The sequence below is a fragment of the Lacinutrix sp. genome (assembly GCF_029238095.1).
In the GTDB taxonomy this organism is placed as follows: Bacteria; Bacteroidota; Bacteroidia; order Flavobacteriales; family Flavobacteriaceae; genus Lacinutrix.
Window position 1 is genome coordinate 57,672 of sequence record NZ_JAQWGS010000008.1, and the last position, 115,343, is coordinate 173,014.

Consider the following 115,343-nt stretch of genomic DNA (forward strand, 5'->3'; position numbering starts at 1 on the left):
CTATAGCAATAACTGCTGGTGGCGATAATTATGGTGCTGCACATACACATCCTTTAAGTACTTTTCCAATGTTTTCTTGGTCTGATGTTTACACACTTTTCAATTTACATCAAAATGCAAGAGCAGCTGTAAAAGACCATGTTACTTTTATTGTAATTGCTAATTCAAATGGCGCTGCTGCTCAACCAAATATTTATGCAATAAAAATAAATGATTTTAGAGCAGTTTGGCAATCATAACATTTCTCTGTATAAAGCTAATGATGACATTACAAATTGGAATGAATTAACATTAGGGACTGATTTCCCATATAATGGTACAGTTATTGAAACACCATGTAATTAACAATTAAAAAATAAAATAATTATGAAAACAATATACATATTACTGATAACAATTCTGTTTTCAAGCACTTCTATTGCGCAATCTCCAGTTGTAGATATTGAAAACAAACCGTCTTTTAGAGAAACTGTTACAAATACATACTATAAAGACATTAATAATTTTATGAATCCATTTGTAGGCACTTGGATATATACCAATGGTAACACCTCTTTTAAAATTGTATTAGTAAAAGAAACCATGCAGTATACAGGCGAACATTATACAGATTATATTACTGGAGAATATCAATACAGTGAAAATGGTACAGAAATAGCCAATACGCTTTCTAATACAGACCAATACGAAGTAGGAATAAATGGTAATTCTTTATTAAAACCAGAACATAGACCTATTTGTACTGATTGCCCTGCAAACGAAAGAAGAGTACAAGTGTCTATATTTGATAACATTTCTGGTTTAAGTGGTAAGTTTACATTAAAATTAACAACTGCTAATGGACAACCTGCAATTGAGGGATTTATATATGGTAATGCACCAGTAATAGTAGAAGGAAATCCTCCTGCTTATACAGAAATGGTTATACCAACAGGAACTTTTACGTTTATTAAACAATAAAAACAGGTAAAAACTAAGTATTATCAATGCCAATATAATCTAGGCTTATAATTATTGAATTACTAATTTTGTTAAAAAAACACTAAAAAATACCATCTAAACATTAGATGGTATTTTTTTGTTTTATATTTTTGGAATAGTAATTGTAATATTAGCTTATTAGGCAGTAAAAGCTTAAAAAATCATTGATTACAAGAACTCAAACACCTATGAAAAAATTTCTACTCATAATACTCACAATAAGCTCAATAAACATAGCCACAGCACAAGAAGTTTCTTTTAAAGGTGGTGAATGGTTTAAATTTGAAATGAGCTACAGTAATTTCCTAAAAGCAGGAAATGCTACATTAACCGTTAAAGAAACAGAATTAAACGGAAAACCAGTGTTTCATATCGTTGGTAAGGGCTGGACAACTGGCATGATAAAATGGTTTTTTAAAGTAAAAGATCGCTATGAGAGCTATATAGATGTAGATAAAATTATTCCTTATAAATTTATTAGAAATATAGATGAAGGTGGCCATAAAAAAAATATCGAAATAAATTTTAATCACGAAAAAAACACAGCTTTAGTTCACAACAAAAAACATAAGACACACAAAACAGTAGCCACAAAACCTAATGTGCAAGACATGGTTTCTATGTATTATTATTTAAGAAATAAAATTAATACTAACACACTAAAACCAGGCGACGAGATTAAAACAGATATGTTTTTTGATGAAGAAAACTATGGTTTTAAATTAAAATTCTTAGGAGAAGAGATTATTAAAACAAATTTTGGTAAAATTGAAACACTAAAATTTAGACCATATGTTATGGCAGGTCGAGTGTTTAAAGAAGAAGAAAGTTTAACACTTTGGGTTTCAAAAGACAAAAATAAAGTACCTTTACGCATTAAAGCAGATTTAGCTGTTGGATCTTTAAGAGCAGATTTAGAAGCCTTTAAAGGCCTTAAACATCCATTTAAAATTGTTGTAGAAAACTAATGAGCGTAGACAATAAAATAACCGACCAACTAAACAAAAAATACCAAGACTTAGACCAAAATGTAAATACACATTTAGAAGGTTTATTACATAGTAAACCAATTGATTATTGGGATTATATTCAAACCGATGCGCTTTTAAACCTTCAAGTTCAGAGAACTATTTTTCCAGATGAAATGGTGTTTTTAATGTACCATCAAGTTAACGAGTTATTGTTTAAAATGATTCTTTGGGAAATAGATCAAGTTGCTAAAAAAGAACATATTTCTGCTGCTTTTTTCGAAGACAAATTGATGCGTATTAGTCGTTATTTCGATATGCTAACGTCTTCCTTTACAGTTATGAAAGATGGAATGGACGTTACGCAATACAACAAATTTAGACACACTTTAACACCAGCAAGTGGTTTTCAAAGTGCTCAATATAGAAAAATTGAATTTTCATCAACAGAACTTATCAATTTAATAGATAATCGTTTTAGAGAAACTATAGATAGAAATACGCCATTTGAGCATGCTTTCGAGCATTTATATTGGCAAGCTGCAGGAAAAGATTATAAAACTGGTAAAAAAACCTATACATTAACAGTTTTTGAAGAAAAATACAAAGACGAATTTATTAGATTTGCAGAATTCTATAATACTCATAACTTATGGACAATTTTTAAAAAGTTACCGCAAGAGGTTAGAGAGGATCAAGATTTAGTAAAAGCAATGCGTCATTACGACTACACAGTAAATATTACATGGGTAATGGCACATTATAACACCGCAAACCACTATTTAAACATAGGTGGCAAAACAGTAGAAGCAACAGGAGGAAGCGAATGGGTAAAATATATGCATCCAAAATATCAAAGACGAATATTTTTTCCAGATTTATGGAGCCAACAGGAATTAGACGATTGGGGAAAAAATATTTAATACTCGCCATTTGTTGTATTTACCTCTTTAATTGTAAAGAAGATGTTGAAAACGAAAACAACATCGATAAAGCCTTAATAGAAGAACCTGAACAGATTTATGAATTTGGATTTAATTTAGAAGATTACGTAGTAAAAAGAGACACCATACAAAATGGTGACACTTTTGGAAAAATATTAGAACGCCACAATATTCCCTATCCAAAAATATTCGAAATAACACAAAAAGCTAAAGACACTTTTGATGTTGGTAGAAACCTACAATTAGGAAAACCTTATACTCTATTATGCTCTAACGATTCTTTACAGAAACCTAAATGCTTTATCTATCAACCAACTAAAGAACGTTATGTTGTTATAGATTTTCAAGATTCTATTAAAGCATATACTAGCTACAAACCTATTAAATACATAGAAAAAACAGCATCTGGAGTTATAACATCGAACATTTCCCAATCTATGGACGACCAAGGAAAACCATTTATGCTAGCCTTAAAAATGAGTGATATCTACGCTTGGACCATAGATTTTTCAAGACTCCAAAAAAACGATAAATTTAAAGTAATTTATACTGAAAAATATATAGACGATTCCATATATGCTGGAATTCACCAAATAAAAGCAGCTTACTTTGAACATAATAAAAAACCATTTTACGCTTTTGAATTCGAAACAGATACAGTTTTAGGAATTAGAGATTACTTTAGTGAAGAAGCAAAAAATTTACGTCGTGCATTTCTAAAGTCTCCAGTAAGCTTTAGTCGCATCTCCTCTAGGTATAACTTAAAAAGACGAATAGCATTATATGGTAATCGTGTAAGACCACACAAAGGAACAGACTTTGCAGCAAAACGTGGAACACCAATTATGGCAACCGCAAATGGTACAGTAATAGAGTCTGCAAAAAGAGGCGGAAATGGTAATTATGTAAAAGTAAAACATAATGACACCTACACAACTCAATATCTTCATATGAGCAAGCGTAAAGCTAAAGTAGGAGATTTTGTTAAACAAGGAGATGTTATTGGCTATGTTGGCATGACAGGAAACACATCTGGACCACATGTATGTTATCGTTTCTGGAAAAATGGTAAACAAGTAGACCCTTTTAAACAAAAACTACCAGAGGCTAAACCTATTTCCGATAGCTTAAAAACCAAGTTTTTAAAATATATAAAACCTTTAAAAGTGCAATTAGAATCTATTGGTTACCCAAAAAAACCTATAAAATCTGACAGTTTAAAAATAAAACTTAAAGAACAAAAACTAATCACCTAGTCTATAAAACAATGGCATTACCAACAATAAATCCTACAACTACAAAAGCCTGGAAAGCATTACAAAATCATTATAATGCCATAAAGCAATTCGCTATTAAAGACCTATTCTTAAAAGAGGAAAATAGAGCAGATAATTTTAAAATTAATTGGGAAGATTTCTATGTAGACTTCTCCAAAAACAGAATAACCGAAGAGACAATTAGTTTACTTTTAGAACTTACCAATCAAGTAAAACTTAAAGAAGCTATTAGTGCTTATTATTCTGGAGACACTATAAACAAAACAGAAGGTAGAGCTGTTTTACATACAGCATTACGCGGCAAAGAGACAGACACTGTTCTTGTTGATGGAAAAAATGTAATGCCAGAAATTTTTGCTGTTAAAGAAAAAATGAAAGCATTTACTAATACTATAGTAGATGGTAAAAGAAAAGGCTACACAAATAAACCATTTACCGATGTGGTAAACATTGGAATAGGAGGAAGTGACTTAGGACCAGCAATGGTAGTGGAATCTCTTCAGTTTTACAAAAATCATTTAACTACGCACTTTGTTAGTAATGTAGATGGTGATCACGTTAATGAAGTTCTTAAAAAATTAAATCCTGAAACAACATTATTTGTTATTGTTTCAAAAACATTTACTACTCAAGAAACCTTATCGAATGCTAATACTATTAGAAAATGGTTTCTAAAACATGGAAAAAAAGAAGATGTAGCAAAACACTTCGTGGCAGTCTCTACAAATATTGAAAAAGTAAAAGCCTTTGGTATCGATCAAGATAACATATTCCCAATGTGGAATTGGGTTGGAGGACGTTTTTCGCTTTGGAGTGCTGTTGGTCTTACTATAAGTTTAGCTGTTGGTTTCGAAAATTTTAACAAACTTTTAAAAGGAGCAAATGCTATGGATATTCATTTTAAAAATGAAGAATTCAAAAATAATATTCCAGTTGTTTTGGCCTTAATAAGTATTTGGTATAATAATTTCTATGGAGCAGAAAGCGAAGCTGTAATTGGATATTCTCAATACCTAAATCAATTTGCAACCTATTTGCAACAAGGTATCATGGAGAGTAATGGAAAATCTATAGACAGAAATGGTAATAAAGTAAATTACCAAACCGGAACTCTTATTTGGGGAGAACCAGGCACAAACTCTCAACATGCTTTTTTTCAATTAATTCATCAAGGCACAAAATTAATTCCTGCAGATTTTATTGGTTTTGCTGAAAGTCTTCACGGTAATCAAGAGCATCAAGATAAATTAATTTCAAACTATATTGCACAAACCGAAGCCTTATTAAATGGTAAAGCTGAAGCTGAAGTTTTAAGTGAATTAAAAAAACAAAACTTTTCTGAAGAAGACATAAAAAACCTTTTACCTTTCAAGATTTTTGAAGGTAATAAACCAACAAACTCCATATTTATAAAAAAATTAACACCAGAAAGCTTAGGAAAGTTAATCGCTATGTACGAGCATAAAATATTTGTACAAGGCATTATCTGGAATATTTATAGCTACGACCAATTTGGTGTAGAACTTGGCAAGCAACTGGCGAGTTCAATTTTAGAAGATATACAATCTAAAGTCTCAAAAAATCATGATGCTTCTACACAAAATCTTTTAGAATTCTTCAAAATTTTTAGATAGTCTTTGTTAAAAAACTGTTAATAGTTTTATTTACTAGTAGCTATTGTCAGGCTAAAAATATAATATCTTGCATATAGCAAAAAAATGTTAACATTAAGTTAATGTTAAAGTATAAAATATATGTATTTTTGCTAAAAATTTTTAAATCAATTAACTTTAATTAAACCAAATGAAAAACACAATTAAAATTTTGTTTTTTGCAGCCGCTATTTTAAGCTCTGTAATCACTATGGCTCAAAGTACCGTTACCGGAACTGTTATAGATGCCGAAATTAATAGCCCTTTACCAGGTGCAAATGTTTTAGAAAAAGGAACAAGCAATGGAACTACAACAGATTTCAATGGAAATTTCTCTTTAAAAACGCAGTCTAGCTCTGGCGAGATTGTAATTACCTTTGTTGGTTATAATTCTATGACAATACCTTTTAATGGTGATACTAATGTAGGAACTAAACAATTATCCTCAGATAATTCTTTAGAAGAAGTTGTAATTACAGGTTCTGGTGTAATCGATTTAGCAGAAGATAGAAAAACACCTGTTGCAGTTTCTACTATTAAAGCTAAAGATATTCAAGAAAAAGCTGGAAACTGGGATTTACCTGAAGTATTAAAAAGCACACCATCAGTACAAAATATTAAAGGCGGAGGTTTTGGCGATGGAAGTATGTTTTTACGTGGTTTCGACCAAACAAATACCGCTTTTTTATTAAATGGGCAGCCAATAAATGGTATGGAAGACGGTAAAATGTATTGGTCTAACTGGTCTGGTGTCTTAGACGTTGCAAACGCTGTACAAGTTCAACGTGGTTTAGGTGCTTCTAAATTAGCCATATCGTCTGTTGGTGGTACTGTAAACATTGTAACGAAGACTATAGATAATAAAGAAGGTGGATTTATTCAACAAATGGTTGGAAACGATGATTACATAAAATCGACAGCTTATTATTCCACAGGCGTAAATGAAAAAGGTTGGTCTTTTTCGGGTATGTTTGGTCACTGGCAAGGTGATGGTTATGTAAATTACACACATGGACAAGGACAAACATATTTCTTATCGGTAGGATATCAACCTAATGAGAGCCATACATTTAACTTTTTACTAACTGGTGCACCACAGTGGCATGCAGCTGCTGGAAACGGAAGTATTCAATCTTTCTTAGATAATGGTAGAAAATATAATTCTTGGAATATAGGTAATGTTAATAGTCCTAATACATTAGATGGACCAAGAGGAAAAAGATATCCAGGAGGAAGAAATTTTTATCATAAACCTGTTGCAAATTTATCTTGGGATTACAATATTAACGATAAATCATCTTTATCTACAGTATTATATGGCTCTTTAGGTAGAGGTGGATTTGGATCTGCACTTATAGGAGACGATGGGACTGGTTATGTTCGTGGATCAATGAATAATCATAATTGGTTTGGATTAGTTTCAAATTATAATAATGAATTATCAGAAAACTTAAATTTAAATATTGGTACAGATCTAAGAACATATAATGGTATTCACTTTAGATCTGTAAACGAATTTATAGGAATTGATTCAATAGACCACAATAGTGCATTTTTAGGAGACTATACTGTAACAGACACTTTTGGTGGTTTTAATCCTTGGAATGCTGTTTTTAATCCAAACAATGAGACTAATCAAAGAATTCAACGTAATTACGAAGAAGTAATTACTTATTATGGTTTATTTGGGCAGTTAGAGTATTCCAAAGATGCTGTATCTGCATTCTTTCAAGGTGCTATTTCTAATCAAGATCATATTGCAACAAATGAGTATAATTATGCAGAGTCGACAGACTCTGATAAAGTTTCTAATTTAGGATTTAACCTAAAGGCAGGTGCAGCTTATGAAATTAATCAAATTCACAAAGTATTTGCTAATGCAGGTTATTACTCTCGTCAACCTTTTCATGATAATTTATACAACGATTTAAGAAGCAGTATAGATTTAATTACTCCTGAAATTGAAAACGAAAATATTACTGGTTTTGAAGCAGGTTACCAATTTAAAAGTGAAATAATTTCTGCTAATTTAAACTTGTATCATACTACTTGGGATAATAGAACAATTAACTCAAATAATGGGGAAAATAGCGAATCACCATCCTTTGAAGGGTATCAAACACAAGGTGTAAAGCAAGTCCATATGGGAGTAGAATTAGAAGTATTTACAAGACCTTTTGATAATCTTAAATTAAATGGTTTTCTTTCTATGGGAGATTGGCAATTTAATGGAGATGCTACACAAAGAACCTTTGACGGTAATGGTATTTTACAAGGAACTCAAGATATAAATATTGATGGTTATAAAGTTGGTGGTGCAGCACAAGTAACTGGAGGCATAAACGGTGTTTACACTATTTTACCAAGATTAAGTATAGATGGTGCATGGAACTGGTATAATGATCAACATTCAGAAGGTTCTTTAGAAAAAGCACCTCTATCAATGCCTTCTTATGATACTGTTGATGCTGGTTTTTCTTACAAAATGTTATTAGGAAAAGAAAAATTAAACTCTTTACAATTTAGAGTTAATGTTAACAACCTATTTGACGAAGTATATTTAGAATCTGTAAGTGGTAATACACAAGCAACTAGTACATCTGTAAATTATAAAGGTGTAAATACTTCTAACAACGGTCGTTTTGGTTACGGAAGAACCTGGAATGTAAGTATGCGTTACAACTTTTAAACTTAGTTTTAGATATAATATTAAACCGCTTCCTAAAAGAAGCGGTTTTTTTATGCCTAATAATTACTACATTTGTTATATAACTAATTTAAAAAAGTAATTATGATTAAAATGCTTCACTCTTATTGGGCCTACCTTGTTTTTTTAATGCTAGTAATTGCAACTGCAAATGCGCTAATAAAATATTTTGGTAAAAAAGAATATGCAGCTATAGACTTTCGTTTGGCCTTGTTTACTCTTATAGTTTCTCATATTCAATTGTTAATTGGAATAGTGCTTTGGTTTACACAAGATTACTTTGGTGAAGCTTCGATGAAAGATGTTATGGGAAATTCTGTTTTACGATCTAACGCAGTAGAACATCCTATAGCAATGATTTTAGCTGTTGTGTTTATAACAATTGGTTATTCTAAACACAAAAAGAAGTTAACCTCAGCAGCAAAATTAAAACCTTTGGCTCTATTTTATGCACTTGCATTATTATTAGTTCTTGCTAAAATTCCATGGAGTACTTGGTTCTAAGTCTACATAATATAACAAAAAAATGCCAACTTAATAAGTTGGCATTTTTTATGGGTTAATGTGCTTTGTGCTTTATTTCTGCATGTTTTTAGCTTCTATACTTAAAGTTGCATGTGGTACTAATTCTAAACGTTTTGGGTTTATTAATTTACCAGTAACACGACAAACACCATAGGTTTTATTCTCTATTCTTACAAGTGCATATTTAAGATCGCGAATAAATTTTTCTTGCCTAATTGCTAATTCTGAATTAGACTCTTTACTCATAACTGCACTACCTTCATCGAAAGCTTTAAATTGTGGTGACGTATCTTCTGTTCCATTATTATGGTCGTTCATATACGCGCTTTTAATAAGCTCTAAATCGTGTTGTGCTTTTTCTATTTTTTCTAAGATTAAGACTTTAAACTCTGCTAATTCTTTGTCTGAAAATCTAACTGTTTCATTTGATTCCATAATATCAATTTTTTGTAATAAATAATTTTGTATGTATCGAGTCGAACGCAATATCTATACCATTATTTACGTGTTCTATAATCTCAAGGCTGTCTGTTAAAGTTTCAGCCTTTATATACTCTAAATTGGTTTTCACCGCTTTAGCAATATCCTCATGTTGTTGAAGCTGAACAGAAATTCTATCTGTGACCTCAAAACCTGAATCTTTACGCAAATTTTGAATACGGTTTACTAGCTCACGAGCTATACCTTCTTCTTGTAATTCTTCAGAAATGGTAACATCTAACGCAACTGTAATTGCACCTTCATTTGCTACAAGCCATCCTTCGATATCTTGTGATGTAATCTCGACATCACCATGCTCCAATGTAATAATTTTTCCATTACACTCGACATTTAAACTTCCTTTTTGTTCAATATTTTTTATGTCTTCTGAAGTCATCTCCTGAATTTGTGCAGCTATAGACTTCATGTCCTTTCCAAAACGTGGTCCTAAAGCTTTAAAATTAGGTTTAATTTGTTTTACTAAAATATCTGAAGCATCTTCTAAAAGTTCAATTTCTTTAATATTAACTTCACTTTTAATTAAATTAGCAACAGCTAAAATTTCTTCCTTTTGCTGAGCTGAGTCTACAGGAATCATGATTTTTTGAAGCGGTTGGCGTACTTTTATTTTCTCTTTAGCTCTTAACGATAAAACTAACGACGATATGGTTTGCGCATTTTCCATTTTGCGCTCTAAAGACTTGTCTACAAAACTAATATTGAACTCTGGAAATTGGGCTAAATGAACACTTTCAAAAGCCTCTTTATTGGTAACCGAATTTAAATCTAAATACAATCTATCCATAAAAAATGGTGCAATAGGTGCGCCAAGTTTTGCTATAGTTAGCATACAAGTATAAAGCGTTTGGTAAGCAGAAATTTTATCTTGCTGGTAATCACCTTTCCAGAAACGTCTTCTACTTAAACGTACATACCAATTACTTAAATAATCTTGGGTAAAGTTTGAAATCGCTCGTGCAGCTTTTGTAGGCTCATAATCTGCATAATAATCGTCTACCTTTTGAATTAAGGTATGCAACTCTGAAAGAATCCAACGGTCTAGTTCTGGTCTGTCTTCTAATGCAATATCATCTTCAGTATAAGCAAATTTATCGATGTTTGTATACAAACTAAAAAACGAATAAGTATTGTAGAGTGTTCCAAAGAACTTTCTTTTTACCTCTTCTATACCATCTAAATCGAATTTTAAATTATCCCATGGATTGGCATTAGAAATCATATACCATCGTGTTGCATCTGCTCCATAAGTGTTTAAAGTCTCGAAAGGATCTGTAGCGTTTCCTAAACGTTTAGACATTTTCTGTCCGTTTTTATCTAAAACCAATCCGTTTGAAACTACATTTTTATAGGCTACAGAGTCAAAAACCATAGTAGCAATAGCGTGTAAAGTATAAAACCAACCTCTAGTTTGGTCTACGCCTTCTGCAATAAAATCTGCTGGAAAAGATTTATTATCATCAATCTTATCTTTGTTTTCAAATGGATAATGCCATTGTGCATATGGCATTGAGCCAGAATCGAACCAAACATCAATTAAATCGCTTTCACGCTTCATTGGTTTCCCGCTTGGTGATACAAGCACTATTTCATCAACTATGTTTTTATGTAAATCTATCTTAGCATAATTGTCTTCAGCATTGTTTCCTACTTCAAAATCTGCAAAAATATCAGCCTTCATAATACCTGCCTGAACGGCACGTTCCATTTCTGCTTTTAATTCTGCAACAGAACCAATACAAATTTCTTCTTTTCCGTCTTCGGTTCTCCAGATAGGTAATGGAATTCCCCAATAACGCGATCGCGATAAATTCCAATCGTTTGCATTGGCTAGCCAGTTACCAAAACGTCCAGTTCCTGTAGATTCTGGTTTCCAGTTAATGCTAGTATTTAACTCATGCATACACCCTTTTACGTCTGTAATTTTTATAAACCAAGAATCTAATGGATAATATAAAATTGGTTTATCTGTACGCCAACAATGCGGATAGTTATGCTTGTATTTTTCGACCTTAAAGGCTTTGTTTTCTTCTTTTAATTTAATGGCAAGCTCAACGTCTATTGAACGCTCTGGTGCTTCACCATCGTTATAATATTCGTTCTTTACATACTTACCACCAAATTCTTTCATTTCTGGTCTAAAGCGTCCTTGTAAATCTACAAGAGGCACTAAATTATCATTCTCGTCTTTTACTAAAAGTGGTGGAATTTCTGGTTTTGCTTGTTTAGCAACCAATGCATCGTCTGCTCCAAAAGTTGGTGCTGTATGTACTATTCCTGTACCATCTTCTGTAGTTACAAAATCTCCAGAGATTACTCTAAAAGCGTTTTCTGGATTATCGTTTGGTAAGGCATAAGGTAAAAGTTGTTCGTATTTAATACCAACTAGGTCTTTCCCTTTGAATTCTTTTACGACAAAATATGGTATTTTTTTATCATTATCTTTGTATTCTAAAAGCGCAGCTTTTTCTTCTACTCTTTTAAACTTACCATCAAATTGTTTGTTAACTAGTGGTTTTGCCAAAATCACATTCATTGGCTTAAATGTGTATTGGTTATAAGTTTCTACTAAAACGTAATCTATTTTTGGGCCAACAGTTAATGCTGTGTTACTTGGTAATGTCCAAGGTGTTGTGGTCCATGCTAAAAAATAAATGGTGCCTTCGTTTTGTAAAAAATTTGGCAATGTGTTTTCTAAAGCTTTAAACTGAGCAACAACTGTAGTATCTGTTACATCTTGGTATGCTCCTGGTTGGTTAACCTCATGCGAACTTAATCCAGTTCCTGCTTTTGGTGAATATGGCTGTATTGTGTAGCCTTTATACATTAAATTTTTAGAATAAATCTCTTTTAATAACCACCAAACCGTTTCCATGTATTTGGGTTCGTAGGTAATGTAAGGATCGTCCATATCTACCCAATAACCCATTTTTTGTGTGAGGTTATTCCAAACATCAGTATAACGCATGACTGCTTTTCTACAAGCTGTATTGTAATCTTCTACAGAAATAGTTTTACCAATATCTTCTTTTGTAATCCCTAATTCTTTTTCTACACCAAGTTCTATTGGTAATCCATGTGTATCCCAACCTGCTTTACGCTTAACTTGGTAACCTTTCATGGTTTTATAACGTGGAAAAATATCTTTTATAGCTCTTGCTAAAACGTGGTGTACACCTGGTAAACCGTTGGCACTTGGTGGTCCTTCAAAAAACACATAAGGTTCTGCATTTTCTCTAGTGGTTACACTCTTCTCGAAGATATTATTGTCTTGCCAATACTTAAGAATTTCTTCTGCTACGTTTGGTAAGTTAAGTCCTTTATATTCAGGGAATCCTGCGCTCATTTTGTCTAATTTCTGATAAGATTGCGAATTTAAGGAATTTTAGGAAAAAAGCATGGTTTATTAGATGAAAAAGACTGGTGGTTAAGCTATAAAATCTACTAAATCCTCAATCTTAGAAATCAATTGAATTTTTATTGAAGCATTAGTTAGTGAAATCTTGTTATATTTTGAAACAAAAATAGTTGAAAATCCCAATTTTTCGGCTTCCAAAATGCGTTGCTCGACACGTTGTACAGGTCTTATTTCGCCAGACAAACCAACTTCAGCTGCAAAACAGTAATTTGATGGTAACGCTTGGTCTTCATTTGAAGATAAGATAGCCGCAACCACTGCTAAATCTATTGCAGGATCGTCTACAGTTATACCTCCTGTTATATTTAAAAACACATCTTTGGCTCCTAATCTAAAACCTGCTCTTTTCTCTAAAACTGCCAATAACATATTTAAACGCTTGGCATTAAATCCTGTTGCGCTACGTTGTGGTGTGCCGTAAACCGCTGTGCTTACTAAGGCTTGCACTTCAATCATTAATGGTCTAACACCTTCTAAGGTTGCTGCAACTGCGTTACCTGAAAGTTCTTCGTCTTTTTTAGAGATTAAAATTTCGCTTGGATTACTTACTTCTCGTAACCCAGAGCCTTGCATTTCGTAAATACCTAGTTCGTGAGTGGAACCAAAACGATTTTTTTGCGCACGTAAAATTCTAAAAACATGGTTTCTATCGCCTTCAAATTGCAAAACGGTATCGACCATGTGCTCTAATATTTTTGGTCCTGCAATATTGCCATCTTTGGTAATATGACCTATTAAAACCACTGGTGTATTGGTTTCTTTTGCAAATTTTATAAGCTCTGTAGTACACTCTTTTATTTGCGAAATACTTCCGCTGGACGATTCTATATAATCGCTATGTAATGTCTGAATGGAATCTATAATAACAATATCTGGCTCTAAGGCTTCAATCTGTTTAAAAATATTCTGTGTTTTTGTTTCGGTAAGAATATAGCAACTATCATTATTAGGATTAATACGTTCGGCACGCATTTTTATTTGTTTCTGACTTTCTTCTCCAGATACATATAAGGTTTTATAAGGTAGTTTTAAAGAAATTTGAAGCAATAGTGTACTCTTTCCTATTCCTGGTTCTCCTCCTAAAAGTGTTAATGAACCTGGAACAATACCTCCACCTAAAACACGATTAAACTCAGCATCAAGCGTGTCTAGTCTTGCTTCTTTAGAGACATCAATTTGTTTTATAGTAAGTGGTTTAGATACTCGTTTTTGAGTGTTTGTAGGTGTTTTCCAATCGCTCTTTTCTTGTTTTTGAATAACTTCTTCTACAATAGTATTCCACTCTTTACAAGCTGTACATTGTCCTTGCCATTTAGAATACTGTGTGCCACAACTCTGACAAAAAAAAGTGGTTTTAACTTTAGCCATATATTCGCTACTTACCTCTCCAAAAAGAGGCATCAATTAATTAAATATTAATACCCGAAATCTACTTTAATTTGCTCTGCTAATTCTAAAACGTGATCTTTTGTAATTCCTGCTGCTTCTTCTAATATATATGCAGATTGGTAGGTTTTCATTGCTTTTTTAGATTCACCTGTTTCTTCGTAAAAGCGTCCTAAATAATAATTTCCTAACAAAGTGTTTGGATATTGCTTTCTTGCTAGTTTACCTAAAGGCTCGAAATATTCCCATTTTTCGGATTTTTTTATTGCTGCTGCAATAGCTCTAAAATCGTTGATTAGTATTTGTTTTTTTAAACCGAATAGATCCTCTATTGTATCGTACTTTTCTATTAAATAGTCTACAGGAGAAGTATCTAACTTTAAAATAGTCTCTTTATATTCTTTTTTTGATATTGGCTTAAATACAAAGAAAATACTCTCTAATGCTTTTGGTATAGCATGAGCTGGAAGCGAATAATGTGTTGGACCATCAAAATTATCGAAAGTGCTCAAAACATTTTTATTTTCTATTCCTTTAATTGCATTATGTAGAGCTACGGTTTTAGTGTTTATCTCTGCGATGTCATTATTAGATGTTGCTAAATAATAGAATGTTTTTGTTGTAATATTTGGCAGCCTTTCAGACAAAAAAGCTTGCATATCTGGAGCTAATTCAGGGCTTATACTTACATATGCATTAAATAAAGGGATTTCTTTTAGTAAATAATAATTTATAAAATTTGCTGTAATACCATGTCCTACAGCTACTTTAAATTTTTCGGTTCTATAGGTTTTCTCTATGTATGGAATAAGCTCCATACCTATAAACTCGAAAAAATCTGCTCCTCCATCTATTGGGAGTGAGTTTAATTCTGAATAAGTAGTATCGTCTTCTCGTTTATCATATTCGTTAATTCCTACAACTATAGCTTCCGGAATATCTTCCCAGTAGGCTGCATATTCTACATTTCCTGCTACAATTTCAAACATATAATCGCCATCTAAAACTAAAATTATAGGATAGCTTTTATCGCTAGACTTATAACTTCTTGGTAATTGAATTTTGATTTCTCTTTCTGCTCCAAGTTTTTCAGAATTAAAGCTTTTGTAAGTTACTTGAGCCGAAATAAATTGAGCCGAAAAAAGGATTACGAAAAGGAATAAAAGACGTTTCATAGGTAAGATAAATAAATTTAGAAATGCAATGTACAAATTATTTCTTTCTGTTATATATAGGTAAAAATAATAGTGAAAGTCCTCCTAGAAGAATAACCATTGCGGTTTGAGAAGTCCACATAATCCATCCAAAGGCACGACTTGGATCTTCTGGTAAATTAAACAGTAGAAAAGCAATTACAATGGCTTCTGGATAAGAACCAATACCTCCATTTGTAGCTGCAATACTAAAACTTGCTAATATGAAACCTATTAAAACGGCACCAAAAGGAATAGGATTTAATCCTTGTATTGCAAAAGTTGTAACGTAAAACATAAGCACATACATTCCCCAAATAAATAAGGTGTGAAAAATGAATGCCCATTTTTTCTTCATTTTAAAAACACTAAATGCACCTTCTATTAATCCGTTTACAAAGCTTTTAATTTTTATTGCTAATGTAGAAGTACTTCGTTTTATATAAAAAATAAAGATTAACGCAAATACAACCAAAAGTAAAAAGCCTATTACTATTTTTGAGGGATCAAAATTTTGAGTTAAAAAATTATAAATAAAATCGAGTTCTAAAAATAAGGTTATTGCTATTATTATTAACATGACAAGTAAATCTGCAATACGTTCTGCCACAATAGTTCCAAAACCTTTTTCGAAAGGAACACCTTCATAATTTGTGAGAATTGAGGCTCGTGCTACTTCACCAGCTCTAGGAATGGTATAATTTATTAAATAAGTAGCAAAAACAGCCATGATACTGTTTCCTAATTTAATTTTATAACCCAAAGGTTCTAACATAAAGAGCCATCTGTATGCTCGTGATAAATGACTTAATAAACCAAAGAAAACACCTAAAGAAATAAATGTATAATCTGCCGTTTTAAAATAACTTAAAAGTTCTTGGAAAGATAATTTAGATAAAGAATACCATATTAAAAAAACTCCCAACAAAATTGGGAGCGAAATTTTTAATATTTTAAGTATGCTTTTGTTCACTATTTATTTCAATAGATTAGTTGCTTCGTCTGGGAATACTAATGATGGCTTAAACAATTTAGCTTCTTCAATGTCCATAAAACCATATGTAATTAATATTAATACATCACCAGGAGAAACTAGTCTTGCTGCTGCACCATTTAATGTTATTTCACCACTATTTCTTGGTCCAGGAATGGCATAAGTTTCTAAACGTGCTCCATTATTATTATTTACAATTTGAACTTTCTCGCCTTGTATAATATTTGCTGCATCCATTAAATCTTCATCAATAGTTATACTACCAATGTAATTTAGGTCTGCTCCTGTTACTTTTACTCTATGAATTTTAGATTTTACAACTTGTATTTGCATTTTGCAAAGATAATTAATTAAGTGCGATATTGTCTATTAATCTTATGTCATCTGCATAAGCTGCAACAAAAGCACGATAGGTTTTAGATTTAGATTTCCTTTTTACAGTTTTTAAGGTTGTAACTTCTGCTATAATAAAATATTCAAGTTCTAAAAACTTATTTTTAGCAAATTGTTTTTCAACCCACTTCGTTACTTGTTTAGCACTTTTTGTGCCAAACTTTTCTTTGGCAGTTACTAACGTTTTAAATATAAAAGGCGCTGCTTTTTTGTAATCTGGTTTTAGTCGTGTGTTTCTAGAACTAAATGCTAGACCATTGGCCTCTCTATAGATTTCGCAACCTTTTACAGTGACTGGTAGTTTGTGTTTTTGAACTAACTTTTTAATAATTACTAATTGCTGAAAATCTTTTTCTCCAAAATAAGCATTGTTAGGTGTTACAATTTCGAATAATCGTTTAACAATGGTGCCAACACCATCAAAATGACCTTGTCTAAACCTACCTTCCATTTCAAATTCTAAACCATCAAAACTAAAATGCTCTGCTATGGTATGGCCTTCATAAATATCTTCAACACTTGGTGCGTAAACTAATATGTTTTTAGAAACTGTTTCTAAAAGTGTAACATCACTTTTTAGAGTTCTTGGATATTTTTTTAAATCTTCGGCATTATCAAACTGTGTTGGGTTTACAAAAATACTAACTACGCAAATATTATTTTCTTGTAATGCTTTTTTCACCAAAGATAAATGACCATGATGAAGTGCTCCCATTGTGGGCACAAAACCAAAAGTAGTTCCTTTGGCCTTTTGCTTAAAGATATAATCTTGGATTTCAGATTTATTTGTGAAAATTGTCATTCTTTAATATAAAATTAACGCGTGCAAACTTAATATATTAGCCGCAATCTGCATAAAATTTTGTACTTTTGCGTGTTTTTTATTTACATTTTTAAATGTTAAAGCCTTTTTTTAGGATTCATTTAAAGGATTTTAAGGACAGAAAATTAAAAAGATTAAAACATAATATCGATTAAAACTAACGTATGAAAGATAAGAGAATATTATATGTGTCGTCTGAAGTGGTACCATATTTGCCAGAAACCGAGATTTCTTCAATGTCGTTTGAAACTCCAAGAATGGTAAACCAACAAGGTGGACAAATTAGAATATTTATGCCTAGATATGGAAATATTAACGAAAGAAGACACCAATTACACGAAGTTATTAGGCTTTCTGGAATTAATTTAGTGATTAATGATTTAGATATGCCTCTAATTATTAAAGTAGCCTCAATACCCAAAGAACGTATTCAAGTCTACTTTATAGATAACGACGAGTATTTTAAAAGAAAAGCAACACTAACAGATGAAGACGGAAAATTATTTCCTGATAACGATGAGCGTGCCATTTTCTTTGCTAAAGGAGTAATAGAAACTGTTAAAAAATTAAACTGGGCACCAGATATAATTCATGTTCATGGATGGCTTGCGGCTTTATTACCGTTGTACTTAAAACAATTTTATAAAGACGAGCCTTTATTTAACGAAAGTAAAATAGTGACTTCTGTATACAATCAAAGTTTTGAAAACGCGTTAAACAAAGACCTAATTAATAAAGTAGCTTTCGATAACATAGATAAAGAGGCTTTAAAAACATTAGAAAACCCTACATATAACAATTTAATGAAAGTTGCTATTGACAACTCTGACGCTTTAATAATTGGTTCCGCAGAAATTCCTAAAGAATTAGCAGACTATTTAAAAAAGACTGATAAGCCTGTTTTAGATTTTAAAGAGAAAGATGAGTTTGCAGAAGCTTACACAACATTCTATAATGAGAGTGTTTTATAGCACAAGAATAAAATTTTATGAAAAAAATAATTAAAAGCCTAAAAACCATTGCTTTACTTGGCTTAATTTTAGTAATATCGATATCTTGTGATAACGATTTTGCCAACATTGAAAGTGACATTGAAGGTATTAAAAACTTTGAGGCCACAAGCAGACAATTTCCATTTATTACAAGTACAAAAACATTTACACCTTTTACACCAAGCGGGACTAATGACCTAGTTGGAGTGCAAACAAATGGTTTAAATGGAAATCTATTTGGAGTTTATAAAAACCCAACCACTGCACTTGGTACAACAGTGGCAAGTGTAATAACACAAGTTGCACCAATAACTTATAATCCAGATTTTGGAGAAGAAACTAGAACTGTAGAGTCTGTATATTTAACAATTCCATATTATTCAACAGGAGAAAGTACAGATGAATTTGGCAACAATACATATAGCTTAGATTCTGTAATAGGTGACACCGACAAAGCTTTTAAGCTGTCTATTTACAGAAGTAATTATGTGCTACAAGATTTAGACCCAAATTTAGATTTTCAAAGCCCACAATGTTATTATTCTAATCAAGGCGACTTATTTGAAGCTAACTTGGCTGCTTCAGATTTAATCTATCAAGATAATGAATTTGTAATTAGTAATGAAGAACACAGAGTGCCAGAATTAGACGATAATGGTATACCAGTTTTTGAATCAGACGATATAACACCCGCGTATTCAGAACGTTTCCCTCCAGGAATTAGAGTAAACCTCTTAGATTCTAGTCCAGATAACCTTAATACTAATATTGCGTTTTGGGAAGATATTTTCTTTGCCAATCAAGGCAGTAGCGTTTTAAGTACAAAAAGTAATTTTAAAGATTTCTTTAGAGGCTTAATTATTAAAGTAGAACCGCTAAACGCTACAGAACCAGATGGAAGTTTAGCTTATTTAAATTTTGGTGCTGCTAATATTTTATTTAATTACACAAATCAAGAAGAAATGGATGCTGAAGCTGCAGGAAATCCTTTTGAAGCAAGAGATGCAACAGTATACAGGCTAGAATTTAACGATAATAGAGTAAATACTTTCGATAGAATAAATGTTGAAGATCATGATGGAGACCAAGACAACCTATATTTAAATGGTACAGATGGCTCTATGGCTGTTTTAGAGTTATTCTCTGGTAATATTGAAAATGAAGACGGAGATTTAGTACCTACATTCGACTATTTCTACAGTAAAAAAGACAAATGGCTAATTAATGAAGCCAACTTGGTGTTTTATGTTAATGAAGATTTACTGAACGATTCTAGAACTAAAAATGATGAGCCTAATCGCTTAACACTTTACGATTTAAAGAACAATACACCAATTTTAGATTATTTCCTAGATGGTTCAACAAACACAATACAACCAACGTTTTCAAAAACTGGTTATTCAGAAGTTCTTACCAGAGATAGTAATAATGATGATAAAGGTGTAAGATATAAGATTAGATTGACTGCACACATCACTAATATTTTACAAAGCGATTCTACCAATGTTAAATTAGGATTATTTATAGCTAATAACATTAATGTTTTATCGCAATCAAAAATACAAGGAAGAAATAATGACAATGATGATAGCACTTTAGACATTGTGCCTAGCACAAACGTTTTAAGCCCAAAAGGCACAATTCTTCATGGAAATGATGTAAACATCAGTCCAGAATTAAGAGCTAAATTCGAAATTTTTTATACAGAACCAGAAAGTTAATAATATATGTGTGGTATCGTTGGCTATATTGGCAAAAAAGAAGCTTATCCTATAGTTCTTGAAGGACTTAAAAGACTAGAATACAGAGGCTATGATAGTGCTGGAATTGCTTTATATGATGGCAAAAATTTAAAACTATCTAAAACAAAAGGTAAAGTTTCAGACTTAGAGAAAAAAATTAATCAAGAAATACCTACAAATGGATCTGTTGGTATAGGTCATACACGTTGGGCAACACATGGTATACCAAACGATATAAACTCTCATCCTCATTATTCTAATTCTGGAGATTTAGTAATCATACATAACGGTATTATAGAAAACTATGCTTCAATTAAAAAAGAGCTAGAAAAGAGAGGTTACACTTTCTCATCTGATACAGATACAGAAGTTTTAATTAACCTTATAGAAGATGTAAAAAAGAACGAAAATTTAAAACTTGGTAAAGCTGTTCAAATAGCATTAAATCAAGTTGTTGGAGCTTATGCAATTGCAGTTTTCGATAAGAATAAACCAGATGAAATAGTTGTTGCAAAACTGGGAAGTCCACTCGCAATAGGTGTAGGTGATGACGAGTTTTTTATTGCAAGTGATGCAACACCTTTTTTAGAATATACAAAAAAAGCCATCTATCTTGAAGATGAAGAAATGGCAATTGTAAGATTAAACAAGGAAATAAAAATTAGAAAAATTAAAGACGACTCTTTAGTTGATCCTTATATACAAGAACTTCAACTTAATCTAGAACAAATAGTAAAAGGTGGTTATGACCATTTTATGCTAAAAGAAATACACGAACAACCTGAAGCAATAAAAGACACTTATCGTGGAAGATTACTTGTTAAAGAAGGCCTAATAAGAATGGCTGGAATAGATGATAATCTTGAAAAGTTTTTAAACGCAAACAGAATTATAGTTATCGCTTGTGGTACATCTTGGCATGCTGGTCTAGTTGCAGAATACATCTTTGAAGATTTAGCTAGAATACCTGTTGAAGTTGAATATGCATCAGAATTTAGATATAGAAACCCAGTAATTACAGAAAAAGATGTTGTTATTGCAATTTCACAATCTGGAGAAACCGCAGATACATTAGCTGCCATAAAATTAGCTAAATCTAAAGGCGCATTTGTTTTTGGTTTATGTAACGTTGTAGGCTCATCTATTGCTAGAGAAACTCATGCAGGAGCATACACTCACGCAGGACCAGAAATTGGTGTGGCCTCTACAAAAGCATTTACAACTCAAATTACCGTATTAACTTTAATTGCTTTAAAATTAGCAAAAGTAAAAGGCACCATTTCTAAACCAGAGTTCCAACATCATCTTCAAGAGTTAGAACTTATTCCTGGTAAAGTTGAAAAGGCACTATTACAAGACGAACATATAAAAACAGTAGCTAGTATATATAAAGATGCAAAAAACTGTTTATACTTAGGTCGTGGTTTTAATTTTCCAGTAGCATTAGAGGGTGCTCTTAAACTTAAGGAAATTTCTTATATACATGCTGAAGGCTATCCTGCTGCAGAAATGAAACATGGTCCAATTGCTCTAATAGATGAACATATGCCTGTTTTTGTAATCGCAACTAAAAAAGGTCATTATGAAAAAGTGGTAAGTAATATTCAAGAAATAAAATCTAGAAAAGGAAAAATTATAGGTATTGTTACAGAAGGCGATATAGATGTAAAAGAATTAGCAGACCATGTCATTGAAGTGCCTGAAACACTAGAATCTTTATCACCATTGTTAACTACAATTCCATTGCAATTACTATCGTACCATATAGCAGTAATGCTTAACAGAAATGTAGATCAACCTAGAAATTTAGCAAAATCAGTAACAGTAGAATAAAAAGACTTCAAAATCAATTACATATTTATAGCCACCTTTTTTTATTAAAAATATAAAAAAGGTGGCTATTTTTTTAAATATACTTTATTATGCACGCATAATTTTGTTAACTTTTTTTTAAGATATACTTAAAAAACGTATATTGGCTCTTATTAAATTAACTAAATCTAAAATAATGAGAACAATCTTATCAACTGTTTTGTTGTTTTTTTGTGCGTTAACCTTTGCACAAACAACAATAACTGGTACTGTTATGGACAATAACGGATTACCTATTCCCGGAGCAAATATTATTGTAACTGGTACATCTTCAGGAAACGCAACTGATTTTGATGGAAATTTTACTTTATCAACAGATAGTAAACCACCATTTTCAGTGCAAGCTAGTAGTGTTGGTTTTTCTACAGAAACAATGGAGGTTACTACAAACAATCAAACTTTAAATTTCATTTTACAAGAAGGTAGTATTCTTGATGAAGTTGTAATTTCTGCTTCAAGAACTCCAGAACGTATTTTCGAATCACCAGTTACAGTAGAACGTTTTGGTCTTAAAGAAATAAAAAATACTGCTTCTGCAGATTTTTATGGTGGGCTAGAAAACTTAAAAGGTGTAGACGTTAATACAAACAGTTTAACATTTAAATCTGTAAACACACGTGGTTTTGCAACTTTTGCAAATACACGATTTATGCAATTAGTAGACGGAATGGATAACTCTACTCCTGCATTAAATTTTCCAATAGGGAATTTAGTAGGTATGGTTGAAACAGATGTGCAAAGTGTAGAATTACTTCCAGGTGCATCATCTGCACTATATGGAGCAAATGCCTTTAACGGTATTTTATTTATGAGAAGTAAGAACCCTTTCGATCACCAGGGCATTAGAGCTTCTTTTAAAAGAGGAATTACATCACAGGAATCTGCAGGAGATAATGCTTACACAGACATTGGTGTAACAATGGGACACAAGTTTTCAGATAAATTTGCAGCTAAAGTAAACTTTGGATACTTAAAAGGTACAGATTGGGCTGCAACTAGCGAAGTAGACAAAATAGATCCAACTCGTACACGAAGTAATACCAATTATGATGGTATAAATGTTTATGGTGATGAAGTATCAACTAATATTAGAGCAGCTTCTGGTTCTGGTTTAGTACCTGATGTAGTAGTAAGTAGAACTGGATATAACGAACGAGATTTAACAAACTATAACGCAGAAAGCATTAAAGCAGATTGGGGATTATACTATAGACCAATTGAAGATAATAGTTTAGAATTTTCTTATGTTGGTAAAGTTGGTACAGGATCTACAATCTACCAAGGAACTAACAGATATAACATTAATGGATTCTTCCAACAACAACATAAATTAGAAGTTAAAAATGATAACTTCTTTGTTAGAGCTTACGAAGTTTCAGATAAAGCAGGAGATTCTTACGATATGGTATTTACTGGTATTAATATTAATAGAGCTTGGAAAAGTGATAATCAATGGTTTCAAGAATATATTGGCACTTATGCAGGTATCGAACTAGCTGGAAACCCACAAGGTTTAACAACACAACAAAAGCATGATGCTTCAAGAGCAGTGGCAGATACTGGTCGTTTTTTACCAGGTTCTGCAGGATATAATGCTGCGTTTAATAAGAGTATAAACGATCCAGATTTAAGAACGGGTTCAAAATTTCAAGATGCTTCAAAATATTTTCATAGTGATGCAAATTATAACTTTGGCCACTTAACAGATATAGCTGAAATTCAAGTTGGTGGATCTTTCAGAAAATATAATTTAAATTCTGGAGGAACTATTTATACAGATTTTGATGGCCCAATTGAGTATTCAGAATTTGGTATTTATTCTCAAGTTCAAAAAGATTTAGAGCTAAATGAAGACATGAAATTAAAACTAACAGCTTCTGGTCGTTATGATAAATCAGAATTATTTGATGGTTTCTTTTCTCCAAGATTATCAGCAGGTTTAACAGTAAATAGAAATCATAATGTAAGAGCATCAGTTCAAACTGGTTTTAGAAACCCAACAACCCAAGATTTATTTATTGGCTTAGATGCTGGTAGAGCAATTTTAGTAGGTTCTGCTCCAAGTAACTTAGATAGATACTCTAGAGATTATAGCATTACAACTGCTGGTCAAAGTTTACCAGGTGTTCCTGCAACAGTTACACAAACAGGAGAAGCAGCATATATAAACTCTTATTCTGCAAGTTCTGTACAAGCATTTGCAGCTTCTGGAAATTTATCTGCATTAACCGTGGCTAATCCAGATATTATTAAACCAGAAAAAGTAACATCTATAGAACTTGGTTATAGAGGTAAGTTTGAAAGCTTAATTGTTGATTTTAGTACTTACTATAACAAATATGAAGATTTTATCTCTCAAGAAGTTGTAATTGCTCCTTTTTATGGAACAGCAAATAATGGTGGCTTAGCAGATGGCGGATTATCTGCTCAAGCAATTGCCAATGGTGATTTCCAAACCTATAGCGCTTACACAAACTCAAGTGCAGATGTAAAATCTTATGGTGCATCTTTAGGTCTTTCTACCAAAGTATTTAACGGTTTTGATTTAAGCGGAAGTTATACCTTTACAAAACAAGATTTTGATAGAGCAGCTAATCCAGATTTTCAAACCAACTTTAACACACCAGAACACAAGTTTAAAGCTTCTTTTGGACATACAGAAGTTGTTAAAAACCTTGGATTTAATGTATCTTACAGATTTAGCGATGACTATTTCTGGGAAGCTACCTTTGGAAATGGTATAGTGCCAGAATTTCACGTAGTAGATGCCCAAATTAACTATAAGGTGCCAAGTTTAAAATCTGTAATAAAAGTAGGAGCAACAAATCTTACTGGAAACGAATACTTCACTGCATTTGGAACAGGATTTATAGGATCTATGTATTATGCATCATTAACAATTAATAACTTATAAAATGAAGACATTTAAAAACTTAAAATATTTAGGACTTATTGCTCTAGCTATAAGTTTTACAGCTTGTAATGATGAAGAGGATTTTGAACAATTCTTGGATGAGCCACCTATGGAAGCTGTTACACTTCCTGCATTAAATGCAGGATCTGCCGATTTTTCTAACTATGTTGCTTTAGGAAACTCTTTAACCGCAGGTTTTGCAGACGGATCTTTATACAAAATATCTCAAGAGAATTCTATGCCTAAAATTATGGCAAATCAATTTGCTAGTATTGGTGGAGGTAGCTTTACACAACCTTTAATGAATGATAACACAGGTGGTTTACTTGCTGGTGGAAGTCCTCTTACAGGATTTGGTCCAAGATTAGTTTTCGATGGTGCTGTACCAGTACCAATTACAAATCTAAATCCAGGAGCAATGACTACTACAGATATTGTTTTAAATAATCCTACAGGTCCTTTTAATAATATGGGTGTTCCAGGCGCAAAAAGCTTTCACTTATTAGCACCAGGTTATGGCAACTTTAATGGATTATTTAGTAATCCTCCTTCTGCTAATCCATTCTTTGTAAGAATGGCTAGTTCTAGTTCAACATCTGTTTTAGCAGATGCTATGGCACAAGTACCATCTTTCTTTTCTTTATGGATAGGAAATAATGATGTATTAGGTTATGCACTTTCTGGTGGAGATGGATCTAACCCTATTACTCCTATAGCTGGACCTCCAGGTGTAGGTTTTGATGCTACATATGCAGCACTTATCGCAACATTAACTTCTGGTAGTGCTCAAGGTATTGTAGCAAACATTCCAGATGTAACTGCTATTCCACATTTTACAACAGTTCCACATAATCCAGTTCCTTTAGATGCAGCTACAGCTGGCGCAGTAAACAATGCTTATGCAGCTTATAATGGTGGATTATTACAAGCTGAAACTTTTATGCTAATTACTGCTGAAGAAAGAGAAGCGAGAACAATCACTTTTGCTGAATCTGAAACCAATGCTGTTGTTATTGAAGATGAAAGCTTAACAGATTTATTAGGATTAGGGTTACCAAATTACAGACAAGCAACTGCTGCTGATTTATTAGTCTTAACGTCTTCATCATTTATTGGTACACTAGCTGTCCCAGGAAACCCATTAACAGTTAATGGTGTTGCAATTCCATTAGCTGACAAATGGGTATTAACACCAACTGAACAAGCAGAAATTGCTACAGCAACTGCTAGTTTTAATGCAACAATAGAATCTCAAGCTAGCGCAGCTGGTTTAGCGTTTGTTGATGCAAATTCATTATTAAACCAACTTAAAAATGGTAATCTACCATCAGGAGATTATGTATTAACGTCTGATTTAGTAAGTGGTGGTGCATTTTCATTAGATGGTGTACATCCTACTTCTAGAGGTTATGCATTATTAGCTAACCAATTTTTAAAAGCTATTGATGCTAAATACGGTTCAAATTTTGAAGCTTCAGGGAGTCTTGTGGATATAGGAAACTATAACACAAACTACTCTGCAGGATTGCAATAAAAATAGTTAAAAGAAATATTAAAAACGCCTTCATAATGAAGGTGTTTTTTTTATGTCTAAAAAAGCTTGAAAAACGACTTTTATTTTAAATAAAATCTCCTATCTTTGCACGCGAAAACCAAAGGTGTTTTCAAACAATTAAGTCGCATAATATTAAATAGATAAGTAATGTCAAAAGTTACAGGTAAAGTTTCACAAATAGTAGGTCCAGTAATCGATGTTGAATTCGGAGCTGGTGCTGAACTTCCAAAAATTTACGATTCATTAGAAATTAATAGACCAGATGGTTCTATTTTAGTACTAGAAGTACAATCTCACATTGGTGAAGATACAGTGCGTACTATAGCAATGGATTCGTCTGATGGTTTAAGTAGAGGGACAGAGGTAAATGCTACTGGTGCTCCAATACAAATGCCTATTGGTGGAGATGTTTACGGACGTTTATTTAATGTAATTGGTGATGCTATTGATGGTTTAGGAAATTTACCTAAAGTAGGCGATGCAGGATTACCTATTCACAGAAGCGCACCAAAATTTGAAGATTTATCAACTTCTACTGAAGTTTTATTTACAGGTATTAAAGTTATCGATTTAATTGAGCCTTATGCAAAAGGTGGTAAAATTGGTTTATTTGGTGGTGCTGGAGTAGGTAAAACAGTATTAATCCAAGAGTTGATTAACAATATTGCAAAAGGACACGGTGGACTTTCTGTATTCGCAGGAGTAGGTGAAAGAACACGTGAAGGAAACGATTTACTTCGTGAAATGTTAGAGTCTGGAATTATCAAGTATGGTGACGACTTTATGCATTCTATGGAAGAAGGCGGTTGGGACCTTCAAAAAGTGGACAAAAATATAATGAAAGAGTCTAAGGCTACTTTCGTATTCGGACAAATGAATGAGCCACCTGGAGCACGTGCACGTGTTGCCTTATCTGGTTTAACAATTGCTGAATACTTTAGAGATGGAGCTGGAGATGGACAAGGAAAAGATGTACTTTTCTTCGTAGATAATATCTTCCGTTTTACTCAAGCAGGATCTGAGGTGTCTGCATTACTTGGTCGTATGCCTTCTGCCGTAGGTTACCAACCTACTCTAGCAACAGAAATGGGAGCTATGCAAGAGCGTATTACTTCAACTAAAAAAGGTTCTATTACATCTGTACAAGCGGTTTACGTACCTGCAGATGATTTAACAGATCCAGCACCAGCAACAACGTTTGCTCACTTAGATGCAACTACTGTATTGTCTCGTAAAATTGCTGAGCTTGGTATTTATCCAGCTGTAGATCCATTAGATTCTACATCAAGAATTTTAACTGCAGATATTTTAGGAGATGAGCACTACGATTGTGCACAGAGAGTAAAAGAGTTATTACAACGCTATAAAGAATTACAAGATATAATTGCTATATTAGGTATGGAAGAATTATCTGAAGAAGATAAAATGGCTGTAGGTAGAGCTAGACGTGTACAACGTTTCTTATCTCAACCTTTCCACGTAGCAGAACAGTTTACAGGTATTCCTGGTGTTTTAGTAGACATTAAAGAAACCATTAAAGGATTTAATATGATTATGGATGGTGAATTAGATCATTTACCAGAAGCAGCATTTAACCTTAAAGGTTCTATTGAAGAAGCTATCGAATCTGGAGAGAAAATGTTAGCTGAAGCTTAAAATTAGTCACAGTTTTGAGTCATATTTTTTCAGTGACTACAAACTAAAGACCACAAACTAAAGACTAAGAATATGTATTTAGAAATCGTATCACCAGAGGCAACTTTATTTAGTAGTGAAGTAGATGCTGTAACTGTACCAGGCATTAATGGTGAGTTTCAGATGCTTAATAATCACGCAGCTATTGTAGCTGTATTAGCAGAAGGCACTGTTAAAATAAACACACATACGCAGAGTCATCTTGTTTTTGATGATTTACACGCTAGTGTTGTGCCTCTTGCAAATGATAAAAAAGTGCTAACAGTAAAAATTAATTCTGGAACATTAGAAATGAAAGGTAACAAAGCCATCATTTTAGCAGATTAGTTTTTTATTGACAACTATATAAAAAAACGCGAAACTTAAGTTTCGCGTTTTTTTATGCTTTATATTTTATAAGAATATTGTTTAAACCTTTTTAATTACATTTGTTACTATTCCCCAAATTAAAAAATTATTCTCTTCGGTAATATTTATAATAGGATAGTTTGGGTTTTCTGGTTGCAACCAAACTTCATCTTTAGTCACTCGTAATCGTTTTACAGTAAACTCTCCATCAAGAAAACAAACAGCAATTCTATTATTTTCTGGTTCTAGACTTCTGTCTATTACTAACAAATCGTTATCGTCTAATCCAGCACCAATCATAGACTGCCCACTTACTCTAGCATAAAAGGTAGCTTCTTTGTTTTTTACAAGCTCTTCGTCTAAAGACAAGCGTTGCTCTTTAAAATCATCTGCTGGTGAAGGAAATCCTGCTGAAATTCCTGTATCAAAAAACTGTCCAGAGGCTCCATCTATAGTTTCTGGTGTGAAAAATGTTAAACTGCCTTGTTTGTGTGCTATCATTTTACTGTAATAATATCATTAATATTTGTAGTATATCTTGGTGACAACCGTTCTTGACGCATTTTCCAGGTGCGTTTTAAATCTTGACTTGCTAATTTAATAGTATTTCCTTTAAATTTAGCATTTAAATAATCTATAGATTGCATTAGTGGTTTATGTTTTGGGTTTTCGTTATTGAATAAATCCAGTTGAAAACTATCTTCTGGTACCAAACCTGTAACTACAACTCCTGCACGCTTATATTTTATACCTTGCTTAAAGATAGACATAACTGCGCTAACTGCACAACTACTTAATATTAAAGATGAATTTGTTGGGCAAGACAGATTAATACGCATGCTTGCACGATGCTGCTCTAAATCTAGTTTATGTCTATCGCTACTTAAACTAACAACAATAATATGGCAACTAGAACCTTGTTGTCTTAATTTTTCGGCACAGCTTGTGGCAAAGGTAGATACGCGTTCTTTTATATTATCAATATCTGAGTAGGTATATTCAAAACTCCTTGTGGTTGCAATGGCTTTTTTTATGGTGTCGTACTCGTCTAACTTTAAAGTTGGTAATCCCTCAAGATCTCTCTTGAGTCTAGATTCTACAACAGAAAAATTAGTTTTTACCCAAGCGTCTGGCAATTGTGTAAAATGATAAGCTGTTAAGCATCCTTTTGCTTTTAAACGTTTACTTAGTCTGCGACCTATTCCCCAAACATCTTCTATTTTAATCCATTTTAAGGCTTTTATTCTTTTCGCTTCTGTATCTATAACATAAACACCTTTAGTCTCTTTTGGAAACTTTCGTGCAATTTTATTGGCGACTTTACAAAGTGCTTTTGTAGGCGCAACACCAACACAAGTTGGAATGCCTGTCCATTTTAAAATACGTGTTCTTATTTGGTTTCCATAATCGTTAAAGTTATAATTATCAAAGCCTTTAAACTGTAAAAAAGATTCGTCTATACTATAGATTTCTATGTCTGGTGTAAACTGTTTTAATATGTTCATGACACGAGAACTCATATCTCCATACAATGGATAATTAGACGATAGCACATGTATACTATTAGCTTTACAAAAGCTTTCCCATTTAAAAATAGGTGCTCCCATTGGTAAACCCAAGGTTTTAGCTTCGTCGCTTCGTGAGATAACACAACCATCGTTATTACTTAAAATAGCGATTGGTTTTCCTTGTAAATTAGGGTTAAAAACACGTTCGCATGAAGCATAGAAATTATTACAATCTACTAGTGCAAACATAGGTTATAAAGATACAAGAAAAGTGAATTGTGTTTTATGTGGAAAAAAAATGTTATTAACTAAATAGATGAAATTCAAATTTTCAAAATTGTTAACTTTATTTATATTTGAAACATGGAATCAACATTAAAATACGTTAAAAACGTTCCTGTTTGGAAAACCCTTCTTGGGATAATAATAGCTGCTTTGTGTCTTTATTTGGTAATTTTTGGTTCTATCGTCAATATTGTTCCAATTGCTTTTAGTGTTTTACTTCTACAAACTCACGATAACACTAAGCTTAAAAAGTACTTATTTTAAAAACCTAATAATATGTGTCTACAGTAAAATCTCATCAATAGAGCACTTTAAAATTTTAATAACATTTTCAATTTCATCTTCGTTTAAATGACCATAACCTAACCTCATCGCGCAAATATCTTTATTTTGATACAATATGGTTTTAGGTAAAAACAAATCGCGTGCTTTTGTTTTTTTAGCCAATTTAACAAGCGAAACTCTAGGCTTAAAATTCAACCATACTGCTAAACCTCCAACAGGAGCTTGCCAAGTAGCATAGTCTTTAAAGTATTTAGTTAAACAACTACATAAATAATCGCGCCTTTGTTTATAAATGGTAATATTTTTTTTAATTAAGCGATGTATTTCACCTTCTACAATAAGCTCTGTAAGAATCTGTTTCTGTATTAAATCGCCTTGCTTGTCTAATATTTGCAAATAGTTCTTGGCCTCATTAATAATGTTTTCTGGCGCAACTATAAATCCTATTTGAAAACTTGGGAAAAAGGATTGTCCTAATCGTCCTAAATAAATAACAACACCTTTAGCATCTGCACTTGCCATTGGTACCATAGCTGACCCATCGAACTGGAAATCATAATCAAAATCATCTTCTATAATAGCAAAATTATAGGCTGTTGCTAATGTTAATAATTTTAAACGTCGAGCAGCTGTAAGCGCTACTGTTGTTGGGTATTGCCTGTGAGCACAAACATAAACACAACGAATACTGTTTTTCTTGAAATTCTTTTCAATAAAATCTACATCTAATCCATCCACATCCACAGGAATGGTTTTTATGTTGGCTCCTGCTTGCTGAAAAATCATATTAGATTTATAATGACTTAAATTACCAACCAAAACCACATCCTTTTGCTGTATTAATAGTTGAGACACAATATATAAACTCATCTCTGTGCTTCGTGTACTTAAAATGTTATTGGGTTTTATGTGAAATCCTCTCGTAGCATTTAAATAATTGCACAATTGCTTACTAAAAGTGGTGTAAGATTCTTCTTGAGTTTGATTCCATTTTGATATTAATGATGCTCGCTTCATTGATGCACTATACCATTTAGCAAACTGGAATGTAGGATGTAATCTTAAGTCAGGTTTTCCATCATTAATAACGTGTTTACATCCAGAAAACTCTTGAGTAGAAGCTAAGTTAAATGACGATTGAAATGGAAATCCTGCTGTATTTGGATACGTTTTTAATGTATCTAATCTTTGGGTTACTGCTTTTATGGCAACTGTTTTATTCTCTGGCATTAACACAAACGTCCCTTTGTTGGGCATAATATTTACCCAACCTTGAGATGCCAACTCGTCGTACACAGCAACTGCAGTGTTTCTATTAATAGATAGTAGTTCGCCTAACGTTCTTGTGCCTGGTAACGCTGTTCCTTCAGGCAAATAACCACGTTGTATAGCATTAATGATTTGCTGGGCTATTTGAATGTAAATTGAAGTATTCGCAGACTTATTAAATGCTATTAAAGATTCTAATACATTATTAACCGGACTATTCATTGTTTTAAAACTGGACTACTTTAATAATCCGGAAAGTTACGAATTTTATAGCGTTAAAAAACACCTATACATTTTGTTATGAAATTAAACCCTTTTTTTATTTTACTTACTGTTTTTGTTCTAATTACGCATGCCCAAGAGCTACAAAATCAACAATTAGACTCTGTTTTAATTTCCTCAACACGTATAGACCTACCATTTAAAGAAAATTCAAGAACTATTACAGTTATTTCTGCTCTAGAGATTAAAAACGCTGCTGCAACAAACGTAGCCGATTTACTGCAACAAGTTACAGGAGTTGATATAAGACGTCGAGGAACTGGAGGAAGTCAAGCCGATTTACAAATTAGAGGTGGTGGTTTTGATCAAACCTTATTACTTATAGATGGCATAAAAATGGACGATGCTCAAACTGGACATCACACCATGAACGCTGCATTACCATTAGAAGTAATAGAGCGTATAGAAATTATTAAAGGTCCAGCAGCAAGGGTTTTTGGACAAAATGCATTTACAGGAGCTATTAATATAGTCACAAAAAAAAACTTAGATAATTCGGTCTCTATAAATCTAGAAACTGGTTCTTTTAATCAATTAAATGCATCTATTACTGTTGGTACAGAGCTAGAAAACTCATCACACATTATACACGTAGGAAAGCTAACGTCTGAAAGCTATCGAAATAATTCAGATTACGATAATTCTAATTATTTTTTAAAGAGTACGTTTAATAAAAATGCACAACCTATAGAATTAATTGCTACTTTTTTTGATAGAAAATTTGGTGCAGAAAACTTTTATACAACAAGTCCTGCCTTTAATGAATACGAAGAAACTCAAAATAGTTTAATAGGTTTTACAACTACTTTTAATACAGAAAAACTTAAAATTAAACCACGCGTGTATTGGAAACGTAATCAAGATTTATTTCTATTAAAACGAGAAGATCCATCTTTTTTTAGAAATTTTCATATTACAGACAAAATAGGAGCAGAAGTTTACGCTTCTTACTCCTCAAAACTAGGTATAACAGGTTTTGGTATAGATGTATCTAAAATTTATCTTAGAAGTAATAATTTAGGAAACCGAAATAGATTTATGACGAATTTATTCTTAGAACATCAATTTAAATTGCTGGACAATAAATTAGACATTACTCCTGGTGTTGCTGTAACTTACTTTTCAGATTTTAAATTCCATGCTTTTCCTGGTATGGACATAGGTTACAACATAAATAACACTATAAAAATATATGGAAACGTTGGCTACACTTACAGAATCCCAACCTACACAGATTTATTTTATAACGACTTTAGAACTGTTGGAAACGAAAATTTAGACCCAGAAGATGCCTTCGGACAAGAAATTGGCATTAAATACATAACAAACAAATTTTCTACAACACTTGCTTTTTTTAATAGGGATGCTAAAAACCTTATAGATTACATAAGACCAAACACAACAGAAACTATCTATACTGCCACAAATATAGCAGAAGTAAATACTAAAGGATTAGAGTTCGATGCTTCTTATAATTTTAAAATTAGTGATTTTAATCAAACATTTGCCATTGGTTATGCCTTTTTAGAAGACAATATTCTAGACCAAAATAAAGAGTTGTCGCGTTACTCTTTAAATACATTAAAACATCAATTTACAACACGATTAAGCACACAACTATTTAAAAACATGAAACAAAACATTATCTATAAACATGCTGAGCGCACCACAGGACAAAGCTATAATGTTTGGGATGCGTCTTTAATATTTACTGTTAAAACGTTTGAACTTACAGCAACCGCAAGCAATATTTTTGATGCAGATTATATAGAAACTGGCTTTACACCTATGCCACCAAGCAATGTTCTATTAGGTTTACGTTATAACTTTTAAATAAATTCCAAAAAAAAAATAACATTAAATTTAGTAGCGTTTTATTAACTTTGTGTTTTAATTTTTAACTTTTTAATTTGAAATTAAACCTAGAACACATACCAAGAGTTAAAACAATAACGAAGGAGGATTTTATTAAAAATTATTATAAGCCTCAAAAACCTTTGGTGATGGAGCGGTTTATTACAGATTGGCCTGCTTACAAAAAATGGAATTTAGACTATATTAAAGACATTGCAGGAGACAAAGAAGTTCCATTGTACGACGATAGACCTGTGAATTATAAAGATGGTTTCAACGAGCCACACGCTAAAATGAAACTCTCTGAATATATAGACTTACTAAAAAGGAAGCCAACAAAATACCGTATATTTCTTTGGAATATTTTTAGAGAAGTACCAGCATTACAAAACGATTACGCTTTGCCAAATTTTGGTTTAAAATTACTCAAAACAATGCCTATGTTGTTTTTTGGAGGAACCAATTCACACACGTTTATGCATTATGATATTGATTTTTCAAACATCTTTCACTTTCACTTTGAAGGTAAAAAACAATGCATTCTCTTTGATCAAAAACAAAGCAAATTTCTCTACAAAATTCCACACTCGTTAATTGTTCGTGAAGATATTGATTTTTCGAATCCTGATTTAAAAAAATGGCCTGCATTAAAAAAAGCAAAAGGTTGGGAATGTGAACTTAACCATGGAGAAATTTTATACATGCCAGAAGGTTATTGGCATTATATGCGTTATATTACACCAGGATTTTCCATGAGTCTACGATCTATTACTAAAAATCCAATAAACGTAGTAAAAGCGTTAAATAACTTTATAATCATGAGGCAATACGATAATCTCATGCGAAAATTAAAAGGTCAAAAATGGATTGACTGGAAAAATACTCAAGCAATTAAGAATACTAAATAAATTATAACTATGAAAAAAATACTATTTGTATTAGCTGTTTTAAGTGTATCGCTTACAAACGCACAAGTTTTTGAAGGTAAAGGAGATCAAAAATTTCAAGTTGGAGGTAATTTTCAAGACTTTGCCTCTGGAATTAATGTAAGTTATGATTATGGTTTTTAGGTGAGAATATATCTGTTGGTGTGTCTTCTACCTATGCTTTAAACGTTAAAAATAATGATATCCTTGATGCAGGATTTGGAGATCGTTTTGATATTAAATTGCGTTTTAATGCTAATCTTGGTAACGTAATAAATATTGATGATAATTTTGATGTATATCCAGGTTTAAGCTTAAGCACTAAAAACTTTGGTGGCCATTTAGGTTTTCGCTACTTATTTACAGATGGTTTTGGAGTGTATTCAGAATTAATCACACCATTAGCAAAATATAAAGAAAATCCTGTTGGAGCAGAGAATATTCACAATCAATTTACAGTAAGTCTAGGTGCTGTATTTAACTTATAATACATAAAAACGTACTTTTACTAAAAAACCTTTCTGGTTAAAACCGAAAGGCTTTTTTATGTTTTATACCATATACTATTTTACTAACTGGTTTGCTTTTTCATAAACTAAATGCGACTCCCATCCTCTATACAAAAGGTAATCTATAAGTTTCTTTTTTTTCTTAAAAACATTAGTTTCTAGAATAGAATCAAACTTTTTTTCGGCTAAAGCATTAAAAACTTCCAAATATTCGTCTTCAGAAATTTCATCAAGCGCTGCTTTTAAATTAACTTTAGAAATGTTTTTTTTCTTTAACTCAAGTGTTAAACGATAACGTCCCCATTTTTTTATTCTAAATTTACCACTAACAAAAGTTCTAGCAAAACGTGCTTCATTTAGAAAATTGTGTTTTATTAAATGCACCACGATAATATCTATAGCATCGGGAATCATTCGCATAACTTGTAGCTTTTCTAACACTTCTTTATGGCAACGTTCTTGGTAGGCACAGTAATATTCTAGTTTTTTTTGAGCTTCATCGACAGAATATGTTTTTTGTAGATTCATGATATAGTATTATTCCTGTAAAATAGTAAATTCTTGATAATTTCATATCTTTGAAAGTGACCTATTTAAACTAGATTTCCTACATTTATCAACTTATTTTTTCAGAAAAAAAATATTATGATTAAGAATTACTCACTTTTTATTTTATTCATTTTTGGCTTTGCTTATTTCAGTTATGGGCAAATATACCAACAAAGTTTTGAAGGCGCTTTAAATTCTGGATACACAAGTTCAGGCGTGTTTTCTGATGGAACTAATGATTATTTTGATTTAATAGGAACAACTTGTCTATTATAGAACTTGAGAATAATAATGTAAAATTCTCTTACGGTGGAAATTCAACTATAAAATCGGTTAAAATTCTAGATGTTCTAGGTCGCACTATTTATCGATTACGCGGAAACAAAAAAACAGAAATTTACAATCTTTCTAGTTTAAGTAGTTCGGTTTATATTGCTCAAATAGAGTTATCAAATGGCACACTAATTAGTAAAAAAGCGATAAAAAAGTAACTACTAATAAAAATTAAGCGATACTATAATTTGTTAAAGTTTATATTTTAATGCAACTATTAGGTTTCTTCCTGGAGCAGAAATTCCAGAAGAATAGGTTCTATAACGTTGGTCTGTAATATTTTCTAAACTAGTAGTAATACTTGTAGCTCTATTGAGTTGGTATTGTAATCTAAAATTTAAAGTATACCAAGATGGAGAATAAGGGTTTCCGTCATTATCTAAAGCATATAAATATGCTTTAGAACGTTCTGAAGGTGCTAATTGATTAAAAGATAAGGCACCATTATAATTAATAAATGCATCTGCTTTAATCGTTTTATTTTGCCAAATTAGATGTGTATTTCCAAAATTTGGAGACACGTGTCTTACAGGCACTTCTAATCCATCAGTTTCCTCTGTACCTCCAACAATATTATATTGAGAGGTTAACTTTAAAGTTTCACTAAAATTAATTTTTGCTCCTATCTCAAAACCATAAATCCAAGATTTTGTAACATTTTGTATAGATTGTATATTACTTAATTCGCCATCATAAAATATCTCGCTTTCTCCATTTAAATCAGTATCTCTTCTATCTAATGCATTATTAAGATAAGTATAGTATGTTGCAGTGTCTAAAATTACAACATCACTAAAATTCAAGTTTAATCCTAATTCGCCACCATAAGCGTGTTCAGGATCTAAATTGTTGTTTGGTACTACTACAGATCCAGGTTCAGAATCGAATACTTTACCAATATCGTCTATATTTGGCGCTCTAAATGCTGAAGAAAAATTAAGTTTCCATTGTAACAGCTCGTTTGGAGACCAACTTACACCTGCAGTTCCAGTAAGTGCGCTAGAGTTATTATTAGCTTCTGTAAAAGGTAAATTTAAGAAGACGGTATTTTTTGAAAAATTTGCTTTTGAAATGACATTGTTAAAGCGTAAACCGATTTGAAATACTAGGTTATTATTTAGTTTATATTTTAAACTAGTAAAAACAGCTGCAGATTGCCAAGTAGATCCATCTGGATATCTTGATACCGTAGGCTCTATAGTATTTGTTGTAATATTTTCTTGAAAACCATTAGAGTGGATTGTATTGTGCACGTATTCTACTCCGTAAAAAAAGGCTGTTTTATCTGTTAAAGATTTTTCTAAATCTAAATTAAAAGAAAAGGCATCAACACCTTCCTCTCTAACATTTCTAATTTGAGATTGAAAATTACGGTCTATTCTACTTTCTTGAAAGTTTTGATAAGCTATAGTAGCCTTAACTTTATCAAAAAGATTAGAGTTACTACTTAATTTAGTAACATTTAAATTTGTCATAAACCATTTTTGTGGTCCATAATACCATTCTGCAGATCTTAAATTATCACCATTATAACGTATTAATCTATCATATCGTGGTGTGTTTGATGTTGCAGTGTAAAATATACCCAAATCAAAATCTAAATCTTCATTGGCCTCATATCTTGCCTTTTGCATGATATTATGTTGATGGTAACCAGAAAATTTTTGAATATTTTGGTTGTTATTTTCTACAATTATATCTTCATTATTGTTTGTAACCACAAACTCAGGTCTTAAGTAATCTTCTGGGCCATGACTTCCCATTCTTAAATCACCAAAATCTGTATAACTTGCATTAGTAATAAATGCCCATTTTTTAAATCCATAATTAACATCTAAGTGAGCTGTTTTCTCTTGAGAGGCAGATGCATATCTTAACACTGCATTTGTTTTTAAGTAAATAGAATCTGTATATGATACTTTTGGAGTTTTTGTGTAAAAACTCATAACACCACCTATTGCATCACTTCCATAAATTACATTACCAGCTCCTAGTGAAACTTCTGTATTTTGAATAGAAAAAGGGTCTATAGAAATAACATTTTGTATGTTTCCTCCTCTAAAAATAGCATTATTCATTCTAACTCCATCTACTGTAATAAGTAATCTATTGGTCGAGAAACCTCTAATTATTGGACTTCCTCCACCTAATTGGCTTTTTTGAATGTAAACTTGTCCTGTAGACTGCAAAAGATCTGCACTTGTTTGAGGATTCTCGAAAGCAATTGTTCTTGCGCTTACACTTGATATTTTTTTTGGTATATCTCTTTTATTTTCTTTAAACTTTGATGCAGAAAGCACGATTTCATCTAAACCTTGTGATTTTGGATTTAATGCTACTTTTTTGTTTAAAATTAAAGATTTTGAAACTAAAAACAAATTGTAAGATATGTGCTTAAAATATAGAATCTCAGACGCCTCAAAAAGCTCTAAATTTGCCTTACCATAAAAATCTGTAATAACACTTTTAGATTTTGATTTATTATAAATAGCAACACTTGGTATTGGTTCATTACTTTTTTTATTTAATACTGTTATTTCCTGAGCTTCTGCATAAAAGCACAAACAAAAAAATGCAAAAAAATAAAGAATATACTTACTGCTTTTAACTAAAAACTTCATTAAATATCTGTTGTGATTTTGGCTTTTTAAAACTCCCCAAATGTAGTTCAAAATATATTAAAATAAGATTTAAAAAAGATTGCCTCTGTTTAGCATTTATTTTTACTTTGTCTAATTCATCAAAATTTGTGCCTAAAAGGCGTTTTAAGAGTGTTAAATTTTCGCCAGTAACAGAATATTTGCTTTGTTGATTTTCTTGAAATTTTCCATCTTCTAAATTAAAGTAGGATGCTTCAATTTTTGAAATATCTGGATAAAAACCAAGATGCTTTGTTAAATTTAAAAGAAATAATAAATGAAAGTTTGAAAATTGATCTTGAGTGTCTAACCATTGTAAAGCTGCTTCTAAATAGTTGAATAACGTATCATTCTGCTCTTCTTCTTGAAGTGAACTCGAAAGTACTTCTGCTAAAAACATTACAATAGCGCCTTTTAACACATTAGTATGTAAAGTAGAATATAGATAATTAATTTTTACTTCTTTTATATATTGAAGAGACCTAGAAGGTTTTGTGTCTGTAACTATTTGAACCTGTGTTAACAGTTGATAATAAGCTGTTTTTGATCCTTTTTTAGATTTTAATACACCTTTTAATAGGTAACTTACAATCCCTTCTTTTTGGGTATAGCATTTAATTATTAAATCGTTATCTCGAAATTTTAGTTTAGATAGTACAATGGCATTTGTGGTTAGCAACATTATCTCACTACCATTAATTTTAGAACTTTAGTTTCAAAAGAATCTAAATCTGAAATCATAACCATGTAAACACCTGTTGCTACTGTTCTATTAGACATGTTTTTTCCATTCCATAGTGCAGTACCTCCATCTATTTCTAGATTATTTCCACTAAATTTTGTGTTGGTTCTGGTTTCAGCCTCTGTAACTAAATTACCTTCAATATCTGTAATTTTAATATTTACGTTTCCGGTTACACCTTTAATTTTAATTTTTTCATCGTTAATATTAAAATTTGGCCTCACTGGATTTGGGTACACATAGGCTTCGTTTAGGTTTACATCTGGAACAGAAGTTTCGCTATTAAAAGAAACAAGACCTTTATCTGTAGCTATATATACTCTACCATTTGTTTCATCTAAAGCTATATCTAAGACATTATTAGATGGTAATGGTGAGTTGTTTTTTGTAAAATGATAGATATTATCTTGAGCATCTGATGAGAAATAATAAGCTCCTGTTGCTAAAGTTGCTACCCATTTATTATTCGCTCCATCAACTTCAATATCTGTTACATATTGTTGAAACAATAATTCACTAGCAATACCATTATCTAAAACAATTATTTCTGAAGGCTGGTAGTTTGAATCTTCAAAAAAAGCATCGACATCGTAAATAACTCGAAGTCCTTTATCCGTACCAAACCAAATATAATTTTGCTTATCTACTTTAACAGTTCTGACTGAAGGTGCTGGAATATTTTGCTCTTCAGATTCAATATTCTTTATTTCACCTGTTTCTGGTTTGTAACCAATAATCCCTTTTCTATGTCCTCCTACCCAAACAATACCGTCATTATCTACGTCTATCGATCCATATCCAATTTCAGTATTACTATTAAAAATAATTTCGCTGAAATCGTAAGATTTCCATTCTCCGGTTTCTAAATTATGAGATATTAAGGGTGTTAGTATTTTTGCATTAGTACACCACAGAATATTATTTTTAATTATTGAGCCTGCATTTCTTATATCAATACCTCCAGACCAAGAAGACACGAAAGAACTATTATCTGGATTATATAAAATTGTTGGAATATTATAGTTGTCTAACTCAAGTAAACCGCTTACAAAAGAGCTTATGTACACTTTACTGGGATTTAATGGGTTTACATTAATTTTATTAAGGTTTAATGCTCCAAAAATGCTGTCGTATGGGATATTGTTCCATTCTTCTCCATTTAAATGGCTGAAACCTTTTCTTCTTAATGGAAATGGGTTATAAGATATTGTATAGTCGCCATAGGTTACCCAAACATTATTTGCCACTGCAGCAATTGTAAATGCGTTGTTTGATAATGGACACGAAGGATGAATTTCTTGAAAAATAGTGAGGTCTGAAATATTAGTTTTCAATATGCCATATGCTGTTTTATTACTAACAAAAACACCGTCTGTTCCTATAAAAATGTCATTATCCTCATTAATTATTGCAGAATTAAAATTAGTAGGAAAATCTGTACTTGAATTAACAACTGCAACTTCACTAAAAGGCTCTGCTGTATAAAGATATACTGCATTTGAAATAGTTACTAAAAGTTGGTTATTTGATTCCCTTAAATCTTTTATAAAACCAGTATAGGTTGTTCTTAAAACTGGAGTGTTATTAACTATTTCATACAACTGCTTATTGCTCCTTGCAACAAAAATTTGCTCTCCTACAGACTCAATTTTCACCCAATTTGCTCCGCCTGTTTGTTGCCACTGTTGAGAATCAATTAAATTTGGGTTATCTACATCAGCTTGAAACAATCCAATAGCTGTAGCTGCATATATGTTATTTTGCAAAACAGTAGTTTGGTTAACTTTTAATTGGGTGCCATTTGGTCCAAAAAAATAAGTATCACCAAACTCTAATGCATTAATATCGTATACTGAAATTCCATAATCGGTAGAAATGTATGCAAAACCATTATATATATTAAAATGATTTATTCTTTTGTCTGTTGGTGGAATGGTAGGCTTATCTAGTATATCGACAACACTTTTAACTTCTTGACTAGATTCTAGATAGACTTGCATTAATCCGTTTTCAAAACCAATTAACAGTAGGTTATTTTCTTCTACATAAAGTAAAGTAGAAATAGTCTCTCCAGATAAACCATTAATTGTTGTTAATTCATCAATTTCATTGGTTTGTGTATCATATATAAAAACGGCATTTTCACCAGCTGCATATATTTTTGAGGATCCTACAGAGATATCTTTTATGTCTAGGTAAGCAAAATAGCCTTTCCAGTCTCTAGAATAATCTTGAGAATGTATTACTATTGGAAACAATAATATTAATAATAGGTATTTAATTTTCATAGCTTGTAATTACCTTTTTATAACGTAGAATATTGCAAAAATATATACAAAAACTAAAAAAGCTTCCGTTTTAGGAAGCTTTTTTAAATATTTACATCATTCTTTATACTACACCTTGTGCTAGCATGGCATCTGCTACTTTAACAAATCCTGCAACATTAGCACCTTTTACATAATCTATAGTACCATCTTCTTGTGTTCCGTAGGTTACACAAGATTCATGAATATCATTCATAATCTGGTTTAGTTTAGCGTCTACCTCTTCTCTTGTCCAGTTATATCTTAAAGAGTTTTGACTCATCTCTAAACCTGATGTTGCAACTCCTCCAGCGTTAGATGCTTTACCTGGAGAAAATAACACTTTTGCTTTTTGAAATGCTTCAATAGCTTCTGGTGTTGTTGGCATATTTGCGCCTTCTGCTACAACTATTACTTTATTTTGTATTAAAGCTTGTGCTTCTTCTTTATTCAATTCGTTTTGGGTTGCACATGGCATAGCCACATCACAATTAACACTCCAAGGCCTTTCGCCTTTATGGAATTTAGCAGACGAATATTTATCTACATATTCACTAATTCTTCCTCTTTTTTCATTTTTAAGATCCATAATAAATGCTAATTTTTCTGCATCTATTCCGTTCTCATCGTAAATATAACCTGAAGAGTCAGACATAGTAACAACTTTACCACCTAATTGTGTAGCTTTCTCACAAGCATATTGCGCTACGTTTCCAGAACCAGAAATAACAACAGTTTTTCCTTTAAAAGAATCGTTTTTTGTAGCTAACATGTTTTTTGCAAAGTAAACACAACCATACCCTGTAGCTTCTGGTCTTATTAAAGAACCTCCATAACTTATTCCTTTTCCAGTAAGAACACCTGTAAACTCGTTTCGTAATCTTTTATACTGACCAAACATGTAGCCTATTTCTCGACCACCAACACCAATGTCTCCAGCAGGAACATCTGTATTTGCTCCTATATGACGAAATAACTCAGACATGAAAGATTGGCAAAAACGCATAACCTCATTATCACTCTTCCCTTTTGGATTAAAATCACTTCCACCTTTTCCTCCACCCATAGGTAAAGTAGTTAGAGCGTTTTTAAACACTTGTTCGAAACCTAAAAACTTAAGAATACTTAAATTTACAGATGGATGAAAACGCAAACCTCCTTTGTATGGACCAATAGCAGAGTTAAACTCTACTCTAAACGCTCTACTAACTTGAATTTCTCCTATATCGTCTATCCATGGTACTCTAAAAATTATCGTGCGTTCTGGTTCTACCATACGCTCTAATAACATTTTTCCTTGATACTTAGGATTTTCTTCAATAAACGGGATTACAGTCTCTGCAACCTCGTGAACAGCTTGTAAAAATTCTGGTTCATGACCATTTTTTTCTTTTACTAAATCTAAAAATGCTTGAATTTTATTTTCCATTCTACTGGTAAATTATATTTTTAATAAAATTATTGTTTGTTTTGTACAGCAAATATACATTATCTTTAAAAAAAACCTTTATTTTTTTAAAATTCGCAAATACATATTTTCTATACTTGCAAAAGCATTTTCTAAAGCTTTACGTGTTGGGTTGTGTGTTCTAGAATATTCAAACCCTTTATGTCCTCCTGGAGTCGTTTGTGCATAAGTAGAGGTTTGGTATATAGGTGGCATAACTGCTCCATAAGCTGGATCGAATTGTTGTTTGCCATGTATAGTTTTAGTATTAAATTTCATAATGGTTAGATTGTAATTGAACTAAAATAACTTTCAGTTTTTTTGATTACAACAAAAATAACCTTTAATTCGTTGTATTAAAATTGTATTAAAAGCTTCTGTCAATGTTTAACAATTTATCTTTCAGATTTATAAAAACTTTTAGCCTTATCCTTTTAACAAGTATCTCTATTTCTTGTAAAGACGATATAACTCTTGATTTCTCTGAAATGGCTATTATAGATGAAGATGAGACCACTATTGAAATAAATATACCAAAGGCCGAAGGGAAGACAGAAGCTGCTAAACAAATTAATACCTCACTTATTCTATTTGTAAATACAGCCTTAAATATTGAGGCTGATTCTAATATAAAAACAAGTACCGAAGAAAGTATTCTAGATTTTAAAAAGGCCTACAAAGATTTTAAAACACAAATTGGGAAAACATTATATACCAATTTGCCTCCTTGGGAAATACTAATAGATGGTGAAATAATTTACAAAAGCGAAACGTTAGTTTCTATTGCTATGAATTCTAGTATTAACACTGGTGGTGCACACAGTAATCTAGTGTTTAAATTCTATAATTTTGATGTTAGCACTGGACAAGAACTAGAAACTAAAGATTTAATTAATGATGTTTCAGCATTTACAACTTTAGCCGAAAAGTATTTCAATAAAGAATTACTCTCTGCGGATAATGACCGTATTGAAGCTTTTAATAACGACATGTTTAAGCTTCCAGATAATCTTGGGTTTAGCGATGATGGTGTAATAGTGCTTTACGATACATTTAACACCTCAACAAATAACGTAATAGAATTTACAATACCTTACACAGTTGCAGATAAGTATTTAAACTTTTAAAGCACGTAACAAAGCTAAAATATAACCTGCATGCATACCTTCGTGAATAAGTGCAAATTGTATAGCTTGATTAACATTAGTAAGCGTGTTTCCTGTTGTAGATAAGGTATACTCGTTATAAGTACTAAAAACTTTAGAACTAAAATCGGCTTTAGTGTGCTCTATTGTAGAAAAAGCTAACGCTTTCAACTCTTCTACATCTGTTTGGGTTGCTTTACCATCTGGTTTAGTCCCTTTTTTATACTTTTCTATAAGCGCATCACTTACATTTGGCTTTAAACCAGATAACTTATAAACTAGTATTTGCTCAGTAACAATACTGTGCCCAATATTCCAGATAATGTTATTATTAAACCCTTTAGGAATTGCATTTAATTGTGCTAAAGACAACTCTTCTAAATACGCTTTAAAAAAGCCTCTTGTTTTTAAAAAAACATCAAAAGTAAAATCCATAATTCAAATTTTTTATAAATATAGTAGAAACTGTTTTAAATGAATTTAATTTGCATAGTTAAAAATTAGATTTTCGTTTACACGGAAAAAAATCCTAGATCTCGATGACTAACATAGTGTATTATTTAAAATCTTGTAGTACTTGTATTCGCATATTAAAAGAACTTAATTTACCTGCAAACGTAGTGCTACAAAATATAAAAACTGATGCTATAACAGAGCAGCAGATTGATGAAATGAAAAACTTGGCTGGAAGTTATGAAGCACTTTTTAGTAAAAGAGCAACGTTATATAAACAACGTGATTTAAAAAACAAGACGTTAACAGAAATGGATTATAAAAATCTAATTTTAGAACACTATACTTTTCTTAGCAGACCAGTATTTATTTTAAAAAATAAAATTTACATAGGCAACTCTAAAAAAAATGTTGAAGCTGTTAAAAACGCTTTAAATGAAAACTAGATATTGGGCACTTATTGCTGCATTTTTAGTGCAACTTTTATACGGTTTAAATTTTACATATGCTAAAGATGTTATGGCTGGTGGCTACATGAAACCCTTTGGTTTTATACTATTACGTGTTGCTGGTGCTACAGCTTTATTTTGGTTATTTAGTTTCTTAGGTCCCAGAGAAAAAATAGAGCGTAAAGATTATTTAACTTTTTTCTATGCTGCTGTTTTTGGTGTTACTATAAATATGCTTTGCTTTTTTAAAGGTCTAGAGTTTACAACACCAATTCATGCTTCTGTAATAATGATAACCACTCCAATTATAGTATTGGTTTTGTCTTCATTTTACTTAAAAGAACAGGTAACATCTTTAAAGATTTTTGGAGTAATTTTAGGTTTTACAGGCGCTTTGGTCTTAAGTATCTATGGAAAATCTAACCTAGAAGGTGACAACGTATTATTGGGCAACCTTTTTGTTTTTATTAATGCCATTTCTTACAGTATTTATATAATAATTGTAAAAAAGCTAACCTACAAGTACCATCCATTTACATTTATTCGCTGGCTATTTTTATTCGGATTAATCTTAATTATACCTTTTGGATATAACGAGTTAGTAGCTACTCAGTTTTCAACATTTACACCATATATAACTTTTTCTGTACTTTTTGTTGTTGTTGGTGCCACTTTTGGCACGTATCTATTAAACCCATTAGCGCTTAGGAGTTTAAAGGCCTCTACTGTAACAACATTTATATACATACAGCCAGTAATTGCAGGAATATTTGCAATAATTATGGGAAGTGATAGTATTACTCCTGTAAAATTAATAGCTTCAGCTTTAATATTTGCAGGTGTCTATTTAGTCACTAAAAAAAACCTAAAGAAAAACTAGCTTAAGTTTTTTGGCCTACGACCATTTGCTCTTGTATCTTCTTTTGAGAGAACTTTATAGTCTTCTGTTTTTGGAAACTTATAGGCTAAATCCATAAGCGCTTTTGGTAAATGTGTCATCTTTCTAGCTTTTAAATCAATCCAAGCACCAAACATTTCACAAAACGCTATGTTTTCACCTTTATGGTTATAAAAATTGTGATCGAACTTAAAAAAAGCGCCATCTTCACTAAGTCCTGAAACTTCTAAAGAAACTGTAATAGGCTGCCCCAAAAATGCTTCTTTAAAATAATGCATGTGCTCGTAAAAAACTACTGGTCCAATATTATGGATTGCCAATTCTTTCATAGTAAACCCAAATTCCATTAAAAAAGCCATTCTAGTATGACTCATAAAATTAGTGTAAGCAGAATTTGCTAAGTGTTTATTGGCATCAACATCACTCCAACGTATTTCGAACTGTTTTTTGTACATTTTTTGAGAATTTTAAATGCAAAAATACAGTTTTCTAAGGATTCTGTTTTCATTATCTTTGCACAACTTTATACATTAGTTTATGATTCATTCAATGACAGGTTATGGTAAATCTGTTTTACAATTACCAACAAAAAAAATAACCATTGAGCTAAAATCGCTTAACAGTAAAAACCTAGATTTGAATGCTAGAATGCCTTCAATTTACAGAGAAAAAGAGCTCTATTTACGTAAATTAATGGCTAAAGAATTAGAACGTGGAAAAATAGATTTCTCTATTTATGTAGAAGCGACAGCAGAGGACACATCTACTAAAATAAACACTCCTGTTGTAAAACAATACATGCAACAATTACGCGAATTATTAAGCGTAAGTAGTGATCAAGAGTTATTAAAAATGGCTGTTAGATTTCCAGATGCTTTAAATACGGAACGTGAAGAAATAGATAATAACGAGTGGAAACACATTGAAGCAGAAATTGTTACTGCAATTGCTGCTATTAAAGACTATCGTTTAAATGAAGGTAAAGTTTTAGAAACAGATTTTAAGAGCCGAGTACAAACCATTGAACATTTATTAGATCAAGTTGTTACAATGGATCCAGACCGTGTGGAAGGTGTTCGCGAACGCTTAAAAAAAGGTGTTGAAGACCTTCGTGAAAAGTACGACGAAAACCGTTTTGAGCAAGAATTGGTTTACTACATAGAAAAATTTGATATTACTGAAGAAAAAGTGCGTTTAAAAAACCACCTAGACTATTTTATAGAAACACTAAATTCTGGCGATTCTAATGGTAAAAAATTAGCCTTTATTGGTCAAGAAATGGGACGCGAGATTAATACCATTGGTTCTAAAAGTAATTATGCACCAATGCAACAATTAGTGGTACAAATGAAAGACGAATTAGAAAAAATTAAAGAACAATTACTTAACGTTTTATAAGATGGCACAAGGCAAACTTATAGTATTCTCTGCACCATCAGGCTCTGGAAAAACAACAATAGTTAGGCATTTATTAAAACAAGAGGCTTTAAATTTAGCGTTCTCTATTTCTGCAACCTCTCGAGAAAAACGAGGCACAGAAGTACATGCCGAAGATTATTATTTTATGCCTGCTCACGAGTTTAAACAACATATAAAACACGACGATTTTCTTGAATGGGAAGAAGTGTACAGAGATAATTTTTACGGCACTTTAAAAACCGAAGTCGAACGTCTTTGGGCTTTAGGTAAAAACGTTATTTTCGATATTGATGTTTCTGGTGGATTACGTATAAAACGAAAGTTCCCAGAACAAACGTTAGCTGTTTTTGTAAAACCACCAAGTATAGACGAGCTTAAAATTAGACTTAAAAACAGAAAAACTGAAAGCGACGATAAAATAAACATGCGTGTAGCAAAAGCAAGTGCAGAGCTTGCAACTGCTCCTCTTTTTGATGTTATTATTGAAAACGATAATTTAGAAAAAGCTTTAAAAGAAGCTGAAGACACTGTTGAAGGTTTTTTAAATAGCGAAACTAAAAAGTAAATTGTAATGAATATTGGTCTTTATTTTGGTTCTTTTAATCCAATACATATTGGACATCTAATAATTGCGAACCAATTAGTAGAAAATAGCGATTTAGACCAAATATGGTTTGTAGTAACACCACACAATCCCTTTAAAAAGAAAAGCACACTCTTAGATAATTTCCAGCGTTTAGAAATGGTATATCTTGCCACAAAAGATTATACAAAGTTAAAAGAAAGTAATATCGAGTTTACTTTACCACAACCAAACTATACCATAAATACACTTACCTACTTACAAGAAAAGTATCCAGACTATGCCTTTTCTTTAATAATGGGAGAAGACAATTTAAAGAGTTTTCATAAATGGAAAAACTACGAAATAATACTAGAAAACCATAATATTTATGTGTATCCTAGAATTTCTAATGGTAAAGTAGATACTCAGTTTAATAACCATAAAAAAATTCACAGAATAGAAGCTCCAATTATAGAAATCTCTTCAACATTAATTAGAAATGCTATAAAAGAAGGAAAAAACGTTAAACCATTATTACCAGAAAATGTTTGGCAGTATTTGGATGATATGAATTTTTATAAATAAAACCTCACTATCTCTAGCAAGGTTTAATTTCAAAAATGTAAAAGCGAGGCGCTCTAAAAATCTAATAATCCAAGAAGTCTAAACATGCTTCCCAACCTCAAAACCATGTTTTCCTATGTATTGGTTTCCACTATCTATAGCATCACCTTCAAGCGTTGTTCCCATAGAATCGTTCCAACGGTTTAAGTAACCAAATAAAGAAATAACACCTAACATTTCTACAATCTCACCTTCTGTCCAATGCTCATGTAAACGTTTTTTTATGTTTTCATCAACAGCATTTGGTACTTGAGAAGCCGCTAAAGAAAAATCTAATGCAGCACGCTCAGCTTCGTTAAAAGCAGGATGCGTTCTGTATTCCCAAATATTATCCAACTGTTCTTGCTCTGCGCCATAACGCTCTGCAGCACGAATGGCATGTGCTTGACAATAACGACAACCTGTACTGTTACTACTTACCCAAGCAATCATACGCTTTAATGCTGAAGATACTTTGCCTTCGTTTGCCATTACTGCCATATTTAAATTTATAAACGCTTTAGAAATGGCTGGTCTACGTTGCATAGTTAAAACAGAGTTTGGGCAAAACCCTAAAGTTTCATTAAAAAACTCGGCTAGTTTTTTAGTTTCTAAATCGTGCTCTGCATCTAATGGTGTAACTAATGGCATATTTTATATATTAAATAGTATTTTTGAAAGTATCAATAAACGAAAAATTCTTCAATATGTCACACAAAGTCACAACTGTTTGGAAAGAAAACATGATTTTTGAAAGCGATAATCCTAATGGTTACACCTTTAATTTAGGACAATCTGAAAATAGTAACGACCCATACAAACCTTTAGGTCCAAAGGCTGTAATGCTATCATCGCTTGCAGCCTGTTCTGGATTAGACGTGGTTTCTATTACAGAAAAAATGAAAACAGAATTTGCAAACTTTAAAATTGAAGTACAAGGCGAACTAACAGGCGAATACCCAAAAACATACCATACAGTAAACGTAGATTATCATTTTTATGGGAAAGATTTAGAAGAGGAAAAAATAACAAAAGCCGTTAACCTTTCAGTCGAAAAATATTGTGGTGTCATGGAAATGTTTCGTCAATTTGCTAATGTAGAAACACAAATTCATTTTCATAACGCTTAGATTTTGAGATAGCTAACTATTTACTTTCAACCATTCACTTTTAACTAAACCATGCGCTGGACACTAAAACCAAAACCAAATCTTGAAACAGTACAGTTTTTGCAACACGCATTACAAGTAGAAGAAACTATTGCTTCTCTTTTAGTACAAAGAAGTATAGAAACTTATGAGCAAGCCAAAGATTTTTTTAGACCTAGTTTAAACCATTTGCATGATCCTTTTTTAATGAAGGATATGCAAAAAGCAGTAGAACGCATCCAAAAAGCAATAGAGAGCAACGAAAATATACTGGTTTATGGCGATTATGATGTGGATGGCACTACTGCTGTATCGTTAATGTCTTCCTATTTAAAAAGCGAATATCCAAATGTTGCCACATATATTCCAGATCGTTATAATGAAGGTTATGGTATTTCTTTTCAAGGTATAGATTTTGCCGAAGACAATAATTTTACCTTAATTATAGCATTAGATTGCGGCATAAAAGCTATAGATAAAATTAATTATGCGAAAGAAAAAAACATTGATTTTATAATTTGCGACCACCACAGACCAGGAGAACAAGTACCAAATGCCATTGCTGTTTTAGACCCAAAACAAAACGATTGTAACTATCCTTATAAAGAATTATGTGGCTGTGGTGTTGGTTTTAAACTCATTCAAGCATTAGCTTCAAAAAAAGGAAAAACCATTGATGATTTAGTAGAATATCTTGATTTAGTTGCTACAGCCATTGGAGCAGATATTGTTCCTATAACTGGAGAAAATAGAATTTTGGCTTATTTTGGCTTACAAGTTATTAATACGCAACCTAGAGCTGGATTTAAAGCCATCATCAATCAAATTAAAAAAGAAACGCTAACCATTACAGATGTTGTATTTATTATTGCACCAAGAATAAATGCTGCTGGACGAATGAAACATGGACAATATGCAGTAGATTTATTAACAGAAACTAATGTACAAACAGCAGAAGTATACGCTAAAGAAATAGAGGATTTTAATACAGATAGACGTGAAGCAGATAAACAAATTACAATTGAAGCTCTTGAGCATATTGAAACGCAAAAAGAACAAGAAAGGTTTACTACTGTTGTTTATAGCCAAGACTGGCATAAAGGTGTTATTGGTATTGTTGCTAGTAGATTAATAGAAACTTACTATAGACCAACTTTAGTTTTTACTAAAAGTGGCAATATGTTGGCTGCTTCTGCACGTTCTGTAAAAGGATTCGATGTTTACAATGCATTAGAAGCTTGTTCAGAATATATAGAGCAGTTTGGAGGTCATAAATATGCAGCAGGTTTAACACTTAAAGAAGAAAACTACGAAGCCTTTAAACAAAAATTTGAAGACGTTGTAGAAAGCACAATCGACAAGAGATTGCTTACTCCAGAGATTAGTATAGATACTCAAATAGAGCTTAACGAGATCACACCAAAATTTTATAGAATTTTAAGCCAGTTTGCGCCATTTGGTCCAGGCAATATGTCACCAGTATTTATGAGTGATAATTTAGAAGATACAGGTTATGGCAAATGTGTTGGTGAAGACAATAAACATTTACGACTAACCGTAAAACAGCCAAACAGCGATAAAATAGTGTGTATTGGTTTTGGTCTTGGAGACAAGCTAAATCTTATAAAAGATAAAAGGACTTTTAAAGCTGCTTATTCTATTGATGAGAATGAGTGGAAAGGTAATGTGTTTTTACAATTAAAGTTGCGAGATATAAAAGAATAATTATCTCTGTAAGGTTTTAAAAATCTGACAGGTATAAAAATAAGATTTAATAGTTTTCGTTAGAGTCTATATGAAACAAAAGATTACGCTACTTTTTCTCTTTTTCTTCGGAAGTATTACTGCTCAAAATTTGGTGTTAAATTCGAGTTTTGAAGAGTATATAGATTGCCCAAGAAACATTAGTTTTTTTCATTATAATGTTAAAGATTGGTCTATTCCAAATGAAGGAACTACTGACTATTTTAATTCTTGTGATGATAAAATGGATTTTAAAAATTTCAATGGAGAACAAGAAGCTAATTCAGGTAAGGGTTATGCAGGAATTTATGTTTACTCAAAACAAGATTATAGAGAATATATTCAAGGTGAATTAAAAGAAAAATTAAATAAAGAAGAACATTACAAAATTAGTTTTTATGTAAGTTTAGCAGAAAACTCATCTTTTTCTATTAATGATTTTGGTATTCTATTTATGCCAATGAGGTTAATGAATGTTCTATCACCAAAAGTTATTGACGTTCAGAATTATAACAAACAAAAGTATAAGTCTAATTACGTTTCAACAAATAAAAAGTTGTTTTACTCTGATAAAGAAAACTGGATTAAAATAGAGATTGATTATGTAGCTAATGGATTTGAAAAGTATTTTTCTTTAGGGAATTTTCAAACTAATAAAGAGGTTATTAAAGAAAGAGTAGTAAAGAAAAAGGGACGATTTGCATATTATTATATAGATGATGTTACTGTGATACCAAGCGATTATAATAAAGAAGAAGAGCTTCAACCAAAAATAGAAGAAAAAATAGAAGAAATTTTATTGGAGCCCGAAACAACCTACACTTTTAAAAACGTACTCTTTGATTTCGATAAAGCAGAACTTCTAAACACTTCTATTGAAGAATTAGATAAATTAAGCATTCATTTAAAAGAAAACAAAAGCCTTAACATCGAAATTTATGGACATACAGATAACGTTGGTTTAACAACAAGAAATAAAGAATTGTCTTTGCAACGTGCAAAAGCTGTTTCAGAATATTTAATTTTAAAAGGATTAGAAAACGAAAGAATACAATGGTTTGGTTTTGGGAACTCTAAACCAGTGGTTGACAATACTACCGAAGATAATAGAGCAAAAAACAGACGTGTTGAGTTTAAACTAATCAATAAAAACTAAAATAAGAGCAATCCTTATTATACTTTTGTGCTAAACCAAAAATAGCCATAACTGTTTATGTCTAAAAACGATCCATACGCTGCACTTCGCTTTAAGGAATTTAACCTCTTTTTGCTCATGCGCTTTTTTCTGGTTTTTGCTTGGTCTATGCAATTTGTCGTTATAGAATGGCAAGTGTATGCTTTAACAAAAGACCCTTTATCTCTAGGAATTATTGGTTTAATGGAAATTATTCCTGCTTTTACCATGGCATTATTTGCTGGACACATTGTAGACCAAAGCGAAAAAAGAAACCTATTAGCAATATGTATTGGAGCTTTTTCGGTTATTAGCTTTGGTTTGTTTTGGTTAACAACTAAAGAAATATCAGAGACTTGGTCTACTAATGTTATTTTATATTCTATATATGCATTGGTGTTTTTTGGTGGTTTTTTACGTTCATTTTTTGGTCCTATTATTTTTTCTCTTATTGCTTTAATTGTCCCAAAAAAAACCTATCCTAATGCTGCCACTTGGAGTAGTTCTACTTGGCAAATGTCTAGAGTATTAGGTGTAGCTTTTGCTGGTTTCGCTATTAGTTGGTTAGGTGTGCATTGGTCGCTATGTGTTATTTTTATTTTAGTAATAACCTCACTATTACTAGTGTTTAAAATTTCTAAAAAACCAATATTAAACACTAAAATAGGCGAACCTATTTTACAAAGCTTGAAAGAAGGTGTTAACTATGTGTTTAAAACCAAAGCTATTTTAGGCGCATTAACTCTAGATATGGTTTCTGTATTATTTGGAGGAGCTGTAGCACTTTTAGCAGTTTTTGCACAAGATATTTTAAAAGTTGGTCCAAGAGGTTTTGGTATTTTAGTAGCTGCGCCTTCTGTAGGTGCGTTTTTAACCATGTTGGTAACCGCTTACATTCCTATTAGTAAAAATGCAGGTGTAAAATTACTAGTTGCTATTTTTGGTTTTGGTATCTGTATTATTGTTTTTGGATTATCTACTTCTTTCTGGATTTCGGTAGTTGCCTTGTTTTTTAGTGGTGTAACAGATGGTGTTTCTATGGTAATTAGACAAACCATTCTTCAGCTTAAAACACCAGATAGCATGCGTGGTCGCGTGTCTTCAGTAAACTCCATGTTTGTTGGCTCTTCTAACGAGCTTGGTGCTTTCGAGAGCGGTGTAACTGCAAAACTTATGGGAACAGCAACTGCTGTTGTATTTGGTGGCACCATGACGCTAATTACTGTTATAACAACTGCTTTAGTCTCTCCAACATTTAGGAAATTAGATTTAACTAAAGACTTCGAGGCTAACGATTAATATTAATTACCTCTAAAATTCTCTTATCTTTGCCTACAGTTAAAGCACTTAATCAACCAATTTAAGTAACTAATGAAAAAAATACTACTCTTTATTCTAGCTGTTATTGTTCTAATATTTGCTTATTCAGAATACAAAGATTACCAGCGTTTTCATCCTGATAACGCTAATATAAAAATAGCAAAAGGCTTTGATGTAAATTATCATGATCAAGAAACTGTTTTTAATTATTATAATGCTGTAGAAGCTGCAAATAATTATATGCAAATGCAATGGAGTGTAAATGAAATTGATGTAAGAAGTCCTGAAAATGACGATGAAGAAACCAAACTAGCTGTTGCAGAATACGGAAAGAAAGTAGCAAAAGTAAACTATTATAAAGCTATTTTACAACAGTCTGAAGAATTAAAAAGCCAAGGCTTAACTAACGAGGATATTAAAAATTTTGAAACTAAAGACCTTTCTGTTACAGATTATAATAAAGCAAAACGTGCTTTAAAAGAAAAACAAATGTTATTAAAAATGATGCCAGTAAAAGCTATGTTAGCTGGCGAAAAAAGTGCATTTGTTTACGAATTACAAAAACTATTAGTTAAAAAAGGATTTGCAATTCCTGTAGATGGTGTTTTCGAGAGTATTACTTCCGATGCCATAAAAAGTTTTGAAAAACAAAACAATTTATTTCCAGATGGAAAAATTGATGTTATAACTTTAGAAGCGTTAATGGATTAATATTCTTTAAGTTCCATAGTCTCACCATTAAAAACAGCGTAAGTATAATAACCAACCCAATCGCCTAGGTTTATATATCTTGAGGTATCGTTTAATTTAATATCTAAAGGTAAATGTCTGTGACCAAAAACAAAGAAATCTCTATGTTTGGTTTCTAATTTACGTTTACAATATTGTGCTAACCACTCGTTATCTTCACCTAAAAACTTAGCATCGTCATCACCAGAAATTAATTTATTTTTTACAGATAGGTATTGTGCAATTCGCACTCCAAAATCTGGATGAATCCAACGGTATAACCATTGAAAAAACGGATTGGTAAACACCTTTTTCATACGTTTATAACCCTTATCTCCTGGTCCTAAACCATCGCCATGACCAATAAAAAAAGTAGTAGTATTAAAAGTATATTCTTGTGGTTTGTGGTATACTGGAATGTTTAGTTCTTCTTCAAAATAGCCATTCATCCATAAATCATGGTTTCCTACAAAATAATAAATAGGAATTCCAGAATCGCTAATTTCTGCTAACTTGCCAAGTGTTCTTGTAAAACCTTTAGGAACAACAGTTTTATATTCCATCCACATATCGAACAAATCGCCTAATAGAAAAATTGCTGCTGCGTCTTCTTTTATGTGATCTAACCAAGCTACAAATTTTTGTTCACGCGGAAACGATTGCTCTTTTGTTGGAGCACCTAGATGATTATCTGAAGCGAAATATATTTTCTTTCCTTTAGGAATTTGCATGTTGTAAATATAATTAATTCCTACAAAGGCAAAAACCACTTATTAAATAAACAATTGCCTTTGTTTTTAGTTAAAGAATATAAAAGTAAACGCGTTAAGGATTGAGGCTTTGTTGAAGCTCCTCTTAGAGAGCGACTGCCGAAAGCCTGACCTTTAGGTAACGCCTAAATTATTTTTTTAGTTTTCACTCGCATACCACTCTGCATAAGAACTGTCCGTTTCTTGTAGTTTTAAAGAATGTAGTTGTATGTTTTCTGGTAAACGTTTTTGAATTTTTTTAGCAAAATCAATAACCATCATTTCGCTTGTTGGTTGGTAATCTACCAATAATACGTTGTGTCCTCTATCACTAAGTTCTTTAGCTAATTCTACGTGTGGTGTATTTTTATTAAAAACCGTTGCATGGTCAAAAACCTCAACGATTTCTTCTTTCACAATTTTTTTTAAATCTGTAAAATCTATTACCATACCAAACTTAACGTTTGTGTTATCTGATATTGGTCTTCCAAAAACGGTTACAGACAATTTATAACTGTGTCCATGTACATTTTTACATTTTCCGTCGTAACCATAAAGTGCGTGGCCAGTTTCGAAAGAGAAAAGCTTTGTAATACGTATATTTCCCATTATCTACGGTTTCTGTATCTGTTAACTAAGTATATTATAATGAGAACAAAAGCTAATATTGCAAAAAAACCTTGTCCTCCTAAATAATTTAATATTTCCATAAATTTATAATGCTAAAACACCAAAGTTAATTCTTTTGTGATAGTGGTAAAAATTCTTTTCTAAATTTTATTATTAATGGCAAACCTCGAGCTAAAATCCAAAAGGTGAGTGCTATAAAAATACCCGTTAATTTTAAATTATTTTGATCAAAAAAGTATAATAATGGTAAAAATACAAGAAATGTAGAAAATATAAGAAGGTTTCTAAGGTCTTTCATTTTGCCTAAACCTTTAAACATACCATCGAAAATAAAGGCTAAAGCACACAATGGTTGCATAGCTAAAACAATCCAAAACACATTATAAAATTGTTTTAAAACTTGTGGGTCTTTAGTAAAAACATGACCGATAGGATAGTACATTACGGCACCTATAATAGCTATTATTAATCCAATAATAACACCAAATTTAATTAATTTGTTACTTAAAGTTATGAGTTTACTATACTCTTTTCCACCTAATAATTTTCCTGACAAAATATTACCTGCGCTCGCATAACCATCGATTAAGAAAGCTCCTAAAAACCATAAGTTTATTGCTATAGTGTAGGCTGCAATGTATTCTGCACCATAACCAGTTGCATATCTTGTTGCAAAATACAAGGTAATATTTAGAGCTAATGTTCTTATAATTAAATTACCAATCATTATTAAAAAACGCTTAATCTCTTTATTAAAAGGAAAGCTTATTAATAATGGAATATCTGTTTTTTTATGTAAATAGTAAGCGGAAAGTAATGCCATTAAAAACTGTGCTATAACACTTGCATAGGCTGCACCTTCAATATGCATTGCAGGAATAACATCTGCTACTCCATATACTAAAACAAAATCTAATATAATATTGGCCAATGCACCAATTATAGCAATTACCATTGGGTAATACGTGTTCTGCAGACCTCTAAAAACACCAAAAACAGCAATTGTAAATAGTGTAAAAGGAAAACCAAAAACACGAATTCTATAGTAGGACATCGAGTAATCTAAAATAATATCTGAAGCGTTATAAAGTTTAAAAATAGACTCTGCAAACGGATAAGTGCCAATAATAATTAACACGCTTAAAGAGGTAATAATAAATATAGCTTGAGCTGGAAGGTTTTTAACTTTATCTAACTTATTCGCTCCTAAATATTGTGAAACTATTGAAGAAATAGAACTTCTTGTTTGCCCAAAAACCCATATTAACATCGATAAAAAGACAGAAACAATACCTACAGCAGCTAAAGACTCTGTAGCATTAAAATCTACATTTCTAACAATTGCAGTATCTGTTAAAGAGAGTATTGGCTCCGAAACACCAGATATAAGCGCAGGAATAGCTAATTTATTAATATGTTTTAAGCTAATATTTGTACTCAAAATGAATTTGATTTTTAGTCTTAGCGAAGGTCGGAAGATTTAGTATAAAAACTGTATTTTTGTAGCCTAAATACTTATTAAAATTACACCATGAAAAATATTTTAGTTCCTGTAGGATCGTCAAAGAACGCTAAAAGCCATCTACAATACGCTGTAGATTTTGCTAGCGCAACCAGGTGCTAAGCTTTATGTTGTTCAAGTTTATAATGTGTATACTAAAGCAGGAACGATGATAAAAGTAGACCATATTATAGAAAGAGAAAGCAAAGCGTTTTTAGAGCACCATGTGGCACAAATAGAACACAAAGGTGTAGAGATTGTAACAAAAACTTTTAAAGGAAAATTGGTTAACACCATAGATTTGGTTTGTAAAGCTTTTGATATAGATCTAATAATTTTAGAGCCCAGAACAAATTCTATTAAAGACGAAGTGTATTTAGGTAAAACATCTGGTAAAATTATAAAACAAACTAATATTCCTGCCTTAATAATACCAGAAGGCTATGTGTTTAAGCCTATTTCGTCTATTTTATTAGCACTAAAATCTGCAATTATTAAAAAGAAAGAAGCCTTAACAACTTTAAAAACCGTGAAAGACGATTTTAATTCGGTAGTAAATTTGTTATTAGTAAAAACTCCTTTTTATAATGAAGGCGATTTTGATGTTACTATCGAGTTAAAAAATATAGTAACTAGTATCACAAAATCTGAAAACCCAACAACTTACCAAGGTGTTTTAGAACATTATAAAACAACAAACCCTGATATGCTGTGTGTTGTAAGACGTAGGCGTGGTTTTTTTGGAAAACTCTGGGAGAAGAATGTGGTCTTAAAAAAAGATTTTCATATTTCTCAGTTTCCTGTTTTAGTTCTTAGTGGTTTAAAATAAAATTTGGGGCATTAGCTCATTTGGCTAGAGCGCTACGCTGGCAGCGTAGAGGCGATCGGTTCGAATCCGATATGCTCCACTTTTAATTATTTTAAAAAAGAAATACTTTTGTTTACCACTAATTGTAGTGCTTCTGGCAAACCAATTCCTTCCCAAGGATGTTTAGAGTTAAAAACATGATTGGCATTTTCAACTGAAAATAACTCTGAGTTTTTATTCCAAAGATGAAGCGATTCTGCTTCATTATATTTAACTGATGCATCATCTTTAGCATGAATAATTAAATAAGGAATGTTTAGTTTTTTTACTGAAGCTTTAATATCTAAACGCGCCTCATTTGCTTTAAAATTTTCGTAGAACTGGTAATTAAGTGGCATGTTTTGCTTTGTTCTTCCATTTAAAACATACTTAACACCTGCTTTCTTCCATTGGTCTAGATCTCCAATTGTTGCTGTTCGTTTTGCAAAATCGCAAACACTAGCCCAAGTTATTAGTTTTGTTATTCTAGAATCTTCTGAAGCTTTTAAAATTGAAATACCTCCTCCTCGAGAATGCCCAATAACAGTTACATTTTTTGTATCTATCTCTTCTTTATAACTATTTTTTTTGGATAAGAAAAAATTTAAAACCGACTCTAAATCGTCTAATTCTCTAGTATAGTTGTTTTCAGCAAAGGCATCTAAATCTGGAAAATCTATAGGGTTTTCTATTGTGCCTCCATTATGTGAAAAGTTGAATTTTACAAAAAACAGATTTGCCTGTTTAAAAGCTTCTGCAACCAAATTCCAACTTCCCCAATCTTTAAAACCTTTGTAGCCATGACAAAAGATAACTAAAGGCTTTGGTTTTTTAGTTTTATTAAAAAACACGTCCATAACAATAGCTTTTGATGATTTTTGATGTAAAATCTGGTTTTTTAGAATCATTTTAGCTCTTTTTCAATAAAATTAATTTTTGGGTTACAAATCTCAATAATCAGTTTTTTTAACTCTTGAAAGTAATTATTTAAAGTAACTTCTGTAATTAATGTATCTTTATTTCCTCCTCTAGGTTGTTCTCGTTTGGTAAATTTTAAAAATCCTGATTGTAAATTTTTAAAGGATATAATACCTGCTTCAATTGGAAAATTAAAAGGTTTTTGTTGGTTCAACATATAAGCATAAGCTAATATTTGAAAGCTTTTGCTATATTTTTTATAATCGCTAGTAACGTCTTCCCAATCTATTAGTGAAACTTCATTATCCATTACCTTCCCTGTTTTGTAATCAATAATTCTAGTGACACCATTATACTCGTCTACACGATCTACTGTTCCTTTTAGTTTAACTGTAAAATCTAATTCTGGTATATTTAATGGTATTTCTGCTTTTTGTTCTAGTGCTATTATTTTAATAGTATTGCCTTGTTTTAAATCTTCTATCTCTAACTTTAAGAAATTTTCTACAAAGCGTTTAGCAATTTCAAAAACAATAAGGTTTTTACCTTTAGTCATATCACCATCTGCATAAACTTTTAGAAAAAATTCTGAAACCTTAGAGTCTACTAAAGGCTTCATTTTCTTAACGTCTTCTATTACTAAAACCTTTCCTAAAAAAGGTAAATAGAGCGCTTCTAAAGTGTCGTGAACTACCGTTCCCATTGTGTTAGCAGCAACCGTTTCTTCTACATCCTCAAGGTCTTTTATACCCAATAATTTTTGGTAATAAAAATCTAGCGGATTTCTTATATAACTAGTTAAAGACGATGGCGAAAAACCTTTTTCTGCAATATCTTTTAATTGATTTATTACAGCTTCGGTTTTAATGATTTCTTTAAAACCAGCTTCAAAATTTGGAACTTGAGGTGTTACAATTTTGTGATTTATAGTATGAATATCTTCTAACTCAAGCTGATTAATAAAACGACTTTTTTCTCCACCAGTTAATACATCTGCTTCTGTATTATATAAAATATAGACGTTTTTTGCACGCTGTAGCAACCTGTAAAAATGATAGGTATACACAGCATCTTTTTCTTTATAAGTTGGTAAGTTATTTTCTAGTTTAACATCGAAAGGAATAAATGAATTGTTGCTTTTTCCTGAAGGTAGAATGCCTTCATTTACACTAGATATTATTACGGTTTCAAAATCGAGAACACGAGATTCTAGCATACCCATAATTTGTAAACCTTGAAGTGGTTCTCCTTGAAAATCTAAAGTTTCGGTTGATAATAGCTCTTTATAGATGCTAAAAAGCGCAGAAATATCGTTAATATGGCTATAACTTTGGTTTAAACTAAAGAGTTCATTAAATAATGTATTAAAACGATATAAATATTCTAGGGATAGTATATTGCCTTTTTTATCTAAAAACAAATGCTCTTTTATAAAGTCTATTATTTTAAAACAAGTCTCAATGGCAATTTTTGCATTATTTTGCCAATTACTAAATACAAATTCTAAAATTGAGTTATTAATTTTAGAATATGTTTTTAAATCTGAAAGTGATAAATAAACTAAATTGTTCTTTTTAATAGTTTCAATAAGTTCTATAGCATAATTTCTGTTGTCTAATACAAATAATGGACTTATGTATTGATGAGATAGTAAACCAATAATATCTTTATAATAATACGTATTAGATGTTTTTTTGTGTAGAGAAAAAAGCTGTTCGAAAAGTGATGCCAATGGGATGGAATTTAAAGGAAATCCCATGGTTATGTTTAGATTATCAATTTTTGAAGGGATTGAATTTAATACTGGTATTAGTAAATTTTCGTCACCAAGTATTACAGCTGTGTTTTTTAAATCTGGTTTTAACTTAACAATTTCTTTTAATATAGAACCAATAGTTTTGGCTTGACCAATATTTTTGGGTACTCCATAAATTTGAATATTCTTTGATGTTGAATAATTGTTAGTTATCCAATTAAAAGGGTTAGAATTGAAATACTTCCAATTTGCTTTATGCTGCCTTGTAAACAATCCAGCGTCATGAATTGGATTGTTTATAAAGACTTCGTCTATGTCCCAGAACACATAAGCTAAATCGTTTTTTAGTAACTCTTGAATTATCGTTCCCTCTGCTGTGTTTAAAGCATTAAAGCCTAAAAAAATATGCTTTTGAGTATTGCTTACACAATACTGTTTAATTTTATCTACTGCCTCTCTGTAAATTAAACCTTGATAACCTATTTTTTTTCTTATCAAAGCCTCTGAATAGTGCTTATAATAATGCTTTAATTTATCCCAAAATTTAAGATAGTTTTTTACAACATCAGTTTTATTGTCTTCTAAAGACCAATGATCTAATGTTTTTATAGCACTTAAGTAATCGAAAATATGGCCTTGAGGTATAAGGTAACGATCAATTTCATTAAAATCTTGGAGTAAAATTTGAGCCCATTTAGAAAAGGTTTCGAATGGTTCTTGATCATTTTTAGGTGTAAGTTCTATGTAAGTATTATAGAACTCAAATAGCAATACTGTATTAGTGCTTGATTTTAACTGAGCTAAATTCTCTACAAATTCTTCAATGCTTATAATTTTTGGGGAAAAAATTGTTTTATTAACAACAACAGATAGTTCTTGTCTTAAAAAGACACCTGCTCTTTTACTAGGTAAAATAAATGAAAGGTCAGATAAATCTTCACCTTTATCTATTAGGTTTTGTAATACATCTGAAATAAAAGAATTCATTGTATAAAAATAAAAAACGCTTCGGTAAACCGAAGCGTTTTTATAAACTTATTTAATGGTATTAAAACTTATTTTTTAAGTTTTATTTCAGTACGTCTGTTGTTAGCTCTACCACTTCTTGTATTGTTAGGGAATAATGGGTAATCTTCACCAAAACCGTATGCTGTTAATCTATCGGTAGAAATACCGTTTTCTATTAAGTAATCTCTTACAGCATTAGCTCTTTGTTCAGATAATTTTTGGTTCGTACTTTTAGAACCTACACTATCTGTATGACCTTCTATTGTAAAATTAGAATCTGGATATTCCTTTAATATAGCAGTAATGTTAGTTAAAACTACTGCAGTTTCTTTCTTGAAAGATGACTTTCCAGAATCGAATAAGATTGTTTTAGCATAGTTATTCAATTTGTTGATAACCTCTTGAGTTGGTTGAGGAGTAACTTCAGGACAACCGTCGTTAGCTACTGTACCTGCTTCATTTGGACATTTGTCAACATTATCAGTTACACCATCACCATCTGTATCAGGCCATGGGCAACCCATATTTGCAGCTGGACCAGCTTCACTAGGACACTTATCTTTAGCATCAGTTACGCCATCAGCATCAGCATCTGGACAACCATTTAAAGCCTTAAGACCTTTAACAGTAGGACAATCATCGCTACCATCTACAACACCATCACCATCTGTATCAGGACAACCGTTAAACTCAGCTAAACCAGCTTCGTTAGGACAAGAGTCTTTTGAATCTTCAATACCATCACCATCTGTGTCAGGACAACCGTTGAAAGCCTCTAAACCAGGAACTTCTGGACAAGCATCATTTTTGTCAAAGATACCATCTCCATCAGTATCAGTTCCTCCAAATCTTACAGTAAAACCTGCAGTGTGTTGGAAATGACTATCTAAATAGTCTTCAAATGCATGCTTATATCTTGCTTCTACTGAAAAACCTACGTTATCTGTAAACCAATATGTTAAACCTAAAGAACCGTTTAAAGTTCCAGCACCATTATTATTATTACCACTAGCAAGATTTGTGTTATATGGACCTTCTTCTACCCAAGTATAACCACCACCAATACCAACTGTTGGATCTAATTTTTTACTTTTAACCAATTCAGCAAAATGATATCTCACATTAGCATCAAGAGAATAGTAATCTAAATCTGCAACACGAACACTAGAAACAGTATTACCAAATTGACCGTACTTTTCTATTTTGTTAATAGAACCTGAAGCTTGTAATGAAAAGTTGTTTCCCATATACTTAGATACAGAAATATTTGATAAAGAAGGTAAAATATTCCAATGATCTTTTACATTCATAAACTCATCAAAAAACTCTCCTTGTGGTGCGCTATCTCCTACTGGATAGAAATCTACCGCGTTTATCCCAAAGCCTATAGCCCAAGGATTGTCTTCGTTTTGTGCATTCACATTACTAAAACTTACTACAAGTACTAGAGTGAATAATAATCTGCTAAGATTTTTCATATTCAAAAAATTTAATTTTAAGTGTTAATTAAAGGCAAAAATAAGTTGTTAAACATTATTAACAAAGACAAATATATAAAAATAATAATTATTGTGAAAAAATGTTAAACCTTATATTTTTTATTTAATAATTTCTAGTTTTTTCCCAACCTTAATAAAAGCTTGAATAGCCTTGTCTAATTGGCTTTTATCGTGTGCTGCAGAAAGTTGAACTCTTATTCTAGCTTTACCTTTTGGGACAACAGGAAAAAAGAAGCCAATGACGTAAATTCCTTCTTTTAACAACATATTTGCCATGGTTTGCGATAATTGAGCATCATAAAGCATGACAGGAACGATTGCAGAGTCTCCGTCAATAATATCAAAACCAGCAGATTTCATTCCTTTTTTAAAGTAATTTGTATTGCTTTCTAACTTGTCTCTTAATGAAGTGTCATTTTTAAGCATATCGAAAACTTTAATGGATGCTCCTACAATTGCTGGAGCTAGAGAATTTGAAAACAAATAAGGTCTAGAACGTTGACGTAAAATATCTATAACTTCTTTTTTTGCTGTTGTATAACCACCCATTGCACCTCCTAAAGCTTTACCTAAGGTTCCTGTAATTATATCTATTCTTCCTAAAACACCTTTATCTTCAAGCGTGCCAATTCCTGATTTTCCAATAAAACCTGTGGCATGGCATTCATCAATCATTACTAAAGCATCGTACTTATCTGCTAAATCACATATTTTATCTAAAGGAGCAACCAGACCATCCATAGAAAATACACCATCTGTAACAATAATTTTATGTCTTGCTCCATTTATGTTAGCATCAATTAGTTGTTTTTCTAAATCTGCCATATCGTTATTTTGGTAGCGGTAACGAGCAGCTTTACATAAACGAACACCATCTATAATCGATGCATGGTTTAAAGAATCTGAAATTATTGCATCTTCTTTTCCTAATAATGGTTCAAAAACACCACCATTAGCATCAAAAGCAGCTGCATATAATATTGTGTCTTCAGTACCATAGAAATCGGCTATTTTTTGCTCTAGTTCCTTGTGTATGTCTTGAGTGCCACAAATAAAACGAACAGAGCTCATACCAAAACCATGAGTATCCATTGCATCTTTTGCTGCTTGAATGACTTCTGGATGAGAGGATAAACCTAAATAATTGTTTGCACAAAAATTTAAAACGGTCTCACCTGTATTTAAAGTAATTTCTGCGCCTTGCGGAGAAGTTATTATGCGCTCTTCCTTATAAAGACCATTATCTTTAATATCTTGTATTTCTTGTTTTAAATATTCTTGAATATTTCCGTACATGTTTTTTCTATTAGTTGTTTAATGCAAATTTATAAAACTATTAATTATAAGTTTTAATTGTAACGTCCTTATTAATGAATAAAAGTATTTTTTGAGAAACCTTAAAACCCATCTCTTCTAAAATATCTTGATAATCTTGTAATTGATGTTGATATTTTGGGTTATGCAATCCTGTTTTATAGTCTACAATTACCACCTCGTTTTTATTGTTTATAACTAATCTGTCTGGTCTATAAATTTTTCCAGTTTTAGAAATAATATCGCGTTCGTTATATATGTTGCTGTTTTCAGTATACAAGTGGTTTAATTCTGGGTGGTTTATAATTTGTAAAATTGATGCTTTTAAGACCTTTGCTTGCTTTTTATTTATTATTCCAGAACTTTCAAAATCTTTAATGGCAAAATCTACATCACGCTCCACTTTTATATGCTCCATAATATCATGTATTAGATTTCCTTTTTCTAGAGCGTCTTCTTGTTTAGTGTCCCAAAGGTATCCTGAATTTGCAATTATCTTTATATTGTGGTCTTGTTTTGCTGTAGAAATAAATTCTTGTTGTTCTATTGTTTCTATGTTTTGCTTTACTTTTTTTGTGTCTAGCTTTTCTGGAATACCAAAGCTATAAACAGTTTTGTTATCATTCCACTCTCCAATATTCATTAAATAATCTATTAATAATGCAGAATATGATTTTAAATTCACTTCGCCTTTATTATTAACGTCTTTCTTACCTATGATATAAAGTTGCTCTATAGGTCTTGTTAATGTTACATATAAAAGATTTAAACTATCGAGTTCTAATTCGGCTTGATGTTTTGCATAAATAGTATGGCCTTGTGCTCCGTAGTTTTCGAAAGCACTCCCATAATTTAATAAAGCATAATTGAAGCCATTATAGTTTTCTGGATTTACAGGAAACCATTCTTTGGGTTCAATGTCTTCATATATCTTAATATCTGCATACGGAAAAATAACAACTGGAAACTCTAAACCTTTAGATTTATGAATAGTCATTATTTGAATAGCGTCTTGCTCTTGAGGAGAAACAATACTTAGTTTATCTTTCTTAGTGTTGAAATACTCCAGAAACGCATTTAAATCTGAAATATTTTTTTGTGAATATTCTAAAACAATATCTAAATAAAACTGAACATATGCGTTTGAATGCTCAACTAAACCGAAGCACCTCACAACAGTTTCTACTAAATCAAACAAACCTTGTTGTACTAATTGATTTGGATTAATATAAATTTCGAAGGCTTCAAAGCTTTTAAAGAAAGCTTCAAGATTTAAAAAAACATGCTTTTTATAGAAAGTGTGTTTGTCTTTAATATTGTATTTATCGGCTAAAAAGCTAAGAATGTTAACCTTACATTCTGTATCGTTTGGGTTTGACAAAACGTTAAGCACATGGTTTATTAATTTTACTTCTGGTGCATTATTAATAAGCATGGTTTCACTAGACGTGATTTTTAGGTTTTTACTACTTAAAAACTCTGCTATAGCAATACCATGTTTTTTCTTTCGAACTAGAATACAAATATCTTTTAAAGCGTAACCATTTTTTTGACACGATAAAATAGTCTCTAGTACATGCTGTGTATACACGCTATCTTTATCATCATCGTCTTCAAGATCTATAAAATTAAGGTTTACATAACCTTCGTTTTTTACAAATGGTTTTTGATGTGATTGTTCGTATAATTTTGCGTAATCTTCATTACTAAAAACCTGTTTAGAAAGATGTTTAAAAAAGGCATTATTAAAATTAACGATAGTTTCTGAACTTCTGTAGTTAGACTCTAAGTTTTTAACATCTTGTTCAACTTGAAATGGTTTCGACGTTTTATTAAACAGTTCCATAAACTGTTCTGCTTTTCCGCCACGCCATCTATAAATAGCTTGTTTAGCATCGCCAACAATCATGGCTGTACCTTTTTCGGCTTTTATGTTTTGCCCAGACAATGAATTATCTACCAACGGAATTAAATTCTCCCACTGTAATTGTGAAGTGTCTTGAAATTCGTCTATAAAATAATGCTTAAACTTTTCTCCCATTCGCTCATAAATAAAAGGCGTTGGTTGATCTTTTATTTCGTTAGCGATAATAGCGTTAAATTCGCTAATTAGCATTTTATTCTCTTCGGTTTTAATAGCAATTAACTCTTTATTTATGGCTGTTAAAACAGATAAAGGTGTGAGGTTTTTGTAAATAGCAATTGGTAAAAGATAGCGTTCTGGCAAACTAGTAGATGTATTAAACAACTCTTTTAATTCTTCAATAATGTTATCTATATTTTTTTTAGTTTCAAGTGTCGCTTTTCCTCCATAATACTTTTCGCTTTCGAGGTTTTGTATTAATCGTCCTTTAAAATTTAAATCCTTAATTCTAAGGGCTTTCATTTTTAAAAAATGATTTGGTAAATCTGAATAACTAAAATGATTATAAGGTATGTTGTTTAATTCAATAAGATTTATAGCTTTTTCTGCTAAGATTAAACATTCGTTTTCAACATTTTTTATAGTTTCTTTTAAACTTGTTTTTAATGTTGTAAAATCATAAAGTGTTTTATCGTTTAACGTTTTTACAAAATCTAAGTCACTTTCTTTAGTTAATAATTTAGCAATTTTATTAAAATCTAAACTAACGTCCCAACTTTTATCGTCATCTGCTTTTTCAATAGCAAAGTCCACCAGTACTTTTGTGAGTTCTTTATTGGTTCCAGCTTTAGCTATTAAACGATCTACTGCTTCATTTAATAAAGATTCTGTATCTAATTCTACTTCAAAATTGAGTGGTAATTTTAAATCATGAGCAAATGTTCTTATTAATCTGTGGTTAAAACCATCAATTGTTGAAATATCAAAAGCTGCATAATTATGCATGATGGTGTTTAATATGTCGTTAGCTTTTTTTTTAAGCACACTAGGTTTTATCTCTAACTCTTTAATTATTTCTACAAACATAGGATGCGAATGCTCTAAGTTTTTTGTTTGAGAAAAATCCTTAAGCATCTCTAATATACGTGCTTTCATTTCTGCAACAGCTTTGTTAGTAAACGTAATGGCAAGAATGTTTTTAAATTGATAATTACCTGATGCCGAAAATAAAATTTTTAAGTATTCTTTAACTAAAGTGAAGGTTTTGCCGCTTCCAGCTGATGCATTATAAACTTGAAATGAAGAATTTGACAACATTAATATAATTTTGAGTACAAGATAAAACAATTACAATGAAGCAGATTTAATTTTAGGTTTTTTAGGAAAAAAACCAAAGCATTTTATATCAGCTTGTTAAAGTATTATTAAAACAAAAGACTTAACAGTACATAAATTTTTAATTGATTTGTTAAAGTGTTAAATTTACGAACAAAGAAATATTAACCTAAAACATAAAAAAATTATGGCTTTCGAATTACCGAAACTAAAATACGCATACGACGCTTTAGAACCAAATATAGATGCGCGTACAATGGAAATACACCATTCTAAACATCATAATGGCTATACCTCTAAATTAAATGCTGCCATAGAAGGTACAGATTTAGAAGGAAAATCAATAGAAAACATATTAATGAATCTTGATATGGATAACAAAGCTGTTAGAAATAATGGAGGTGGTTTTTACAACCACTCTTTATTTTGGGACGTCATGAACCCAGAAGGTAAAGGCCGTTTATCTGGAGAACTAAAAGATGCTATTGAAGTGGCTTACGGTTCTGTAGATGCTTTTAAAGATGCTTTTAGTAATGCAGCTGCTACACAATTTGGTTCTGGTTGGGCTTGGTTATGTGTACACAAAGGAGGAAAAGTTGAAGTGTGCTCTACACCTAATCAAGATAATCCATTAATGCCAGGAGTAACTTGTGGTGGAACACCAATTTTAGGTTTAGATGTTTGGGAACATGCCTACTATTTAAACTACCAAAACAGAAGACCAGATTATATTAATGCATTCTTTAATGTAATTAACTGGAATGAAGTTGAAAGAAGATATGCTTTGGCAAAATAAGCTAAACACTTATTGTTTTTATATAAAAAGAGCTAGTTTTACTAGTTCTTTTTTTGTTTCAATAATTAAATTAATTTCTGAAGAATTTAAGCAAATAAAAAAGGTGAACTCTCGTTCACCTTTTTTGCCCCAAATCTACCATGAACTTACCCTACTTATGTTATGGTAAGCTCTAAGATACTAAAGACTTTTTATTAAACTTGTTTTTTTAGACAAATGGTAAATATATCTGATGAATTACATTTTACATACAATAGAATATATTGAAATTCAATAAGATAAAGCCAAAATAATATCTAAGAAACCCTTAATACGCTCGCTCTTTATTACCTTCGAAAAAATTAATAAAAGCTCTATTTACTACTCTATTACCTCCTACTGTTGGATAGTTTCCTGTAAAATACCAATCTCCTAAATGGTTAGGACAAGCTTTATGTAAATTCTCTACTGGTTGAAAAATAATTTCTACTTCTGCATTTACAGACTCGTCGCTTAATAATTCTGAAATTTTAGCAGAAATAGCTTCGGTTGTAAATTGATTGTAAATTTCATTTACAAAGTTTTTTACCTCTTTATCTTTCAAATTTTCTTGTGCCTTACATTTATGGTAAACTTCTTCTACTAAATCGTATTTATTATTTTCTTTTAAAAGCTCTAAAGCGGCATTGAATGCAATTAAAGTTTCTAAGTTTGCCATATCAATACCATAGCAATCTGGAAAACGTATTTGCGGAGCAGAAGACACAATTACTATTTTTTTTGGATGAAGCCTATCCATCATTTTTATAATACTCTTCTTTAAAGTTGTACCACGAACAATACTGTCGTCTATTATAACTAGGTTATCTGTTGGTTTTATAACGCCATATGTTACATCGTAAACGTGTGCAACCAAATCGTCTCTACTAGAATCTTCCGTAATAAAAGTTCTAAGTTTAACATCTTTAATGGCTATTTTCTCTATACGAGGTCTTTCTTTTAAAATATTTATAACCTGTTGTTTAGATAGCTTTCCACCTCCAGACAAAATAGCTTTTGTTTTTCGTTCGTTTAAGTGCTCCTCAACAGTTTCAATCATGCCGTAAAAAGAAGTTTCGGCTGTATTTGGAATGTATGAAAATACAGAATTAGCAGTATCATTTTCAATAGCTTTTAATACTTTTGGCATTAATAGTCGACCAAGCATTTTACGTTCTTGATAGATTTCTGCGTCACTACCACGAGAAAAATAAATACGCTCAAAAGAACAAGCTTTGCGTTCTAATGGTTCTAGAATTTTTTTAATAGAAACGTCTCCAGATTTTTTTGTAATTATAGCGTGTCCTGGCTCTAATTCTTTTACATCATTAAAGGCAACATTAAAAACAGTTTGTATAACTGGACGCTCTGAGGCTACAACAACAATTTCATCATCTTGATAATAATAAGCTGGTCTTATTCCTGCTGGGTCTCTTAACACAAAAGAATCGCCATGACCTATTAAACCTGCCATTGCATAACCTCCATCCCAATTTTTTGCAGCTCTTTTAAGAATTTTCGCAATATTTAAACGTTCTGCAATTAAAGGAGAACATTCGCTTTTTTTATAGCCTTCTTTTTTTAATTTCTTATATATTTTACTTACTGCATCATCAAGAAAATGGCCTATTTTCTCCATAATCGTAATAGTATCTGTATATTCTTTTGGGTGCTGACCAAGTTCTACCAAGCTACTAAATAACTCTTTAACATTAGTCATATTAAAATTTCCTGCTAGAATTAAGTTTCTATGTTGCCAGTTGTTCTGGCGTAAAAATGGATGTACACTTTCTACACTGTTTTTTCCAAAGGTTCCATAACGCACATGTCCTAAAAGTACCTCTCCTATATAAGGAATATTGCTTTTTTGAAGGGCAACACTATCATTATACTCTGGATTAGCAACTAATTCGTTATTAATGCGTTCGTTTATTTGCGCAAAGATATCTTGAATAGGTTGTTGTGCTATAGAGCGTACACGACTTATATAACGTTCGCCTGGTTTGGTATCTAATTTAATACTTGCAAATCCTGCACCATCTTGTCCACGATTGTGCTGTTTTTCCATCATTAAATACATTTTGTTCACGCCGTAGAAAGCGCTTCCGTATTTTTCTTTGTAGAATTCTAATGGTTTTAAAAGCCTAATGTGTGCAATTCCGCACTCGTGTTTTAGAGCATCACTCATTGTTGTTGTGTTGTGAGTTGTTTATTAATAACAAAAATATATAATCTTAAAGATTCTAAAATTATTTCAGAATAAAAAAACGCGCTCAAATATTGAGCGCGTTTTTTTATTAATCTATATCGTTTAAAACAATTTCAAATTGCGTTAAATCTTTAAACTGCTGCAAGCGTTCAAAAATTTCTTTATCTGTTAAGGTTAGCATGCGCTCGGTTCCAAACTTTTCTACACAAAACGATGCTAATGCAGAACCATAAATTACTGCATTTTTCATGTTCTCGAAAGAGATATTTCCTGTCTTTGCAATATAGCCAGCAAAACCACCTGCAAATGTGTCTCCTGCTCCTGTAGGGTCGAAAACTTCGGCTAAGGGTAACGCTGGAGCATAAAACATATTACCTTCACTAAACAATAAAGCACCATGCTCTCCTTTTTTAATGACTACATATTTTGGTCCCATTGTATGAATTTTTTTAGCGGCATTGACTAGAGAATATTCTCCAGATAATTGTCTTGCTTCTTCATCGTTAATGGTAATAACATCTACATTTTTTAATACTGCTTTTAAATCGTCCATAGCAATATCCATCCAGAAATTCATTGTATCTAATATAGCCAATTTAGGTTTTTTAGACATTTGATCCAGAACACTTTGTTGTGTTAAAGGATGTAAGTTTCCTAACATTACAATATCTGCATCTTTGTAATTTTCTGGAACAACTGGAGTAAATTTCTCCAGTACATTAAGCTCTGTAGCTAAAGTATCTCGAGAGTTCATATCGTTGTGGTATTTACCACTCCAAAAAAAGGTTTTACCATCTTTTACAATTTCTATACCTTCTATACTTATTTGTCTCTCTGTTAAAAGGTCTAAATATTCCTGCGGAAAATCGCCTCCAACAACAGACACTGCTGCTGCATCAATATTATCAAAATTAGCTGCCGAAAAACCTATGTAAGTAGCTGCGCCACCAAGAATTTTATCGGTTTTACCAAATGGTGTTTCAATAGCATCAAAAGCTACTGTGCCTACTATTACTAATTTACTCATGTAACTGTTCTTGAATTAAAGTGCAAATATAGGTTTTTTAGTCTCTTTTTTTACAATTTCCTTTCGGAATAAAAACGAATTACATTTTGGTTAATTTTATGGATATTAGCAACTCACTTATAAAAAAGAACGGTTCACTATTCTTTATTTTTTTTGAAGCTTTAATTCGTGGAGATTTGCTTTGAAACAATAAAACTTGATATGGAAAAATTAAAAAAGGCTTTTTGTTTATGGATTGATTGTGACTGTGGTAATTAATGGTTTTGGGTTTTTTGTAAATGTAAATCTCAATGGTTATGATGAAGCGATAAAGGATATATTATATATAGGACCAATAAGTTTTTCAATCTTTTTTGTGCCTTGTTTTTTTTCTTCTCTATACTATAAAAATTGGAAAACATCACTTAAACCAATAATTAAGCCAGCGCTTATTTCTTTTGCAATCATTTATGTTTTTGTGTTTTGCTATATGAATATTCAAAAAGGCTTTAAGCTGTCTTATTTATATAGAACATCTTTGCCAAATGCAGTATTTACAATGATAATAAGCATTTTTAGTTCGCTTATATTATTTCTCACAAAAAACTCATGGAAAGGAAAATCGAAACATTTAAAATTAAAATTATTGAACGTTTTTATATTTTGGATAATAATTACTTTACTATATTTATTACTTCATATTCTCTTTGGACATGGCATCTCTAAAGCAAATTATCGAATTTTAATTTTACCAGGATTTGGTTTGTTAGTTGCATTATTAAGTTACACAACTATTAATTTAAACTTGAAAATTAACAAACCTAATTTTTTATTTTCAAGTTTATATCTATTTAATTGTTTTGCTGTTCTAATAATTTTTATGTTATCTGTTGTAGAAATTGATAAATATTCTTCAGAAAGACTTGTTAATTTATTTTTTCAAGGTGTTATTATTTTTTCTCCTTACTTTTTAATAATTACTTTGGCTATTCATGTTTATTATATTCAGTTAAAAAACAAGCAAGAAAAACTAAACCTAAAGCAAATAGGATTAGAAGCTTCTTTAAAATACCAACAATTAAAATCGCAAATAAGTCCGCATTTTCTGTTTAATAATATTAGTGTTTTAACTGGTTTAATTGAAGAAAATCAAGAAAAAGCAGTTAAGTTTTCAGAAGACCTATCAAAAGTTTACCGTTATTTTTTAGACCAAGAAAAACAAAATTTGGTAACTTTAAAAGACGAAATGTCTTTTGCTAATAAATATATAGATTTATTAAAAGTGCGTTTCGAAAGTGCTTTAATTTTTAATAACAACGTTAATGAAACCGAAACGCTTTACATTTTACCAATGGCATTACAGCAAGTTTTTGAAAACGTTATAAAGCACAACGAATTAAGCATAGAGAATCCAATAATTATAACTTTTAAAAATGAAGATGATTACTTAATAGTTTCAAATACATTACATCCAAAATTATCTGTTGAGACTTCTAATCCAACAGGAATAGAAAACATTAAAAATAGATACGAGTATTTTACAGATGAAAAAGTGGTAATAATTAAAGACGATAATTTATTCACAATTAAATTGCCATTATTAAAACCAGAAGTGTAATGAAAGTTGTAATTATAGAAGACGAATTAGCCTCAAGCAGAAGATTGCAGCGCATGCTAACAACATTTAATTATGAGATTGTGGCTAGTTTGGTTTCAGTAAAATCTGCTGTAAAATGGTTTCAAAATAACGCGCATCCAGATGTGTTATTTCTAGATATTCATTTAGCAGACGGTTTGTGTTTTGAAATTTTTAAACACGTAAAAATCACTAGTCCAATTGTGTTTACAACTGCGTTTAGCGAATATAGTATTAAAGCTTTCGACTATAATAGCGTGTCTTATTTACTAAAACCAATTAATAAAGAGCGACTAGAAAAAGCAATAAAAAAAGCAAATACATTCTATAAAAATGAAAAGGAATTAATTGAATTAAAAGAAGTTATAGAAAACGAAAATCTTCGGGTTTACAAAACTGAATTTGCTGTAAGAATAGGAAAACGAATTAAAATAATAAAAACTGAAAGTATTGACTGCTTTTATAGCGAGGATAATGCTTCTTATTTAAAAAGCAGCAATTCTAATTATATTATTAACGAAGCGCTTTCGGGTTTAGAAACAAAATTAAATCCTAAACAGTTTTTTAAAGTGAATAGAAAGTTTATTGTTAATCGAGAAGCTATAGAAACTGTAGTTTTTTTACCAATAGTAGATTTAAAATTGAATTAAAAAACAGAAATCAAGCTGAAATAATTGTAAGTCGAGAGCGCTCTAAAACTTTTAAGAGTTGGTTAAACTGTTAACTATTTTCTCCCAAAATCTGCAGGTATTTCTCCCCAAGCCTTAGTTTCCCATTTTACAATAGTAGTTTCATAATCATTTTCTTTTAGCCAAACCACAGCTCTATCGACCAAATCGTAAACAGGTTTATTTTTAATGTTTCGTTCTAATTTACTGTTACATGTTTTTTTTCGAACCCAACTCATCGCAGTTCTAGAATCTGTGTAAATAATACGATCGCTATCGTGTTTTTTTAAAAAACTTAAACCATGAACAAGTGCTAAAAACTCTCCAATATTATTTGTGCCTTCAGCAAAAGGTCCTTGAAAAAAAAGTTGTTTTTTAGTTTTAGTATCTACACCACGATATTCCATAATACCAGGATTTCCACTTGAAGCAGCATCTACAGCTATAGAATTATAATTTGGTTGTCCTATTTTTTTTAGTTGTGCTGCAGATAATTCACTTTTAAAAGCTTTATTTTTTCCTGTATAGTCAAAATAATTGCCTTTTAAGGCTTCTTTAGCAGCTTCAAAAGTGGCAAACGATTTGTATTGCGCGCCTTCGTAATCCTTTATTTGCGCTTTACAATCATCCCAAGATTCAAAAACACCTCTATGATGTCCTTTCCAAACGGTGTAATATTTTTTTTTCTTTTTACTCATTTATTCTTTCAAAAGCCTATCAACCACTTTAGGAAAATGTTCCATCTCTAATTCATGAATTTTGGCTGCTACAGTTTCAGCAGAATCTGACGTTTTCACCTCGCATTTTGCTTGAAAAATGATAGCGCCTTCGTCATAATGTTCATTTACATAGTGAATAGTGATGCCAGTTTCAGTTTCTTTTTGGTTAACAACAGCATTATGAACATGTATACCATACATGCCTTTTCCTCCAAATTTTGGGAGTAAAGCAGGATGCACATTTATCACTTTATTTGGGAAATGTTTCAAAATGTGCTCTGGAAATTTCCAAAGAAAACCTGCTAAAACAATTAAATCTGGTCGAGCAGATTTTAAGATGTTTAGCACATCTTCGGTCTCTGTAAATGCTGTTTTGTTAAATGACAACGCACTTACTTTCAGTTTTTTACAACGATCTAAGACTTTGGCATGCGGATTGTTAGTTAGTACTTGAATAACAGACGCATTGTCGCTATTTTGAAAAAACCTTATTAAATTTTCAGCATTACTTCCGCTTCCGGACGCAAAAATTACTACACGTTTCATTTTCTAGTATTCAATGTTAAATCTTCAAACAAAAAAAAGAATAATTATTAACAATTACGGGCTAAAACAGAAATTCCTCGAAATTAATTATTAACTTTCGAAGTCTTTTTTAATAGAAAGATGAGTTTTAAAATAAAGTTTTTTATTTTTGCCTCTTAATTAAAACTAAAAAAATTAAAATTATGTCAGACATTGCATCAAGAGTAAAAGCGATAATCGTAGACAAATTAGGTGTTGATGAAAACGAAGTTGTAACTGAAGCAAGCTTCACAAACGACCTAGGAGCAGATTCATTAGACACTGTTGAATTAATTATGGAATTTGAAAAAGAATTCGATATCCAAATTCCAGACGACCAAGCAGAAAACATTGCAACAGTTGGTCAAGCTGTATCATATATTGAAGCTGCAAAATAAGCACTAATATTATGGAACTTAAGCGAGTTGTAGTTACAGGTCTTGGCGCACTTACACCTATTGGCAATACCAAAGATGAATATTGGAATGCCTTAATTAGTGGGAAAAGTGGTGCTGCACCTATTACGTATTTTGATACTGAAAAGTTTAAAACAAAATTCGCTTGTGAGTTGAAAAACTTTGTCGCAACCGATTTTCTAGATAGAAAAGAGGCGCGAAAAATGGACAGGTTTACACAGTACGCAATGGTCGCATCTGATGAGGCTATTGCGGACTCAAACCTAAATTTAGATACCATCAACAAACTAAGAGTTGGTGTTATTTGGGGAGCAGGAATAGGAGGCTTGGAGACCTTTCAAATCGAAATGCTAAACTTTGCAGAAGGAGATGGAACACCAAGATTTAATCCGTTTTTTATCCCAAAAATGATTGCAGATATTGCACCTGGAAACATATCCATTAAAAATGGGTTTATGGGACCTAACTACACAACCGTATCTGCTTGCGCATCATCTGCAAATGCGATGATAGATGCTTTAAATTATATTCGTTTAGGACAATGCGACGTTATTGTTACTGGAGGAAGTGAAGCTGCTGTAACTATAGCAGGGATGGGTGGATTTAATGCTATGCACGCTTTGTCTACAAGAAATGAAAGTCCAGAGACAGCCTCGAGACCTTTTGATGGCACTAGAGATGGTTTTGTTTTAGGAGAAGGTGCTGGAGCTATTATTCTTGAAGAATATGAGCACGCAAAAGCGAGAGGTGCAAAAATTTATGCAGAAGTTGTAGGTGGAGGTATGTCTAGCGACGCTTACCACATGACAGCTCCACATCCAGATGGCATAGGTGTTATTGCAGTTATGAGAAACTGTTTAGAAAACGCTGGTTTAAAACCTGAAGATGTAGACCATATTAATACACACGGAACATCTACACCACTTGGTGATGTTGCCGAGCTTAAAGCAATTACTGAAGTTTTTGGTGAACATGCTAAAAACATCAACATTAATTCTACAAAGTCTATGACTGGTCACTTGTTAGGTGCTGCTGGTGCTATAGAGTCTATTGCTTCTATTTTAGCAATGGAACATGGTATTGTGCCACCAACAATTAATCACACGACTATTGACGAGAATATAGATTCTAGTCTAAACTTAACGCTTAACCATCCTCAAAAACGCGACATTAAAGTTGCTATGAGTAATACCTTTGGTTTTGGTGGACATAATGCATGTGTATTATTTAAAAAGTTAGATTAATACATTCGGATGAAAAGCATTCGAAACATATTCTCTTCATCTAAAGAAAAAAAAGGAGAATTTTTCACTACTATTTCTCAAATTATAGGTTACAAACCAAAAACGATTAAACACTTTAAAACAGCGTTTACACATCGTTCTATGAATATTAAAAACAGTAAAGGCCATATTGTAAATTATGAGCGTTTAGAGTTTTTAGGAGACGCTATGCTGAGTGCAGTAATAGCTCATCATTTATACATAGAAGTACCAAGTGGAGACGAAGGCTACTTAACAAAAATGCGTTCTAAAGTAGTAAGTAGAGCGCATCTAAACGCACTGGGTCGGGATTTAAAACTTATAGGTTTAGTAGAAAGTAAAATTCCTAAAGGACAGTTTGGAGATAATATTCATGGCAACTTATTCGAATCTTTAGTAGGAGCTATATATCTTGATGGAGGATATAAAGCATGCGAAAAATTTATTTACAAACGTGTTATTACGCCTTTTGTAGATATAGAACAACTCGAAGGAAAGGTTATTAGCTACAAAAGCTTATTAATAGAATGGTGCCAAAAGGAAAAAAAGACTTTCGATTATAATGTTTATGAAGATACAGGTAACGATAACATGCGTCATTTCTCCGTAAAACTATCCATAAACGATAAAATTGTATCTAAAGGCAGAGCAACGTCTAAAAAGAAAGCAGAGGAAAAAGCATCAAAACGTGCTTTTTTTGTGTTTCAAAATCAAATTTCTAAAACTTTATTATAATTCGCTTTAGGTTTTTCTCTCAAAAAAAAATACAGTTATAACTACAACGTTTTCGTATTAAGTTCTTGTTAAGATTAACAAAACTAGGCACTTCGAATCATTTTAAATACTATATTTACATTTATTTCAAAGTAGAAATGGTATATATATGGCAATTAAAAAACTTGTTTTAAACGATTTTTTTGAAGAAGAAAAATTTTCTCTAATTGGTATTCACTGCACCATTGAAGATTATCGTTTAGCATTTTTGCTTAATAAAGCTTTAAATTTAAAATTAACAAGACAAGTCTACGATATCGATAATAACAATCTACAAGCTAATTTTTCTATTTTCGAATGGGAAGACCATGCACAGTTTAAAACATGGAATTTAGTATCTAATACTTGTAAGGTAACTTCAAACCAATTAGATAATAATACAAATTCACTATTTAGTTTAAACTCACCAGTAACAAAAACACACCATTTAGTGCCAGAATATGGTAAAGTAAATTATTTGCTAAAAATAAATAATGAGTGCCATACCAATAAAGAAAAATTCATTTTAGAGAAAATACTTAAAATAGATCAAGTTATTACAGCTTACAGCATTGCTCAAGAAAGCTTAAAATCTAAAGATCAACTAATACTTAATTAATGTTATCAAATAAGAAAACCAAAATAGTAGCGACCTTAGGTCCTGCAACAAGTTCAAAAAAAGTTTTAAAAGCCATGTTAGACGAAGGTGCTAACGTTTTTAGAATTAATTTCTCTCATGCAGATTATGCAGATGTAAAAGAACGTGTACAAATGATTCGTGAATTAAACGATGAATTTGGCTACAATGCCTCTATTCTAGCAGATTTACAAGGTCCTAAACTACGTGTAGGAGTCATGAAAGGAGAGGTTATTGTAAATCCTGGAGACGAAATTATTTTTGCAACAGGAAAGCGTTTTGAAGGCACAAAAAAACGTGTTTACATGACCTACGATAACTTTCCTCAAGATGCTAAAAAGGGAGAACGCATTCTTTTAGACGATGGAAAACTAATTTTCGAGGTTATTTCTACAGATAAAAAAACCGAAGTTAAAGCTAAAGTGATACAAGGAGGACCTTTACGTTCTAAAAAAGGAGTTAACCTTCCAAATACAAATATTTCTCAACCAGCTTTAACCGAAAAAGATATTGAAGATGCCATTTATGCTTGCCAATTAAAAGTAGACTGGATAGCCTTATCATTTGTACGTCATGCAGAAGATTTAATGGTATTACAAGAATTAATAAAAGAACATAGCGACCATAAAATTCCAATTATTGCTAAAATAGAAAAACCAGAAGGTGTTGCAAACATCGATAAAATTGTTGCCTATTGCGATGGTTTAATGGTTGCTAGAGGCGATTTAGGAGTAGAAATTCCAGCAGAAGAAGTACCATTAGTACAAAAGCAATTAGTATTACGTGCTAAAAAAGCAAGAATACCTGTAATAATTGCCACACAAATGATGGAAACCATGATAGACAGCCTTACACCAACGCGTGCAGAGGTAAACGATGTAGCAAACTCTGTAATGGATGGAGCAGATGCTGTAATGCTATCTGGTGAAACTAGTGTTGGTAAATATCCTGTAGAGGTTATTAGACAAATGGCAAGTATTATACGTAGTGTTGAAAATAGTGATTTAATTAAAGTACCACACGAGCCACCAACGGTTAGAACTAAACGTTACATAACAAAATCTATATGTTATCATGCTGCGCTTATGGCGAATGAGATTAATGCCAAAGGAATCTCTACACTAACAAATAGTGGTTACACAGCGTTTCAAATTTCGGCATGGAGGCCAAAATCTCACATCTTTGTATTTACATCTAACAAACGTATTTTAACGCAACTCAACCTACTTTGGGGAGTTAAAGCTTTCTATTACGATAAGTTTGTAAGTACAGACGAAACCATAGAAGACGTAAACAAAATGGCTCAAGACATGGGTTACCTTAAAAAAGGAGACATGCTCGTAAGTTTAGCTGCTATGCCAATTCAAGAAAAAGGTATGGTAAATACATTGAGAGTTACAGAAATTTAACTGTCATTCTAAACGTCGTGAAAAATTCTTTTGTGGCGTTTGCATGCAACGCGCTTTCCGCTATATCTTTTTTTGCCATTTATGGCAGCAAAAAAAGGATGTCGCATCAATCGCTAACGCAAACTAAGGATAGTAATAATATATAAAGACCAGTTATAATTTTGTAGCTGGTTTTTTGATTGAAATTAAAATTATTTAGGACTTTAGTTTAACGTTCTTTTGTAAAAATCTTTTTTATCAAGCGTTAAACTAAGTTCGAATTGCTTTTAAACCACCAAATTACTAAAACCCAAACTTCAACTGCACACTAACACTCTTATTTTCTACTATTTTAGTCTTTTTTTCTGTGTTTAAATTAGAAAGCGAAATACCTAATAAACGTACAGAGTTATTCATTTTTTCTTGGTATAGTAAGTCTTTTGCTGTTTCCAATATAACAGCTTTATCTGCAATAAAATATGGCAATGTTTTACTACGTGTTTGTAAGGTAAAGTCGCTATATTTTATTTTAAGTGTTATGGTTTTACCTGCTACTTTACTTTTGTTTAAACGTCTAGAAACTTCTTCTGCAATATGTTCTAGTTTTTCAAGCATAAAAATTTCACTAGACAAGTTCTCGTTAAAGGTACGTTCTGCAGCTAAGCTTTTACGTATGCGATTTGGTTTTACTTCGCTATTATGTATGCCTCTAACAATGTAATAATAGTACTTCCCAGATTTGCCAAAGTATTGCTCTAAAAACTCTAAAGATTTAGACTTTAAATCTAATCCTGTAAAAATGCCTTTTTGATACATTTTTTCTGCAGTAACCTTGCCAATACCATGGAATTTTCTAACATCTAACTGTTCTAAAAATCCTAAAACTTCTTCAGGGTTTACTGTTTTTTGTCCGTTTGGCTTATTGTAATCACTGGCCACCTTTGCAATAAATTTATTAATAGATATTCCTGCAGAAGCTGTTAAACCAACTTCCTTAAAAATACGCGCTCTAATCTCTTCTGCAATTAAAGAGGCACTTGGATTCCCTTTTTTGTTTTCGGTAACATCTAGGTATGCCTCATCAAGCGACAAAGGCTCAACTAACTCTGTGTAATCAAAAAAAATAGTTCTTATTTGTTTAGAAATTTCTTTGTAACGCTCAAATCGAGGTCTTACAAATAGTAACTCTGGACATAAACGTCTTGCTATTACTCCACTAATAGCACTACGTACTCCAAACTTTCTGGCTTCGTAACTTGCAGCACTTACAACACCTCGAGTTCCACTACCACCAACTGCTAATGGTTTACCTTTAAGTTCTGGATTATCCATTTGCTCTACAGAAGCGTAAAACGCATCCATATCTACGTGAATTATCTTTCTTATTGGTAAATTGTTTAGCATGATGTAAATTTAGGCATTAAATGTAAATTGAAATGCTTTAATTATGATTGAAATTGAACGTAAATTTTTAGTGACTTCTCAAGATTTTAAAAAAGACGCACATAATAACTATAAGATAATTCAAGGTTTTTTAAGCACCAATAAAAAACGAACAGTTCGTGTAAGAATAAAAGGAGAAATAGGATTTTTAACTGTAAAAGGTGCTTCTTCTAAAAATGGATTATCAAGATTTGAGTGGGAAAAAGAAATCTCTATGGAGGAAGCTCTATCGTTATTAAAACTTTGTAAAAAAGGCATAATCGATAAAATACGATATGAAGTTAACGTTGGAAAACACACCTTTGAAATAGATGAGTTTTTTGGAGATAATACAGGCTTAATTATAGCAGAAGTAGAGCTAAACTCTGAAAAAGAATCTTTTTCAAAACCAGATTGGTTAGGGAAAGACGTTACTGGAGATATAAAATATTATAATTCTCAATTAAGTAAAACACCATTTTGTAAATGGTAATTTGGTTTAAAACCAAAAAAAACCACAACTCGCGTTGTGGTTTTTTTTATTGTATTAGATTTTTCTAGTCTAAAGCTGGAATACGTAATACTTGACCTGGATAAATTTTATCTGGATGCTCAAGCATTGGTTTATTTGCTTCAAAAATAACAGGATATTTCATGGCATTACCATAAAATTTCTTTGCAATTTTACCTAAAGTATCTCCACTTACTACAGTATGAAACTGTGCTTCTGGCTCTACGTTTTCAACTGTCATTTGGTCTTCTACAGTAGCGATACCATTACTGTTACCAACAACTAATATTGCTTTCTCACGTGTAGCTTGATCGTAAGCTAATCCAGAAATAGTTGCTGCGTCACCACTTATATGTACGCTTAAACCTTCAACTTTTAAGTCTAAGTCTCCTATTGTTTCTTCTAGTTTTCTTGCAGCTGTAGCTTCTGCTGCTACTTTTGCTTCTGCAGCCTCAGCAGCTTCTTCAGCATCTGTTTTTCCTATACAAAAAACTTTGGCTCCTGCATTTTTAATGAATGAAAATAATCCCATAATTTGTATTTGTTTTATTTGTTAATATTACTACTGTAAAGTTGGATAAAATCTAAATCAATTGTAACTTATCCATCTTATTATAATCATAAAACTCGACAAAAAGCAAAAAGAAACTGCTTAAAGCCTTTTTTTAAGCAGTTTCTTTGTTTTTTAAAAGCATTTATACTTGATTACGTGTGTTTTCTCTACTGTTTTCTTTTTTGTTAGTATGCTGTACTCTTTTCTTTAAAGCAGATGTTTTAGACTTGTCTATGATGGCCCCTTCTTTTAAATACTTTATATAACCTCTACCAGTAAACTGGTAAACAGTTCCAGAGTTTGGATGTAACAACTCTATTCTTTGGTCGTTAATAACACTCAATTCAAAAAACTCGTTATCAAAATAATCGTAGTCTAGAGTTAGTGTTTTAAGGTAAATGTTTCCAATAGTATTTCCTACTCCATAACTTCCTGTATAGTCCCAATATAAATTATTTGGATTAACACCATTTGGATCTTGAGAACTTCTAAATATATTATCATTCCCACCAGATAAAAATTGTAAGAAGTTTTCATTATCAAATTCATTTAATGCGCCATAACTACTTGTGTATGTTTTTTCCCAAGCTTCGTATTCTTGCATGAAATATTGAATATTATCGTAAAAAACATAATCGTAATCGAAATTAGAACGCTGGTATCCATTTAAAAAATAAGAGGTATCATTAAACGGATTGTATAACTCAATCGTGTTATTATCTATTTGGTATACATCAAAACTATCGTTACCATCAATATCGTGGTCGATGTCTAATATCATGTTGTAAGCATTATAATAACCAATTGGTATCCCAAAACCGTTGCCTTGACTTCCTATACCAACTAAATTGTTATTGGCATAAAGTGTTCCGTTTCTAAAAGACACTGTAAAGGCAATTTGTAAAAAAGGCGATTCTCCATACCCAATAGTCTCATTTATATCTACATACCATAACTCATAAGCATTTAGTAATTGATTAATTGTTATTGCTGGTGTTGGGTTAACAACATAGTCGTCTTCGACTATAACTTCTGTATAACAAGACGTTAACATGGTTGCCATTAAGGCAAATACTGAAAGTAATTTTACTGTCTTCATAATCGTTTCGTTTTAGGGATTGATATTTTATTAATTTCAAAAGCTATGCCAAAGTAATTAAGTGTCTATATATCAGTATTTTAATGACAATTAATAATTGCGTAATTTTGTTTTAATAGTAAATTGAAATTTTCGCCTTCGCGGAAATTAAAAGAAAATATTTTCAATGAGTAAAGAATTAAAATACGCTGTTTTTGGATCTGGAAGTTGGGCAACTGCAATAGTTAAAATGTTATGTGAAAACAACGAAAAAGTTGGCTGGTATATGCGAAGTGTGTACACAAAAGAACATTTACTAAAAGAGCAACACAACCCAACGTATTTAAGTTCTGTAGAATTTCATTTAGAGCAATTAAAGTTGAGTAATGATATTAACGAAATGGTTGCTTACGCAGATATTTTAATATTTGTAATACCATCTGCATTTATAAATGGAGAGCTTAAAAAACTACATTTAGAACTTAAAGATAAAATTGTAGTAAGTGCTGTAAAAGGAATTGTTCCTGAAACTGGTTTACTTTTAGGCGAACATTTTCATGAGAACTTTAATGTGCCTTTCGAGAATATTGGAGTTATTGCAGGACCATGCCATGCTGAAGAAGTTGCATTAGAGAGACTCTCTTATTTAACTATTTCTTGTGCAGACGCTGTAAAAGCACAAGCCATTGCAGATGCTTTGTCTTGCGAGTATATTAAAACTAAAATTAGTGACGATATTATAGGCACAGAATATGCAGTAATGCTAAAAAACATCTATGCAATTGCTGCAGGAATTGCTCATGGTTTAGGCTATGGTGATAATTTCCAGAGTGTATTGATGAGTAATGCTATTCGTGAAATGAAACGTTTTATTAAGAAAATGCATAAAATGAAACGTAACATAAACAACTCTGCTTATTTAGGAGATTTATTGGTTACTGGTTACTCTGTGTTTTCAAGAAATAGAATGTTTGGAAACATGATAGGTAAAGGTTACACCGTAAAATCTGCACAAATGGAAATGAGTATGGTTGCCGAAGGTTATTATGCAACAAAAAGTGCTTTTGAACTTAATAAAAAGAATATTAAGAAAACAAAACTGCCTATAATAAATGCTGTTTATGATGTTTTATATGAAGGAAAAGACGCTAAAAAAGTGTTTCAGAAATTAACAGAAAAGTTAGATTAAAAACTCTTTCTTATTTTACTAAAACACCACGAGACTGCATTAATGGTATAGGCTGTAAGGCTTGAAGATTAATTGTGTGTTTTCTAAAAGTATAAGTTTTATCAAACATCTTATTGTCTTCAAAAAAAGTAACCTTAAACTGGTTATTAAGTGCAAATAAATTGTCTTGCATTAATTCTATTTTAGCATAACTTTTCTTAGGTAGTAAATCTAGTTTTTTTCTAAAAATAGAAGTCATTTTGTTTTCATTATATCCACTAGTTACAATTAAAACCATCTCTAAATCTACATCTTTATCATTTATAATATAAGCGTTCCAGTCTTGGGTTTTATAAATGTCGTTATACTCGTTAACTACAGCAATATAAACACCTTCAACTTTAGGTATGTGGATGTCTTTTTTCATTGAAAAGATTGTCTTTTAATTTTCGCGAAGGCGAAATTTTAATAATTAATATAAAAAGTAGATTCCGTATTTAATGCGAAATGACAAAACAATTAAAGAGCGCTCTTAAACTGCTCTAGGAACCGAACATCATTTTCACTTAACAAACGAATGTCTCCAATTTGGTGTAATAACATCGCTATACGATCTATGCCTACACCAAAAGCAAAACCAGAATATTCGTTAGCATCAATACCACAATTAGTTAAAACATTTGGGTCTACCATACCACAACCACCAATTTCTAGCCAGCCTGTTCCTTTGGTGATTTTGTAATCGGTTTCGGTTTTTAAGCCCCAAAACACATCAATTTCTGCACTTGGTTCTGTAAATGGAAAATAAGAAGGACGTAACCTTATTTTAGATTTCCCAAACAACTCTGTAGTAAAGTATTGTAAGGTTTGTTTTAAATCGGCAAAACTGACATCTTTATCTATATATAAACCTTCTAATTGATGGAAAAAACAATGTGACCTTGCCGAAATCGCTTCGTTTCTATATACTCGACCTGGTGAAATAGTACGAATTGGTGGCTGATTATTTTCCATATAACGTACTTGAACAGAACTTGTGTGCGTACGCAATAATATATCTGGATTGGTTTGAATAAAAAACGTATCCTGCATGTCTCTTGCTGGATGGTATTCTGGCAAATTTAATGCTGTAAAGTTATGCCAATCGTCTTCAATTTCTGGGCCTTCACTTACGTTAAAACCAATACGCGAAAAGATATCTATAATTTCGTTTTTTACAATAGAAATAGGATGTCTTGCTCCAAGTGAAATAGGTTCTGCAGGACGAGATAAATCGTTAACTGTTTTTGCCTCTTCGTTTGTATTTTCTAACTCTTCTTTTAAAGTATTTACTTTATCTTGAGCTGTGTTTTTAAGTTGGTTTATAACTTGACCAAACTCTTTTTTATGCTCGTTAGCAACATTTTTAAACTCAGAAAAATAGTCGTTAAGCAACCCTTTTTTTCCTAAATATTTTATTCTAAAGGCTTCTACCTCTTCTTTAGATTGTGCTTTAAAGCTTTCTGCTTCTGCAATAAGTTCTTTTATCTTATCTATCATAGCGTCATTATAAAATGATGGCAAATTTAGTAATTTCTAGTTTATATACTCGGTTTCAAGAAAGTAATTTACAATAGCTTCTTTCATTAAAACACTTTGCTCTCCTGCTTTAAGTGTTGGTAATTGTTCTTTAATAATGTAATGAGGCCAGCCTTCTTCATCTACAAAATCGAACTCGTAATATCCATAAGGCACCAATAATTTACAGATTGCAATATGCATTAAATCTAGTTTGTCGTCTTTTTTAAACTTACGCTCTAATTGCCCTAATTCTTGTATACCAATAAGGTAAATAATTGCATCTAAATCTAGTACATCTCCTTCGGCAAACTGCTTAGACAACTTGTCTACTATTAGATTCCAGCGTTCTTTTAATTCTTCGTCTCTTGCCATAATAATTTTAAAGTCGCAAAGTTAATTTATATTTGCCTAAAATCTAATATTATGGCTGTTATTGATATTGTTTTAGGCGCTTTATTACTTTTTGGACTAGTACGTGGTTTTATGAAAGGCCTTTTTGTTGAGGTTGCCTCTCTTGTCGCTATGATTGCTGGCGTGTATGGAGCTATTCACTTTAGCTATTTTGTAGCAGAATTTTTACAAAGTAGAACAGAGTGGAACGAGAAAACCATTAATATAACTGCATTCGCTATAACTTTTGTTCTTATTATAATTATTATTGCTTTAGCCGGAAAAGCTCTAACTAAACTTGCAGATTTTGCTTCATTAGGTATTTTAAACAAACTATTAGGCGCAGTTTTTGGCGCATTAAAAGTTGGATTAATCTTGAGTGTTTTATTGATTGTTTTTGATAAAATGAATAACACCATCTCTTTTGTTGATGAAGAACATGTAAAAGACTCAATCCTTTACAAACCTGTAAAATCTTTGGCTCCAATGGTGTTTCCTGATATTATAAAAGCTGCTGTAGAAGACAATCAAATTATAGATCCTGCAGAACCAACTGACGAATCTGAAGCTTAGTTTTGTCTTCTAAAACTCGTCTTCTACATTAGTTTTTACCCAATTCAAGCAAGTTTTAAAGTCTTTAAAGATATGTTCTTTTGGTATTAAATCTGGAATAATATCTATACGTTCCATCATATACCTTGGTTGAGTTAGGAGATTAACAAACAAAACATTAATGTTTTGTTTTCTTAAATCTACTAATACATCTTCCATTGCGTATAAACCTGATTGATCCATATATTGCATACGTCCAAGCCTAATAATAACTGTTTTTGCTGTACTAGGAATTTGTTGTGCTAATTGTTGAAAATCTGAAGTAGATCCAAAAAACAGAGGTCCCTTAATATGCTTGATAAATACTTCTTCCTTTAAATTAGAAGGAAAACCAGCTTCGTCTGCCCAAGCTTCTTCTTTTAAAGGTTTTACATCGGAACGTTTAGCGGTTAAATCACCTATTTTTTTCATAAATAAAAGAGATGCTATAACCAATCCTATACCTACTGCGTAGATCAAATCCCATAAACTAGATAAAACCAATACTACAAGCATTATTAAAACTTCAGAACTTAGTTTTATTGGACCAATTTTCATGTCTTTTGGCAATGCAGGAATAGCTTTTAAACCCTTATAATCCATTACACCAATACCTACTGTAATTAAAATACCTGCTAAAACTGCTGCAGGAATTTTTGAAGCAACAGGTCCTAAACCTATTGTTATAATCAGAAGCATAACACCAGCTATCATACCAGATAACTTAGTTTTACCACCTGCATTTATATTTACAACTGTTCTAATAGTCGCTCCTGCACCTGGAATACCACCAAAGAATGAACCTATACTGTTACCAATACCTTGACCTATTAATTCTTTGTTTGGATTGTGTTTTGTCTTAGTCATATTGTCAGCAACCACACTAGTTAATAACGAGTCTATTGCTCCTAATAAAGCCAATGTTAAAGCTGTGAATATATAAGGTGTTATACTACTTAGTTTAAAACCTGTAACAATTTCAAAATTTGGAGTTGGTAGTCCAAATGGGATTTCTTCTATAGGTCTATAGCCTAATCCAAAACCATAGGCAATACCAGATACTACAACCAATGCAACTAGTGCGCTAGGAATTTTTGTAGTTATACGCTTAAATCCATACACAATAAAAATAGTAGCTAATGCTAATGCTAATTCTAACCAATTAATATTTTTTAATGCTCTTGGTAATACTTTTAGTGTTCCTAAGACACCTGATGCTTCTTTTTTAGCTAATGTTTTAGATTCTTTTGCTATATCTTCTTGCGTAATTTGGCTTGCTTTATCTATAGTAACTTTAAAATCCTCTAAAACAAGAATACCTTCTCCTGCTTCTTCTTTTAATATATTTTCTAATATTATTTCTTCTGCTTCTGGTTTAAATTTTTCTACGTAAGCATCATCTTCTTTTGGGTAATAGCCAATTGAAGGTAAAATTTGGGTGACTAAAATAATGACTCCTATTGCTGTCATGAATCCAGAAACTACAGGATAGGGTATATATTTAATGTACTTACCAAAGCCTAAAACACCAAGTCCAACTTGGAACAATCCTGCTAATAAAAAAACCGTTAAGATATACGGTAATGCTTTTTCTAAACTACCATCATTAGCTGCAATAATACCTGCAATTACAACCATACTTACAGCAGTCATTGGTGCAGTTGGTCCAGAGATTTGAGTTGGTGTACCACCAAAAAGTGCAGCAAAAAAACTGATGAATATTGCACCATATAATCCGGCAGTTGGACCTAATCCAGATGAAACTCCGAATGCTAATGCCAAAGGTAAAGCAACAATACCTGCTGTAATACCTCCAAATGCATCTCCTTTAAAATGAGCGAAAAAATTCTTCATAGTTATTTGATAAATCTTTATTAACTAATGTAACGCTTTTTTTTCATTCAAAAAGCCGATATCAAAGTATCGGCTTTTATTAACGTGAATTTGTGAACTTAAAATCTTTTAAAAATTTACAAATGCAATTAAGTTTATTTGATCTCGACTTGAGGTTTCGAAAAATTGATTCATATAGCCCAATTCTAGTCTGAGATTTTCAGAGAATTGATACCCTAAACCTCCATATAATCTATTACGATCAAAAATCGAAGACTTTGTGTTTAAAAAAATCTCATTATAAGCCGAAAGGTATAGTGGGTTTTTACCATCTTCTTTATTTTGAAGTGGTAATTTAAAGCCTAAAAAATATCTAAATCTCATTTTAAAATCACTTTCTACAAAGCGTTGTTCAAAACGATAACGATGACTTAAACCAATTTTACCAACCTTTTGTTTGGTAGTGAATTGCTGAAAAATTCGATGCTCGTTTACGGATACTTTTTCATCTGTTTCACCTACGTAATTCTCTGACAAAATATAACCGTAACCTAATAATACGTTATTATTATTTTCGGTTAAATTATAACCAAATCCTGTACGTAGAAGTAGTTGCTCTAAATCGCCTACAGCATCATAATTTCTGTATTGGACTTCATTATGGATGTTCCAACCGTTATTAAGTTTTTTGCTACCAATGTAAATGAGCCAATTTCCTAAATTACTGTCTTGCGCATTAACACAAAAAGGCAACACTAACGCTATGGTTAGTGTTGCTATAATGTTTTTCTTTTTCAATTTAAATTTTCCCATTAAAGGTTGTTTCTAGTTGTAAAAATCTACAGCTCCTGTCGAAATATCATACATTGCACCTACAATTTTGATTTCGTCATTTTGTTCCATATCGGATAAAATTGGACTTTCGGCATGTATCCTATCAATAGTTAGTTTTACATTTTTTTTAGATACTTCATCAACAAAATCTAAGTTTTTAGAGTTTCTTAAACTTTCATCTTTTGGTTCTGTTACTGCTTTTACCGCAGGTTTTATTTTAGATAATAAAGCGGTAAGATTACCCATTTCGGCATGATCGCAAGCGCCTTTTACAGCTCCACAAGAAGTGTGTCCTAGAACGACAATTAACTTTGTGCCTGCTAATTTGCAAGCAAATTCCATACTTCCTAAAATGTCTTCATTTACAAAATTACCTGCTATACGAACACTAAAAACATCTCCTAATCCTTGGTCAAAGACCAACTCGGCAGACACGCGAGAGTCTATACAACTTAAAATAGTTGCAAACGGAAATTGCCCATCTCTAGTATCATTTACTTGCTCTAAAAGGTTACGGTTTGCTTTTAAATTGTCTTGAAATCTTTGGTTTCCTTCCTTCAAAAAGTTTAACGCCTTTTGAGGTGTCATTGTTGATTGGGTTTCTTTAGTATGTGCTTTCATCTGTTTTGATTTATACGTTTATAATTCCAATTCTTTTATAAAACTGGTTTTTGTTCATTTGTTAATAGTAACGAAACATTAAGATTATTAATAATGTTTTTAATATTGGTTTTATTTTGCTTTCTTGTATCTACACACATCAAATTTATATTGTTTTTTGTTGCGTATTTAGACACGTTATTAAGTGCATTATTTCCGTTTTCAAAAACATATTCTACAGTTTTTTTGTTAGAAACAGGTACTTCTTTGGAGGTCTTATTTGTGTTTTTTAAAATTTTAAAAGACTTTAAAGGTTGATTTGATTTATTAATTAAATCTTCAACAAAGTTAATGCTTGATACGTTTTCGGCTTTATTTAAAATACCTAAAGAAAAATCTCGATTTGGCTGTAAAGGATGTTCTTCTGAAGCTATCATAATAACTCCGTCGTGTTTTTTCATAACCAAATCGGTAATATTATCTCCAGTTATATTAAATGTTTTTGGTTTTCTTTTACCCAAAACAATAATATCGGGTTTATGTTCATTAATATAAGTTTGAATTTCGTTTTTAACATTCCCAAACGCAAAACTATAATTGATATTTAAATTATACTCTTTTGCTATTGGGTTGATTAAATTCTCAATAGTTTTATTAGTCTCAATATGCACTTCGTTTATAGATCGCATTGCAGATAACTGACTTTCTCTTCCGACAACTTCTGTTGGTTTTTTAACATGAAATAAGGTGATTTTGCCACCATCTAACATGTTTAGCAAACTAATAGTACTTTTTAACTCTGACTCAGTTGATTTTTTTAAATCAGAAAGAAGTACTATTTTATATTTATTATTTTCCATAATTTTAGTTTTATGCTGATTTTGGTCTTAGTTTAAAAAATTCTATAAAACTATCTGGATTTTCTACTATTCCACGTTCAGAAATTAATTGAATGTCGATGTTACGTTCTCTAGCTTTAAAGGCAAAATCCTCAAGAATTTCGATAATATCATTATCTAAATACCTTGTTTTTCTTACATCTAATTCTAAGTACGTATCAATTGGTAAGCTGTCTAATTCTTTTAAAATAGCACCTTTGTTGAAGAAGGCAACCTCTTCTGCAAGTGTCATTTTTATTTTATGCTTTCCGTTACTTTTATCTTCAATATGTAAAAAGTGAGAGTTTTGGAAACTCTTGATTAAAATAACAACGATACCAACTAATAACCCTAATCCAATTCCCCATAATAAATCAATAAAAACAATACCTAAAACAGTTACTGTAAATGGTATAAATTGTTTCCATCCTAAATCATACATTTTTTTGAATAATCCAGGTTTTGCTAACTTGTAGCCTACAATTAATAAGATAGCTGCTAGTACAGATAACGGAATCATGTTTAATAATCTTGGGATTAATATCACAGAGATTAACAAGAAAAAACCATGAATGATTGCAGATAGTTTGCTACGTCCTCCAGATTGGATATTAGCAGAACTACGTACAATTACTTGTGTAATAGGTAAACCACCAATTAATCCAGAAATTATATTTCCAGTACCTTGAGCAAATAATTCTCTATTGGTTGGTGTTACATTTTTGTGTGGGTCTAACTTATCTGTAGCCTCAACACATAATAATGTTTCTAAACTCGCTACTAAGGCTATTGTAAATGCTACTATCCAAATATCTTTATTTGCTATTGCATTAAAGTTTGGAAAGCTAAATTGACCCATAAATGAATCTATACTATCTGGAATTGGTACACTTACCAAGTGAGAGGTTTCTATTGCTAATGTAGCATTTCCTTGGGTTACTGCAAAAAATATAATTCCTACAACAACAGCCACTAATGGTCCTTGAATTAATTGAAATATTTTTCCTTTTTTAGATAATACTTTATCCCAAAGTAATAAAATACCTAAGGCAATAATACCTATTATCATTGAACCTAAAATAATATTATCTGCAATACCAAAAATTGCAGAAAACGTATTTTCTCCAGAAGATTCCATAAAACTATCTGCGCCTTCTGCCTCAGCATCGTAACCGAAAAAATGCGGAATTTGTTTTAAAATAATAATAATGCCTATACCTGTTAACATTCCTTTTATTACAGAGGAAGGAAAATAATATCCAATAATTCCTAGTTTTAAAACACCAAATAATATTTGAATAACTCCTGCAAGTACAACTGCTACTAAAAAATTTTGATAACCACCTAAACTGCCAATGGCAACAAGTACAATAGCTGCTAATCCTGCTGCCGGACCACTAACTCCAATGTTAGAACCACTTAAGGCTCCTACTATAACACCTCCTACAATTCCTGCAATTAACCCGGAGAATAACGGCGCTCCACTCGCTAAAGCAATACCTAAACATAAAGGTAATGCTACAAAAAACACGACTACACTTGCTGGTAAGTCATTTTTTAAATATTTAAACATATATAAATTCATTTATACTATTGAAAAGACTTCAATAGTAAGTTTTTAATAATTTTGATTGGACTTAGCGTCCGGTTTTCTAAAAATTTATTAAATGAATTCGGGTGGTGGAAATATTAAATTAAGATGTGGTTTTGGGTACTTTTTGTAAGTATATTCTAGATTATCTTCTATTTCAGAAGAAAACAAATTGTCATATTTTAAAAGGTTTTCAACTACAAAAACTTCTAATTCTTTGTTTTTGTCTTTTCCTTTTTCTTCTTCTTCTTCCGAAGCATCTAGTAAAAATGAAACATCAATTGTGTTATCTATATATAGCAGTATTGAAGGCGCAATTGTGGTCGCCAAAAACAGCACTGTAAAGAAAATAGATAAACTACGTTTTAACATTTTTTAATTTTGAAAAAGCTAATATAACATATAATTGAGGTTAAATTATTAAAGAGTAACTAAAAAATAGTCAACAATTTAATATCTTCATCAGGAATCCAACCTGTTTTACCATCGCTAAGTTTAATCTTTTTCCAATTATTAACAGTGTCTAAAACTTGAACCTTGGTGCCTTCGTGAAGCGTAAAAGCTTCATCGCTTCGCAAATTAGGTTCACTTTTTACTTGAGACTCTTGAGCAAATACAATGGCTGGATTTTTATTTTTAACAACATCGTAATTATAAAAAGTTATAACTAATGCTATAAACGCTAAAATTATAGAGAGCGTGCTACTTACAAAATAAAAGCGTTTTTTTCCTGTTTGAAAAGTGAAATAATACAGTAAATAGAATACTACAAAAAATAGTACTAAAGCAACAGACACTTTTGCCCAAGCGTCAAAAGACAAGCTATTTGTTACTTTTTTAACAAAGCGCGATAAGCCAACTTCTGGTAAATTATCTATAGCATCAATACGCATATTATTAGCAAAAGCTAAGTTGTTTATTATGTCTTTATCTTTAGGTTTTAATGCTAATGCTTTCTCATAATAATAAATTGAAGGTGCAATGTGATTAAGCTTATAATGAGCATTTGCAATATTATAATAGAGCTCTGCCGAATGTTTATCTGTATCTAATATTAGTTCATATCTGTCTATTGCTTCGGTAAATTTACCTTCGTTAAAAAGTGCATTCGCTTGGTCAAAAACTTTATCGTTTTGAGCACTTAAACCTATGAAGAAAAATAATAATATGTAGCCTATGTTTTTCATTTAATCTTCTTATAATCTCTTACTTTAGCAAGATTTACAAAATTATCTAATTTGTTTATCTATTAAATTAATGGTACTTGCTGCTTTATCGTAATCTTGTTGCATTGTAACCGTTGTTATTGGTGTATATCTAGCCAACTCACAGTTCTCTAGAATACTCTCAAAATCATTTACAACATCTTCTTTTACTTGTCTATCATGCAATAGCACTCTTATTTTATCTTTACTTAAATCGCTAGTTTCAATATTTAATTTTGCTTTTAAATAATTATGTAAGGCTTTTTCTAAAGCCACATAAAATGCTTCTTTTTGTCCTAATCCTTTTTTAGCTTCACCTAAGTATTTTTTTGCTAATCTATCGGCTTTTCGTAATCGGTTTCCAACAACATCACCTGCACGTTGTTCTTTTTTTCTACGGAAAACGATAGCCAATGGTATTGCTAATAATGGTGTTAACAAACTTGCCCAAAAGGCTTTAGATTTGAAAAACGATTGTTGGGTTTTGGAAATAAAATTAGGCTCTGTTTTAATAAAAGCAAATTGATTGTTATTTAAAACAACGCGTTGTTTTTCTGCACCTTGCGTAATTAAATTATTATCTGATGCACCATAAACAGGACCTTCCAATACATTAATTATTGTTTCGGTTGATGAGATACGTTTATAAGTTTGTGTTTTTAAATCGAAATACGAAAAAGAAACAGTAGGTATTGGATATTTACCTTTGTATTGTGGAACAATAGTGTAACTATCTGAAACTTCACCTTGCATACCGCTTAAATTTGTACGCACATTTTCGTTATGTTCTGGTTCGTATACTTCAAGAGAATTTGGTAGAGTTAATTTTGGTAAGGTTAACAACTTTAGATTTCCATTTCCAGAAACCGAAATTTTGGCCTGCATAGATTCGTTAGCATTAAGTTCGCTTTTAGACGTACTTAAATTAAACTCAAAATCTCCAACAGCTCCAGAGAAATCTGAAGGTTTTCCAGCTTCTGGTAATGGTTTTACATTAATAATACGTTGTCCTGCAACAACAGGAACATTTACCTTACTCATTAATCTTTGTCCAAAAATATCGCGTCTATTTGTTGGTATATCTGCTGTGACATCTAACTTTAATGGCTCTATTGTTAATTTACCTGTTTTTTGAGGATATAAAACAGTTCTTCGCAATACTACATATTGATAATCTTCTCCTTTATATTTTCCTTTTTCTATTTTTAATCCTTTTGGATTAATGCTTTGACTCCAAAAATCGTCGTACTCAGGATCGTCTGTTTCGCGCCAATTACTAACTCCTGTATTTGGTGCAACATACAATTTGTACACTACAGTTATGGCTTCGTTTAAATATGGATTAAGATTAGAAACCTCTGCTACTAAATGAATATTATCACTTGCAATAGCACTATTTGGATCTTTTGGTTGTTGAACTTCTTTGGTAACTGTAATGGCAATAGTATTGGTCTTATACGTCTGGTTATCTATTTCTATACTTGCCGCTCCAATAGTTAAATTTCCCATTCGAGTTGGCGCTAAAAAATAACTATACGTTTTCTCGAAAGAGCGTTTTCCATTTATCCATGAATTACTAACCGATTGATTTGGACCTCCAACAACGTTAAAGCCATCGAAACTTGGTGGTTTAAAGTTGTCTCCATCTCTATCCATAGAAAAATCTACGCGCAAGCGCTCGTTTAAACCTAAAGTTTTTTTACTTACTCTAGTTTGAAATTGTACTTGCGCTGCTACCATACTTGCTGAAAGCATAATAAGTAGTATTGCTATGTATTTTGATAATTTCATTTTTAGTTTATTTTTGAATTCTTGCTTTCGCAAGAATAACAAATATTTTAATATTCGAGTAGGCAACTTTACTCTTCAAACTTCTCTTTTTTACTACCAGTCTTTTTCTGTTTGAATTTTTGCGCCTTTTGCTTTTTCTGCATTTATTTTATCTTGTACTTTTTGCTCTTGATTATCCATGGCCTCTAAAAGGTTTTTTATTTGTTGAGGCGATAATTTTCCTGGCTGCTGTTGTGGTTTTGGTTGCTCTTTTTTCTGGTCGTCTCCCTTTCCGTCTTTTTCTTTTTCTTTATCTGGTTTACCTACTTCTTCTTTATCGTCTCCTTCTTTTTTATCCTTATCGCCTTTATCGTTATTTTCTTCTTTTTTATCGCCTTCGTCTTTTTGGTCTTTGTTTTTGTCTTTTTCGTCTTCTTTGTCCTCTTTATTGTCATCACCATCTTCTTGTGGTGGTTCTTCTTTTTTTGCACATTCTTTTGCTAATGCGTAATTATAACGTGTTTCTTCGTCTAAAGGATTATTTCTAAGCGCGTTTTTAAAGGCTTCTGAAGCTTCTCTGCACTTTTTTTCTTGCATTAATATGTTTCCAATATTATGGAAAGCTCTATGCTTTTCTAATTTATCTGTTGCATTTTTGGCAGCTTGTTGATTGCGATATAAGGCTTCTTGATAATTACCTTTTTTATAGTATGAATGCCCTAAGTTGTATGTTCCTGCAACACTTGTTGGTTTTTTAGAAAGGGCTTTACGGTATTCCATTTCAGCAGATACAAAGGCGTCATTACTAGCTAAATCATTTGCCTCACTTATTAAATCGTTTGTGTTTTGATTTAATATTTTTAAGGTTTTTTCTGTCTCCTCTTGTTGTGCAAAAGTTAAAGAGGCTGTAAGTATTAATATGTAAGCTATTATGTTTTTCATCTTTTTGTTTTCGACTTATAAATATATAAAAGCTTTGAGTTTACTAGTGTTAAGGATTTTATAAAAATTCTAACAGGTTTTAATTACAATTTATCAAACTTTTTTTGAGTTAAAAGTTTTCGTTAAACAAATTCAACTTTTTTAACCAGGCTGTTTTTCGTTCTAACAGAAAAATATCTAAAAACAAAAGTAAAATTCCTAAACCTAAAAACCATTGAAATTGAGATTCGTAAGCTGCAAATTGTTTGCTTTCAAATTCTGTTTTATCCATTTTATTTAAAATGTCTCGTATGTCTTCTACTACTTTCTCTGTATTATTACCATTTATATAGACTCCATTTGCTTCTTCAGCAATGTCTTTAAGTGTGTCTTCATTTAATTTTGTAATAACGGTTTCGCCTTGTCCGTCTTTTTTATAGTTTAAAATAACGCCATTTCTCTTTAAAGGAATTGGACCTCCTTTTTCACTACCTACACCAATGGTAAAAATTCTAATACCTGCTTCTGCTGCTTCTTCTGCGACAGTTGCTGCAGCTTCACTGTGGTCTTCTCCGTCACTAATAATAACCAATACGCGATTGGTTTGTTGGTCGTCGTCATAATATGTTTTAGCTAATTCTATGGCTTCGTTTATTGCTGTTCCTTGAGAAGACATCATGTCTGTATTCATGTTGTTAAGAAACATTTTTGCCGATCCATAATCTGTTGTAATTGGTAATTGTGGAAACGCCTTGCCTGCATAGGCAATTATACCAACACGATCACTTGCTAAATTATTTATTATTTGTGTAACTAATTGCTTAGACTTATCTAATCTGTTTGGAGCAATATCTTCGGCTAGCATACTTTTTGAAACATCTACTGCAAAAACAATATCTACACCTTCTCGTTTAACTGTCTCTAATTTTGAACCAATTTTAGGGTTTACTAAAGCCATTGTTAAACTGGCAAATGCTAAACATAAAACAGCAATTTTTAAAACAGATTTAAATAAAGACCTGTTAGGACTTAGCCGTTTTAAAATATCTTGATTTGCAAATTTATTTTGCACTTTGCGTTTCCAGATTTGAAGCACTAAAAACATTACCAATAATATTGGTATAAGTAGAAATGCCCAAAACCATATTTTTTCTTCTAATTGCATTTACTATTTGTTTGTTCTTGTTTTAATTAAACGAAACTTCTAAAAACGGTAATTCTTAATAGCAATTCAAACAGCAGTAAAATTCCAGCTACCCAAACAAACCACCTAAACTTTTCTTCGTAATTATAGAATTTAAATTCTTCTATTTCAGTTTTTTCAAGTTTATTAATTTCATCATATATTTCGGCTAACTTCTTATTGTTTGTTGCTCTAAAATATTTTCCTCCTGTGACATCTGCAATTTCTTTTAATAGCGCTTCGTCTATTTCTACTTTAACTCTTCCGTATTGAAATTGTCCATTTTGTTTAATCCCAATTGGAGATAAAGCCATGCCATTTGTACCTAAACCAATAGTATATGTTTTTATTCCAAACTCGACAGCTAATTCACTTGCAATTTTTGGGTTCATAGCACCAGAATTATTGACTCCATCTGTTAGTAAAATAATAACTTTACTTTTGGCTTTACTGTCTTTTAAACGGTTTACAGAGGTTCCTAAGCCCATTCCAATTGCAGTTCCACCTTCTATTATTTTGTTAAATCTAATGTCGTTTAACGCTTGTAATACAATGTTTTTATCACTTGTTATTGGTGTTTTTGTATAGCTTTCTCCAGCATATTCTACAATACCAATACGGTCGTTTGGTCTTCCTTTTATAAACTCTGCAGCCACTTTTTTTAAGGCTTGCAATCTATTTGGTTGTAAATCTTTTGCAAGCATACTTGCCGAAACATCTATTGCCATGACTATATCTATGCCTCGTGTTGTTTTGGTTTTTGTAGAGACATCTACAGTTCTTGGTCTTGCTATTGCTATAATTAAAAAGGTTAGCGCTATTAATCTTAAAGCAAAAAGTACGTGTTTTACCTTTGGTAACCATGAGTTGGTTACTTTAAAACCTTTTAAACTTGATATCTTAAGCTCTGCTGTTTGCTTTTTATTTTTTAAAAAGTACCATAGCAAAGCTAGTGGTAGCAATAGTAGCAACCAGAAAAATTCCTTGTTTAAAAATTCTATGCCTTCAAACATTAGTTGGTTTTTGGGTTTAGTTCTATTGAGTTTAAAATACGTTCTACCATCTCATCTGCATAAGCATCATCCTCTGGAGAAATTATTATTATTTGTTGTAATACGTTTTCTGCAGTAAATAGCAAGAAATTAAATTTAGCAGGTCTTAATTTGTCACTTCCTAGAGATGGAATATCCATAGTTCCATAAGATTTTAAGCCTTCGGCTCCATTTGGAGTTTCAAATTTATCTTTTAATGCTATTATGTTTTTTGCTCCTTGAGCTTCCATGCCTTGTATGCCTTTTTCTGAGAGCTCAGCTAAATCTATCTCTGGTGATTCAGAACCTTGTGGCTGGCTTTGAAACTGCGTTGTATTTACTGTAACATTAAAAACATCTAGCATTGTGCCATAGGCGAAACTACTCGATTTTGGCTGATTTTCCTGATTTTGGGCAATTGGTATTTCTATGCGTTTTAAAACCTTTGGTGTTGTAATAATAATTGGTGGAAAACCATAAGCACTTGTTACCCATTCTCCTTCTAACAATTCTTTGCTTTCATGACCAAGTATAGTATCTTTTAAATAACCAAAACCATATTTATAACCAAAGCCAACTAAAGTTGCTATCAACAAAAAGGCTAAAATACCAACAGTTAATACTACTTTTTTGGTTTTTTGTTTACGTTCCTGCTCTTCTTTATATTGCTTGTCTAAAAGCTTTTCTTCTTCGGTTGGTTCTGGTAGTGCTTCTTTAACATGATCAATCTCTATATCTACTGTATTTCGATCTATTTCTGCCAAAGCAACATCTGGTGTGCCTTTGGCAAATTTTACTAAATCTGCACGTTTTAAGATGGTTTCAATATTTCTAATATCTTCTTTACTTAATTCAATTTGATTACCATCTTTTAACAAGTTTAATCTAGAGATAAGCTCGTCTGTTGTGCTTTCTAATGCACGATCGTACACTTTTTCATCAAGATATTTTCTAATTATAAACGTTAGGTCTGAATAATAGCCTTTTAAGTTTTCGTTTTGAAGATAATTGCTTTCGTCTAATTGTTTTAATGCTAATTTAGCACGATCATAAGGTGGTAATAAGGCTATTTCTTCTTCTTTTGTTAATGGTTTTACTCTCCAAATAAACCACCATAATAAGAAACCAACTAATACAACTATTAATAAGATTAATAGCGCGTATTTCCACCAGTTACCAGCGCTTTTATTAACTTCTATTATTGGTTTAATATCGTATAAACCTTGTTTTGTGGTGTCTACAACAACTTGTCTTATTTCAACTTTTAGAGAATCTGTGTAAAATTCTTTTGCACCAATAAGTACCTTTTGTTTTGGTATGGTATACGCTCCAGAATCGAATTGTGTTAATCCGTATTTTTTAATAAGATTGTATCTATCGTCTTTTTTTGTAGTATCAATAGTGTAAGACTCTATCATTTCCAGAGGTGAGAAGGTTTGACCTTCTGGAAAAACCACTAAAGCTGTTGTGTCTGTATCTACTTCAATTTTGTAAGTTACTTGTGCACCAATTTTAATTGAAATGGAATCTATAGAAGCTTTAACTTGACTAAATGAGAACCAAGACAATAGAACAAAAAGACAAGACAACACTAGCTTTTTTGACTTGATATCTTTAAAATTCATCATTTGTAATTCTAAATTCGTCATTTGTTTTATCTTCTTTTAAAATAGCCTAATAATTTTTTTACATAACTTTCATCTACGCGACAATCTATTGTTCCTGCTCCAGATTTTGCAAAACTGTCTTTATAATAAGAGACTTTATCGTTATAAAATTTGTTATAATTCTGTCTTACTTTTTTAGATGTTGTATTTACCAACATTAATTCTCCAGACTCTTGGTCTTGCATTTGCACAATACCAAGATTAGGTATGGTTTCTTCACTTTTATCGTATATACGAATACCTGTGACATCGTGTTTATTTGCTGCAATTTTTAGTGTTTGTTTGTAATCGTCTGCAATAAAATCACTCAAAACAAAAACAATGGCTTTTTTCTTCATGACGTTTCTCATGAATTTTAAAGCTTCAGCAATGTTCGTACCTTTACTTTTAGGTTTTAGCTCTATTAATTCGCGAATTATTCGCAATACATGAGAGCGTCCTTTTTTGGGTGGAATATATAGTTCGATTTCATCTGAAAATAAAATCAATCCTATTTTATCGTTGTTTTGTGTTGCAGAAAAGGCTAAAGTTGCTGAAATTTCGGTAATGATTTCATTTTTAAATTGCTGATCTGTACCAAACAATTCTGAACCCGAAATGTCTACCATAAGTACCATTGTTAATTCGCGTTCTTCTTCAAAAACTTTAACATGTGGCTGGTTTGTTCTAGCAGTTACATTCCAGTCTATATTTCTTACATCGTCTCCAAATTGGTACTGGCGAACTTCGGAAAAAGTCATACCACGACCTTTAAAAGTCGAATGGTATTCGCCTCCAAAAATATGATCAGACAAACGACGTGTCTTGATTTCGATTTTACGAACTTTTTTTAGTAATTCTTTAGTATCCATCTTTTGATTTACGATAGTAGATTTTTGATTTACGATTTTTAAAAATCGTTATTCGGCATTCTAAAATCTAAAATTCTATGGTACCTCAACCACATTTACAATTTTATTAATAATGTCTTCGCTAGTTATATTCTCTGCTTCTGCTTCATAAGTAATACCAATTCTATGACGTAATACATCGTGAACCACAGCGCGAACATCTTCTGGAATTACATAACCACGACGTCTAATAAAAGCATAACATTTTGCTGCTGTTGCCAGGTTAATACTTCCACGTGGTGACGCTCCAAAAGATATTAAAGGCTTTAATTCTTCTAATTTATATTGTTCTGGATAACGTGTTGCAAAAATAATATCTAAAATATATTTTTCAATTTTATCATCCATATATACTTCACGTACTGCTTCTTGTGCTCTTAATATTTGCGCTACAGAAACAACTGGATTTACTTTATCCCAAGACCCTTTTAAATTGGCTCTCATAATTAACTGCTCTTCATCCTTTTTTGGATAATCTATTACAGTTTTAAGCATAAATCTATCTACTTGTGCTTCTGGTAATGGATAAGTTCCTTCTTGTTCAACAGGATTCATTGTTGCCATTACTAAAAATGGCTTGTCTAATATAAAAGTTTCGTCTCCAATAGTTACTTGCTTTTCTTGCATGGCTTCTAACAATGCAGATTGTACTTTAGCAGGTGCTCTGTTAATCTCATCGGCAAGTACAAAGTTGGCAAAAATTGGTCCTTTTTTAATAGTGAAATCATTCTCTTTCATATTAAAAATTAAGGTACCTACTACATCTGCTGGTAACAAGTCTGGAGTAAATTGAATACGACTAAAACTACCATCAACTGCTTTTGCAAGTGTGTTAATAGCTAATGTTTTTGCTAAACCAGGAACACCTTCTAGTAAAATATGTCCTTGACCTAAAAGACCAATTAACAAACGTTCTACCATATGTTTTTGCCCTACGATAACTTTATTCATCTCGTATGTCAGTAAATCGACAAAAGCACTTTCCTTTTCAATTTTTTCGTTAATAGATTTAATATCTATTGCACCTGTTTCTTCCATCTTTTATTAAATTTTAGTATCGAATGTAATTTTTGATAATTTACGGACTGCAAAATGTTAATTTTTTTGATACAATCGTGTTAATAATTGGTTAAAAAAATCAACAAACAAAAGGCTTTAACCATTTTATGTTTTCTATTTTTAGGACGAAATAAAAAAGAAGATTTCCGCCTTAGCGGAAATAACAAAAAAAATATTTTTAATGAAAAAAACCGCACTAATAACTGGAGCAACAAGTGGAATTGGTAGAGCAACTGCTCACGAATTTGCTAAACATGGTATACGATTAATTATTTGTGGTAGACGCCAAGAACGTCTAGAAACCATACAAAAAGCATTAAGTAAACATACCGAAGTACATATTTTAAACTTTGATGTTCGTGATAAAGCTGCTGTTTTTTCTGCTATAGAATCGTTACCTGAAACCTTTAAGCAAATAGACATTTTAGTTAATAATGCAGGAAATGCTCATGGTTTAGATCCAATTCACGAAGGTAGTTTAGACGATTGGGATGCCATGATGGATATTAACGTAAAAGGATTGCTTTATGTAAGTAAAGCTGTAATTCCACAAATGACAGAGCGACAATCTGGACATATTATTAACATAGGTTCTTCTGCTGGAAAAGAAGTATACCCAAAAGGGAATGTGTATTGTGCTAGCAAACACGCAGTTGTTGCTGTAACCGAAGGTATGCGAATGGATTTAAATCCTTACGGAATTAAAGTGGCAGCTATAAATCCTGGTTTAGTTGAAACCGAATTTTCTCAAGTACGTTTTAAAGGCGAAACACTTGCTGATAATGTTTATAAAGGCTATAAAGCGCTACAACCTGAAGATATTGCAGATGTTATTTATTTTGCTATTTCTAGACCAAAACATGTAAATATTGCAGATGTACTAATGTTTTGTACAGCACAAGCTAGTAGTACTATTGTGAAAAAAGAAATCTAGATGATTAACAAACGCCTTTTAATTAAAAACCTACTCGCACATAACGATGAGAACAGTTTTTATGACAAAAAGCGAAAGATTGATATTAGCCAAAAAGAAGGAAAAGCTAAGTTTTTAAAGCATGTTTGCGCCTTATCCAATAGTAATCCTAAAAATAATTCTTTTATTGTTATTGGTGTTGAAGATGAAGACAACACCATTATTGGTGTCGATTTTTTTGACGATTCTAAAATTCAAAACCTCATTAATGCCTATCTCACCAATCCTCCAATAGTTCAATACGAAAACATTCCGTTTCCGCATCTACCAGACGATAAAGTTGTTGGCCTAGTTACTATTCGCGCTATTGAAGGCTTAACCTCATTAAGAAAAAATATTTGGAAATATTATGGTGGCTCTGTGTTTTTTAGAGATGGCAGTATGAGTATGCCTAAGGTTTTTAAAAGCGATATTAAAGATGTAAACTCTAAAATTGTTGGAGCTATAGAGAGCCATTCTCATAACAATATAGAATATACACTTGATGGTGTTTTTGATTTTATGGATAAACGCAAGGATTACAATCCGCAATATAAAGTGTTTAAAGAGTATTTTGTAGTGTGTTGGGCTGGACAAAAAAAGGAGGTAAAAAATGAAGTATTTTATTCTCGCGTAGATATAGAACTTATTAACGAACAAGTACGTTTATTTTATTCGGCTTTAGATGAAGTTTCTATTTCTTTTAATAATGGTCGTTTTAAAATTATAGAATACGTGTCGTTAGGACTTCAAAATAGCTACAAATATTATCCTTTAGAAGAAACCGAAATTCAATTTCACGACAACGCTAATTATAGTATTGATAGCACTTTAGTTTTTCAGCCTCCGGAATTCGATAAAAAAATATTACATCATATTTACAATGCAAACAATGCTTTATTAGAACATTTAAAAAAAGGAAGTAAGCTTACATTATCTCAACAAAATGATGTTAAAAACTTACCAGCAACCTACCTTATTTGTTATTTAAATGGTTTTCATGAAGCTATAGATAAACTAAACGAAGCTAAACCTTTTTTGAAAGCTTACAGCCTAGCTGTGTATAGTAGATATAAAGAGTCTCTAAGGATTTTGCGTAAAGTGAAATACAATTAAAGTTGAAATATAAAAAAACTGTTTTTCCAAAACACTATGAAAAAACAGTTTATAGTATTTAATTATAGCTAAAATTTATTTTCCGCCATCTAAATTATCTTGCCATTCTTTTAGTTTTTGCCACTGTCCAGAAGCAGCTAATTTAGCTTGTTCTGGCCAAGTGCCTGGTTTATGTATTTCGAAACGTTTTCCACCACTCTTTAATACTTCTTGGCACTTTTCTATAGAGCAATCTGCTAATCCAGCCCAAGTAGTTACCTCATGATTATGAAATAATTCTTTAATTTTTGGACCAATACCTTCAACTACAGTTAAATCGTCTTGTTTAATATTTTTACCAAAGGCAGCTTTTGCAGCAGCTTTATCAAAAGCTACTCCAGTTGGAGCTGTTGCAAGGCTTGATACTTCTGGAGTAGCTATAGAAGAGTTTCCTCCTGTGAATGTTGATTTTTTATTGGCTTTACAAGCCTCTAAATCTGCTTCTAATTTAGAAATTCTATTCTTGTAAACATCTACATTTGCTGTTGTCTCTGTTAATTTTTCTCCTCCTCCTAAAAGGCGTCCTAAGAAGTAGCCTAAAATTGCGCTAATTACGCCAACTAATACTGGTATTAACCAGCATGGTATGTTTGATATTAATAAAGTCATAATTATAAATTTTTAATTGTTAGTTTAAAGTTACTACTACTCTTCTGTTTTTAGCTTTACCTTCTTCGGTATTATTATCTGCAATAGGTTCGTCTGGTCCTTTAGAAGAGCTATTAATTTTAGTAGAAGAAATACCATTACTTACTAAATAATTCTTGGCAAATTCTGCTCTATCTAATCCTAATCTTATATTGGTTTCTCGATCTCCTGTATTATCTGAATGTCCAATAGATTTTATAGAAGAATCGTCTGTTTTATCCAAATATCTTACCATCTTTGCAACTTTCAGGCGTTGTTCGGCATTTAAATTAATAGATGCAGATGCTGTATCAAAGTATAATATTAATGGGTTTGCAACAATTTCGTCATGCAGCACCTTTAATCCATCGGCTTCACTCGAATCGTTTGCATCTCTTGTATTAATAGTATAAGATAATGGTCCATAATACAGGTCTGAAGCATCTGGAATTAAACTATCGTCTAATTTACCATAGGTGTTTAACATTTTAGAAGACATACCATGCGAAACAAAGTAGTTTTTAACAGCATTTGCTCTAGCTAACCCAAGATTAGGAAATGCCGAAGTGTTCTTTTCGTTACTAGTATAATGCCCTGTAATGTCAACCATTTTACTAGGATTATCGTTAAGGTATGTTGATAATCTTGCTATTTCAGATTTTAAACCCTCTGCTACTGGTTCTAAAAGAGAAAAACTAGAACCTTTAAAATTTAAGTTCTCACTGGCATTAAATTTTAAACTGCTTTTCGAATCTATTATCGAAAACATGTTTGTTGTTGCATTTTGAACTCCTGGTTCTGTTACTAAATTTTTGGTTTCAGCTTCTTTATTTGCCGCTTCTAAACAAGGCTTACAGCAAAAAAAGTAATAAAGAATAGTACCGAAAACAATTGTTAGCAAAATACCAAGAAGATAGTTGGTCTTTTTACTCATTATAATATTGGTTTTAAGTTAGCGGTCTTAAGTTATTAAAAATCAATTAAATTTTAACGTTTTTTTTATTAAATTAAAATATAAAGTGTTAAAAATTAAATAACTAATCTATTTTTAAGATAAAACTGTAAATAATTAATTTTTATAGTATAAAAAAACCACATCTTTCGATGTGGCTCTTTAATAAAATATTTGCTCTATTATAAATCAAACTTAATTCCCTGAGCTAAAGGTAATTCGTCTGAATAATTTACAGTATTTGTTTGTCTTCTCATATAAATTTTCCAAGCATCAGATCCAGACTCACGTCCTCCTCCTGTTTCTTTTTCTCCTCCAAAAGCACCTCCTATTTCGGCACCAGACGTTCCAATGTTTACATTGGCAATTCCACAATCTGATCCTGCGTAAGACAAGAACTTTTCTGCTTCTTTCATTTCATTGGTCATAATTGCAGACGATAAACCTTGTGCAACACCATTTTGAACAGCGATTGCATTTTCAACTTCTCCTGTGTATTTCATTAAATATAAAATTGGAGCAAAAGTTTCAGACTGCACAATTTCAAAACTGTTTTCTGCTTCAATAATTGCTGGTTTAACATAGCATCCAGATTCGTAGCCTTCTCCTTCTAAAACACCACCTTCTACTAATACATTTCCACCTTCTGCTTTTGCCTTTTCAATGGCTGCTAAATAGGTGTTAACAGAGTCTTTATCGATTAATGGTCCTATATGATTTTTTTCATCTAAAGGATTACCAATCGTTAATTGACCATAAGCACCAACAATGGCATCTCTAACTTTATCGTAAACACTTTCATGTATAATTAATCTTCTTGTAGAAGTACAACGTTGTCCACATGTTCCAACAGCACCAAATACTGCTCCAGGAACAACTACTTTTAAATCTGCAGTTGGTGTAATAATAATAGCATTATTTCCTCCTAATTCTAATAAAGATTTTCCAAAACGCTCTGCTACTGTTGCACCAACAATACGTCCCATTCTTGTAGAACCTGTTGCAGATATTAATGGAATTCTATGGTCTGTAGTCATCATTTCTCCTACTTTGTAGTCTCCATTAATAATACAAGAAATCCCTTCTGGTAAGTTGTTTTCTTTTAAAACCTCAGCAATTATGTTTTGGCAAGCAACCGAACAAATTGGTGCTTTTTCTGAAGCTTTCCAAACACAAACATCACCACAAACCCAAGCTAAAGCTGTATTCCAAGCCCAAACAGCAACTGGAAAGTTAAATGCAGAAATAATACCTACCACACCAAGAGAGTGCCATTGCTCTCTCATAACGTGTTGTGGTCTTTCAGATGGAATTGTTTGCCCATTTAAAGAACGTGATAAACCTACAGCAAAATCACAGATGTCAATCATTTCCTGAACTTCACCATAACCTTCTTGTAAAGATTTTCCCATTTCGTAAGACACCAATTTACCTAAAGGCTCTTTTAACACTCTTAATTTATTTCCAAATTGACGAACAATCTCACCTCTTTGTGGTGCTGGCATTGCTCTAAAAGATATAAATGCAGTTGTTGCTGCATCCATAACTTTTTCGTAATCTGCTTTTGTAGTTGTTGATACTTTACCAATTAAAGAACCATCTGTTGGTGAATATGAAGAAATAGCTTCACCACTTCCAAAGTTATTAGACCCAGTAGATGTACCATCGTTCATCTCTTTTATTCCTAATTGTTTTAAAGCTTCTTTTATTCCGAAATCAGTTGAAACTGCCATAATAAATCTTGAATTTTTACGAATTATTTAATTTTGATGCGAATATACTAATAAATCTGCGTTTTAAAGGTTATAACTTTCATAAAAAACAGTAACTTTAAAGCACTAAAGACAAACCAAAAATGAAAAAACCAACCCACTTATTATTGCTCTTTTTTATAATGTTAAATTGTGGAGAACTCGTTCCAAATCCAGATAAAAATCCCGAGAATATGACGCAAGAAAATCCTGATCCAAAGTCTAATTCTGAAAAAGTAAATGAGTTTGCTATAGTTATTCATGGAGGCGCTGGCACTATTTTAAAAAAAAATATGTCTGAAGAAAAAGAAGCGGAATATAAAGCTAAACTTGAAGAAGCAATAAGAGTTGGCTACTCTATTTTAGACAAAGGAGGAAGTAGTCTCGATGCAGTAGAAAAAACCATTAATGTTTTAGAAAATTCGCCTTTATTTAATGCTGGTAAAGGCGCTGTATTTACCAATGCTGAAACTAACGAATTAGACGCCTCAATAATGGATGGTAAAACTTTAAACGCAGGCGCATCGGCAGGAACAAAAACTGTAAAAAACCCAATTAATTTAGCAAGAGCAATCATGGAAAATTCGCCACACGTTATGATGGCTGGTGATGGAGCAGAAACTTTTGCGAAAGAACAAAATTTAGAAATCGTTTCTCCAGAATATTTTAAAAGCGAAAACAGGTTAAACACTTTAAAACGTGTTATAAAAAAAGAACAAGAAAAGACTAAAAACAAAACCTCAGCATTTTACGATGCAGATATAAAAGACAGTAAATTTGGAACTGTTGGTTGTGTCGCTTTAGATAAAAAAGGAAACTTAGCAGCTGGAACTTCTACAGGTGGCATGACAAATAAAAGGTATGGTCGTGTTGGAGATGTGCCAATAATTGGTGCAGGAAATTATGCCAACAATGCTACTTGTGCAGTCTCAGGAACTGGTTGGGGAGAATTTTTTATTCGCGCTACAGTAGCGCATGATATTTCTGCATTAATGGAATACAAAGACTTGTCTTTAGAGGAAGCAGCGAAAGAAGTGATTCTGAGAAAAGTACCAGATTTAGGAGGAAATGGTGGTATTATTGCTGTTGATAAAAATGGAAATATGGTTATGGAATTTAACACCGCAGGAATGTATCGTGCAAGCATGAATGACAAAGGTGAATTAACAATTGGTATTTACTCAAAATAAAACTTTAACAAAATCATAACAACCAGCTAAAGACTAAAACTAAACATTAACGCGTAGTTATATTAACAAGAATACTCTCACACGTTTTCTTTTTCTATAATTCATCTTAAACCAATATTCCAATGCAAATTAAATCCATTTTTGCCCTAGCGTTCTGTATCTTTATATCGCTATCCTGTACTAAAAAAGAAACTGAGACAGATAATCTTTTTAAATTTAGAGACTATATTAGTTATACTACATCAGGACGAATATCGACGACAAGCAGCATCCAAATTAGCTTAGCCAAAGAAGTTGAAGGTTGGGAAATTGGGAATGAAATTGATAAAAACCTCATCTCTATTAAACCTCACGTTTCAGGAAATTTAAAAATAGCAAATAAACATGCGTTAACGTTTACTCCAAACGAGGCTTTAGATCCAGATACAGAGTATTCGGTGACTGTTAAATTAAGAGAAATTTATCCAGATATACCTTCTGAGTATTCAGATTATACCTTTCAATTTAAAACCATAACACCCAACTTTAATGTGGTGACTAACGATTTACAATCTTACAGTAAAGAATGGCAATATTTACTAGGTGTTGTAAAATCTGAAGACAATATAACAACAGAACAAGCAAAACAATTGGTTGAAGCCTCTCAAGGTGGAAAAAAACTAAATATAGAATGGAATGAAGAGCGTGTACCTTCAAGGTTTTTTGAATTTAAAATAGATAGTATTAGTCGTAAAGTCGAAGATAGTGAGATACTATTAAAATGGAACGGAAAAGTAATAGAGGCAGATAACTCTGGTGAAAACACGGTTAAAATTCCTGGAAAAAACAACTTTACTATTACAAAAATAGATGCGATTCAAAATCCTGAGCAATACCTGTCTATTAACTTTTCAGATCCTATAAAAAAGCAACAAAATTTCGACGGATTAATTACGATTCAAAATATAAAAAGCCCTAAATATATTGTCGCTGGTAATGTTTTAAAAGTCTATCCAGATTCAAAAATCACAGGAAATGTTCGCCTAGATGTCTTTCAAGGAATATTAAATACCGAAGGCTATAAGTTGAAAAAACCGTTTTCTGAATTTATTTCTTTCCATGAAATAAAACCAAATGTGCGTTTAATAAATAGTGGTGTAATACTTCCAAACTCCCAAGAATTAAAATTCAATTTTGAAGCCGTAAACCTAAAAAAAGTAGATCTAAAAGTTATTAAAATCTACGAAGACAATGTGCTTCAGTTTTTACAAGATAATGAGTTACAAGGTGGAAACGAAAACAGTATTAGACAAGTAGGTAGACGTATAGCAAAACAAACGATTACGCTTATTAACGATGATGTAGAAAACTCTGGAAAATGGAAAACCTATAGTGCAGATTTATCTAAAATATTTAAAGCAGATCCTGGAGCGCTTTACAGAATAGAAGTAAGTTTTAAAAAGGGATACTCTCTTTATAATTGCGAAGTAAACACAAATATTACAAATTCTGAAGACAATGAAGATTACTATGAAGACGAATATTATGAGGACGAGTATTATGGCGATGAGTATTCAGAAAACACATCAGAAGACCAAGAGCAACGCGAGGAAGACTATTGGGATAACGTAACATATAGATATCGAAGTTATAGCTACAATTGGAGAGAACGTGATAATCCTTGTCATGCAGCTTATTACAATCAAGATCGTGAGATTTCACAAAATTTATTAGCTTCAAACCTAGGTGTAATAGTAAAAAAAGGCACTAATAATAATTACTACTTTGCAGTTACAAATATTTTAAATACTAATGTAGAAGCTGGTGCAAAAGTAACGCTCTACAACTACCAACAACAGGAAATTTCTAGTATAAACACAGATCAAGAAGGCTTGGCAACAATGCAAGTTAAGAGTCATGCAGCATTTGCTATTGTTAGTAAAAATAATAACAAAACTTATATTAAATTAAGAGATGGTCGCGCACTTTCTTTAAGTAAATTCGATGTTTCTGGAAACCATTTACAACGTGGTCTAAAAGGTTATATATATGGTGAACGTGGTGTTTGGAGACCTGGAGACTCATTACATCTTACTTTTATTTTAGACGATAATGGTAACAAACTACCAAAAGGTCATCCCGTAAAAATGGAAGTTACAGATCCTAATGGAAAACTAGCATACAAGAAAATTACTAGCGAAAATGTTAACGATTTTTACACCTTTACTGTGCCAACATCTACCGAAAACAAAACAGGTAACTGGAACGCAAAAGTGAGTGTTGGTGGTGCAACTTTTTACAAAAGTTTAAAAATTGAAACTGTTAAACCTAATCGTTTAAAAATTAAAGTCGATTTTAAAGATGAAGTACTCTCTGGAAGCGAAGCATTAAATGGAACTCTTAATGTAAATTGGCTACATGGAGCACCTGCTAAAAATGTGAAAACTGAAATTAAAGCAAAGTTTAGCAACGCTTACACACCTTTTAAAAACTACAAAGATTATACTTTTAAAGATCCTTCTCGTTCTTTTTCTCAAGAAGAATTAAATGTTTTTGAAGGTAATGTAAACGAAGAAGGATTTGCTGAAATAAATAATAAATTAAGCGTAGGACAAAATGCTCCAGGCATGCTTAACGTCCAGTTTTTAGTGCGTGCTTTCGAGAATGGAGGCGATTTTTCTATGGATGCTTTTACTAAACAATACGCACCATACAAATCGTTTGTTGGATTACGTTCGCCTAAAGGTCGTGCTTATGGTTCGTTTTATACAGACGAAAACCAAACCTTCGATATTGTTGTGGTCGACGATCAAGGAAAACCAATAAAACGTAATGGCTTAGAAGTTAAAGTCTATAAGGTTGAATGGCGTTGGTGGTGGAATTCGTCTTACGACAACCTATCAAAATACACTTCTAGTTCTTTTCATAGGCCGTTTATGAATAGTATAATAAACTCAGATTCTAAAGGAAAAGCAAGTGTTACTATTAATGTGCCTGAAGCAGAAGGTGGACGTTATTTAATTCGCGTTTACGATCCTAAAAGTGGACACGCTACAGGTCGAACAGCATACTTCTACAAAAACTGGTGGAAAAGACAACCTTCTGGCGACAAAGAAGCTGCAAAAATGTTAGTGTTCGCAGCAGATAAAGAAAACTACAATGTTGGTGAAACAGCTAAAATCACCTTTCCATCTGGAACAGAAGGTCGTGCTCTTATTTCTATTGAAAATGGAACCGAAGTTATAGAACACAAATGGTTAAAAACAAAAGCAGGAGAAACCGTTGTAGATATTCCTATTACAAAAGCAATGGCTCCTAATGTGTTTGTAAACATTTCGTTGTTACAACCTCATGCTAGTACCGAAAACGATTTACCATTACGTCTCTATGGTGTTATCCCAATTTTAGTTGAAGATCCAAATACCAAATTGGAGCCAGAAATTAGAATGCCAAGTGTTCTAAGACCTGAAGAAGAGTTTACAGTAATTGTTTCAGAAAAAAACGATAAGTCAATGACGTATACTATAGCAATGGTTGAGGAAGGTTTACTAGACTTAACGCGTTTTAAAACACCAAATGCATGGTCTGCTTTTTATGCTCGTGAAGCTTTAGGAGTAAAAACTTGGGATGTTTTCGACGATGTTATTGGTGCATACAGTGGTAGCATCGATCAGATATTTGCAATTGGAGGTGATGGAAGTGCAGCTGGTGGAAAAAACAAAAAAGCAAACCGTTTTAAGCCTGTTGTTAAAGTATTAGGTCCTTTTATATTAGAAGCTGGCGGAAGAACAACGCATAATATAAAAATGCCTAATTATATTGGTGCAGTTAGAACAATGGTTGTTGCTGGTAATACTAAAACCCAAGCTTATGGAAGTACAGCTAAATCTGTTGAAGTAAAAAAACCTTTAATGGTTTTAGCAACTTTACCGAGAAAGCTAAGTCCTGGTGAAAAAGTGACACTTCCAGTTACTGTTTTTGCCATGGAACCAAAGGTTAAAAATGTTGATATTAAGCTTAAATTAAGTAACGGCATTACCATTGTTGGTGAACAATCTAAAACATTGTCATTTGCAAAACCAGATGAACAAATGGCATTTTTCGAGTTAGACGTCAGTCAAGCAAACGGTATAAATACTGTAGAAGTTATTGCCACTGGAAATGGAGAAAAATCAACTTACAAAGTAGAATTGGATGTCGAAAATGTAAATCCTATAACGTCTAAAGCTTTAGATAAAACGTTAGAGAAATCTGCTTCAACGAGTTTAGACTTTGAAACTTTTGGTGTGGTAAACTCAAATAGTGCAACAGTAGAATTTTCTACCATGCCACCTATGGATTTCTCTCGTAGATTACAGTATTTAGTACAATATCCTCATGGTTGCGTAGAACAAACAACTTCTGGAGTGTTTCCACAGTTATATTTAAATGAAATTTTTGATATTCCATTGAAGAAAAAACAAGAAATTCAGTCCAATATAGAAAACGGAATTAAACGTCTTGGAAATTTCCAAAGACCAAATGGTGGCATGAGTTACTGGATGGGAGAAGCCTCTGCAAATGATTGGGGAACCAGCTATTCTGGACATTTTATGTTAGAAGCCGAAAAACTAGGATTTGTGCTTCCTCTTACATTTAAAAGTAACTGGATAAAATACCAAAAAGAAGCTGCTAGAAGCTGGAGGCCAAGCTATAAAACCTATAATAGCGATTTAGCACAAGCTTACAGATTATATACTTTAGCTTTAGCTGGAAGTCCAGATCTAGGAGCCATGAACAGACTAAAAGAATTTGGTGAAATTTCTAACGAAGCAAAATGGAGATTAGCAGCCGCTTACGCTTTAGCAGGACAAACAGAGGCCAGTAAAGCTATTTCTAAAACAGCCAATATAGAATTTCAAGCGCCTAGATATAACTATTATACTTATGGCTCTGTAGATAGAAATCGTGCCATGGCATTAGAAACTATGGTATTAACCAAAGATTCTAGAATGCAAGAATTAGCAAAAACCTTAGCTAAAAATTTGTCGAGTAACCGTTGGATGAGTACAC

General features: G+C 31.7%; 101 protein-coding genes, 1 tRNA gene and 1 pseudogene (2 of these 103 cut by a window edge). 49 read left to right on the forward strand and 54 right to left on the reverse strand.

What is annotated here, in order from left to right; all coding sequences use genetic code 11:
• The 8 genes from P8H50_RS02345 to P8H50_RS02380 form a co-directional block, all read left to right on the forward strand.
• A protein-coding gene (locus P8H50_RS02345) for a hypothetical protein (protein ID WP_300205212.1) crosses the window boundary here: on the forward strand, positions 1-239 show its end. It extends 511 nt beyond the left edge of the window; 239 of the gene's 750 nt are visible here — the last part of the coding sequence; the start codon falls outside the window, past its left edge; its stop codon occupies positions 237-239.
• A 127-nt stretch (positions 240-366) separates the two neighbouring features.
• On the forward strand, positions 367-960 hold the full coding sequence (locus tag P8H50_RS02350) for a DUF6705 family protein (protein ID WP_300205214.1): 594 nt from the start codon (positions 367-369) through the stop codon (positions 958-960).
• A 209-nt stretch (positions 961-1,169) separates the two neighbouring features.
• Positions 1,170-1,949 (forward strand): DUF3108 domain-containing protein, encoded by a 780-nt coding sequence (locus P8H50_RS02355; protein ID WP_300205216.1) that lies wholly within the window; start codon positions 1,170-1,172, stop codon positions 1,947-1,949.
• On the forward strand, positions 1,949-2,872 hold the full coding sequence (locus P8H50_RS02360) for a tryptophan 2,3-dioxygenase family protein (RefSeq protein ID WP_300205218.1): 924 nt from the start codon (positions 1,949-1,951) through the stop codon (positions 2,870-2,872). The genes P8H50_RS02355 and P8H50_RS02360 overlap by 1 nt, the downstream gene beginning before the upstream one ends.
• The gene (locus tag P8H50_RS02365) at positions 2,830-4,149 is read left to right on the forward strand and encodes a peptidoglycan DD-metalloendopeptidase family protein (RefSeq protein ID WP_300205220.1); all 1,320 of its coding nucleotides are present in this window, start codon (positions 2,830-2,832) and stop codon (positions 4,147-4,149) included. Before P8H50_RS02360 ends, P8H50_RS02365 begins: the two co-directional genes overlap by 43 nt.
• Before the next feature lie 11 nt (positions 4,150-4,160).
• Positions 4,161-5,804: a glucose-6-phosphate isomerase gene (pgi, locus tag P8H50_RS02370; RefSeq protein ID WP_300205222.1), complete on the forward strand. Its 1,644-nt coding sequence runs from the start codon at positions 4,161-4,163 to the stop codon at positions 5,802-5,804.
• Positions 5,805-5,973: 169 nt separating this feature from the next.
• On the forward strand, positions 5,974-8,511 hold the full coding sequence (locus P8H50_RS02375) for a TonB-dependent receptor (RefSeq protein WP_300205225.1): 2,538 nt from the start codon (positions 5,974-5,976) through the stop codon (positions 8,509-8,511).
• Between the two features lie 102 nt (positions 8,512-8,613).
• Entirely contained in the window at positions 8,614-9,033 is a 420-nt protein-coding gene (locus P8H50_RS02380; RefSeq protein WP_300205227.1) for a hypothetical protein, read from the forward strand.
• Positions 9,034-9,105: 72 nt separating this feature from the next.
• Here the strand turns inward: P8H50_RS02380 and P8H50_RS02385 are convergent, their stop codons facing one another.
• The 7 genes from P8H50_RS02385 to panC all read right to left on the reverse strand — a co-directional run bounded on the left by P8H50_RS02385 (position 9,106) and on the right by panC (position 17,738).
• Positions 9,106-9,489, reverse strand: a complete 384-nt coding sequence (locus P8H50_RS02385; protein ID WP_300205229.1) for a TraR/DksA C4-type zinc finger protein — start codon at positions 9,487-9,489, stop codon at positions 9,106-9,108.
• Positions 9,490-9,493: 4 nt separating this feature from the next.
• Positions 9,494-12,898 (reverse strand): isoleucine--tRNA ligase, encoded by a 3,405-nt coding sequence (ileS, locus tag P8H50_RS02390; protein WP_300205231.1) that lies wholly within the window; start codon positions 12,896-12,898, stop codon positions 9,494-9,496.
• Positions 12,899-12,979: 81 nt separating this feature from the next.
• Positions 12,980-14,338 carry a DNA repair protein RadA gene (gene radA, locus P8H50_RS02395; protein WP_300205406.1) on the reverse strand — a complete coding sequence of 453 codons (1,359 nt, stop codon included), beginning with the start codon at positions 14,336-14,338 and terminating at the stop codon, positions 12,980-12,982.
• Positions 14,339-14,385: 47 nt separating this feature from the next.
• Positions 14,386-15,531, reverse strand: a complete 1,146-nt coding sequence (locus P8H50_RS02400; protein WP_300205233.1) for an alpha/beta hydrolase-fold protein — start codon at positions 15,529-15,531, stop codon at positions 14,386-14,388.
• 37 nt (positions 15,532-15,568) lie between these two features.
• On the reverse strand, positions 15,569-16,522 hold the full coding sequence (locus P8H50_RS02405) for a lysylphosphatidylglycerol synthase transmembrane domain-containing protein (protein WP_300205235.1): 954 nt from the start codon (positions 16,520-16,522) through the stop codon (positions 15,569-15,571).
• Positions 16,523-16,525: 3 nt separating this feature from the next.
• On the reverse strand, positions 16,526-16,876 hold the full coding sequence (gene panD / locus P8H50_RS02410; RefSeq protein ID WP_300205237.1) for an aspartate 1-decarboxylase: 351 nt from the start codon (positions 16,874-16,876) through the stop codon (positions 16,526-16,528).
• Between the two features lie 13 nt (positions 16,877-16,889).
• The gene (gene panC / locus P8H50_RS02415) at positions 16,890-17,738 is read right to left on the reverse strand and encodes a pantoate--beta-alanine ligase (protein WP_300205239.1); all 849 of its coding nucleotides are present in this window, start codon (positions 17,736-17,738) and stop codon (positions 16,890-16,892) included.
• A gap of 185 nt (positions 17,739-17,923) precedes the next feature.
• On the opposite strand from panC, the gene P8H50_RS02420 reads away from it, so the two are divergent.
• The 7 genes from P8H50_RS02420 (at position 17,924) to P8H50_RS02450 (ending at position 28,856) form a co-directional block, all read left to right on the forward strand.
• Positions 17,924-18,730, forward strand: a complete 807-nt coding sequence (locus tag P8H50_RS02420) for a glycogen/starch synthase (protein WP_300205241.1) — start codon at positions 17,924-17,926, stop codon at positions 18,728-18,730.
• Positions 18,731-18,747: 17 nt separating this feature from the next.
• Positions 18,748-20,472, forward strand: coding sequence for a DUF4270 domain-containing protein (locus tag P8H50_RS02425; protein WP_300205243.1), 1,725 nt, complete (start codon positions 18,748-18,750; stop codon positions 20,470-20,472).
• A gap of 6 nt (positions 20,473-20,478) precedes the next feature.
• Positions 20,479-22,326, forward strand: coding sequence for a glutamine--fructose-6-phosphate transaminase (isomerizing) (gene glmS / locus P8H50_RS02430; RefSeq protein ID WP_300205245.1), 1,848 nt, complete (start codon positions 20,479-20,481; stop codon positions 22,324-22,326).
• A 175-nt stretch (positions 22,327-22,501) separates the two neighbouring features.
• Entirely contained in the window at positions 22,502-25,279 is a 2,778-nt protein-coding gene (locus tag P8H50_RS02435; protein WP_300205247.1) for a TonB-dependent receptor, read from the forward strand.
• A gap of 1 nt (position 25,280) precedes the next feature.
• Positions 25,281-26,813 carry a G-D-S-L family lipolytic protein gene (locus P8H50_RS02440; RefSeq protein ID WP_300205249.1) on the forward strand — a complete coding sequence of 511 codons (1,533 nt, stop codon included), beginning with the start codon at positions 25,281-25,283 and terminating at the stop codon, positions 26,811-26,813.
• Positions 26,814-26,981: 168 nt separating this feature from the next.
• A complete protein-coding gene (gene atpD, locus P8H50_RS02445; RefSeq protein ID WP_300205251.1) occupies positions 26,982-28,490 on the forward strand; it encodes a F0F1 ATP synthase subunit beta in 1,509 nt (502 codons plus the stop codon).
• Positions 28,491-28,562: 72 nt separating this feature from the next.
• Positions 28,563-28,856: a F0F1 ATP synthase subunit epsilon gene (locus P8H50_RS02450; RefSeq protein WP_300205253.1), complete on the forward strand. Its 294-nt coding sequence runs from the start codon at positions 28,563-28,565 to the stop codon at positions 28,854-28,856.
• Positions 28,857-28,937: 81 nt separating this feature from the next.
• On the opposite strand, the gene umuD is transcribed toward P8H50_RS02450, so the two are convergent.
• The 3 genes from umuD to P8H50_RS02465 form a co-directional block, all read right to left on the reverse strand.
• The gene (gene umuD, locus P8H50_RS02455) at positions 28,938-29,378 is read right to left on the reverse strand and encodes a translesion error-prone DNA polymerase V autoproteolytic subunit (RefSeq protein ID WP_300205255.1); all 441 of its coding nucleotides are present in this window, start codon (positions 29,376-29,378) and stop codon (positions 28,938-28,940) included.
• Positions 29,375-30,634, reverse strand: coding sequence for a Y-family DNA polymerase (locus tag P8H50_RS02460; RefSeq protein WP_300205257.1), 1,260 nt, complete (start codon positions 30,632-30,634; stop codon positions 29,375-29,377). The genes umuD and P8H50_RS02460 overlap by 4 nt, the downstream gene beginning before the upstream one ends.
• A 318-nt stretch (positions 30,635-30,952) precedes the next feature.
• A complete protein-coding gene (locus tag P8H50_RS02465; protein ID WP_300205259.1) occupies positions 30,953-32,446 on the reverse strand; it encodes a PLP-dependent aminotransferase family protein in 1,494 nt (497 codons plus the stop codon).
• A gap of 78 nt (positions 32,447-32,524) precedes the next feature.
• Here P8H50_RS02465 and P8H50_RS02470 point away from each other — a divergent pair, with 78 nt between their 5' ends.
• From P8H50_RS02470 to P8H50_RS02480, 4 genes are all read left to right on the forward strand, one after another.
• Complete coding sequence (locus tag P8H50_RS02470; RefSeq protein WP_300205261.1) at positions 32,525-34,339, forward strand: TonB-dependent receptor; 1,815 nt, start codon at positions 32,525-32,527, stop codon at positions 34,337-34,339.
• Positions 34,340-34,416: 77 nt separating this feature from the next.
• Complete coding sequence (locus P8H50_RS02475; protein ID WP_300205263.1) at positions 34,417-35,268, forward strand: cupin-like domain-containing protein; 852 nt, start codon at positions 34,417-34,419, stop codon at positions 35,266-35,268.
• A gap of 9 nt (positions 35,269-35,277) precedes the next feature.
• The gene (locus P8H50_RS11025) at positions 35,278-35,430 is read left to right on the forward strand and encodes a hypothetical protein (protein WP_366900946.1); all 153 of its coding nucleotides are present in this window, start codon (positions 35,278-35,280) and stop codon (positions 35,428-35,430) included.
• 20 nt (positions 35,431-35,450) lie between these two features.
• Positions 35,451-35,774, forward strand: coding sequence for a DUF6646 family protein (locus P8H50_RS02480; protein ID WP_366900947.1), 324 nt, complete (start codon positions 35,451-35,453; stop codon positions 35,772-35,774).
• Between the two features lie 75 nt (positions 35,775-35,849).
• On the opposite strand, the gene P8H50_RS02485 is transcribed toward P8H50_RS02480, so the two are convergent.
• Positions 35,850-36,323: a regulatory protein RecX gene (locus tag P8H50_RS02485; protein ID WP_300205265.1), complete on the reverse strand. Its 474-nt coding sequence runs from the start codon at positions 36,321-36,323 to the stop codon at positions 35,850-35,852.
• 117 nt (positions 36,324-36,440) lie between these two features.
• Between P8H50_RS02485 and P8H50_RS02490 the strand changes: the two genes are divergently transcribed.
• The gene (locus tag P8H50_RS02490) at positions 36,441-36,620 is read left to right on the forward strand and encodes a hypothetical protein (RefSeq protein WP_300205267.1); all 180 of its coding nucleotides are present in this window, start codon (positions 36,441-36,443) and stop codon (positions 36,618-36,620) included.
• Positions 36,608-36,835: a T9SS type A sorting domain-containing protein gene (locus tag P8H50_RS02495; protein WP_300205269.1), complete on the forward strand. Its 228-nt coding sequence runs from the start codon at positions 36,608-36,610 to the stop codon at positions 36,833-36,835. Before P8H50_RS02490 ends, P8H50_RS02495 begins: the two co-directional genes overlap by 13 nt.
• Positions 36,836-36,868: 33 nt before the next feature.
• Here the strand turns inward: P8H50_RS02495 and P8H50_RS02500 are convergent, their stop codons facing one another.
• From P8H50_RS02500 to P8H50_RS02520, 5 genes and pseudogenes are all read right to left on the reverse strand, one after another.
• Positions 36,869-39,298 (reverse strand): TonB-dependent receptor, encoded by a 2,430-nt coding sequence (locus P8H50_RS02500; RefSeq protein ID WP_300205271.1) that lies wholly within the window; start codon positions 39,296-39,298, stop codon positions 36,869-36,871.
• A complete protein-coding gene (recO, locus tag P8H50_RS02505; protein WP_300205273.1) occupies positions 39,282-39,998 on the reverse strand; it encodes a DNA repair protein RecO in 717 nt (238 codons plus the stop codon). The genes P8H50_RS02500 and recO overlap by 17 nt, the downstream gene beginning before the upstream one ends.
• The gene (locus P8H50_RS02510) at positions 39,998-42,346 is read right to left on the reverse strand and encodes an ABC transporter substrate-binding protein (RefSeq protein ID WP_300205276.1); all 2,349 of its coding nucleotides are present in this window, start codon (positions 42,344-42,346) and stop codon (positions 39,998-40,000) included. The genes recO and P8H50_RS02510 overlap by 1 nt, the downstream gene beginning before the upstream one ends.
• 103 nt (positions 42,347-42,449) lie before the next feature.
• Entirely contained in the window at positions 42,450-43,793 is a 1,344-nt protein-coding gene (gene gdhA / locus P8H50_RS02515) for an NADP-specific glutamate dehydrogenase (RefSeq protein ID WP_300205278.1), read from the reverse strand.
• Between the two features lie 105 nt (positions 43,794-43,898).
• Positions 43,899-44,090: pseudogene (locus tag P8H50_RS02520) on the reverse strand (PLP-dependent transferase); the annotation flags it as partial.
• A gap of 104 nt (positions 44,091-44,194) precedes the next feature.
• On the opposite strand from P8H50_RS02520, the gene P8H50_RS02525 reads away from it, so the two are divergent.
• Positions 44,195-44,938: a DUF4163 domain-containing protein gene (locus P8H50_RS02525; RefSeq protein WP_300205281.1), complete on the forward strand. Its 744-nt coding sequence runs from the start codon at positions 44,195-44,197 to the stop codon at positions 44,936-44,938.
• Here P8H50_RS02525 and P8H50_RS02530 read toward each other — a convergent pair.
• Positions 44,927-45,391, reverse strand: coding sequence for a DinB family protein (locus P8H50_RS02530; protein WP_300205283.1), 465 nt, complete (start codon positions 45,389-45,391; stop codon positions 44,927-44,929). The genes P8H50_RS02525 and P8H50_RS02530 overlap by 12 nt on opposite strands.
• Positions 45,392-45,495: 104 nt before the next feature.
• Between P8H50_RS02530 and P8H50_RS02535 the strand changes: the two genes are divergently transcribed.
• Together P8H50_RS02535 and P8H50_RS02540 are read left to right on the forward strand one after the other, a co-directional pair.
• Positions 45,496-45,855 carry an ArsC/Spx/MgsR family protein gene (locus tag P8H50_RS02535; RefSeq protein WP_300205285.1) on the forward strand — a complete coding sequence of 120 codons (360 nt, stop codon included), beginning with the start codon at positions 45,496-45,498 and terminating at the stop codon, positions 45,853-45,855.
• Entirely contained in the window at positions 45,845-46,738 is an 894-nt protein-coding gene (locus tag P8H50_RS02540; protein WP_300205287.1) for a DMT family transporter, read from the forward strand. The genes P8H50_RS02535 and P8H50_RS02540 overlap by 11 nt, the downstream gene beginning before the upstream one ends.
• Here P8H50_RS02540 and P8H50_RS02545 read toward each other — a convergent pair.
• The gene (locus tag P8H50_RS02545; protein ID WP_300205289.1) at positions 46,735-47,211 is read right to left on the reverse strand and encodes an acyl-CoA thioesterase; all 477 of its coding nucleotides are present in this window, start codon (positions 47,209-47,211) and stop codon (positions 46,735-46,737) included. The genes P8H50_RS02540 and P8H50_RS02545 overlap by 4 nt on opposite strands.
• 82 nt (positions 47,212-47,293) lie before the next feature.
• Between P8H50_RS02545 and P8H50_RS02550 the strand changes: the two genes are divergently transcribed.
• Genes P8H50_RS02550 through nadD form a run of 3 tightly spaced genes read left to right on the forward strand, consistent with a single transcriptional unit; the run spans position 47,294 to position 49,325 of the window.
• Complete coding sequence (locus tag P8H50_RS02550; protein WP_300205291.1) at positions 47,294-48,154, forward strand: YicC/YloC family endoribonuclease; 861 nt, start codon at positions 47,294-47,296, stop codon at positions 48,152-48,154.
• A 1-nt stretch (position 48,155) separates the two neighbouring features.
• A complete protein-coding gene (gene gmk / locus P8H50_RS02555; protein WP_300205293.1) occupies positions 48,156-48,740 on the forward strand; it encodes a guanylate kinase in 585 nt (194 codons plus the stop codon).
• A 6-nt stretch (positions 48,741-48,746) separates the two neighbouring features.
• On the forward strand, positions 48,747-49,325 hold the full coding sequence (gene nadD / locus P8H50_RS02560) for a nicotinate (nicotinamide) nucleotide adenylyltransferase (RefSeq protein ID WP_300205295.1): 579 nt from the start codon (positions 48,747-48,749) through the stop codon (positions 49,323-49,325).
• A gap of 78 nt (positions 49,326-49,403) precedes the next feature.
• Here nadD and P8H50_RS02565 read toward each other — a convergent pair whose 3' ends face one another.
• A complete protein-coding gene (locus tag P8H50_RS02565; protein ID WP_300205297.1) occupies positions 49,404-49,994 on the reverse strand; it encodes a carboxymuconolactone decarboxylase family protein in 591 nt (196 codons plus the stop codon).
• A gap of 56 nt (positions 49,995-50,050) precedes the next feature.
• Between P8H50_RS02565 and P8H50_RS02570 the strand changes: the two genes are divergently transcribed.
• From P8H50_RS02570 to P8H50_RS02590, 5 genes are all read left to right on the forward strand, one after another.
• The gene (locus P8H50_RS02570) at positions 50,051-50,473 is read left to right on the forward strand and encodes an OsmC family protein (RefSeq protein WP_300205299.1); all 423 of its coding nucleotides are present in this window, start codon (positions 50,051-50,053) and stop codon (positions 50,471-50,473) included.
• A gap of 51 nt (positions 50,474-50,524) precedes the next feature.
• On the forward strand, positions 50,525-52,216 hold the full coding sequence (gene recJ, locus P8H50_RS02575; RefSeq protein ID WP_300205301.1) for a single-stranded-DNA-specific exonuclease RecJ: 1,692 nt from the start codon (positions 50,525-50,527) through the stop codon (positions 52,214-52,216).
• Between the two features lie 70 nt (positions 52,217-52,286).
• Positions 52,287-53,390 carry an OmpA family protein gene (locus P8H50_RS02580; protein WP_300205303.1) on the forward strand — a complete coding sequence of 368 codons (1,104 nt, stop codon included), beginning with the start codon at positions 52,287-52,289 and terminating at the stop codon, positions 53,388-53,390.
• A 57-nt stretch (positions 53,391-53,447) separates the two neighbouring features.
• Positions 53,448-54,707, forward strand: a complete 1,260-nt coding sequence (locus P8H50_RS02585; protein ID WP_300205305.1) for an MFS transporter — start codon at positions 53,448-53,450, stop codon at positions 54,705-54,707.
• Positions 54,708-54,779: 72 nt separating this feature from the next.
• A complete protein-coding gene (locus tag P8H50_RS02590; RefSeq protein ID WP_300205307.1) occupies positions 54,780-55,439 on the forward strand; it encodes a peptidoglycan-binding domain-containing protein in 660 nt (219 codons plus the stop codon).
• On the opposite strand, the gene P8H50_RS02595 is transcribed toward P8H50_RS02590, so the two are convergent.
• From P8H50_RS02595 to P8H50_RS02605, 3 genes are all read right to left on the reverse strand, one after another.
• Entirely contained in the window at positions 55,436-56,188 is a 753-nt protein-coding gene (locus tag P8H50_RS02595; protein ID WP_300205309.1) for a UDP-2,3-diacylglucosamine diphosphatase, read from the reverse strand. The genes P8H50_RS02590 and P8H50_RS02595 overlap by 4 nt on opposite strands.
• Before the next feature lie 177 nt (positions 56,189-56,365).
• The gene (locus P8H50_RS02600; protein ID WP_300205311.1) at positions 56,366-56,815 is read right to left on the reverse strand and encodes a 6-carboxytetrahydropterin synthase; all 450 of its coding nucleotides are present in this window, start codon (positions 56,813-56,815) and stop codon (positions 56,366-56,368) included.
• A gap of 127 nt (positions 56,816-56,942) precedes the next feature.
• A complete protein-coding gene (locus P8H50_RS02605; protein WP_300205312.1) occupies positions 56,943-58,277 on the reverse strand; it encodes an MATE family efflux transporter in 1,335 nt (444 codons plus the stop codon).
• A 160-nt stretch (positions 58,278-58,437) separates the two neighbouring features.
• Between P8H50_RS02605 and P8H50_RS02610 the strand changes: the two genes are divergently transcribed.
• Positions 58,438-59,166, forward strand: coding sequence for a universal stress protein (locus P8H50_RS02610; RefSeq protein ID WP_366900948.1), 729 nt, complete (start codon positions 58,438-58,440; stop codon positions 59,164-59,166).
• A gap of 5 nt (positions 59,167-59,171) precedes the next feature.
• Positions 59,172-59,245 (forward strand) — tRNA-Ala (locus P8H50_RS02615).
• A 7-nt stretch (positions 59,246-59,252) separates the two neighbouring features.
• On the opposite strand, the gene P8H50_RS02620 is transcribed toward P8H50_RS02615, so the two are convergent.
• The 5 genes from P8H50_RS02620 to P8H50_RS02640 all read right to left on the reverse strand — a co-directional run bounded on the left by P8H50_RS02620 (position 59,253) and on the right by P8H50_RS02640 (position 68,860).
• Positions 59,253-60,092, reverse strand: a complete 840-nt coding sequence (locus P8H50_RS02620) for an alpha/beta hydrolase (RefSeq protein ID WP_300205315.1) — start codon at positions 60,090-60,092, stop codon at positions 59,253-59,255.
• Complete coding sequence (locus P8H50_RS02625; RefSeq protein WP_300205317.1) at positions 60,089-62,845, reverse strand: PD-(D/E)XK nuclease family protein; 2,757 nt, start codon at positions 62,843-62,845, stop codon at positions 60,089-60,091. Before P8H50_RS02625 ends, P8H50_RS02620 begins: the two co-directional genes overlap by 4 nt.
• Positions 62,846-62,913: 68 nt before the next feature.
• Complete coding sequence (locus P8H50_RS02630; RefSeq protein WP_300205319.1) at positions 62,914-64,344, reverse strand: OmpA family protein; 1,431 nt, start codon at positions 64,342-64,344, stop codon at positions 62,914-62,916.
• Between the two features lie 120 nt (positions 64,345-64,464).
• Entirely contained in the window at positions 64,465-65,661 is a 1,197-nt protein-coding gene (gene kbl / locus P8H50_RS02635) for a glycine C-acetyltransferase (RefSeq protein WP_300205321.1), read from the reverse strand.
• A 40-nt stretch (positions 65,662-65,701) separates the two neighbouring features.
• Positions 65,702-68,860, reverse strand: a complete 3,159-nt coding sequence (locus P8H50_RS02640; protein ID WP_300205323.1) for an exodeoxyribonuclease V subunit beta — start codon at positions 68,858-68,860, stop codon at positions 65,702-65,704.
• Positions 68,861-69,065: 205 nt separating this feature from the next.
• On the opposite strand from P8H50_RS02640, the gene P8H50_RS02645 reads away from it, so the two are divergent.
• Complete coding sequence (locus P8H50_RS02645; protein WP_300205325.1) at positions 69,066-69,674, forward strand: superoxide dismutase; 609 nt, start codon at positions 69,066-69,068, stop codon at positions 69,672-69,674.
• Between the two features lie 307 nt (positions 69,675-69,981).
• On the opposite strand, the gene P8H50_RS02650 is transcribed toward P8H50_RS02645, so the two are convergent.
• On the reverse strand, positions 69,982-71,880 hold the full coding sequence (locus P8H50_RS02650) for an amidophosphoribosyltransferase (RefSeq protein WP_300205327.1): 1,899 nt from the start codon (positions 71,878-71,880) through the stop codon (positions 69,982-69,984).
• 109 nt (positions 71,881-71,989) lie between these two features.
• Positions 71,990-72,928, reverse strand: a complete 939-nt coding sequence (locus P8H50_RS02655) for a PfkB family carbohydrate kinase (protein WP_300205329.1) — start codon at positions 72,926-72,928, stop codon at positions 71,990-71,992.
• Between the two features lie 625 nt (positions 72,929-73,553).
• Here P8H50_RS02655 and P8H50_RS02660 point away from each other — a divergent pair.
• Both P8H50_RS02660 and P8H50_RS02665 read left to right on the forward strand, forming a co-directional pair.
• The gene (locus P8H50_RS02660; protein ID WP_300205331.1) at positions 73,554-74,525 is read left to right on the forward strand and encodes a sensor histidine kinase; all 972 of its coding nucleotides are present in this window, start codon (positions 73,554-73,556) and stop codon (positions 74,523-74,525) included.
• Positions 74,525-75,193, forward strand: a complete 669-nt coding sequence (locus tag P8H50_RS02665) for a LytTR family DNA-binding domain-containing protein (RefSeq protein WP_300205333.1) — start codon at positions 74,525-74,527, stop codon at positions 75,191-75,193. Before P8H50_RS02660 ends, P8H50_RS02665 begins: the two co-directional genes overlap by 1 nt.
• Before the next feature lie 74 nt (positions 75,194-75,267).
• Here P8H50_RS02665 and P8H50_RS02670 read toward each other — a convergent pair whose 3' ends face one another.
• A complete protein-coding gene (locus P8H50_RS02670) occupies positions 75,268-75,909 on the reverse strand; it encodes a ribonuclease H family protein (RefSeq protein ID WP_300205335.1) in 642 nt (213 codons plus the stop codon).
• The gene (locus P8H50_RS02675; RefSeq protein ID WP_300205337.1) at positions 75,910-76,476 is read right to left on the reverse strand and encodes a phosphoribosylglycinamide formyltransferase; all 567 of its coding nucleotides are present in this window, start codon (positions 76,474-76,476) and stop codon (positions 75,910-75,912) included.
• Between the two features lie 182 nt (positions 76,477-76,658).
• On the opposite strand from P8H50_RS02675, the gene P8H50_RS02680 reads away from it, so the two are divergent.
• The 5 genes from P8H50_RS02680 (at position 76,659) to pyk (ending at position 80,971) form a co-directional block, all read left to right on the forward strand.
• Positions 76,659-76,892, forward strand: coding sequence for an acyl carrier protein (locus tag P8H50_RS02680; protein ID WP_013869581.1), 234 nt, complete (start codon positions 76,659-76,661; stop codon positions 76,890-76,892).
• Between the two features lie 11 nt (positions 76,893-76,903).
• On the forward strand, positions 76,904-78,154 hold the full coding sequence (fabF, locus tag P8H50_RS02685; RefSeq protein ID WP_300205340.1) for a beta-ketoacyl-ACP synthase II: 1,251 nt from the start codon (positions 76,904-76,906) through the stop codon (positions 78,152-78,154).
• Positions 78,155-78,163: 9 nt separating this feature from the next.
• Positions 78,164-78,907 carry a ribonuclease III gene (gene rnc / locus P8H50_RS02690; protein WP_300205342.1) on the forward strand — a complete coding sequence of 248 codons (744 nt, stop codon included), beginning with the start codon at positions 78,164-78,166 and terminating at the stop codon, positions 78,905-78,907.
• A 148-nt stretch (positions 78,908-79,055) separates the two neighbouring features.
• Entirely contained in the window at positions 79,056-79,544 is a 489-nt protein-coding gene (locus P8H50_RS02695; protein ID WP_300205344.1) for an IPExxxVDY family protein, read from the forward strand.
• Positions 79,544-80,971 carry a pyruvate kinase gene (pyk, locus tag P8H50_RS02700; protein WP_300205346.1) on the forward strand — a complete coding sequence of 476 codons (1,428 nt, stop codon included), beginning with the start codon at positions 79,544-79,546 and terminating at the stop codon, positions 80,969-80,971. Before P8H50_RS02695 ends, pyk begins: the two co-directional genes overlap by 1 nt.
• A gap of 282 nt (positions 80,972-81,253) precedes the next feature.
• Here the strand turns inward: pyk and dinB are convergent, their stop codons facing one another.
• Complete coding sequence (gene dinB, locus P8H50_RS02705) at positions 81,254-82,354, reverse strand: DNA polymerase IV (RefSeq protein WP_300205348.1); 1,101 nt, start codon at positions 82,352-82,354, stop codon at positions 81,254-81,256.
• 43 nt (positions 82,355-82,397) lie between these two features.
• On the opposite strand from dinB, the gene P8H50_RS02710 reads away from it, so the two are divergent.
• Positions 82,398-82,865: a CYTH domain-containing protein gene (locus tag P8H50_RS02710; RefSeq protein WP_300205350.1), complete on the forward strand. Its 468-nt coding sequence runs from the start codon at positions 82,398-82,400 to the stop codon at positions 82,863-82,865.
• A 64-nt stretch (positions 82,866-82,929) separates the two neighbouring features.
• On the opposite strand, the gene lysM is transcribed toward P8H50_RS02710, so the two are convergent.
• On the reverse strand, positions 82,930-83,415 hold the full coding sequence (gene lysM, locus P8H50_RS02715; protein ID WP_300205352.1) for a peptidoglycan-binding protein LysM: 486 nt from the start codon (positions 83,413-83,415) through the stop codon (positions 82,930-82,932).
• A gap of 163 nt (positions 83,416-83,578) precedes the next feature.
• Positions 83,579-84,535 (reverse strand): nicotinic acid mononucleotide adenyltransferase, encoded by a 957-nt coding sequence (locus P8H50_RS02720; RefSeq protein ID WP_300205354.1) that lies wholly within the window; start codon positions 84,533-84,535, stop codon positions 83,579-83,581.
• A 166-nt stretch (positions 84,536-84,701) separates the two neighbouring features.
• Between P8H50_RS02720 and P8H50_RS02725 the strand changes: the two genes are divergently transcribed.
• On the forward strand, positions 84,702-85,703 hold the full coding sequence (locus P8H50_RS02725; RefSeq protein ID WP_300205356.1) for an NAD(P)H-dependent glycerol-3-phosphate dehydrogenase: 1,002 nt from the start codon (positions 84,702-84,704) through the stop codon (positions 85,701-85,703).
• 10 nt (positions 85,704-85,713) lie between these two features.
• Here the strand turns inward: P8H50_RS02725 and P8H50_RS02730 are convergent, their stop codons facing one another.
• The 3 genes from P8H50_RS02730 to P8H50_RS02740 form a co-directional block, all read right to left on the reverse strand.
• Positions 85,714-86,109: a hypothetical protein gene (locus P8H50_RS02730; RefSeq protein WP_300205358.1), complete on the reverse strand. Its 396-nt coding sequence runs from the start codon at positions 86,107-86,109 to the stop codon at positions 85,714-85,716.
• 92 nt (positions 86,110-86,201) lie between these two features.
• Complete coding sequence (gene pheS, locus P8H50_RS02735; protein WP_300205407.1) at positions 86,202-87,221, reverse strand: phenylalanine--tRNA ligase subunit alpha; 1,020 nt, start codon at positions 87,219-87,221, stop codon at positions 86,202-86,204.
• 36 nt (positions 87,222-87,257) lie between these two features.
• On the reverse strand, positions 87,258-87,614 hold the full coding sequence (locus P8H50_RS02740; RefSeq protein WP_300205360.1) for a hypothetical protein: 357 nt from the start codon (positions 87,612-87,614) through the stop codon (positions 87,258-87,260).
• Between the two features lie 51 nt (positions 87,615-87,665).
• On the opposite strand from P8H50_RS02740, the gene P8H50_RS02745 reads away from it, so the two are divergent.
• Positions 87,666-88,205, forward strand: a complete 540-nt coding sequence (locus tag P8H50_RS02745; RefSeq protein WP_300205362.1) for a CvpA family protein — start codon at positions 87,666-87,668, stop codon at positions 88,203-88,205.
• A 9-nt stretch (positions 88,206-88,214) separates the two neighbouring features.
• Here the strand turns inward: P8H50_RS02745 and P8H50_RS02750 are convergent, their stop codons facing one another.
• From P8H50_RS02750 to P8H50_RS02815, 14 genes are all read right to left on the reverse strand, one after another.
• On the reverse strand, positions 88,215-90,077 hold the full coding sequence (locus P8H50_RS02750) for a SulP family inorganic anion transporter (RefSeq protein ID WP_300205364.1): 1,863 nt from the start codon (positions 90,075-90,077) through the stop codon (positions 88,215-88,217).
• Between the two features lie 108 nt (positions 90,078-90,185).
• The gene (locus P8H50_RS02755) at positions 90,186-90,869 is read right to left on the reverse strand and encodes a DUF2490 domain-containing protein (RefSeq protein WP_300205366.1); all 684 of its coding nucleotides are present in this window, start codon (positions 90,867-90,869) and stop codon (positions 90,186-90,188) included.
• A 12-nt stretch (positions 90,870-90,881) separates the two neighbouring features.
• Positions 90,882-91,511 carry a carbonic anhydrase family protein gene (locus P8H50_RS02760; protein ID WP_300205368.1) on the reverse strand — a complete coding sequence of 210 codons (630 nt, stop codon included), beginning with the start codon at positions 91,509-91,511 and terminating at the stop codon, positions 90,882-90,884.
• A gap of 35 nt (positions 91,512-91,546) precedes the next feature.
• Complete coding sequence (locus tag P8H50_RS02765; RefSeq protein WP_300205370.1) at positions 91,547-92,350, reverse strand: universal stress protein; 804 nt, start codon at positions 92,348-92,350, stop codon at positions 91,547-91,549.
• Positions 92,351-92,360: 10 nt separating this feature from the next.
• Positions 92,361-93,941, reverse strand: a complete 1,581-nt coding sequence (locus P8H50_RS02770) for a SulP family inorganic anion transporter (RefSeq protein ID WP_300205372.1) — start codon at positions 93,939-93,941, stop codon at positions 92,361-92,363.
• Between the two features lie 90 nt (positions 93,942-94,031).
• Positions 94,032-94,331 carry a hypothetical protein gene (locus P8H50_RS02775; protein WP_300205374.1) on the reverse strand — a complete coding sequence of 100 codons (300 nt, stop codon included), beginning with the start codon at positions 94,329-94,331 and terminating at the stop codon, positions 94,032-94,034.
• Between the two features lie 59 nt (positions 94,332-94,390).
• Positions 94,391-95,146 (reverse strand): tetratricopeptide repeat protein, encoded by a 756-nt coding sequence (locus tag P8H50_RS02780; protein ID WP_300205376.1) that lies wholly within the window; start codon positions 95,144-95,146, stop codon positions 94,391-94,393.
• Positions 95,147-95,188: 42 nt separating this feature from the next.
• Positions 95,189-96,955: a BatD family protein gene (locus P8H50_RS02785; RefSeq protein ID WP_300205378.1), complete on the reverse strand. Its 1,767-nt coding sequence runs from the start codon at positions 96,953-96,955 to the stop codon at positions 95,189-95,191.
• Positions 96,956-97,048: 93 nt separating this feature from the next.
• The gene (locus tag P8H50_RS02790; protein ID WP_300205380.1) at positions 97,049-97,876 is read right to left on the reverse strand and encodes a tetratricopeptide repeat protein; all 828 of its coding nucleotides are present in this window, start codon (positions 97,874-97,876) and stop codon (positions 97,049-97,051) included.
• Positions 97,877-97,985: 109 nt separating this feature from the next.
• Positions 97,986-99,020 (reverse strand): VWA domain-containing protein, encoded by a 1,035-nt coding sequence (locus P8H50_RS02795; RefSeq protein WP_300205382.1) that lies wholly within the window; start codon positions 99,018-99,020, stop codon positions 97,986-97,988.
• Positions 99,021-99,046: 26 nt separating this feature from the next.
• Positions 99,047-100,051: a VWA domain-containing protein gene (locus P8H50_RS02800; RefSeq protein WP_300205384.1), complete on the reverse strand. Its 1,005-nt coding sequence runs from the start codon at positions 100,049-100,051 to the stop codon at positions 99,047-99,049.
• A complete protein-coding gene (locus tag P8H50_RS02805; protein ID WP_300205386.1) occupies positions 100,051-101,718 on the reverse strand; it encodes a hypothetical protein in 1,668 nt (555 codons plus the stop codon). Before P8H50_RS02805 ends, P8H50_RS02800 begins: the two co-directional genes overlap by 1 nt.
• Before the next feature lie 5 nt (positions 101,719-101,723).
• Entirely contained in the window at positions 101,724-102,587 is an 864-nt protein-coding gene (locus tag P8H50_RS02810; protein ID WP_300205388.1) for a DUF58 domain-containing protein, read from the reverse strand.
• 75 nt (positions 102,588-102,662) lie between these two features.
• Positions 102,663-103,664, reverse strand: coding sequence for a MoxR family ATPase (locus tag P8H50_RS02815; RefSeq protein ID WP_300205390.1), 1,002 nt, complete (start codon positions 103,662-103,664; stop codon positions 102,663-102,665).
• Between the two features lie 202 nt (positions 103,665-103,866).
• On the opposite strand from P8H50_RS02815, the gene P8H50_RS02820 reads away from it, so the two are divergent.
• Together P8H50_RS02820 and P8H50_RS02825 are read left to right on the forward strand one after the other, a co-directional pair.
• Positions 103,867-104,619 (forward strand): SDR family NAD(P)-dependent oxidoreductase, encoded by a 753-nt coding sequence (locus tag P8H50_RS02820; protein ID WP_300205392.1) that lies wholly within the window; start codon positions 103,867-103,869, stop codon positions 104,617-104,619.
• Positions 104,620-105,753: an ATP-binding protein gene (locus P8H50_RS02825; RefSeq protein WP_300205394.1), complete on the forward strand. Its 1,134-nt coding sequence runs from the start codon at positions 104,620-104,622 to the stop codon at positions 105,751-105,753.
• Between the two features lie 75 nt (positions 105,754-105,828).
• Here P8H50_RS02825 and P8H50_RS02830 read toward each other — a convergent pair whose 3' ends face one another.
• The 3 genes from P8H50_RS02830 to P8H50_RS02840 all read right to left on the reverse strand — a co-directional run bounded on the left by P8H50_RS02830 (position 105,829) and on the right by P8H50_RS02840 (position 109,107).
• A complete protein-coding gene (locus P8H50_RS02830; RefSeq protein WP_300205396.1) occupies positions 105,829-106,401 on the reverse strand; it encodes a hypothetical protein in 573 nt (190 codons plus the stop codon).
• Positions 106,402-106,420: 19 nt separating this feature from the next.
• Complete coding sequence (locus P8H50_RS02835; protein ID WP_300205398.1) at positions 106,421-107,353, reverse strand: OmpA family protein; 933 nt, start codon at positions 107,351-107,353, stop codon at positions 106,421-106,423.
• A 200-nt stretch (positions 107,354-107,553) separates the two neighbouring features.
• The gene (locus P8H50_RS02840) at positions 107,554-109,107 is read right to left on the reverse strand and encodes an aldehyde dehydrogenase family protein (protein WP_300205409.1); all 1,554 of its coding nucleotides are present in this window, start codon (positions 109,105-109,107) and stop codon (positions 107,554-107,556) included.
• 119 nt (positions 109,108-109,226) lie between these two features.
• On the opposite strand from P8H50_RS02840, the gene P8H50_RS02845 reads away from it, so the two are divergent.
• Both P8H50_RS02845 and P8H50_RS02850 read left to right on the forward strand, forming a co-directional pair.
• Complete coding sequence (locus P8H50_RS02845) at positions 109,227-110,312, forward strand: isoaspartyl peptidase/L-asparaginase family protein (RefSeq protein WP_300205399.1); 1,086 nt, start codon at positions 109,227-109,229, stop codon at positions 110,310-110,312.
• Between the two features lie 122 nt (positions 110,313-110,434).
• A protein-coding gene (locus P8H50_RS02850; protein ID WP_300205400.1) for an MG2 domain-containing protein crosses the window boundary here: on the forward strand, positions 110,435-115,343 show its 5' portion. 677 nt of this gene lie beyond the right edge of the window; only the first 4,909 of its 5,586 coding nucleotides appear in the window; its start codon is at positions 110,435-110,437; its stop codon lies beyond the right edge, outside the window.

Excerpts from the sequence above, each read along its gene's own strand:
- P8H50_RS02355 (WP_300205216.1), top strand. The coding sequence starts at position 1,170 with ATGAAAAAATTTCTACTCATAATACTCACAATAAGCTCAATAAACATA.
- P8H50_RS02825 (WP_300205394.1), top strand. The coding sequence starts at position 104,620 with ATGATTAACAAACGCCTTTTAATTAAAAACCTACTCGCACATAACGAT.
- P8H50_RS02630 (WP_300205319.1), bottom strand. The coding sequence starts at position 64,344 with ATGAAAAATCTTAGCAGATTATTATTCACTCTAGTACTTGTAGTAAGT.
- P8H50_RS02765 (WP_300205370.1), bottom strand. The coding sequence starts at position 92,350 with ATGGAAAATAATAAATATAAAATAGTACTTCTTTCTGATTTAAAAAAA.
- P8H50_RS02725 (WP_300205356.1), top strand. The coding sequence starts at position 84,702 with ATGAGTAAAGAATTAAAATACGCTGTTTTTGGATCTGGAAGTTGGGCA.
- gmk (WP_300205293.1), top strand. The coding sequence starts at position 48,156 with ATGGCACAAGGCAAACTTATAGTATTCTCTGCACCATCAGGCTCTGGA.
- P8H50_RS02780 (WP_300205376.1), bottom strand. The coding sequence starts at position 95,146 with ATGAAAAACATAGGCTACATATTATTATTTTTCTTCATAGGTTTAAGT.
- P8H50_RS02750 (WP_300205364.1), bottom strand. The coding sequence starts at position 90,077 with ATGAAGAATTTTTTCGCTCATTTTAAAGGAGATGCATTTGGAGGTATT.
- P8H50_RS02585 (WP_300205305.1), top strand. The coding sequence starts at position 53,448 with ATGTCTAAAAACGATCCATACGCTGCACTTCGCTTTAAGGAATTTAAC.
- P8H50_RS02600 (WP_300205311.1), bottom strand. The coding sequence starts at position 56,815 with ATGGGAAATATACGTATTACAAAGCTTTTCTCTTTCGAAACTGGCCAC.
- panD (WP_300205237.1), bottom strand. The coding sequence starts at position 16,876 with ATGCAAATACAAGTTGTAAAATCTAAAATTCATAGAGTAAAAGTAACA.
- P8H50_RS02640 (WP_300205323.1), bottom strand. The coding sequence starts at position 68,860 with ATGTTGTCAAATTCTTCATTTCAAGTTTATAATGCATCAGCTGGAAGC.
- glmS (WP_300205245.1), top strand. The coding sequence starts at position 20,479 with ATGTGTGGTATCGTTGGCTATATTGGCAAAAAAGAAGCTTATCCTATA.
- P8H50_RS02655 (WP_300205329.1), bottom strand. The coding sequence starts at position 72,928 with ATGAGTAAATTAGTAATAGTAGGCACAGTAGCTTTTGATGCTATTGAA.
- P8H50_RS02645 (WP_300205325.1), top strand. The coding sequence starts at position 69,066 with ATGGCTTTCGAATTACCGAAACTAAAATACGCATACGACGCTTTAGAA.
- P8H50_RS02800 (WP_300205384.1), bottom strand. The coding sequence starts at position 100,051 with ATGTTTGAAGGCATAGAATTTTTAAACAAGGAATTTTTCTGGTTGCTA.
- P8H50_RS02680 (WP_013869581.1), top strand. The coding sequence starts at position 76,659 with ATGTCAGACATTGCATCAAGAGTAAAAGCGATAATCGTAGACAAATTA.
- P8H50_RS02785 (WP_300205378.1), bottom strand. The coding sequence starts at position 96,955 with ATGAAATTATCAAAATACATAGCAATACTACTTATTATGCTTTCAGCA.
- P8H50_RS02790 (WP_300205380.1), bottom strand. The coding sequence starts at position 97,876 with ATGAAAAACATAATAGCTTACATATTAATACTTACAGCCTCTTTAACT.
- P8H50_RS02820 (WP_300205392.1), top strand. The coding sequence starts at position 103,867 with ATGAAAAAAACCGCACTAATAACTGGAGCAACAAGTGGAATTGGTAGA.
- P8H50_RS02375 (WP_300205225.1), top strand. The coding sequence starts at position 5,974 with ATGAAAAACACAATTAAAATTTTGTTTTTTGCAGCCGCTATTTTAAGC.
- P8H50_RS02450 (WP_300205253.1), top strand. The coding sequence starts at position 28,563 with ATGTATTTAGAAATCGTATCACCAGAGGCAACTTTATTTAGTAGTGAA.
- P8H50_RS02710 (WP_300205350.1), top strand. The coding sequence starts at position 82,398 with ATGATTGAAATTGAACGTAAATTTTTAGTGACTTCTCAAGATTTTAAA.
- ileS (WP_300205231.1), bottom strand. The coding sequence starts at position 12,898 with ATGAGCGCAGGATTCCCTGAATATAAAGGACTTAACTTACCAAACGTA.
- P8H50_RS02565 (WP_300205297.1), bottom strand. The coding sequence starts at position 49,994 with ATGCCATTAGTTACACCATTAGATGCAGAGCACGATTTAGAAACTAAA.
- P8H50_RS02570 (WP_300205299.1), top strand. The coding sequence starts at position 50,051 with ATGTCACACAAAGTCACAACTGTTTGGAAAGAAAACATGATTTTTGAA.
- rnc (WP_300205342.1), top strand. The coding sequence starts at position 78,164 with ATGAAAAGCATTCGAAACATATTCTCTTCATCTAAAGAAAAAAAAGGA.
- P8H50_RS02440 (WP_300205249.1), top strand. The coding sequence starts at position 25,281 with ATGAAGACATTTAAAAACTTAAAATATTTAGGACTTATTGCTCTAGCT.
- P8H50_RS02675 (WP_300205337.1), bottom strand. The coding sequence starts at position 76,476 with ATGAAACGTGTAGTAATTTTTGCGTCCGGAAGCGGAAGTAATGCTGAA.
- P8H50_RS02845 (WP_300205399.1), top strand. The coding sequence starts at position 109,227 with ATGAAAAAACCAACCCACTTATTATTGCTCTTTTTTATAATGTTAAAT.
- P8H50_RS02730 (WP_300205358.1), bottom strand. The coding sequence starts at position 86,109 with ATGAAAAAAGACATCCACATACCTAAAGTTGAAGGTGTTTATATTGCT.
- umuD (WP_300205255.1), bottom strand. The coding sequence starts at position 29,378 with ATGATAGCACACAAACAAGGCAGTTTAACATTTTTCACACCAGAAACT.
- P8H50_RS02815 (WP_300205390.1), bottom strand. The coding sequence starts at position 103,664 with ATGGAAGAAACAGGTGCAATAGATATTAAATCTATTAACGAAAAAATT.
- recO (WP_300205273.1), bottom strand. The coding sequence starts at position 39,998 with ATGTTGCTAACCACAAATGCCATTGTACTATCTAAACTAAAATTTCGA.
- P8H50_RS02810 (WP_300205388.1), bottom strand. The coding sequence starts at position 102,587 with ATGGATACTAAAGAATTACTAAAAAAAGTTCGTAAAATCGAAATCAAG.
- P8H50_RS02500 (WP_300205271.1), bottom strand. The coding sequence starts at position 39,298 with ATGAAGTTTTTAGTTAAAAGCAGTAAGTATATTCTTTATTTTTTTGCA.
- P8H50_RS02795 (WP_300205382.1), bottom strand. The coding sequence starts at position 99,020 with ATGCAATTAGAAGAAAAAATATGGTTTTGGGCATTTCTACTTATACCA.
- P8H50_RS02835 (WP_300205398.1), bottom strand. The coding sequence starts at position 107,353 with ATGAGTAAAAAGACCAACTATCTTCTTGGTATTTTGCTAACAATTGTT.
- panC (WP_300205239.1), bottom strand. The coding sequence starts at position 17,738 with ATGACAATTTTCACAAATAAATCTGAAATCCAAGATTATATCTTTAAG.
- atpD (WP_300205251.1), top strand. The coding sequence starts at position 26,982 with ATGTCAAAAGTTACAGGTAAAGTTTCACAAATAGTAGGTCCAGTAATC.
- P8H50_RS02530 (WP_300205283.1), bottom strand. The coding sequence starts at position 45,391 with ATGGATTTTACTTTTGATGTTTTTTTAAAAACAAGAGGCTTTTTTAAA.
- P8H50_RS02740 (WP_300205360.1), bottom strand. The coding sequence starts at position 87,614 with ATGGCAAGAGACGAAGAATTAAAAGAACGCTGGAATCTAATAGTAGAC.
- fabF (WP_300205340.1), top strand. The coding sequence starts at position 76,904 with ATGGAACTTAAGCGAGTTGTAGTTACAGGTCTTGGCGCACTTACACCT.
- P8H50_RS02460 (WP_300205257.1), bottom strand. The coding sequence starts at position 30,634 with ATGTTTGCACTAGTAGATTGTAATAATTTCTATGCTTCATGCGAACGT.
- P8H50_RS02365 (WP_300205220.1), top strand. The coding sequence starts at position 2,830 with ATGGAGCCAACAGGAATTAGACGATTGGGGAAAAAATATTTAATACTC.
- P8H50_RS02770 (WP_300205372.1), bottom strand. The coding sequence starts at position 93,941 with ATGTTTAAATATTTAAAAAATGACTTACCAGCAAGTGTAGTCGTGTTT.
- P8H50_RS02745 (WP_300205362.1), top strand. The coding sequence starts at position 87,666 with ATGGCTGTTATTGATATTGTTTTAGGCGCTTTATTACTTTTTGGACTA.
- P8H50_RS02720 (WP_300205354.1), bottom strand. The coding sequence starts at position 84,535 with ATGAAGACAGTAAAATTACTTTCAGTATTTGCCTTAATGGCAACCATG.
- recJ (WP_300205301.1), top strand. The coding sequence starts at position 50,525 with ATGCGCTGGACACTAAAACCAAAACCAAATCTTGAAACAGTACAGTTT.
- P8H50_RS02580 (WP_300205303.1), top strand. The coding sequence starts at position 52,287 with ATGAAACAAAAGATTACGCTACTTTTTCTCTTTTTCTTCGGAAGTATT.
- P8H50_RS02425 (WP_300205243.1), top strand. The coding sequence starts at position 18,748 with ATGAAAAAAATAATTAAAAGCCTAAAAACCATTGCTTTACTTGGCTTA.
- P8H50_RS02805 (WP_300205386.1), bottom strand. The coding sequence starts at position 101,718 with ATGACGAATTTAGAATTACAAATGATGAATTTTAAAGATATCAAGTCA.
- P8H50_RS02755 (WP_300205366.1), bottom strand. The coding sequence starts at position 90,869 with ATGGGAAAATTTAAATTGAAAAAGAAAAACATTATAGCAACACTAACC.
- P8H50_RS02670 (WP_300205335.1), bottom strand. The coding sequence starts at position 75,909 with ATGAGTAAAAAGAAAAAAAAATATTACACCGTTTGGAAAGGACATCAT.
- P8H50_RS02775 (WP_300205374.1), bottom strand. The coding sequence starts at position 94,331 with ATGTTAAAACGTAGTTTATCTATTTTCTTTACAGTGCTGTTTTTGGCG.
- P8H50_RS02420 (WP_300205241.1), top strand. The coding sequence starts at position 17,924 with ATGAAAGATAAGAGAATATTATATGTGTCGTCTGAAGTGGTACCATAT.
- P8H50_RS11025 (WP_366900946.1), top strand. The coding sequence starts at position 35,278 with ATGAAAAAAATACTATTTGTATTAGCTGTTTTAAGTGTATCGCTTACA.
- P8H50_RS02550 (WP_300205291.1), top strand. The coding sequence starts at position 47,294 with ATGATTCATTCAATGACAGGTTATGGTAAATCTGTTTTACAATTACCA.
- P8H50_RS02650 (WP_300205327.1), bottom strand. The coding sequence starts at position 71,880 with ATGAGTGATGCTCTAAAACACGAGTGCGGAATTGCACACATTAGGCTT.
- P8H50_RS02380 (WP_300205227.1), top strand. The coding sequence starts at position 8,614 with ATGATTAAAATGCTTCACTCTTATTGGGCCTACCTTGTTTTTTTAATG.
- P8H50_RS02590 (WP_300205307.1), top strand. The coding sequence starts at position 54,780 with ATGAAAAAAATACTACTCTTTATTCTAGCTGTTATTGTTCTAATATTT.
- kbl (WP_300205321.1), bottom strand. The coding sequence starts at position 65,661 with ATGTACGGAAATATTCAAGAATATTTAAAACAAGAAATACAAGATATT.
- P8H50_RS02695 (WP_300205344.1), top strand. The coding sequence starts at position 79,056 with ATGGCAATTAAAAAACTTGTTTTAAACGATTTTTTTGAAGAAGAAAAA.
- P8H50_RS02540 (WP_300205287.1), top strand. The coding sequence starts at position 45,845 with ATGAAAACTAGATATTGGGCACTTATTGCTGCATTTTTAGTGCAACTT.
- P8H50_RS02535 (WP_300205285.1), top strand. The coding sequence starts at position 45,496 with ATGACTAACATAGTGTATTATTTAAAATCTTGTAGTACTTGTATTCGC.
- P8H50_RS02760 (WP_300205368.1), bottom strand. The coding sequence starts at position 91,511 with ATGAAAGCACATACTAAAGAAACCCAATCAACAATGACACCTCAAAAG.
- P8H50_RS02465 (WP_300205259.1), bottom strand. The coding sequence starts at position 32,446 with ATGAATAGTCCGGTTAATAATGTATTAGAATCTTTAATAGCATTTAAT.
- pgi (WP_300205222.1), top strand. The coding sequence starts at position 4,161 with ATGGCATTACCAACAATAAATCCTACAACTACAAAAGCCTGGAAAGCA.
- P8H50_RS02525 (WP_300205281.1), top strand. The coding sequence starts at position 44,195 with ATGTTTAACAATTTATCTTTCAGATTTATAAAAACTTTTAGCCTTATC.
- P8H50_RS02510 (WP_300205276.1), bottom strand. The coding sequence starts at position 42,346 with ATGAAAATTAAATACCTATTATTAATATTATTGTTTCCAATAGTAATA.
- P8H50_RS02595 (WP_300205309.1), bottom strand. The coding sequence starts at position 56,188 with ATGCAAATTCCTAAAGGAAAGAAAATATATTTCGCTTCAGATAATCAT.
- P8H50_RS02625 (WP_300205317.1), bottom strand. The coding sequence starts at position 62,845 with ATGAATTCTTTTATTTCAGATGTATTACAAAACCTAATAGATAAAGGT.
- P8H50_RS02490 (WP_300205267.1), top strand. The coding sequence starts at position 36,441 with ATGATTAAGAATTACTCACTTTTTATTTTATTCATTTTTGGCTTTGCT.
- P8H50_RS02350 (WP_300205214.1), top strand. The coding sequence starts at position 367 with ATGAAAACAATATACATATTACTGATAACAATTCTGTTTTCAAGCACT.
- pheS (WP_300205407.1), bottom strand. The coding sequence starts at position 87,221 with ATGATAGATAAGATAAAAGAACTTATTGCAGAAGCAGAAAGCTTTAAA.
- P8H50_RS02435 (WP_300205247.1), top strand. The coding sequence starts at position 22,502 with ATGAGAACAATCTTATCAACTGTTTTGTTGTTTTTTTGTGCGTTAACC.
- P8H50_RS02830 (WP_300205396.1), bottom strand. The coding sequence starts at position 106,401 with ATGACTTTATTAATATCAAACATACCATGCTGGTTAATACCAGTATTA.
- radA (WP_300205406.1), bottom strand. The coding sequence starts at position 14,338 with ATGGCTAAAGTTAAAACCACTTTTTTTTGTCAGAGTTGTGGCACACAG.
- nadD (WP_300205295.1), top strand. The coding sequence starts at position 48,747 with ATGAATATTGGTCTTTATTTTGGTTCTTTTAATCCAATACATATTGGA.
- P8H50_RS02545 (WP_300205289.1), bottom strand. The coding sequence starts at position 47,211 with ATGTACAAAAAACAGTTCGAAATACGTTGGAGTGATGTTGATGCCAAT.
- dinB (WP_300205348.1), bottom strand. The coding sequence starts at position 82,354 with ATGCTAAACAATTTACCAATAAGAAAGATAATTCACGTAGATATGGAT.
- P8H50_RS02470 (WP_300205261.1), top strand. The coding sequence starts at position 32,525 with ATGAAATTAAACCCTTTTTTTATTTTACTTACTGTTTTTGTTCTAATT.
- P8H50_RS02385 (WP_300205229.1), bottom strand. The coding sequence starts at position 9,489 with ATGGAATCAAATGAAACAGTTAGATTTTCAGACAAAGAATTAGCAGAG.
- P8H50_RS02665 (WP_300205333.1), top strand. The coding sequence starts at position 74,525 with ATGAAAGTTGTAATTATAGAAGACGAATTAGCCTCAAGCAGAAGATTG.
- P8H50_RS02485 (WP_300205265.1), bottom strand. The coding sequence starts at position 36,323 with ATGAATCTACAAAAAACATATTCTGTCGATGAAGCTCAAAAAAAACTA.
- P8H50_RS02400 (WP_300205233.1), bottom strand. The coding sequence starts at position 15,531 with ATGAAACGTCTTTTATTCCTTTTCGTAATCCTTTTTTCGGCTCAATTT.
- pyk (WP_300205346.1), top strand. The coding sequence starts at position 79,544 with ATGTTATCAAATAAGAAAACCAAAATAGTAGCGACCTTAGGTCCTGCA.
- gdhA (WP_300205278.1), bottom strand. The coding sequence starts at position 43,793 with ATGGAAAATAAAATTCAAGCATTTTTAGATTTAGTAAAAGAAAAAAAT.
- lysM (WP_300205352.1), bottom strand. The coding sequence starts at position 83,415 with ATGGGATTATTTTCATTCATTAAAAATGCAGGAGCCAAAGTTTTTTGT.
- P8H50_RS02360 (WP_300205218.1), top strand. The coding sequence starts at position 1,949 with ATGAGCGTAGACAATAAAATAACCGACCAACTAAACAAAAAATACCAA.
- P8H50_RS02620 (WP_300205315.1), bottom strand. The coding sequence starts at position 60,092 with ATGATTCTAAAAAACCAGATTTTACATCAAAAATCATCAAAAGCTATT.